Source organism: Tumidithrix helvetica PCC 7403 (genome assembly GCF_965232925.1).
Lineage (GTDB): Bacteria > Cyanobacteriota > Cyanobacteriia > Pseudanabaenales > Pseudanabaenaceae > Tumidithrix > Tumidithrix helvetica.
This window is the reverse complement of record NZ_CBDDRA010000007.1, coordinates 113,887-216,580: the sequence shown is the minus strand read 5'-3', so window position 1 is coordinate 216,580 and position 102,694 is coordinate 113,887. Positions and strand designations below refer to the sequence as shown.

Genomic DNA, 102,694 nt, shown 5'->3' with positions numbered 1-102,694 from the left:
TGGTTTTGATGCTTTGACGGAGGCAATTAGCCATTTAAGCCATAATATCAAGCAAATACTCTCATTTTGCCTTTAGGTTTACTTCTTTTCTCCTATTTACTCAAGAATGAAACAGCCCTGCCTTGAAAAAAGGGGGAAAAGTAAATTCTCCCCCCTTTTTTCAAGGGGGATGCCCGATAGGGCAGGGGGATCAAACCCCTCGGTTCCAGCAAGTCGGCTTGCTTGGTTCCGAAATCCTTAACCCGAACTCAGGTTAAAAGTGTCATTACGTTTTGTAACGTGGTCAATCAACTCAATCAACTCATTCAAAGAATCACTCAGTGCTTTGCAAGACTAACCATAGAAACGGAGTTGTTCATTCGACTCAGGTAAGAAGTTCTTAAATTTAGTCAGGAGCATATCATGAGTTTAGAAAATAAAGCCAAGACAACCGCCAAAAACGTTGAAGGCAAAGTTGAAGAAGCTGTGGGAAATCTAACTGGAAACCACGAAGCTCAAGCAAAGGGTAAAGCCAAACAAGCAGAAGCGGCAGTTGAAAGTGCCGTTGAGGATGTTAAAGATAAAGTCAAAGACATGACCAATTAATCCTGTCATTTCTTAGGAAGATTTAGATTCGGTTGGTTTCGATCTAAATCTTCCACTTCTGCATAGCTTTGCAGCTTAAGCAATTACAACAATTTTGGAGAATAAAATGATTTTATTTCAGCAAGCTCGTAAGTTTTTGCTCGTGGTTAGTCTGGTTGTATTCATCTCAACTGCTTCAGCTTTAAGCTGTGCTGCTGAAGGTAGTTGGGCAGGAACCTTACCGATCGCTGCGATCGACTACCCCTATGCTGAGATGGGCTGGGGCTTTGGAAAAGCCAAGGCAGTTACCAAAGATATTGAAGGCAAAACCCAAGAAGCGATCGGTAATATCACAGGCGATCCTAAAGACCAAGTAATGGGAAAAGTCAAACAAGCTGAAAGTAAAGTTCGCAATGCCGCTGAAAATGCGAAAGACAGAACAAAAGCCGTCACAAAAAACGTTGAGGGTAAGGTACAGGAAGCCGTTGGCAATATTACTGGCAACGCTAAAGACCAAGCAATGGGAAAAGCCAAGCAAGTAGAAAGTCAGGTGCTTAATGCCGTAGAAGACGCGAAGTCTAAGGGGCGAGATCTGCTCAAATAAGGCATTTATTCAGCTTAGCTGTGATGGATAAATTTTAAAACCTCAGATTTTGCAGGTAGAACTATCTTTTACTCTGCCTGCATTTCTATATGGCAATCCATTGCTTGCTGGCGTGGTACAGATTTCAACCCCCTCGTACTGAGCGAAGTCAAAGCACGGAACTTGAATTCCAATCCATTGCGAAATCAATGGATCTTGGTACTAGCGATTTTAGTTTTTAAGAGAGAAGAAAAATATGAATAACATCATTTGGACTGGCATTGTTGTACTCTTTATCCTCTGGCTGTTAGGGTACTCCATTAATATCGGGGGTGGCTTAATCCACTTGCTTTTAGTTTTGGCACTGATGGGAATCGTCTACAACCTATTGATTGGTCGCCGTATTATCTAAATTAACGAACCTGCTTCAACAGCAGTGATTTCCACTCCCTACGGGACACATACTACCCTACGAGACACCCCATATCTGAGATGGTTTTGATAGAGATCGTTAAGACTTGGAGTGCTCGACTTAAATCACCACTTATTCATTTGGAGAGCTATCTGTGAATCAAGATCCTCACGAACAAGATAATATCGATCGCAGACAAAGCCTGCGAACTGAAGAAGAAGCTTTTCGACTTCACCAAGAAGAGTCGCGACTTGAACTAGCCATTGGCAAACGCAGTGCCGCGTTTTTCTGGATTATCAATAGCATTTACCTTTTGGTGGGATTGGTTCAGACCCTTTTGGTGTTGCGCTTCTTGCTGCGGTTTTTTGGTGCAAATCCACAGAATGAATTTGCCCAATTTATTACTAATCTTTCTGCTCCCTTCATGGCTCCCTTCGCCACTTTGTTTACCAGCCCTACTTCTAGCAATGCAGCGAACATTTTTGATGTCAATATTATCATTGCCATTATCGCCTATTCGCTCTTAAGTTGGCTCTGTATCTGGCTAGTCAGATTTCTCTATGCTAGAACTTGGTGATGTGAGGGAACGTAGGCGATCGCTTAATGTAGCCTACAAACTTCAGACTCTTTTGTACAATTTTTTGAACAATTCACCCCCTAATTACAAGATAATGCTTCCCAATCTGCTGACTAAAATAACCCTCGACGATTTGATGCTGCTTAAAAAATTTCGCATTGAACGATTGCGAAGTATTTTTGCAGAAAGTTTATTGCCCTGTACGATGTACGTTAATTCTCAAAATGTATTAAATATTGATTGCCCTGAACCTTGGATTGTGAGTTCTTTGCTGATTAATATAGAAGAATTTTGCGATTATGTCTGGTTAATCTTAGGAGCTAAAGCCATCTCAATGTATTGCGATCGCCAATTAACCTACGTTAAAGTCTCAAACTAGGCACAACCATTTTTCTCCTTCGTTTAATTTTTAAGAAGCACCCGTTACCGAAGATTTTTTCTGCACCCCCATATAGATACTTGCCCTTTGACGCGCTTCCTATTCTCGATCTAGAAGCTGACTCAATATGCTTGAATAATATTCCAATTTCTCAATTAGCGATTTATTGCCAGCTAAGTTTTCCTGCGTTTTGTAACGTGGTTAATCAATTCATGCAATTCATTCAGGAAATAACCCTACAGTCTGTGATAGTAGTCGTAGAAACAGCATTGTTAATGTGACACAGGCAAGCAGTCTTCAAATTCAATAAAAATGCATCACGAGCTTAGTGGATAAAGCCAATGCAACCGCCCAAAATATTGAAGGAGAAGTTCAAGAGGCAGTCGCGAACAATGCGCGATCGCAGAGGTTAAAGCGTTCTAGTCACAACGTTTATGTCAAAGCGTTCTTTGGTAAATGAGAAGATCTCTAACCTAGTGTGGGAGAAACGATCCTATGTCAGCCCTATATGTCTGGGGCGATCGCCTAATTCTACGAATCAATCGTTTCAATCAAGTTATTACCAATATATTCGGAGAATCGCTCTATGAAATCTATCCAAATCTCTCTATCGAGAATATATGCAGTTCGCTTTTTAGCTGCTGTTCTATTTTGCGCGATCTTGGTATTTTCCAACGCAATCCCAGCGTTGGCAGATGCCCATCCAAACCCTAATGCCCAGTCAACGGGGATCCTTAGCAAGGCAAAAGAGGAACTTAAGTCTCCTCCTACATCTCTTGAAGAAGTTGAAGGAAAAGCCGATGGTGGTCTCAACGAGGTTCAAGGCACTATGGATAAGGACAAGATGTTCCGTTCTGACAGCTCTGGACCTGCGGTTGTCGAGCAAATTGAGAATGCTCTAGATAAAGCCATGAAAAAAACTAAGTAAGGTGACATTAGTTCTTGAGAGATCTCCCTTTTCGCTCTAAAAAGTGGGGTAGATCTCTCATCAACCTATATTCTTCTAATTCTTGTATGGGAGAACAGTAGGTTATCTAACGTAAATTCGGGTTAAGGACTTCGGAGTAAAGCAAGCCAACTTGTTGGAACCGAAGGGTTTGATCCCCCTGCCCTATCGGGCATTCCCCTTTTGTAAGGGGAAAAGTAAATTCTCACCCCTTTTGTAAGGGGGGTGGGAGATCCTTGGGATATATAGCATTTCATGTTCTCTTATCCCGAACTGACGTTATCTAAATAGATTAATTCAGGTAAGCATTTTTTTATTCAATTAGGAGCACATTATGAGCTTAGTAGATAAAGCGAAAGAGATCGTCCAAACCGTTGAAGATAAAGTTCACGAAGTCGTGAGCGATCTGACTGGAGATCGCAAAGATCGCGCCAAAGAAGAGTCAAACCCAGATGATTCTCTAGAATCTATTCCCCATTACGATCGACATATTGTCCCTGCTGAAACTGCCGCACGCCAGCATCGGGAAGGCGAGAACTTTGGGCATACTCCCCACGACCCTACGGATACCAAATCAATCCACACCACAGATGGTTACACGGTGGACAATGAAGGCTTGGTGAATAACTACGCGATCGAGCCAGAAATGTATGTCGATGTTCCTGGGGATTTACGTCAGCAAACAGAGCAAGAAGCGGAAGAAAGTGTCCATCAGTTTCATGAGCTATCTGAGGATGAGAAAGGTAAGCTGACATCAGAGCATGACCTACGTCACAAGGGGCCAGGCTTGGTTTAACACATATAAGAACCATAGACTCAGTCTAAACAGGAAAAGCATAAAGAGCGTTTAGGCTGAGTTTCGCTCTGTTCTTTAAAAAGAGGTTTGATAATTGCTATGCCATTCACTGAGATCACCCTTGACGATCTGATGATACTTGAGCAATTTCGCATCGAGCGGCTCCGAAGCTTTTTTGCCGAAAGTTTATTATCTTGCATTATTCAGATCGATCGCCACAGTATGCTGACCATTCACTGCCCAAAGCCCTGGATAGTGGATACTTTACTTATGGAAATAGAAGATTTATGCGATTACGTATGGCTGATTTTAGGCGTTGAATCGCTCTCGCTATATCTCGTCCATGAGGAAATCTTTCACATCGGAAATTACAGGGCTGATAGCGCAAATTGTAAGTTGTGCCAGCGAATCTGACGGGGCTTCTATCTTGCATCAAGAAGTTACTATCGGCTCTGCTATGACGAAGTTTGCAACAAAGAACCACCGATCGCTTCATAGACTAAAACCAAATATCAGGAATTAATTTATGTCTTCCAATCATGCCTCTCTTTACGCAACCCGTATCGATCTAGCTGAAACAATTAGGATTCAGACGATCGCAATTCTCAACCAAACCCTAGCATCCACGATAGATCTCAAATCTCAAGTCAAGCAAGCACATTGGAATGTCAAAGGTCACAATTTTTATCAGCTCCACCTGCTGTTCGATGCTATGGCGACCGAGCTAGAAGAATTTGTGGACATGGTAGCGGAACGGATTACGACGCTGGGTGGCTATGCTCTAGGAACCGCACGCATTGCTGCCAAGCAGTCAGAGCTAGAAGAGTATGAATTTGATGCGGTGGATGGCATGGATCATATCGCGGCTTTAGCCGATCGCTTTGCTATTTACGCTAAGTCCATTCGTCAGGGCATCCATCAAACTGCGGATTTGGGCGATGCGGACACGACCGATCTCTATACCGAAGTTTCGCGTGCGATCGATAAACGTCTTTGGTTTCTAGAAGCCCATTTGCAAACCTCAGCGATTCATACACAAGACCGCTCAATTGCCGCTTATACCTTCGGCGTTGCGTAAATCTTGCCTCCAAACTCCCAGTTTTTAAGGCAAGAATCTCTTGCCCCCTAGGATGGAGGGATTGAGTAGGCGAGAAAATTTGATTTCAGTCCGATAACCATTTACTAGCGAGTTGAATTCATGGTCGAAAATCTGGTTGAAGCTGAATATACGGTTCACGATCTGATTCGGGGGCGCTGGAGTCCGCGTGCATTCTCAAATCGCACGGTCGAACGAGACAAACTGCTGATTTTGTTAGAAGCCTCTCGCTGGGCAGCTTCATCCTACAACGAGCAGCCTTGGGGCTTTATGATTGCCACCCAAGACCAGCCAGCCGAGTATGCCCATTTACTCAGTTGTCTGGTTGAATTCAATCAATCTTGGGCGCAGAGTGCCCCTGTGCTGATGTTGTCAGTTGCCAAACGATGTTTCGATAACAATGGGAAAGAAAATCGTCACGCTTTCCATGATGTCGGAGCCGCCACAAGTAACTTGGCAACTCAGGCGATCGCCCTAGATCTATTCGTTCATCAAATGGCAGGGTTTGATGTTGACAAAGCGCGATCGCTGTTTGGCATTCCAGAAGCTTGGGAACCAGTGGCAGCGATCGCGATCGGGTATTTGGGCGATCCGCAAACCTTACCCGCAGCACTACGAGACAAGGAACTCGAAACCAGAACTCGCAAACCATTAACTGATATGGTTTTCACGGGGAAATGGAGTCAGACATCAGACTTGGTTACGGATTAGGATTTGCCGAAGCATTGAAATTACACCATGAATACTTTTAAAGGAACTAAAATTATGTCAGACAAGCATGAAGTTACGAATTTATTCCCAACCCATGTTGAGGCGGAGGCAGCGGTGTTAGAACTGCAAAAAGCGGGCTTTGACATGACCAAGATTTCGATCATTGGACAAGACTATCAAACCACAGAGCATGTACGCGGGTTTCTGACTTGGAAAGATACTGCTAAGACTGGCGCTGAAGGTGCTGGCTATTGGGGCAGCTTCTTTGGCGGACTCTTTGGCATTCTCTCGGGTGCTGGAGCCTTGTTTATCCCCGGCGTAGGGCCAGTGGTTATTGCTGGGCCAGTTGTTGGTGTGCTAGCGGGCTGGCTCGAAGGAATGATTATTGGCGGTGTGGGTGCTGCTGTAGGTGGTGGATTGGTGGGTGCTCTCGTCGGCTTGGGAATTCCTAAGGAGAAAGCCCTGAAGTATGAGATCGGCATCAAAGCAGGGAATTTTATGGTGATTGTTTCAGGTACGGATGATGAAGTTGCCCAAGCCAAAAAAATTCTACAACATGCAGAACGGACAGCTAGTGAAGCCGTTACGGTTTAAGCAATTCTAATTGCTACCCAAGGGTTTGCTTCTTGCGAGCGATCGCTTGATCTCTTCTCCCAAACCCTACACAGAGAAGGAGGGTAGAACAACTTCCTGTCCCCTCTCTGTGTCGGAGAGGGGCTAGGGGAGAGGTCTACAAAACATCAGTTGAATTACTACAGAATTTGACTTCGGCTTCGATTCCATGCTGCCTGAATGAAGTCGATCTCTGACAAATGACCTAGTTAGGTCAAGGAGAAATCAATGGGAATTCAGTTGTCTGGGACTCATAAGACCACTTACAATGCTGTCTTTCAGCACCCGATCGCTCGGAATCTTCAGTGGCACGATGTGCGCTCGATGTTAAATGCCCTCACCGATGTCACAGAGGAGCACAACGGCAGTATCAAATTTGCGCGGAATGGCGAAACCCTGACGGTTCACCCTCCGCGCCACAAAAATTTCTCTGACGTTCAAGACCTGATGCAGATTCGTCACTTCCTTGAGCGTTCCGCTGTACCCGAACAGGCAGCGATCGCGGATGGGATTCACCTACTAGTCATCATCGATCGTCGTGAGGCAAGAATTTACAGAACGGAGATGCATGGCACTGTGCCAGAGCGAATCGTACCTTACGACCCCGATGGTTCGCACCGACACCTACACAATGTCGATGACGATGCGAACGGTCAGCGCCAGCACGAACTCAAACCCTTCTACGATGCGATCGCGCGATCGCTGAGCGGTGCAGAAAAGATCCTCATCTTTGGCAGTGCGACGGGAGCAAGCAGCGCGATGGACTATCTGCTAGCTGAACTCAAACAACACCATCACGAACTTGCCGAGCGCGTTATTGGTACGGTCATCGTAAACGAACAACATATGACCGAAGACCAGCTACTGGCAAAAGCACGGGAATTTTACAACTCCACTCCAACCCATGTAAAGAACGCGGAGATATAGATATGTCAAATCAAACCAGCGAACCCAATGTCTCTAATCGTAAAGCCTACATGGTAGGTGGCGGAATCGGCTCCTTGGCAGCCGCTGCCTTTATGATTCGCGATGGCGGTATCCAAGGGGGTAATATTACAATCTATGAAGCCATGCCTGTTTTAGGCGGAAGCCTTGATGGTGCCGGTGGTCCCAAATATGGCTATACCCTTCGCGGTGGAAGGATGCTGACAACTGATAACTACGAATGCACTTGGGATCTGTTCAAATCCATCCCTTCGGTAAACTTCCCTGACAAGACGGTGTTTGATGAGACGATCGCCTTCAACGATCGCCACAAGCCTCATTCCAGTGCGCGACTCGTAGATCGAAATCGTGCCAAGATCGATGTCGAGTCGATGGGTTTTTCGATGCAAGACCGCATTGAGCTGGTCAAACTCACCGAGGCTGACGAAGAGAAACTCGGCACCAGTCGCATTACAGATTGGCTATCGCCACCCTTCTTTCAAACTAATTTTTGGTACATGTGGTCAACCACGTTTGCCTTTCAACCTTGGCACAGTGCGATCGAATTTAGACGTTATCTCCATCGATTTATGATGGAGTTTTCACGAATTGAAACCCTCGCTGGGGTTAAGCGCACGATCTATAATCAATTCGATTCCCTGGTACGACCGTTGGTAAGTTGGCTGAAGGCACAGGGTGTGAAATTTGTGGTTGATTGCACGGTAACAGACTTCGATCTAAAGACCGAAGAGGACAAGATTGTCGTTAAGGCAATCAAGTACCGAAGCGATCGCAGGAAAGAAACCATGGCGATCGGTGATGACGATCTGGTTTTCTTTCAAAATGGTTCGATGACTGATGCATCGAGTTTTGGGTCAATGACGAAAGCACCCAAGCACCTGACTAAAAAAGACAGTGGTGGCTGGGAGTTATGGGAAAAATTGGCATATGACCATCCCGAGTTCGGCAGTCCATCGGTGTTTAACTCCACGATTCCAGAGTCGTTTTGGGAATCCTTTACGGTGACGCTCAAGGATACGACTTTCTTTAACCAGATGCAGGTATTCTCTGGTAATGAGGCTGGGACTGGCGGTTTGGTAACCTTCAAAGATTCCAATTGGCTCCTGTCGATCGTACTGGCGCATCAGCCCCACTTTATCGATCAACCTACAGATGTCCAAGTGTTTTGGGGATATGCCCTGCACCCCGATCGCATGGGTAACTTTGTGCCTAAATCGATGTCTGATTGTAATGGCGAAGATATCTTGCAAGAGCTTTGCGGTCATCTAAATTTCGATCTGGAGACGGTCGCATCTGCCAACTGTATTCCCTGCCGAATGCCCTACATTACCAGCATGTTTATGCCCCGTGCCCACACGGATAGACCGTTACCCGTGCCAAAGAACTCTAAGAACCTTGCCTTTGTCAGCCAGTTTGTCGAGATTCCCGAAGATGTCGTGTTTACGGTGGAGTATTCCGTGCGAGTGGCACAGATAGCAGTCTACGAACTCCTCGGCATTGAAAAAGAAATCCCGCCGATTCTGCATCACGATCGGTCTGTCAAAGTAAAACTTGATGCGGTAATTAAAGCATTTCAATAATTCGCCAATTCAAATCTGAAGTGTAACACCTAGAGGCTTTTGATGATTTCAGAATAAAGATATGAGAAAAGTTTTTCTAACATTATTTCTTGGGATTTTATCCTGTATTTGTATTTTAGCGATCGCCCCAATGCCAGTCATAGCTAACAACCTAATCCCTCAAGCCCAATTATCGGAAGCGATCGATCGCTTTTTAACTTCGCTTCCTCTTGACTATTTCACAATCAAAAGCATAGAAGATCTCAAAAATATTATCAAAAGCGACAATGCTTTATTAATTGATGTTAGGCAGCCTTCTGAATATGCTTCTGGGCACATTCCAAATGCCATGAATATCCCCTTGCAAACCTTAACCGCAAATCTTGATAAAATCCCCCAAAATCAGCCGATCGTTCTCTATTGTACAACGGGCTATCGATCGGCAATGGGAGTAATGACTTTGCAAATGTTGGGACATACTAACGTGAGGGCTTTTCCTCCCAGCATTCAGGGTTGGAAAGCAGCAGGAGAACCTTTGGAAAAGTAAGAGATAATTACTTGTGCTGCTAGACCCAATCGAGGATCGTGAGGGAGAGAAGAGATAAGTCTTCCTCTAATCAAAGGAATGAATTCAAAGAGAGGATTTTTTATGATTGGATATTTTCTGAGAAAGATATTTTCCCATTTCTTTTTGCTGTTAACTATTGTTTCGATGGTATCTCTGGGGTTAGGAACCTTTACGGATCTCCATGCAGCCGCAGCCATTACGCAACTTCAAGAAGCCCCTGGACAAATGGTTTACCAATCTAGGCAAACCCTCAAAGATCAGCATGGAAATAGCTGGCAAGCGATCGCATTTAAACGGATTCCTCCCAATGGTAAAACGAGCTTCGATCTGCGTTTAGTTGGTTTTCCAGGTATGGTAGACATCGATCGCAGCAAACCTTTATTGTTGGCTAATTCGCTAGGCGGAACCTTGACCGCTGATGATACTTCGAGTTTTATTTTTACGGATTTGTCAGCACCAGAACCTAGCGTAGGACAGTATAATCTTCAGCCGATATTGCCGAAGTTACAGGTAGAAATCCCTCTCATGTTGATTCTGTCAGCGAGCAATGGTGAAGAGATTCATCTATCGGTTCCACCATCTTTTGTGCAAGAGTGGCAAACGCTCTTTTCTGCCAAAGAATAGATCTGAGGAGTTGCAATTGGTTTCTGGGGTATGCCATTAATTCGTTTGTGAGATTTTGCATATGCTGACTCGACGACAAACTATTTTTGCCCTTACCGCCCTAGCGGGTGGGTCGGCTGCCTATGTAGGGGCGTCTTTTCATAATGCTGCGAGTCGATACAACGAGGCGGTGCGAAACACATGGCGAAATTCTGCTAACAATCCGCCTATTGGGGCATTTGCGATCGATCGCGAACTGGTTCGCTATGCCACACTGGCGGCATCAAGCCATAATACGCAATGCTGGAAATTTCGGATAGAAGCTCGGTCGATCGACATCTTGCCAGATTTGACGAGAGAATGCCCTGCTGTCGATCCCGATCGCCATCACATGTTTGTCAGTTTGGGCTGTGCAACTGAGAATTTGGTGCAAGCGGCGCAGGCTTTTGGTAAGCATGGAGCAGTAAGTTTTGACCCTGCGATCGCAGATATTGTAAAAGTGACCTTAGAACCATCCAAAGCAGTTAGATCGCCACTCTTTGAGGCAATTCCGACAAGACAATGTACTAGAGCCGAGTATGACGGCAGAAAATTAAGCAATGACGACTTGAAATCCCTTGAATCTGCGGGTCGCGGTCAGGGTGTCGATATTTTATTGGTTACTGAAAAAGAAAAGGTCGAGAAAATCCTTGAGTATGTGGTTCAGGGCAATACGATGCAGATGAGCGATCGCGCCTTTATGGATGAACTGGAATTCTGGATTCGATTTGGTTATGACGAAGTAGTAAACAAGGGAGATGGGTTATTTTCAGCTTCCTCAGGAAATCCAGTGCTTCCCCGATGGCTGGGAATGAAACTGATGAATTTATTTTTCTCGTCAAACAGTGAGAATGATAAATATGCCAAGCATATCCGTAGCTCTGCGGGCATTGCTGTATTCGTGTCCGAACACAATGATAAGCAACATTGGGTGGAAGTTGGACGATGCTACGAACGTTTCGCCTTACAAGCTACTGCCCTAGGCATCAAAAATGCCTTCTTAAACCAGCCTGTCGAGGTTTCGACTTTGCGATCGCAGTTCGCTTCCTTTCTTGGTATTGGCGATCGTCGTCCAGATCTGGTTGTTCGTTTTGGATATGGACTGGAAACTCCTAGATCGCTGCGGAGATCGCTGGATGAAGTAATAGACTGTCACAGTGATGCCTGTTAACGGAATTTTAGCGCAAATCTCAAAAGCTCCACTCCATTAGTGTGGAAAAAAATGCGGAGAAAGTATTTATGTCGGCAAAAGTTGCGCTTATAACTGGACAAATCATACCAATTTAAAGACCAAGGGTAACAGATCTAGCATGTGGTTAAGAATTACAGTGTCTTGCATTTCCTATCTGTTGCTTTCACCAATTAAATTGGTATCACAATTAATGATGGCGGTTCGTTTTTGCTAACTGCTGCCGATGGATCTATTGACTAGACATAGACAAAATAGCAATTGCGTCCCTTTTGCTTGGCCTTATAGAGAGCCCGATCGGTTTGCTCAAGTAAAATGCTTGGTTGTTGGGTTTCCGTAGGAACAAGTGTGGCAATTCCTAAACTAGTTGTAACAACATCACTTACATAAGAATTTTCGTGGGCAGTAGACAGATCGAGAATTGCCTGTTGAATCAGTTCAGTAACAATGATTGCGCCTTGTGTAGTTGTATTAGGAAGAATGACAGCAAATTCCTCACCCCCATAACGAGCTATTAAATCTGTAGAGCGCTGTAAGGCTTGTTTTACAGTCTGTGCCAGTGTTGTTAGACAAAGATCCCCTGCGGGATGTCCATATAAATCGTTGTAGCCTTTAAAACAATCAATATCCAATATAATCAAAGATATTGGTTGCTGCTCCCGTAGCGATCTATGCCACTCACGATGGAGCGATTCATCAAAGCATCGACGATTGCCAATTTGGGTCAAAGCATCCACAAGAACAAGATGTTCTAGCTCCTGATTTACTTTGGTTAATTCTGCTGCTGATTGTCTGAGATCTTGCTCGATCTGTTTGTGCTCAGTAATCTTCTGTTCTAACTGGACAACTTCTTGTTTGTGTTGTTCTAATTTTTGATGACAGTCTGCCAGAAGTTCTGGTTTATCTTCAAAGACAACACACTCATCTTCGACCTTACCAAATAGTTGCTCAGTCTGAACTTTTGTCACAAGGCGAACTCCCTTTCCCTTTTCCCGCGATTTGATGTCTTCTATAGCAGTTTCCAAGGGTCTTTCAGTATAAATCACAATCTTCGCTCCTGATAATTAAATCTAGGACTTGTAACTAACCCCGATGGTGCAGCACAAGTCCTAAAAAATCTAGTGAGAAGCGGATTCTAGTCGCCGATCTTGAATCTGACTCTTGGCGATTTTAAAATCTGTCGCAAGTTGTTTCTGTTGCTCGTCGCCAAAACTACTGTGAATGCGAGGGAACATTTCCTCTTCTTCTTCTCTCACATGGGCATTTACAGCCAATGCTAAAAGCTCTACCGCAGCTTTAAATGCCACCGTATCTTCACAGTTCATCGCTTTGATCTGTTCGAGCGTTTGCTTCATTTCCGCCTGTTCGTCATACAGTTTCTGAACGTCATTGAAATAAGGACGCACAACTGCATAGACAACTTTCTCCTCGGCTTCGGCGTGAGCGCTCAAATCTTGATAGACTTGACCAAAATACTCCTCTAGCTTCTGAGAGTCGTCAGTGGCTTTAATCTGAGCAAAGAGAGTGTATACCTTAGCGTGATCGAGACGAATCAGATCGCAGATATTAATCTCACGATCGTTACGACTGATGAGACTGCCAGCAATCCCACTCAGCGCAGCGATGGTATCCTGTACCCTTGACCACAGACCGCTGTCTGAAGGCTTACCAGTTAGCTCCATCGTACTCAGAGATTCCATAATCCCTTTAAGTTGCTCTTCATGTCCGCGATTTTCAAAGTTAACTGTATTAAGCGGGGCGATCGCTACAGCAATGTCCGCACCGACCACTTGACCAGCCTTGTGAACGAGAACTCCTGCCATTGCTTGAGTATGCTTGAGAATTTCATGCTTTGCCACCTTTTCAAACAAAGTGAGATCTGTATCTTCCATCATCTTCTCGGCTTCTTCGATTTCCCTCTGCATTGTAGGGTTTGGTTCAGCTTTAATTCCATACTGAACGATCACAGTGTCAATGATACCCAAGTTTTTCTGATCGTCTTTGAGAAAGCCTTCTAACCGATTCGTGATTTCTCGATCGGGACAGGCTGCAATCAGACTCTTTTCATTAGCAATTAGCAGGTTTTGAGTTGCTTTCATGTCTGCCAATTTGACAGCGATTGCCGTGCGTTTGGTATCTTCGAGTGTTACTGACATTGACGATTACTCCTTAATGTTATAGTTAAGAAAACGGTACTTCTCTTAATAAAAATGATGACGTTGGCATGTCCAACTACTTGATTGACTTGATGAACTTGCTCTACTACGAAACAAAGTGTAATAGAACTCACGCTCTACTACACTTTGTTTGCAAAGTGCGAAGCAGTCAACAGAGTGTTTTATCGTTGACTTGCTTTAGAAGCTCGATTCCAAGCATCTTTTACTGCATGTTGAGCTTTTTCCCAAGGTAATCTTGCAGCATGATTTGTTTCATAATCACGCTGCAAATCTGTCTCGACTTCGCTGTAAGACCGATCGTTCTGACCATAGCGATCGTAGCCTTCATAGCCAATGCGATAGGCTGGTTCATAATCTTCGTAGGTTTTATCTTTGTCAACATAGGAACTAGAAGTATAAGCCTCTTGCCAATTGGTTGCTTCAAAAGTGGGATTCGCTTTCTCAGCCACACTTTTACCAGTCAAACCGCCAGCGACTGAGCCGATCGCCGCACCAACTACCGCACCAATGGGACCACCAACTACACCGCCGACGACTGTGGCTACAGTGCCAACACTTGCTGCTCCCACACCTGTTCCGACAGGATGCGATCCCACTTCTCCAGAAATCGGATCGAGGTTAGCATCGGGTTGCGTATCAGGGTTCATAGTTTTATTCGTCATGGTTATTTATCCTCTAAAAAATCTATTTGCAATTTATCCAAAATCTCAGAATTGAAAGCATCTCTCTTACTCAATCAGCGATGAGTAATTAAGAGGTTCTATTAACTAAGCGAATTCCATACAGTAAGACTACTGCGCCAATGGTTGCCACAATCAAACTGCCAATCAAGCCCCCACCTGTGGAAATACCAAAGGTATTGAATAGGAAACCTCCCAACAATGCACCAATGATACCGATAACAATATCGCCCAGCACACCGAAGCCACCACCTTGAACTAGTTGACCAGCTAAAGCTCCTGCCACTAGTCCGATAAAAATAAACCAAATAAAGTCCATAGATTTTTTCTCTGTTTATCCATTGAAAGTACATGTGAATAAGAGAATAGTTAGCGTAAAGCGTTGACTATTCTCTTACTAGATTTACTGTCCTAAGAAACTTTTGACAGAATCAATGGCTTCATCGACTTTGTTACCAGCTTTTTCAGGTAAGTCTTTGGTTCCATCCTTAACTTCATCGGCGCGATCGCCTGCCATTTTCTTAGCTTTGTCTACACCATCACCAATTTTTCCCTTGGCATCCTTAGCGACATCCTTCGCTTTGCCAATATTTTCCTTGGTGCCTTCTTTCACATTTTTAGCCAAGTCCTTCGCACGGTTTCCTGCTTCTTTAGCAAAGTCTTTGGAGGTCTCTGCAACCTTGTCAATCACCTTGTCGGTTCTACCATCTCGAAGATCGCGACCGATTTCCTTGGTGACACCCGCAACTTTATCAATCGCCATGTCCGTTTTCACTCCTTGTGTCACCTTACTGACTCGATCGCCAATAATGTTAGCCAAGGGAGATGCGATCGCCCTTGGACTAAAAAAGGTAACTTGCAACATCAAAACTAGTAGGAACCCAAAGGCTAAAAGAAGTACTTTCTGTACACCGTTTAAGCCAGTGGTAACTGAAGAATTAAAATGAGGGGCTCTGCCACCATCTAAGATATTAGCCATGTATTTCACCTAGTGTTTTGCCTGTAATGTGTTAGCTAAGATTCAACCTAACAGGCAATTGTTCGATCTCATGTTTTGGAAAGGTATGACTTGATTGAATTGCATCAAAATCAGATAAATCTTTACAATAAATCTCTCCATTTGTCGTTGGAGTAGTTATATGAGAACCACTACAATTGTGTCAGGATTGTTTAGATACTGAGATGAACTTCATTTTCACCTGCTTACCATCCAGTCATTCCAGTTTGTATGAGTGGTTGGATTATTGCGATCGACTCTTCTATCTCTTAATTTGTAGGCTTTTCTATTTCACACAGTTTTACATTTGCTAGATTCTAGGTATCAAGAGATTGGTTGTAAGCGTGGTACTCGTAGAGGGTTCTTTCAAGATATTCTCTCTCTTACCAAGTACTTTATCTTTGAGAGTTGGCAACATTTAATCGAATTTATGCTTAGCGATGCTCCTGTGTTTGCAGATTCGTGTTAATTTCATTACTGCGTTATGTATCATTTATTACGGTTTTGAATTTGGAATTGCTGTGTATAAAGACGTTACCTTTTTAGATGAACGCCGATAGCCTTGAGGAATTTACGATATTTCTAAGATAAATGCGCCAAAACGAATGTACTGAGAGATTCCTGAAGCGAAGCGATCGCAATTTGGTTAATTACTTCCGCAGCAAAGGCATAGGTGAGTAGACTCGCCGAACTTGCCGCATCAATACCTCGACTTTGCAGATAGAAAACCTCCTCAGCATCCAATTGGCTGACGGTAGCACCGTGAGCGCATTTGACGTTATCCGCAAAGATTTCCAATTGGGGTTTGGTATCGATTCGTGCCTTGGCAGATAGCAATAGGTTGCGGCTGAGTTGCCGCGAATCTGTCAGTTGCGCGGGTTTTGCCACTTGAATTTTGCCATTAAACACGGCATGACCGCGATCGCCTGCTATACACTTGTGCAATTGATTGCTCGACCCGTGGGGATAGTCGTGGGACATGCATGAATGCGTATCTGCTAAGCGTTGACCATCCATGAGAGCTAGCCCATTTAAATGAGTTTCGGTTTGTTCGCCCATTTGTCTGGCGTGTAAGTTATGCCGAGAGAACTTCGCACCAAGGCTAATCGTGTTGCCTTGATAGACACTGTGACGACTCTGTGCGATCGCGGTATTCGCCACCCAAAAGGCTTCATTGCCTTCCTGCTGCACTTTTGTGTGATTGACTTGGGCGGCTTCAGCCAACCAAATTTCGGTGACCGCATTGGTAAAATAGGACTGTGAATCCATACCCACATAGGTTTCCACCAGAGTAACCTTACTATGGGCTTCAGCAACCACCAAACAACGCGGCTGAGAAATAATTCCACCATCAGCCGAGACAAATAATAGCTGGATGGGAGCTTCTATACTTACGCCTTTGGGAATGAGTACGACCGCAACATCTTTCGCCAAACTGCTCAGACAAGCCGTATTCAGCGTAGCAAAGAAGTCTTGGGTGTCAGGATGCTTGGCTAGATGCGATCGCAAGATCGGGGCAATATCGTCGCCAATTGTTCCCAAGGTTCCAACAATTACGCGATCGAGATTCTGGGTATGCGAATACTGAGAACTAAATGAGCCATTGATGAATGTGAGTAGGTTCCCTGTGGCTTCTGGAATCGTCGCTTTTTCGATCGCCTGTGCGATCGCGTAATCTACCGTCCGATCCGCTTCGGATCGGGTTGGCGTTAACTTCGCAAGGTCAGAAATGTCGGTAAACTTCCATTCCTCGTCTTTGGTGGTGGGGAACTTGAGCGTTGTGAGGCGATCGCGGGCTTCTTGCTGAACTTCGGCTAAGTATTTGTTTGTGAGAGTCTCTGGGGCTAAAGCTTCGGGTTTGTATAGCGCTAAAATCTGATTGGCGAATTTAGAGCGATCGGCGATCGCGGCAAATTGAGAGGGGGACTGTCCGTTAGAAATTTGCTTGGAAACTTGAATTGTCATCTCGCCACCTCAAGTACTTCCTCTTCTTTTAACCAGTCGTAGCCTTTTTCTTCTAGTTCCAAAGCTAATGCCTTGTCACCTGTGAGGATGATGCGACCACCTTCCATGACATGAATAAAATCAGGGATAATGTAGTTAAGCAGGCGCTGATAGTGGGTAATCACGAGAGAGCAGTTTTCCGCATTGGAGAGGTGATTGACACCATTTGCCACAATTCGCAGCGCATCGATATCCAGCCCTGAGTCAGTTTCGTCTAAAATCGCTAGGGTTGGCTCTAAGATTGCCATTTGCAGGATTTCATTTCGCTTCTTTTCGCCACCCGAAAAGCCTTCATTCACACTACGGCTTAAAAACGAGGGATTCATTTCCACGACATGCAACTTCTCTTGAATGAAATCATCGAAGTCAATCAGATCCAACTCGGCTAGACCTTTTGACTTTCTAACGCTGTTATAAGAGAGGCGCAAAAAATCAGAATTGGTGACGCCAGGAATTTCTAAAGGATATTGAAAGGCTAAAAATATACCCGTTCTTGCTCGTTCCTCTGGTTCTAATTCCAATAAACTCTCGCCTTTATAGAGAATTTCGCCCCCTGTGACCGTATAGGCAGGATGACCTGCTAGTACTTTGGATAAGGTGCTTTTACCCGAACCGTTTGGCCCCATAATCGCATGGACTTCACCAGCTTTAATCTCTAGATTTAGCCCGTTCAGAATTTGGACTCCATCAACTTCCGCAGTCAAATCCTTGACTGATAAAATTACTTCACTATTTTCGACAATCATTTCTTTTTTCTTAACAGTTAGCTTAAATTGTAATGTTTTTGGAGTAATGGAAGTTCATAGCGATTAGAGAGAACTCTTTAACATTTGCGTAGCCTGTTCGAGGATTTCCTTGATAACGTCACTTCGAGCTTAGCATGAGCAAGTGTGCGATCGTAGGCATTATCCAACACTATTCTCTAATTTCAGTGCCAAGAGCTTATCGGCTTCCACTGCAAATTCCATAGGCAAAGCATTAAAGACTTCTTTACAGAAACCGCTAATAATCATGGAAACCGCATCTTCCATAGAAATACCGCGTTGCTGAAAATAGAACAGTTGCTCCTCGCCAATTTTGGAAGTAGATGCCTCATGTTCGACCTTCGCGGTATGGTTTTGCACCTGAATGTAAGGGAAAGTATTCGCTTGGGAATCGCTGCCGATTAGCATGGAGTCACATTGGGAATAGTTTCTTGCGCCTGTGGCATTGGGGTTGATTTTAACTAATCCACGATAGCTATTTTGAGAATTCCCAGCCGAGATTCCTTTAGAAATAATTTTGCTGCGTGTATTCTTGCCAACGTGAATCATTTTTGTGCCCGTGTCGGCTTGCTGCTTGTTATTTGTCAGCGCCACGGAATAGAACTCACCCACGGAGTTATCACCCGCTAACACGCAACTGGGATATTTCCATGTAATCGCCGAACCCGTTTCTACCTGAGTCCATGAGATTTTGGAATTTACACCCGCACAAAGACCGCGCTTGGTGACAAAGTTGTAAATGCCACCCTTGCCATTTTTGTCGCCCGCATACCAATTTTGCACGGTGGAATACTTGATTTCGGCATTATCCAAGGCTACCAATTCTACAACTGCGGCGTGGAGTTGATTTGTATCGAACATCGGTGCAGTGCAACCTTCGAGATAGCTGACATAGCTGCCTTCCTCGGCAACGATCAGGGTGCGCTCAAATTGACCTGCATCGACGTTGTTAATCCGAAAATAAGTAGACAAGTCCATGGGGCAACGCACGCCCTTGGGGATATAGCAGAAGGAACCATCGGTAAATACGGCGGCGTTAAGTGCGGCATAATAGTTGTCGGCGATCGGCACGACGCTACCCAGATACTTTTCGATCAGTTCGGGGTAATCATGCATCGCTTCTGAGATCGAGCAGAAAATCACGCCCACTTTCGCCAGGTCTTTTCTAAATGTTGTGGCGATCGAGACGCTATCAAATACGGCATCGACGGCAACGTTCGATAGGCGCTTTTGCTCCGAGATCGGAATCCCCAGCTTTTCAAAGGTTGCCAACAGTTCGGGATCGACCTCTTCGAGGTTATCTAACTTTTTCTTTGCTTGTTTTGGAGCCGAATAATAGACGATGTCTTGAAAGTCAATTTTGGGATAGCTCACATGCGCCCAGGCTGGTTCTTCCATTTTTAGCCACTGGCGATAGGCTTTGAGTCGAAATTCCAACATAAATTCGGGCTCATTTTTCTTAGCCGAAATCATGCGGACGACATCCTCACTGATGCCACGAGGAATTGTATCCGACTCAATCTGGGTGACGAACCCGTACTTATACGGTTGGTTGACTAACGCCTGAACCGTTGCAGTCATCTCTTTCTAAGGCTCCTAGTGTTTGTGTGTGAATCCCTGTGCTTAGACTCCTCATTTCTGGGAGGTGGGTTTAGGGGACTAAAACAACTTACTTGTTTCTTAACTACATTTTAGGTTACATTAGCAACATACAAGTTGTCAAAGTCATTTTTGCATCATATCTCGCCCATGAAACCGCCAAGTATTCCTATAGAGCAGGCTTCAACCAAGCAAGATATCTTACAGCACCTTTTAAGGCAGGGGCAGGCTTCCGCGATCGAACTAGCTGAAAACCTGGATATTAGTCCGCAGGCGATCCGCCGCCATCTTAAAGATTTAGAAACCGAGGGGTTAATTCAGCACTCTGTCGAACAAGCAGCAGGGATGGGTAGACCCCAACATATTTATCAACTCAGTTCTAAGGGGCGCGATCGCTTCCCAGATCGCTATAACCAATTTGCCGTGAGTTTCTTAGATACCCTGATTGAAACCGTGGGTGAAGATCAGGTTGACCAAGTTTTACATAAACAATGGCAGCGCAAGGGCATCGAGTATCGCAATCTTTTAGGGAATGGCTCGTTACAAGAACGTCTAGAAAAGCTCGTACTGCTGCGTCGCTCGGAAGGCTACGTGGCGGAATGGTATGCCGTGGAGACCAACGGTCAGCCTAGCTTTATTTTTACGGAATATAACTGCGCGATCGCTCACGTCGCCGAATCTTTTCCCAGCGTGTGCGGTCATGAGCTAGAGATGTTTGGTGTTGCGCTCAACTGCACGGTCGAGCGCACGCACTGGATGGTGGATGGCGAACATCGCTGTGGATATTTAGTTCGGGCGATCGCTTCATAAAGGATTCAAGGGGCAACACGGAATTCATTATTTCGTTCTTGATTTATTTACTCTGGTGCTTTGTCAGTCGATCCCGTCGAGGGGGGGAGTGGTTTACCGAGAGTTATTCAGCTGCCCCAGAGATACTATTAAGGCTGAAGAGTACACGAAACAAACAGGACGCAAACCAGGGGGACGAGTTCCTGCTCCCCCCCCTTTGAGCATTGGTGACAAAGACCAATACAATTTCACCGACCCTGAATCGCGGATCGTGAAAAATAGTGGAAACCAAGGATTTGACCAACATTACAATTGACAAATTGTAGTTGACCAACTTGCCTTATTGATTGTCTCTAACACTCTCTCCAATCATACTAACGACCAACTTGAGACAATGCTCACTCTTGATGCGATTAACCCTAGAGTTGGCAAGGCTAAACGGGCAGCGTTTGATGCAGGTTACTTCAGTGAGACCAATATTGAAAGATTTCAATCACGCCAAGTTGAGCCTTTCATTGCGACAGGACGACAACCTCATCACTCGTATTTGCACTCTCTTTTAGCTCAACTAACAGAACCTCTTGGAGAAGATGCGACCCTACAATTGAAGATGAAATATAAGTTGCAATCTGAGGAAGGAAAAGCATTTTATCGTTTACGCAAGAGAACTGTTGAACCAGTCTTTGGTATTATCAAAGAGTCTATGGGATTTCGTCAGTTCTCTTTGCGTGGCTTGACTAAATCCACTGGAGAATGGAACCTTGTTTGTTTAGCTTTCAATTTCAGACACCTATACCAACTCATGTTGAAAAAAGTTATTTCTCCGACAAGCTGCTTGGCAAGGAGACTTGCAAGGAGAGGCGCTTATACAATCAATCATTAATAGAAGGGGTGGAAAGTCAGGGTTGCTAGGACTCCAGTGACAACGGAAGCAACCAAGGTGTAACTCCAGAATTTTCCAGCTTCAGGATTTGTCCCTAGTGCCGTGTCTTCGCGACTGGCGGTAAAGAACAACGACCAAGCTTGAGTAGCACTGATCGGCGCAAATTTGTTGAAGTCATCTAAAAATACCGTAGGAGTAAATAGATTGCGACCTTCGTAGTTAAATGTAGTTTTCATAAGTCTTCCCTTTAAAGTTGTGAATGTTGTGGATAGAAGCGAGTTGGAAATGGAATGACGATCTAGTCTAGACGTTGGTTAGCCACCAGATTAGACCGTGACCGGTTACAATTTCCATGGCGAGTAATGAGACAAAACCAATCATGGCGAGGCGACCGTTGAGCAGTTCTGCGTAGGGAGTAAAACCTGCTTGTACTGCTTCTTCTAAATAAACTTGGGGTTCGATCGCGTAGTTGTTGAGAATGCCGTCGTTGTTGAGTGTGTATCCGCTTTTCATTGGTTTGATTCCCTAATTCCGTGTATGTAAAGTAATGTAACAGGCATTCCCATATGATGAATCTAGCTAAAGGCTTGTCTGTAAGCGATCGCTAGCATTCACAAAGACTTATGTAATTTGAGGGATGTCTTTAGATAGAGGTAAATCCACCTAATTCTGTTAACCTGCCGTTTCAGGAATTTCCATAGGGAAGTCGATATTTTTCGTACAGGAAAGATAGAGGGAACTCCAAGTTCGTACTCGTACTTTATGTCCTGCTGCGCATCCCAATCCAGATAGTCTTTGGGGGACATGAGGCGATCGCTATATTGGGGCTGAGCAACCATAAATGCTTTTCAATCATTATCGATGACGATCTTAGCAAAGTGCGATCGCTTCATTATCCCTATAGTGCTAGCAATCGGAACTTTACTAGGCACAGATCGGGTAATCAAGTAACTCAAGGGCAGATCTAGCTGCATCTAAGTCATAGGGAAAGGGTCTGGGTAAAGGACGGTAATCTCTTTCGTCAGTCCCGCCATGACGCAGCACGGCATTGACCATGAGGCAAGGCTCATCGCTAAAGTTGATCGCCGCATGGGGAATACCTCTAGGAATTTTCACCACAGCAGGTTTGCGATCGCTCAGCCCAATATAGTCATACTTGCGATTTTGCAAAATCACCAGCACAAAGCTCCCCCTTACTACCAAAAGCTGGTCGGTCTGAAAGTGATGTACAAATAAGTCGTCATTGGCTCCCCCTGCTACCTGTACGAGCATAGTTTCATGACTGGACTGAGGTGTAAAAAACTCAGCCATCCCACTTTTGATTGAGAATAAGTTTCTAACTTCGACACGACTAATTAATCCCATATCTAGATGTCTCCGTATCGTTACCAACAAGGTCAGCCTATATCAGAAATATTTTAACATTTGTCACTTGAGACACGAAAAGCGCCAATTCTGTGATATGGGTTTCGCATAATTAGCGATCGGTTGCGGGTTGAATTTGATACCGTAAGAATAGTTCGTCTTCATGACGGTAAAGCGATCGCAGCTTTAACTGGGGTAGATCGCCCGTACCCATGCCATAGCCAGCTCCAGCGATTACGGATGAATTTTCCACGCCACCCACAAGACGAGGAGAGAGCGTCAGAAATATCTCATCGCACCATCCCTGAGAAATAAAGGCATAGTTAAGCGAGGGCCCCCCTTCGACCAGCAATCGCTGCACGCCAAACTGAGTAAATAATCTGTGGAGCATTTCCCCTAAATCTACTTCACCTGAAACTGCCCCACCATTCGCACCATATTTCGAGGCATTACGCAATAACCGCACCACGATCGCTTTTTGAGACAACTCCCGTTCTACGGATTCCAGAGCCGATTCCCCCAAAAACACCACGCGCAAATCTCTGCCTGCTGCCCAGAACTGATGCTCTGTAGGTAAGTTGCCACGATTGCTAACCACAATTCCCAAGGGTTGAGGTCGATCGGGAAAATGCAGCGATCGCTCTTCTGCTAACTCTGGTGAAACCGTGGGAATAAATGGATCGACTCGTAAAGTGCCTCCGCCAACCAAGACCCCATCCATCTGAGCACGTAGTCGCTGCATTAATTTGCGATCGGGTCTAGACCCTAAACCTGTAAGCTCGCCAGCGTGGGTAGTTGCTTTGCCATCGACACTAGACACCATATTAAAGACAATGTAAGGACGCGTGCGCGGTTCGCCTGACTGAAAAAAAGGTATTCCTTCTGTAGGAAACCCCAATTCTTCAAAAGTGTAGATTAAATCGTGGGAGGTATAGAGACCGTTGAACATATTATCGTTACGTGATTACTGCTTTAACAGTTCGATCGGTTGACCTTCCGCTTGCCATGTTTTACCATCTTCGGAAACTTTAAAGATAGTTGGTTCTGCATTTTGAGGTGGCTTCTGACCGTTGGCGGTCTCTACCTGCGAAATCACCTTTCTGCTATCGGGTTTGCTATCTAATTTGATCGTGCCAGTGGTTTTGACTTCCTGTCGATCTAGTTTTAGAGTAGCTTCAAAGGAACCATCGGGCTTAATCAACCACTTACCAGAAATATCTTTAATCCCCTGCTTTTGGGCTGCCTGCATTGCCTCATCCCCAAAACTGGTTTTGTATTCTCCTGCCAAAGACTCCAGTGTTAATGGAGCTACCTTAGGATCAATTTTTGGAGCGCTTTTACTTGGAGCGCTACTAACAGAAGCTTGAGGCGTAGGGTTAGATGAGGCTTGGGGCTTTGATGAAGCTACAACGGAGGCGGGCGGTGGTGAAGCTACAGTTCCTGAAGTTTGTTGACAAGCTGCAAGGCTGGTGACAAACGAGACGGTGGCAGCGATGCCAAGCAGTCTATGCGTGATTTTGGTCGTTAACACTTAACTGATGTGCTTTAGGTTTAGATGGTTATAGCTTAGATCGTAGCGTAGGAATTTTATTCCTAAATCTAGCCTTGAGGTCAGAGAGTTTTGCCAGAGCTTATCTCAACAGATTGTTGGAATATCCATAAATTACAAATCTTGATGGGTTTAATATGATTTTTCTGATAAATTTCTTAAATCAAGGCTAAAAGGCTGAGGATAAACAACAGTTAGACGGGTAAAATTGTACAAACTGAGAGGAGCTATACCTGTGAATAAGACCATCTTGCCCTTACTTGCGATCGCTACCTTTTCCCAACTTGCAGGAATTTCAGGAATTGGTCACGCTTCGGCACAATCAATTATTCCAGCCAACGATCTTGGTACAAATGTTTCCCAACAAGGCAACAGATTTGATATCGGCGGGGGCACACAGGCAGGTGCGAATCTTTTCCACAGTTTTCAGCAGTTTGGTTTAAATCAAGGACAAATTGCTAATTTTCTCTCAAATCCCAGCATTCAGAATATCCTCAGTCGGGTTGTAGGTGGCGATCCGTCTGTAATCAACGGCTTAATTCAACTCACGGGTGGTAACTCCAATCTCTACATCATGAATCCTGCGGGGATTATCTTTGGCGCGAATGCCAGTTTAAACGTTCCCGCCGCTTTCACCGCCACAACTGCGAATGGTATTCAAGTTGGGAATAACTGGTTTGGAATTAATACCAGTGTCGATACGATCAAAACCCTTACGGGATCTCCGAATGGGTTTGGTTTTGCCAATCCCGTTCCTTTGGGAGGGACAGTTCCAAATACAACGGGAGGAGCGATCGTCAATGCTGGCAACCTCTCTGTAAAAGAGGGACAGAGCATCACCTTAGTGGGTGGAACAGTAATTAATACAGGTACGATCGCTGCACCCACAGGCAAAATCACAATCGCTGCCGTTGAGAATGGTAAGTACGTTCGTATCAGCCAAACAGGAAGCTTATTGAGTTTAGACCTACCTGTGGCTGATAAAGAGCAGCTAACCGCCAATAGTAAGCCAATTCAAGCTACCGATCTCCCAACTTTGCTTACGGGCAGACCCGATCTTGCTGCGGTTACTGGCTTATCCGTCAATCCTTTGGGACAAGTGGTATTGCCAAATAGTGTTGCAGTTCCAACGCAAACTGGCACAGCGATCGCTTCAGGCAATCTCGATGTTTCTTCCTCGGCAGCGATCGGCGGCACGATTCATATTCTAGGCACGAATGTGGGATTGGTCAGTGCCAAGATCGATGCTTCTGGTTTAACGGGTGGTGGCACTGTCTTAATCGGTGGTGACTACCAAGGCAAAGGCACTGTGCCCAATGCTCAATTTACCTATGTCAGCCCAGACTCAACAATTATTGCGGATGCACTACATAGTGGGAACGGTGGAAATGTAATTGCTTGGGCAGACAACAAAAATTCTTTTTACGGTCGTATCTCAGCTCAGGGTGGAACTCAAACAGGTAACGGCGGATTTGTGGAAGTATCTGGGAAAGATACCTTGGTATTTCGCGGCAGCGTTAGCACGCTTGCACCTAAAGGGAACAGAGGCACGCTACTTCTCGATCCAGTCAACATCACAATTCAAGATGGAAATAACGATGGAGATGACCCTGGTGCTCTGACAAATGCTTTTGGTAATAATGGTGCTGGTAATAACGGACAGGTTCTCGTTGGTGATGCTATTACAACGATCTTTGAGTCAGAGTTAGAGGGCTTAGCGGCGGGGACAAATGTATTGTTAGAAGCATCTAATGACATTACAATTCAACCGCTTGTAACAGATGGATTTTTGAATTTTTCATTCGATCCGGGCGGTTCGATTACATTTAAAGCGGATGCCGATAATAATGGTGTTGGCAATTTCTCCATGAGATCTACAGATACAATCAACACTGGAAGCCGTAATCTGACAATCTCTGGTGCAAATCTTAGTCTTGGAATTATAAGTGCTGGAAGTGGCAACGTTACCCTTACAGCAACCAATGACATCAATACACCCACACAACCAAATAGCTTTTTTAATACGGCGATCGCGGGTAATAATGTATCGATAACTAGCACTCTCGGAAATATTAATACTGGCAGTATTGCTGCTTATGACCCAAATACGAATGTAGGAAGCTTATCACTAACGGCAAACAATGGAACTATTACGGTAAATGGATTTTTACAAGCAGGTTATACAGATGGAACAACTCCAGCCACTGACAGTTCGATAACAATTAGTGCGGGTAGTTTTAGAGCAGTCAATCCTCTTACTGGTCCACAAAATTTGGGGTTTCAGTTCGTTCCCATGAGCCTTATCGCTTTTACGGGTGGACAGCCAAATAATGCTGCATCGACACCTCCCCCTCGGAGAATTCAGTTGACTTTACCGAACGATCCTCAACCAAGAATTTTAGCTGGCGCGGCTTCCGACCCATTAATTATCTCGATTACGATTACAAAAGATACATCGTTTAGGTTTTCTAAAATTACACCAGGTGGAGCGATCGATCCGCTTCCAGCTACAGGCAGTGGTATTGAAGGCGCGATCGGTTTAGGCGCAACCAATATTCCACCGAATTTGTTGGTGCTTATTTCCGATCAGTCGTTTACGGCTAATCCAAGCTTGACCAATGCCTCGACGGGAGTACTACCAACCGATGGAGCTGTAGCTGCTGCTAGAACTGCCGAAGTCCAAACGGCTTCTAATATCGATACCTGCGATCCAGATAAGGATAAGAAGCCTGCGCTCAACGTGACGGCTTCACTCCCCGCACCTGTCTCAGGAGGGATCGATCGCGGTGGAACTTCAGGTAACGACGGTCAAGGTGGGTCTCGTGATGCTAAAGCAAAGCTTCCCTCCTGTAAGTAAGGGTAAAAGATTCGCATGTTTAAGCGATCGCATAGCCAGTATAGGGACGGATATCTGGCTCACGAAACCCCAAGACAATTTGATTTTTAGAAATGCCAGCATTTTCTAAATCGAGGGCAATGCCTTGTTCTGTGCCATCTCGCTGAATCCATATTTTGCTATCAATGATGTCGATGTGGATAATGCAGCCATGCACGCGCCTCTTGTTATTCCAGCCAACATTAACGAGCAGATAGCGATCGCGGATGCGATCGAAAACTGTTTCAGTCTCAAAGTTCCCATGAGCATAGGGAACTGCTGCATAATCAGATAAAATGCGCTCGACTATATCGCGATAGTCATCTAGGTTATCCATTGTAAAACCTCCTCAGTGTCAGGTGAAAAAACCATCAGCTTGATCCGCCGCTTGTTTAAAACTAATTGACCTATGGGCTCTTGAAAAAGATCTTGATAGGTTGAATCTCTAATTGCCAAATATAAAATCCTGTCTGGCTCGACCTCTTCGAGAATATCAAAATAGAGAACGTATTGTCCTAGGGCATTTTCTAGATCTGCAATATCCGAGCGACTGATAAAACTCTTGACTTCGACTGCAATCTTGACATTATCTTTTTCAGCAGCAAGAAATGCCTCTGCTCCCAAATCGACGTATAAATCTTTCTTACCCCATTCCAATTTCAAGGGATCGTGGGTAATTGTCCAGCCCTCTTCGATCAATGCATTTTTTACGACATTATGATACAAATCTCTGGCTGGCATACTAGCAAACGAACTCCGTATTTGAGACTATTTCTATAATGATATCGCGTTTCTCTTTTGAAGATTTATGGAGAAAAACCAATTTCCAATTTTGAGAGTTGGCGAATTACTTGCCAATACAAAAGCGGCTAAAGATTTGGTCTAAGAGAGATTCTGTCACTTCTTCCCCTGTGATTTCGCCGATCGCATGGATAGCCGTTCTCAGGTCAATCGTCCAGAAATCGAGGGGTAAGCGATCGGCGATCGCTTCTTGCACTTTCTCCAAAGCTTGCACGGCTCTGAGCAGGCAGGCTTTTTGTCTTTGGTTAATCGCAATCTCAAGATTGGCAGCATTCAAATTCGTCTGATTGACGCAATTGAGAATTGCCGCTTCCAATTCCTCAATTCCCTGCTGATGGGCAGCAGCAGTTTTAACGATTTGCTGGAATTGAATTTGCTGAAATTCGGCAGTAAGCATTCCATTGCGATCTGAGAGCAGATCGATTTTATTCACAACGAGAATCACAGGGCGATCTTGAATTAAGTTGTAGATGTCACGATCGCGATCTAGCCAACCTGTCTGTGCATCGATCACCAGTAAAACCAAATCGGCTGTTTGCGCCGCTTGTTGCGATCGCGCCACGCCAATTTTTTCGACAATATCCTCTGTGGCGCGGATACCAGCCGTATCCAGCACTTGAATTGGAATTCCACCCACCACCAGTTGAGAATCGACCACATCGCGGGTGGTTCCGGGCAGGTCGGTGACGATGGCGCGATCGCTGCGGCTCCAAGCATTCAGCAAACTTGATTTGCCAACGTTGGGTCTTCCGACGATCGCTACTTTTAAGCCAGATCGCAATAATTCGCCGCGATCGGCCGTGGCGAGAATATGTTGGGCAGAAGTAGCAACCTGTTGAATTTCCGAAATCACCCAATCTCGATCTAAAGGTGGTAGGTCATCCTCAAAGTCAACTCGCGCTTCGATTTCTGCCAGAATCTCTACGCACTTGGTTCTCAGCAGTTTTAAGGACTGGGCTAACTTGCCTTGCAGCGAAGCGATCGCCGTTTGAGCCGCTTGGGGCGATTTTGCCCCGACCAAATCCTGAATGCTCTCGGCTTGGGTCAGATCGATGCGTCCATTTAGAAATGCCCGCAAACTAAATTCGCCTGGTTGGGCTAACCGCGCTCCCTGTTCTAAACAGAGATTTAGTACCTGTTGCACCGCCATGATGCCCCCATGACAATGAAATTCCACGACATCCTCGCGGGTGTAGGAACGGGGGGCTTTCATTAGTAATAACAAACTCTCATCAACGGTCGTGTGGTTGCTGGGATTCCGCACATGACCGTAGAGAATGCGATGGCTCTCCCAAGGTTGATTGCCGGGGGCATGGAAAATGATTTTGGCGATCGCTTCTGCTTGACTGCCTGAGAGCCGCACAATTCCCACACTGCCCTGCTGGGGCACTATCGCCGTAGCGATCGCTGCGATCGTATCCACTAGGCTCATTGCACTAAACTCATCGCATCACTTCTCGCTCGATGACCTGCCGCAGAACCAGTGCCGTCCAGTCTACATCCGCCTCTGTTGTGTCCCTACCCAAGGTGAGACGGATACTTCCCAGAGCTTGCGCTTGACTAAAGCCCATCGCCATTAACGTAGAACTTGGGACGAGGCTACCACTACTACAGGCAGAACCCGAACTGATGGCAATTCCAGCCAAATTTAAGGCAGTGACCAAGCGGCGACCGTTAAGATAGGGGTGACAAAAACTGAGATGGTTCGGCAGACGATTTGCCCCTCCTCCTTTTCCTGCGAAATCATAATCTCCCGTCGGTTCTAAATCGGGAATATCCTTCAGTTGATGGAATAGGCGATCGCGCAGACTCATCAAGCGCTCGAATTCAGCAGCTAGTTCTTGTTGTGCCAAGTCTGCGGCAAGACCAAAGCCTGCGATCGCAGCAACCGCCTGTGTCCCCGATCGTATTCCTGCTTCTTGACCGCCCCCCATCAGCAAAGGTAACAATTTCTTGACGGTGGCATTAACATATAACGCCCCTACTCCCTGCGGCCCGTAGAGCTTATGGCTGGAAATCGACAGCAGATCGATCGGCAGCGATCGCAGATCGATCGGTAAGCGTCCTGCAGCTTGTACGGCATCGGTATGAAATAAAACGCCAGCGTTGCGGCAAATTTGCCCCAATTTCTCAATGGGTTGGATCGTTCCCACCTCATTTTGGGCATAGATAACCGATACCAATACCGTATTAGGGCGCAGAGCGGCGGATAAATCTTTGGGGTGCACTCGTCCCATGCGATCGACAGGCAAGCGCGTAATTTCCCAGCCCATTTGCTCTAGAAATTTAGCGGGTTCGCTAATTGCCGAATGCTCCACGGCAGAAACGATCGCATGCTGAGGAACGCAATAATTACGAGCAACTCCAAACAGCGCCAAATTATCAGATTCAGTTCCCCCTGAAGTGAAGATAATTCCCTCTGGCTCTGCCCCAATTAAGCTGGCAACCTGCAAGCGCGATCGCTCGATCGCCATGGTTGCCCTTTCACCCCATGCATGCAGGCTAGAAGGATTGCCCCACTGCGATCGCATGACTTCTCCCATAAAGTCAATGACTTCTGGTCTAGTCGGCGTGGTGGCACCATGGTCGAGATAAATTTGCATAGGTTGCAGCAGCAGGGGGAGGTAAATTTAACTTATTTAGTTGTCTTTAATTGTCATTCCTAATCGTTAAGACAGGTTAAACAGCTTGAAAGCATTTGCTGTGGTCTGAGCGGCTAAATCGACTAAAGGCTCACCGCGCAGTTCTGCCAATTTCTCGGCAACATGCAGCACATAGGCGGGTTCGTTGCGCTTGCCACGCTCTGGGACGGGGGCAAGGAAAGGGCAATCGGTCTCGATTAATAAGCGATCGCTAGGTACGATCTTAGCTGCTGCTTGCAGGGTTTTGGCATTTTTGAATGTGACCACACCGCTAAAACTAATATACATGCCCAAATCCAGGAACCACTGAGTTTCCTCTGGAGTACCTGCCCAGCAATGCATCACACCCTTTACGGGCTTGGGACTTTGAGCGTTAAATGCTTCTAAAACCTCTCGCGTCGCGATCGCGGCATCGCGACAGTGAATAATTACTGGTAAATCAAGCGTATGCGCGACTTGGAGTTGGGCGGTAAAGCCAGCGATCTGTGCGGTTTTATTTTCTGCTTTAAAAAAATCTAGCCCTGTTTCGCCAATGGCAACCACCCTAGGATCGCTTTTTGCAAGGCTGTGAATTTGTTCGCCCACAGCAGGTTCCCAGCCCTTTTCGTTTAAATCATCATCAAGTGGATGTAACCCCACCGCAAAACTAACTTCGGGGAAGCGATCGGCGATCGCTCGAATCTGCTCAAACTCACTGGGTGTAACGCAAGAATGCACCAGCCGCGTAACTCCGACCTCTTGCCAACGCGATCGCACCGTTTCAAGATCGGGTTCAAAATTTTTAAAGTTAACGTGAACGTGCGTATCAACAAGCTGCATAAAGATTTAAAAATAAAAGGCAAAGAGCAAACATCAATACCTCTGCTATTTTACTTTCACTTTTTTAGAGTTGACAGTTGACAGTTCAAATGTTAATTCCAATAAATACAGCTAACCGATAACCGATAACCCTTTACCAATAACCGATAACCTTACTCCTCATCTTCGTCAACTTCTTTTTCCTCGGTCAGTTGAATCAAATGAATGTGCTTGTAACCCAACTTAATTTCAAACTCATCTCCTTCGTTGAGACCCATTGAGCGTGTATAGGTAGATCCAATCACGATCTGTCCGTTTTTATGCACGCTAACACGATAGGTAGGTTCGCGCCCACGCCCATCTTTAGGTTGTTCGGGGTTAATTGGATAGCCCCTTGCTGCCAAAACAGCTTCATAAAATTCGGTCAAATTGACACGTTCTTGGAGATCTTTGGTACGTGAAAAGTACCCACAGCGTTTTGCTTGTTCGCGTTTGGGGAGATGATTAAATTCTTTGACTTTTTGAAGTAGTGCTTTACCTGTTAAAGGAGCAGTTACAATATCACTCATGGCGTTATCAATAATGTCACTAATTCAGAACAGCGAATGTTTGTGAAACCAATCACGGCTTAGAAATTCTAACGAGAATTTCTAGCCTGAGAAATTCTAATTTCTCCGATCTTAATGTTGAACCCTATTTGGAGATCTTCATATAGATAAAATAGATTAGTCAAAAATTGGCAAATTGTTTTTGTATCATTTATATACTTAATCTATCATTATCTCTCTTTACTTATAGATCGATTTAAATCTTTTAATTTAGATCGGCTAATTTAAAGAAATACGAAAGAATATATCTAGGTTATAAACGCAATTGAATATGATTGTAAATCATCTGAGGAAATTCGATCGATTATGTCAAGATCTCTAATTAAAAAGAACTCATAAGATCTATCTATGAAAAGCACTTGCCGAAAAATCCTCTATATTTGTCTACAGTCACTTAGCTGAGTAAAAGCTAAACTATTGACTAGCTATCTAAGTTTATTTTTAGATCGATCTGGCGATTGAGATCGTTCGTTTACATCTATAAGGAGGATTCTGCAATATTAGTTAACAATCAATATAGTATTTGATCATTTTGATATTTAGTAATATATCAAAAGTTATTTGTTTATCGATAAGCCTTTATCCATAAAAAGAGAAGCTAGGCTTTCTCTAGAAGAAAAACCGATCCACTAGGTATCACTTCTACTCGAACATTTCAGGGAAATGTATCTAAATCTAAAATCCTCAATCTAAAATACTAATACCAAGTCCTCTTAAATTTACGACAGATCGATTTTTGGGTTCCGTGCCGAGTGCAGTCTTTTCGCAAAGATGCAACGCATCATTTTTGAACCTGGTATAACTTCCTAAATACTCACTTGACTCCCTAAAATTGTTTGAGCTATACATCCCGAATCTTAAAAAATGCAAACGGATATAGTCATTTCTAGGGCGCATAAATCAGTAAGCCCTCTTGATAGGAGGGCTTACTGATTTCGATGTTTAGCAGAAAAGCTCAGCGGTCAAGCTTTTAAGGCTGTACATCCCAAGTGGCTCATTGATATTTCATAGAAGCCTAAACCCAATTTGCTTAAGCAGGCTGTTTGAGGTTCTCTGCACCTTTGACAATTGTCATAGACTCAATGCGATCGCCCGCTTGAATGCCATCGATTAACTTCATCCCATCAGTTACATAGCCAAATACGGCATAGGAACCATCGAGGAAATAAATATCAGCCAAAGCAAAGTAAAACTGAGAGGAGGCTGAGTTGGGCATCTGCGATCGCGCCATGGCGATCGCGCCACGCGAATGTTGTAATTTAGGTTTATCAGTGGTTGGCAAAATCTCACCATAGACTGCTTCGTTCTTACCTACGGGGAGAATTTCTAAAGGGATATAACGTGGCTGAGCTGTCACTGGGTCAATAAAGCTACCCGTGCCATTGCCTAAAGGGTCGCCACCCTGAGCGACAAACGGAGAAGGATCTTTGACCACCCGATGGAACGTCAAGCCGTTATACACACCTCGACTGACCAAATCGACAAAGTTTCCCGCAGTGATTGGGGCATTATTTCCATCGACTTCAATCGTCACAGTTCCAGATTTGAGCTTCATTTGCACAGTGGCACTACCGTTTAGTTGTGGTAGCTTGGCAGTAAGCGGATTCGATGGAACCTTGATTGCTGTTGGCTCAGAAGTCTTGTTGGCAATAGGGGGTTTTACCGTTTCTTTGGTTGTTGTTGCTGTAGCTTGTGCCTCGGTAGATTGCGTAGTTTTGGCTGTAGATGACAATCCAGAGGAACTACAAGCCGTTAATAGCAATACGCTAACAACTAAAAAGCAACTAATGATTTGGCGCAACATATTTATTTAAAATCCAAACTGAACGTAGTTATGCGAGTGTCGTAGACAAATTGTCTTGAAAATCCGATCGAATCAATCGAAAAAACTTGATTTAGATCGTACCCAAACGAACTAGCAAGCAAACACCGAAAAGCGAAATTATTCTAAAGCCCTTCTAGCGGTACGGAGAGAAATCTGGCTAATTCTGCGGCTCTATCTTCGAGTGCTGTCAAAGAGATCGGTTGTCCTACCTCGCTGAGCGGAATATCGCCTTTGCCTTTGACTTTAAGATACAGGGCACGTTTGGGGCTAAGTCCATTCCGAATTTCGACCCGCACAGCTTGGATATCTGCGATCGCATACTCAAAGTCTACTTGGTTATTTTTACCAGGGTAGCCTTGCCGAAAAATGCGAACTTTGCCTGTATCGAGATTAAATTCATTAAAGCCGCCACCTAGGTCAATGGTAATGATGAACCATAGATAGAGATCGAGCAATGTCCCAGCAATGCCATACAGACTGAGTGCCAATCCTTGAGGAAGAAAATCGATTTGGAGAGGCTCAGCCGATGGTAAAAGATTGACATGAAAGAAGCTAGATAAGCCAGCTAAAAGAAAGCCCACAGCGCCTACAGCAACAATGATGGCAAAACAATAATTACTGAAGCGTTTGGCTCCGACGATCGAATATTTGAGCGTATTGGTGGAAGTGGTAGTTGTTACCATTGGTCGTTGTACTTACAGAGCTAACTTTTTTATTGTAGGGGATTAGAGGATAAGCTCTGGCAAAACCATCTAGATTCAGGGCTAGCTAACCATTGTTGGGTTTGAACAAAATCAATCTTAATGTTTCGTAAGATTAGATTGTTTTGGGTTCAAGCCGTATTCAAAAATGGTTTAAGCAGCAATATATAAGGTGTAGGCTCTGTAAACCTTTTCGACAGGGTACTAGAATTTCTTTCCTTGTTCGTTGATTTCTATAGTTGCAAATAAATTTCGCCACTTTGCGGCCATATAGCGATCCTTAATTGTTTGCTAATGTAGTAAGAGCTGAAGGCCCTTGCAGGCAAGATGTCTGCGCTATAAATGAATTATTACGACTCAGTTAGGACTGCTATAGGTTTGCAGTTGCTAGCGGTTTCGCCACGATCGCACTGGGAGCATCAAATTTCTCATGTTTCTCATGGTTGTCAACTTTCGTCCCTTGCATATACTCATCCAAGCTAAACGCATCGACCTGAATCGCATCATTGCGTGCTAGTTCGGCTTCCCGTAGAAGGTTTGCTTCAGCTTCAGAAATAATATTTGCACTTAAAGCTAGCGCGATCGCTTGGTCTAAATCGCTATCCAGTTTAATCTGAAGCAACTGTCCCGATCGCATGGCTAGTTTTAGTTTTTGGAAGACTATTTCGGCTCGATCGCTGAGGCTAAAGGCATTTTCTAGGCGACCTAGTGCCTCGTTAGGGTCGGTGGGAATATAGATGCCAAATGTGAGGCGATCGCGATCGCTGCCAAAGGTTTGGAGGCTTTTCGCAATCTGACTGCCAAGGGTATCGGTAGGCAAACTACCGATGGGATTCAAACGACACCAACCGAGGAGAGGGACGCGAATCATCGCAGGCAAGGGCAGGTTATCAAGAATTCCTTCTAATGCTAGTTGGATTTGTGCCAAGCTATATTGCATCGCCCAGTTTACAAAGGGAAGATCTTCTGATTTCTGACCCTCGGCAGCAAAGCGTCGTAGGGTAGCACTGCCTAAATACAGCCAAGAGAGCGTATCGGCAAAGCGTCCTGTGAGTTTTTCGTGACGTTTTAAACTGCCACCAAAGAGTAAGAAGGCACAATCGGTAAGGAAAGCGAAGGTTGCCGATGCCCAAGTTAGTTTCTGATAATAACGAGCGATTTCCTTCGGAAGACCTACTGCCGTTCCCATAGAATCCGAGCTATGAGCAAGATGACCGCGCGACAGGCTCAAGAGCAGGCTGCGGAATCCATTCTTGACCGTAAAACCAAGATGATTCCATAAAAGCAGATCTAAAGCGATCGCATCTTGTTTTTGCAGGGCATCAATTTCTTGATAGATATAGGGGTGGCAACGAATTGCGCCCTGTCCGAAAATCATCATCGTGCGCGTGAGAATATTGGAACCCTCAACCGTAATTGGGATGGGCATGGCAGTATAGAGATTCGCAAGCAAATTACGAGGCCCGCGACAAATCCCCGCACCACCGAGCGTATCCATGCCATCATTGACGATTTTTCTGGCGAGTTCGGTAAATTGATATTTGGCGATCGCCGCTGCTACCGCAGGTTTCTCGCCGCGATCGACTGCCGCACAGGTATAAACCCTTGCTGCTTCCATAAGATAGGTCAAGCCACCGATTCTGGCTAGAGGTTCTTCCACACCCTCAAAGCGTCCGATCGGCAAGCCGAATTGTCGGCGCACGGCAGCATATGCCCCTGTTACCCGCGTGACGAACTTGGCTACGCCCGTACAGGTGGCAGGGAAGCTAATTCCCCGACCTGCGGCAAGGGTTTGCACCAGCATTTGCCAACCGTGACCCGCCTGTTCCACACCACCGATAATTTGCGAAATTGGAACTATAACGTTTGCACCTTCGATGGGGGAGTTGTAGAAGGGCACACCCATGGGGTCGTGTCGCTTGCCTAAAATCACGCCTGCGGTATTACTGGGAATCAGAGCGCAGGTGATTCCTACATCTTCACCCTTGCCCAAGAGATTATCGGGATCGTAAAGTTTGAAAGCAAGTCCGAGCAGGGTAGCGATCGCCCCCAAAGTAATATAACGTTTGCGGAAGTTCAGCCGAATGTATAGATTGTCATCTTCTGCTTTGAATACCACACCCTTAGCCGTAATGCTGGCAGCATCGGAACCCGCACTAGGTTCCGTCAAGGCAAAACAAGGAATTTCTTCACCCTTTGCCAATCGCGGCAAATAGTATTCTTTCTGTGCGGCTGTGCCATAATTGAGTAGCAATTTAGCGGGGCCGAGGGAATTCGTGACGCCCACCGTGGCAGTGTGGATAAAAGAACGGGAGGCTAACTTCATCATCACGGCACTATAGGCAAGACTGGAGAAGCCCAAGCCACCATGGGATTTTGGAATCGTCATGCCAAAAAATCGCTCTTGTTTTAGATAGTCCCATAGGGCGGGAGGCATATCTTTGCGACGATGAATTTCCCAATCCGTTGCCATGGTACAGGCTTTTTCTACCTTGACATCCAGAAAAGACTGAATTTCAGGATCTAGGGTGGGATAGGGTTCGCTATGGATGCGTTGGAAGTTAGGATTCCCTGAAAAGAATTCGCCCTCAATCCAAACCGTGCCTGACTCGATCGCGGCTTGTTCCGTTGCCGAAATGCTAGGCAAAAGTTTGAGCGCCCGAATCGCTTTCATGATGGGAGTTGTGGCAACATGCCGCCGTAGGAATGGCAGGTTGAAGACAAGCGCAAGAATACCAAAGATTCCCAAAATCCAAACAGGTGCGTTGAGTAGTAAAAGCGCGATCGCACCGTAGACCGACCACTGCCATAGGGATGCACCCATATACCCCAATAGCACAAATGCCACCAACAAAATTGGAACAGTCACAGCCAAAGATAAAGTAATCATGATTCTGTTTCCCCTAAAGCATTAAATTCTCAAAGATAGCAGCGGCTCCCATGCCACCACCCACACACATCGTCACCAGTCCGTAACGAACGCTACGTCGTCTCATTTCATGCAGAAGCGTAGCTGTGAGTTTGGCTCCCGTGCAGCCTAAGGGATGTCCCAAGGCGATCGCACCCCCATTGACATTGACGATATCCTCATCCAAGCCCAATTTGCGAATTACAGCTAAGGCTTGAGCAGCAAAGGCTTCGTTTAGTTCGATCAAGCCGATATCCGCTAAGGCGAGACCGACTTGATGGAGTACCTTAGGAACGGCGAGAATCGGCCCAATGCCCATAATTTCAGGCGGCACGCCTGCAACCGCAAATCCCACCATGCGACCGAGGGGTTGCAGTCCCAGTTCCTGCAATTTCCTCTGATTTACAAGGATCGAAACCGCTGCACCGTCGGACATTTGCGAAGTATTGCCAGCAGTGATACTACCCCCCAAACGAAAAGCTGGAGGTAGATTCGCTAAGGCTTCTAAACTGGTATCGGAACGCGCTCCCTCATCTGTGGATAGTACGATTTCACTCGTCTCAGGTTTACCATCCACATACAGCGTTTCGCGCACAGTGACAGGAATGATTTCATCCTTGAGTTTTCCCGATCGCATTGCCGCGATCGCGCGTTCGTGGGAGCGCAGGGCAAAAGCATCCTGATCGGCGCGGGAAATGCGATACTGTTCCGCTACATTCTCGGCAGTATGCCCCATGGCGCTATACACGGTGGGTATGTTTTCCATCAGAACTGGGTTGGGTAGCATCACATGACCGCCCATGGGAATCAGACTCATGGACTCTGCCCCACCCGCAACCATAACCTCAGCCTGTCCTGTGGCGATCGCCTGCGATGCCATCGCGATCGCCTGCAAACCCGAAGCACAAAAGCGATTGACCGTAGCCCCTGCCACCGTATCGGGAAGTCCTGCTCGCCTCGCGATCACCCTTGCCATATTAAATCCTTGTTCTGCCTCAGGAAAAGCACAACCAAAGATGGCATCGTCGATGCTGTCCGTGGGAAGGTTGGGAATCTTTTGCAATGCCCCTTGCAAAGCGATCGCGCCCAGATCGTCGGGACGCATGTTTCTCAGCGTACCGCGCGGTGCTTTACCCACTGCGGTGCGCACGCTACTGACAATATATGTTTCATTCATAGCTTTCATTGTTTTCAATCTCCGTAATCAAGATCGGATTGACCTATCCCCCCTGCCCCCTTCCCTTTAAGGGAAGGGGGAGCCAAACTCCCCTCTCCTGCAAGGAGAGGGGCTGGGGGAGAGGTTCCTAATTCCTCAGTGGCTTTTTCGTTTTCAGAATGTGGGCAATGCGTTCCTGCGTCTTGGGTTGCTCCAATAGTGGCAAAAAGGTTTCGCGTTCCAATTGCAAAAGATACTGTTCTGAAACCAAGGCGGGAGAAGAGAGATCGCCACCTGTAATTACATAAGCAAGGCGATTGGCAAGATAGCGATCGTATTCGCTGGCATATCTACCCTGTTGGAAGAGATAGGCGGTATGTTCCAAGACTGCCCTACCAGGACGACCTAGCACCATGATGTGATTGTTCTCAATCGGTGGCAGGTAACCAAGGCGATCCAAATGGAGGATTTCCGCTTTTGCTACAGCCAAACGGCGATCGCCATTCATGAGAATCTTGGCATTGTCAGGCAAGTAGCCCATTTCCCTTGCTTCGTGGGCGCTAGAAGAAACCTTTGCCATGGCGATCGTTTCAAACACGCGCGAAATTAACGGCTGAATGTGACTTGGTGCTTCTGATGCCGAACGTTCGACCGCACGCTTGACCGTACGGAGAATGCCGCCTGCACCCGGAATCAGACCGACGCTGACTTCCACCAACCCCATATAGGTTTCTGCGGCGGCAATCACATGGGGGCAAGCCAGCACGAGTTCGCAAGCTCCCCCAAGCACCCGCCCTTGAATGGCGGCAACAATCGGTTTGGGGGCGTAGTAAATGCGATGCAGGAGATTTTGGAAATCCACAATCAGTTTTTCCAAGACGCCAAGATTGCCCGATTGAGCGGCTGTGACCATTTCCAGCAGATTTGCCCCACCAGAGAAATGATCGCTACCATTGCCGATCGCCATGCCTTTATAGTTACCCGACACCAAAATGTCTAGGGATTCCGATAGCCCCTCGATTACCTTGAAACTGAGCGTGTTGCCCTTAGAGCGAAATTCGTACAGTAACACCCCATCGCCCAGATCGAGCAGTGCGGCTTCGGAATTTTGCCATAAGGTCAGTTTGGGTTCCAATTTTAACGCGTCTAAATCGATCGCATCCTTTAGGAACGGAACCTTAGCGTAGCCCTGTCCGTGTCGATAGACTTCCAGATCCTGATGGATATCTTCTTGGTAAAAGCGCTTCCCGCCCTCGGAGTCTAGGATTTCTATCCATGTAGGTATAGGTATATTCGCCGATCGCATATCCGACAAGACCGTTTCAAAGCCCAGCGTTTCCCAAAGTTCAAAGGGTCCTAATTCCCAGCCAAAGCCCCAGCACATAGCGCGATCGATATCGAGGGGACTATCGGCAATTTCAGGAATCCTGCGGGCACTGTATGCCAAGATTTCCAGTGTGGTTTGACGGAAAAATTCACCAGCTCGACCAGGATCGCGATATAGTTCCAGCAGGCGATCGGCAAGCTTGGGCAATTTCGCAATCGCTGCAATCTCCAGAGAATCCATAGAATCTGTAGCCTCGTATGTCAAGGTTTCAGGATTGAGGGCAAGAATTTCGGACTTCTGCTTTTTATAGAAACCCTGTCCCGTTTTTGCGCCCAAGGTTCCCGTAGCAACCAGTTTTCGCATCACCTCGGGCACTTGAAAGATCTCGCGACTCTCATCGTTAGGGATAGCAGGATAAAGATGGTCGGCGACGTAGGTGAGGGTATCCAGCCCGATCAGATCGGCAGTGCGGAAGGTGGCGGATTTGGGTCTGCCCACCAATGTCCCAGTTAAGGCATCAATCTCGGCGATCGTGTAATTTTGCTCAGTCCATGCCTTTACAGAGAGAAGCGTGGCATACATGCCAATCCGATTGGCGATGAAATTAGGCGTGTCTTTGGCAATCACAATGCCCTTGCCTAAATGTAACTCCCCAAACCACTGCATTCTTGCCAACACCTGCGCGTCAGTATCCTCTGTGGGAATTAGTTCCAATAATTTGAGATAGCGTGGCGGATTGAAAAAATGCGTTCCTAAAAAGCGCCTGCGAAAAGATTTCGTGCGTCCCTTGGCGATCGCGTGAATGGGCAAACCACTGGTGTTTGTAGAAATAATCGCATCAGGATGTACGACGGATTCTAATCGTGACATCAAGGCTTGTTTTGTCGGTAGATGTTCTACAATTGCCTCCACCACCCAATCCACCGTTGCCAAGCGATCGAAATGTTCTTCAAAATTGCCGAGAATGACGCGCCGCGAGGTTTTCTCAGTAAAGCAAATGGGTGGCGATAGTTTCAGGGCTTTCTTATAAGCAGATTCCACTAGGTCGTTTTTCCGACCCGAACTTGCAGGCAGATCGAGTAGATGCACGGTGAGACCAGCATTGGCAAGGTGGGCGGCGATCTGACTGCCCATAACGCCTGCACCAAGAACGGCAACGGTTCGGAGTGGGGTAAACATAATTCTAATCCTCCTAGGGATGATAGATTTTTAAAGCGATAACTTGACCTCTTCCCCGTCTCTCGTTCTCCGACAGGGAGAAGGGGAGCAAGAATTCATTAGGTCGTAAAGCGGGGATTGAGCGACTGGGTAAAAATTGGGCAGGCGATCGCGGCATAATCGGCACAGTCGAGTTGTGCGTCTTCAGTTTCTAAATTCTTTGCCTTTTTCTTGTCTTTGCGATCGCTTGCATTGCCTTCGCCATACAGAGCATCAATCTCGCGAGAGAAGTGTTTGGTAACAGCAGCACGATCGATCTGTTGGGATTCCGTCAGCAAACCATTTTCTACAGTCAATTCGGCATCGCTCAGTAGAAAGCGCTTGACATTCGCCCAATAGGGTAAATGGCAGTTGATCGCATCGATCTCGGCACGATAGAGTGACAGAATACAGGGGTGACGGAAAAGTTCGTCATTGGTTAGCGTGACGCTCAGTTCGGGGAACCCCAACGTCCGCAAGCGATCGCGTAAAGCACTGAGATTCGCAAAGATCAATGCCGAGCAGAATTTGCGATCGGAACCAACGATCGCGGCTTGTTTGACCAAGGTGGATGCCCGCAAGTGTGCTTCCAAGGGCTGTGGCGCGATATATTTCCCCGTAGAGAGCTTAAATAGAGCTTTCTTCATACCTGTGATTTTGAGCAAACCATTGGCTGTAAAGGCTCCCAAATCGCCCGTATGCAACCATCCCTGCGCGTCGATCGCTGCCAGTGTGGCTTCGGCATTTTTGTAATAGCCGGGCGTAACATACAGTCCCCGTACGAGAATTTCGCCATCGGTGGCGATCGCAATTTCTACCCCAGGAATCGGACTCCCCACCGTACCTGCGCGATTGTTGTCCAAGCGATTGAAGCAGGCCACTCCACCCGTCTGCGTTAAGCCATAGCCTTGCAAGATCGGTATGCCTGCGGCACTGAACACATTGGCGATTTCGGCACTTAAGGCAGCACCACCACTGAGCAGATATTTAAGCCGATCGCCAAATAGCGATCGCCATTGAGAATACACCAATCCATCTGCAATTTTCATCGCAAGCTTTGTATGCAATACGGATAATCCACGGGGCTTTTGTCCCATTTCGTATTGCTGCGCTAGATGCAAGGCACAGGTGGAAATTCGTCGTTCCCACCAGGATAGTTTCTGATTGCGCTCGGCGATTTTGCTGTAGAACTTCTCCAGTAACAGAGGCACGGAAGCGAGGACGGTAGGTTGCACTTCCTTTAAATGTTTGAGGACTCGGTTGGGATGGGATAAGTAAACGCTGTGACTGTAGTACAGATGACCGTAGAACAGACAACGCGCAAACACATGGGTGAGGGGTAAAAAGGAAAGGGACACCTCGCGATCGCCCCACTCCAAGCCCTTTAAACTCGCAAAAGCAGCTAAAGCATTCCCAGAAAGGTTTTCATGGGTCAGCATCACACCCACCAGTTTCCCTGTCTCGGCGGGAATGTAAATGATCGTTGCCAGATCCTTGGATGTCAAACGCGATCGCAAAATTTGGAGGTTGTTCGCGGTCGTCTGACGCTGTCCTTGGGCTTGCAACTCATTGAGGGAAAACACCTGCAAACACTGGGGCAGAGGAATATCGCGGGTTTCTACACGAGTTTCCGTAGGCGTTCCATGCAGGAATGTATGCAAATCCAGACAGGCATCGGCAGGAATCGTTTCGGTGAATTCTAACCCATCACTCGGAGTTGAGCGATCGGAATTTAGCAGGGATTCCCATGAAGAGGCTTTTGCCGATCGCGTCGGTTGCCAATCTACCGGAACTTCGGCGATCGCGATCTGCTGTAAATTTGGCGCTTTGCCCAAATAGGGGGCAATTTGCTTTAATAAATCCAAATTTGCCACAATCAGAGCCTTGGCTTCGCTGTGGGACAGCGCAAAGAAAATATTCTCTAGAGTTTGCGTCAAGTCAATCGGTACATCCACCAAGCCTGCCAACAGACAACCCATATCCGCGATCGCAAAATTCAGATCGTTGTGCATCAGAAAAGCAACCCGATCGCCTTTCTCCAAACCCAAACCCAGCAACCCCATCGCCAAGGATTCCGTTGCCGATTTGAATGCTTGATTGGATAGCGATCGCCAACCATTTTCCGTCCATTGATTGAGCGCCTTAGCATTGGGATAGCGCTGACATGCCTCTTCTAAAAGGGAAGGTAACGTGTGCCCTAGGGGAACCAAAGCCGCATTCTGCAAAGTATTCTCCAAGAAAAATTGGCAGGTTTGCGCTCCTTCTAAATGGCGATCGAGCCAGATTTCTAAATCGGTAAATACCTTGCGAGAATTTTCAGCCACATACAGATCGTGATAACCGTCAGGATACTCTCGATGTTCTTTATCGGGAAAGATCGCTTTTTGAAAAAAGGCGCGACTGGCTTCGGGGAGGGTGACGCGATCGGCACTCCCATGCATAATCAGCAATGGGATTTTCAACTCAGAGGCATGGTTGTAAATCCAGTCCACGGTTGCAAAAAATTCCGTTGCTAGCCGAGCGGTTCCATATTCATGTCTTAGGGGATCTTGCTCGTAGGCGAGTTGCGCTTCAGGGGTTCTTGCGTTTTCTTCGTTGTGCAGTCCAGCTTTCAAACTGAAACGTGGCAATATTTTAGAAAATACTCTCCCCAAGGAAAGTTTAAAAGTAGAGATATTCACCTTGCCCAAAGCAGGCGCAGTGACGATCGCACCGCGAATATTATCGGGATAGTGCAAGATATAATCAAGCACAATCGTCCCACCTAAGCTATGTCCCCAGAGGATGTACGAACAGCAAGCCCGTTGCGATCGGATCTGCTGAAATAGAAGATGAAGATCTTCGCGAAATTCTTGCCAACGATTGATGTAGCCCCTCTGTCCCTCTGAACGTCCGTGTCCTCGCAAATCTAGGGCATAGACTTCATAGCCTTGGGGAACTAAATAGTCCACCACATTTTGAAATACGCCACTATGCGAACCCAACCCATGGACGAGAACGACGATCGCTTGGCTCAGTCCCTCTGGTTGCCAGCTTTGATAGTAGAGATGGCATCCCTCATACCCCAGTAGCGTTCCTTCTATATGTTTCATCGTAGCTCCCTCCCCTAAGGTGAGATCTGGCATTACTTCTGGTAGAAACTGCTTTTAGATCGAGGTGCTACTGAGTTTTACTGCGATTTCTCCACCTTGCGCGAACTTTCCATTGGTAACTTATGCGCACAAGTCGGACTTATCCCCCTTAATTTATCCTTACATGAGTCGCAAAGCGACTTTCCACAGGGTAAAGGGAAGATTGGAAATCCAGTCCCTCTCCTTTGCAAGGGGAGGGCTAGGGTGGGGTAATTTTCTATAGCAGTCACGATCTGGATTGACGCGATCGCCCATCCAAATATTCGTAAGATCCTAGAAGCTTTTTAGGTCTTGACTTCTATAGAATTCAACTCAGTATCTAAGGGTAGAGAAGTAGAAGCTTTAATTTGATTGAGAACGATATTGGTTCGCACCTTATCAACGCCGGGAATCAGTGTAATTTCTTCATTGAGAAATCGTTCTAATTCTTGGTGATCTGGCACGACGACCTTTAACAAATAGTCAAATTCACCAGTCAGGTGATGGCATTCCAATACTTCTGGTAGCCCTTGCATACGCTCGCAAAACTGACCTACACATTCTGGTTGATTGTGGCTGAGGGTAACTTGGGTAAAACAGAGGAGATCGAGTCCCAAGGCCTCACGATTTACTAGCGTTACGTATCCGTCGATGCAACCACTGTCTTCTAGCTTTTTGAGCCGTTTTTGCAATCCAGGTGGTGTGAGATTTAACTGACGAGCCAATTCTGCATTACTAGTCCGACTATTCTCTTGTAAGAGTTGTAACAGCAATCTATCTCGATCGTCTAACTGCTGAAACTGTTCTGGTTGCTTCTCTGTAGGTTTGCGTTTAGGAGGCTTTTTATTTTGCAATTGACCTCTCCAAATATAGGTTTGTAAATTGACAGTTTCTTACTTGTTATCCTAGCCGATTCTCGCGGTTCGATCAAGATCCTTAGTTATTATTTAATACTTTATGGGGTATTTTAGTTTATAAAGTAAACTCAATCCGTATTTTTTGCTTATATAAAGCACAAATTTGAGCTGACTGTACCGCTGATGGTAAAAGTCCAGAAACCTGATGCGCTATATCCTAGGCGGACAGAAACAAATTTTTTTAGCTCTCTGCGACGAGAAAGTCGCGTATTCGATGCTTTCGCATCAATTGCTTGAAGCCTCTTGGCTTCCGAGGATCTCTTCTCCTCGTCCGTAAAGGAATCAGGAGATCTAGCGATCGGATTGAACTTTCTACAGTTTTAACGAGCAATTAAATCGTCGCAAGCTTCAATCTAGTGATGATAAATATATTCGAGAATGGAAGGCTATTCGTGAAACAGTCGTTCGAGAAATGAGAACTTCTTTGTCTTGTGATATTAAGTGGAGATTGCTAGACTATGGCGTTCCAAGCAATTCGGGTTCCTATACATCTCGTTCGTTAGATCGAATTGCAGACACAATTGTTAACACTCGTCATCCTTATGAATCTGATGCAACCAAAAAAATTATTAGTCAGTCATTCGACAGTCACAGCGAATATCCGATCCTTGCAAGTAAATGTTTAAGCTTTGTTGCAGCAATAAAATTAGCTTTTATTCTTGGTTTCGGCTGGGTAAACTTTCCTAAATGATAGGCAAAATAAAATTATCTAGTGTTGACACCTTTACTTTGTCTGGATTGAGGTTTAAAAAGCATAAATAAAGTTAAAATTGGTTAGAGACCCGACCCTTATGCAACTTATTTTGTGAGATATGCTAGTCAAAATTGCAATTTCATTTTAGATCCGGGGATAAAATACATTGAGCCGATTTGTCATTGGAGATGTTCACGGTCAATATGACGGGCTAATGATGTTGATTAAGCAAATCAACCTACAGCCTACAGATCAGCTGTTTTTTTTGGGGGATTTGATCGATCGCGGTACCCAAAGCTCTGCTGTGGTGGCTTGGGTGATGCAACAGGGTCATTTTTGCCTAAAGGGAAATCACGAGCAAATGTGCATCGAAGCATTTGCCGCACCTGACACCTCAACTGTGTGGAACGGATGGTTGGTCAATGGCGGCATTAGAACCCTAGAAAGCTACGGTGAAAACGGTATGCTTGAGTCTCATGTAGAATGGATGACACAGCTCCCTTTATACCTCGATTTGGGTGATGTTTGGTTAGTTCACGCAGGGTTAAATCCTTACTTACCTTTAGAAGAGCAAGGCGAAGAAGAATTTTGTTGGATTCGAGAAAGATTTCACCGCAGTACAGAACCTTATTTCCCCAATAAGACAATTATTACAGGACATACAATTACCTTTATTTTCCCTGAGGTCGAGCCTGGGCAACTTGCCTTGGGTGCTGGTTGGCTAGATATCGATACGGGGGCTTACCACCCTAAAAGCGGTTGGCTGACGGCTCTAGACATTGATAATGCGATTGTCCATCAAACCAATGTCTTTAGCCGAGCGGTAAGATCGTTACCGCTCTCAGAGATTGCAGTACCCGTCAAGCCAATTGAGGAAAGACAGCCCGTGAAACGCAAATGGGCTTGGTCGTAACTAAAGTTCCCCATCCGCCGTTGTGAGAATGTTATAAAGTTCTGGGCGGCGATCGCGGAAAAAGCCAAACGAAGCACGATTGCGGCGAATCGTCTCAAGGTCAAATTGGGCAAGCAAGATTCCCTCCTCGGTGGCGTTAAGTTCGGCAACTTTATCACCGCGATGATTGGCAATAAATGAGTGACCGTAAAAGATTTGGCTCCCTTCTTTACCAACTCGATTTGCCGCTGCCACAGGAATCACATTGCTAACCGCATGACCGATCATGGCACGTTGCCAAGGATCTTTGGTATTCAGGTCGGGTTCTTCAGGCTCAGAACCGATCGCGGTTGGGTACAACAACACATCTGCCCCCATCAATGCCATGGCTCTGGCGCATTCGGGAAACCATTGATCCCAACAAATGCCCACCCCAATCTTGCCAAAGGCGGTCTGCCAGACTTTAAAACCCGTATTCCCTGGGCGAAAATAAAATTTCTCCTCATAGCCAGGACCATCGGGAATGTGGCTTTTCCGATAAATGCCCAGTACCTCACCATTGGTATCGATCGTGGCAAGGCTGTTGTAGTAGGTTTGTCCTGCACGCTCAAAAAAAGAGAGCGGGATAACGACCTTGAGCTTTTGGGCTAAAGATTGAAAGTGCTGAATCGTCGGGTGATCGGCGACGGGATGAGCCCAGTCAAAAAAGCGATCGCGTTCTTCACGGCAAAAATAAGCACCTTCAAAGAGTTCTGGAGGCAAAATCACCTGTGCGCCTCGCTCGGAGGCTTTTAAGACAAAATCGGTAATCTTGGCTATGTTGATGGCGGCATCGGTCGTGGCATCAACATCAAGAGCCGCTTGAATCACGGCAATCGTCAGGGATTGAGATTTTGACATCAAGATTTACCCAATTCAATCTATTCTAAAATATCAACTATGAAAACTATCTTACTTTGGCTCATTCGTTTTTACCGTTTTTGTATCTCTCCCTTGACGCTTCCTAGTTGCCGATTTCAACCCACCTGCTCTCAGTATGCGCTGACAGCGATCGAGCGCTTTGGGGCATGGAAAGGGAGTGGGATGGCGGTAAAACGAATTTGTCGCTGTCATCCTTGGCATCCTGGGGGCTATGACCCCGTACCAGAGATATCTTGTCAGCAACCTCATCAACATTAGATTAAACTTCTCTCTAATATTTAACTTCTGAGATCTCTAAATATCAATGTGGGTGGGGTGTATGGATTTTTTCTCTCGTTTATTTCAGTTTAAGCGATCGAAATTGTGGACTCGGTTTGAATTTGCGAACTGTCCGTTACCAGATCCCAAATTGCAATTGGCTTGGCAAGGTTTGCAGTGGGGAATATTTTTTATTTCTTGGAATATTGTGTTTGCGATCGCACCTTTACTATTAGTGATGTTCATCCCTTGGTATCGTCGATTTCAGGAAATTGTAAAGGCTCGGATTACACAGGGCTTTTTTCTCTTTATTGTTTGCCTATTGGTTGTCTCCATATTTGCGCTCAACCCGCTTGAATCATTTTTAGGGGTTTTTAATTTCCTTCCATTCATCATCATGTTTGCTGGAATTGTGGTATTAATCCAGACCCCCGAGCAACTACGTCGTTTAGCATGGCTGCTGGTAATTGGGGCAATTCCTGCGATCGCGATTGGGTTGGGACAGTTTTATCTGGGTTGGTCAACCTATACCAATTTTGATTTGGCTCGCTTCGTTGTCGAAGGTTCTGATACACCCGGTCGCATGACGGGAACCTTTAAACATGCCAACCTGTTTGCCCACGATTTAGCGCTTGTGTTTGCGATCGCAATGGGGCTGTGGGTAGATACCCATCACCGTTTCAGAGCATTATGGGGAATCAGGACTGCGCAATATGTCGATTGTAATTTAGATAAGCATAGCGATCGTAATTTAAAAATTCAATTAACTTTTTTGAGTGGCATTCTATTCTTGATTGCGACTTGTCTCTTTTTAACAAATTCTCGTAATGGCTGGATTGCTGCGATCGCAACGTTTTTGGCATTTGCGATCTATCATCGCCAACGCATCATTGTTGGCATGGTAGTGAGTTTAATTGGGGGTGTTTCTTGGGCAGCATTTGGCCCTAATCCCGTACAAACATGGCTGCGGTGGGTGGTTCCAAAAGCAATTTGGTCAAGACTAAATGGCGAGATGTATCAGACCCAAGCTGCTGATTTGCGAACGACGATCTGGCAAGTGGCAATTAATCTAACCCAGCAAAGACCTTGGACGGGGTGGGGGTTGCAAAGTTTTGGCAAGCTCTACGAAGCGCAGACCCATCTATGGTTGGGGCATCCGCATAATCTTGTATTGATGTTAACTGTGTCTGTTGGAATTCCGATCGCGCTATTTTTCTTGGGATTAGTAGGTTGGGTTTTGATGCAAGGAATTTTGTGTCTTTGCGATCGCTCTGGCGATCCATCCGCTAAATTCTATCGACTGAATGCACCCGATCGCCTAATCCTCTTTACCTACTTAACCGCTTTTGGTTGCTGTATGATTTTTCAAACAACTGATGTGACCATATTCGATCCGCGCATCAATTTTTTGGGATGGTTCCTCTTAGCTGCCATTTTAGGGGTTGCTAATGGAACTCGTAAGGAAGCCCTGCAAACTCCTGAAAGTAATCATAGGTTTGAACCCGAACTCACTGAAAATTAGATATGAATAGCCCAAACCAATCCTCTCTGACTCCAGAGCCAGAATTACCTAGTCTCTCCAATCATCCGAAACTCAACTTGCTAAGCATGTTTCGGATGGGATTATTTCAGATGGGTTTAGGCATCATGTCTTTGTTGATTGCAGGGTTACTAAATCGCCTGATGATTAACGAACTCGTCATCCCTGCCACGCTTGCCGCTGGGTTTATCGCTATGCCTTTGTTTGTCTCTCCCGCTAGAGTATGGTTCGGGCAAACATCCGATGCCAAAACAATTTTTGGGATGCATCGTACGGGCTATGTCTGGATTGGGGCAGTTATGTTTGCGATTGTTGGCTTTTTCACGACTCAAGTCATGTGGCAATTAGGACGTAGTGTTTATGAAGTTGGCTGGACTGGAAGCACCTACGGATGGGTAGTTCTTTTGAGTGGAATGTTTGCCCTTTATGGTATTTCTATCAGCTTAAGCTCTACTCCCTTTGCAGCACTGCTTGTTGATATTTCTGACGAAGAGGAGCGCTCAAAACTAGTTAGCATCGTCTGGTCGATGTTGATGGTCGGCATTGTGATTGGGGCAATTGTAGTTTCGCGGCTATTACCCTGTACGGGTACTCCACCCAGCAATATTTCCATTTATGCCCAAGGCGATCGCCTGACACAATTGCAATCAGCGATCAACTTGGTGTTTTTAGCTGTTCCAGGGGCGGTCGTTGGTTTAACAGTATTTGCCACCTATGGCATTGAAAAAAAATATTCGCGGTATAAATTTCGCGTAGCGCAAAACGAGATCCTCAACGGCAGTGAAGTCAGCGAAGACAAACTCACCTTGGGGCGTGCTTTGCGGGTACTGACAGCCAGTAAGCAAACAGGGCTATTTTTCTCGTTTTTATTAATGATGACCATCGGTATTTTTATGCAAGATGCCATTATGGAACCATTTGGTGGTGCTGTATTTGGCATGAGCATTTGTGCAACCACACAACTTAATGCTGCTTTTGGCATGGGAACGCTGATTGGTTTAAGTGCTTCTGGTTTTTTAGTAATTCCACGCATTGGCAAACAAGCCTCGGCGCGACTGGGCTGTTATTTGGTCGCAGCCAGTTGTCTGTTGCTTTTGATATCAGGCTTTTTACAGAAAACTTGGGTACTGCAAGCAGCTCTGGCACTTTTTGGGTTTGCCTCTGGGATTACAACTTCAGGTGCGCTCAGTCTCATGCTCGATCTCACTGCTGCTGAGACCGCAGGCACATTTGTGGGGGCTTGGGGGTTGTCCCAAGCGATCGCGAGAGGATTGGCGACGCTATCAGGCGGTATCGTGCTAGATATTGGTAAAAAAATATTTGATACCCCCATATTTGCCTACAGTTTTGTATTTGTTTGGGAAGCATGTGTCATGATCCTAGCTGTAAGTTTGCTCAGTCGGGTGAATGTTCAAGAATTTCGCACCGATGCGAAACGTGCGATCGCTAATGTATTAGCCAATGAGTTAGACTAGGCTTCGACTTTGCCATCACATATTTCAGAGCAAATCTGTTTGCCGCTGATCATAGGAATTTTCGTGCTAAGGGGTGATGTTTTTTTACCTAAGTTGTACTAAATTAGGCTGTGGTGTTGGGCGCAAACATAATTATATCGAATCCAAAAGATCTGCGATATTTTAATGCATTCGCGAGAAACTTTTGTCTGAATTATCCTCCTGTCTGTGTGAATGCTTAGCCTGTTTAGGTTAATGATTAGGATGTAGTGATAGATAGAGGATTACTCAAAAAATAGTCAAAAATTATAACGTGATGCAAATTCCTCTACTTGGCAAAAAAGAACCCGATCGAAATCCAATAGAATCAGCTCAGGCAGAACCCGATCGAAAGCAGCCTAAGCAAACAGAACCCAAGAAAGGGCTGCCACCTTGGCTGATAGTCCTAACGCTCGTAGGTGTATTAGGGATTGGCTTCACGGCTTTTCGCCTGTTGAATCGTGGGGATACAACAGCAGACACCACGAACGCAACAGAAGCCGTAATTTCCACAGAGCTAAGCATCAAAATCAAAGCGAGTGGCTCGGTTGTCCCAATTCAAAGCGTGAATGTCAGCCCCAAGCAAGCAGGGAAACTCACAGTACTTTTGGTAGAGCAAGGCGATCGCGTGCGAAAAGGACAAATCATCGCTCGCATGGATGATAGCAACATTGAACCCTTAGTCCAGCAAGCAAGAGCCAATGTTGCCTCTGCCGAAGCGACTTTAGCAAAATTAAGAAATGGCAGTCGTTCTGAAGAAGTCGCCTCGATTCGCGCCCGCATGGAATCCGCGAGAGCTAGTGCGAATCTGGCAAATGTCCGAGTGAATCGCTATCGAGATTTACTGGCACAGGGGGCAATTACCCAAGATCGTTTTGACGAAGTGATCACAAGCGAACGTACGGCTTTAGCTAATCTACAGGATCTACAACGTCAGTTAGAGCAAGCCCAAAACGGCAGCCGCGTGGAAGATATTGCTCAAGCAGAAGCAGCGTTAGAAAGTCAAATCGCGTCTCTCAGAAATGTAGAAGTACAACAACAAGATACGGTGATTGTGGCTCCATTTGATGGCATCATCACGCAGAAGTTTTCTAATGTTGGAGCTTTTGTCACACCAACCACCGCAGCTTCGGCGAGTAACTCGGCAACTTCTACCTCGATTGTGACACTCGCGAATGGTTTAGAAATTTTAGCGAAAGTGCCCGAGGTCGATATCGCGCAAATCAAGATTGGTCAGCAGGTGGAGATTACAGCAGATGCATTTCCAGATCGCGTTTATAAAGGTCGGGTACGCTTGATCTCTCCTGAAGCCGTAATCGAGCAAAATGTGACTTCGTTTCAAGTGCGCATCCTTTTAGAGACTGGAGAAAACCAGTTGCGATCGGGCATGAATATAGATCTCGAATTTATCGGACAAAAGATCGATAATGCTTTGGTTGTGCCGACTGTGGCGATCGTGTCTGAAGGTGGAGAGATTGGGGTTCTCATGCCCGATGAAACGAATAAGCCGAAGTTCCGGCCAGTTACGATTGGTACAACTGTGAAAAACCAGACGCAAATTCTTAAAGGAGTTAAGCCAGGCGATCGCGTGTTTGTCAAACTTCCTGACAATGCCAAACCTACAGGAAAATAGAAAGAGCGTTCGCTTGTTCAGCGATTGGGCTGCAAACTTTCCGCATGGATGACTTCAAAAGTAGTTGAGGCGATCGCCGATTATGGACTCGGAGAAAAGGGATCTGGAGTTTGGTTTGGCTTTGGGGGGCGATCGCTCGGATTTTCTGCTTGAGATGCTTTGAGTCGTTCGGCTTTCTCAGCTTGAAGTTGTTGAATCGTTTGTTGCAAATTCTCAATCACACCATACATTTCCATCGGATCGAAAACGCGTAACAAGCTGGTTTGGGTGACAATGCCCAAACCCAAGCCCCAATTCCAAGATACGACCAAACGCCCCACTCGTCTTTTTTGCATTTCTTGATGCGCTGTCCATAGTGAGTCCTCTGGGCTAAGTAGAAACAGAGGCGTACTCATAACGGTCTGAGCCTGAGTTCTCACCAGATCGATTTGCATGGCTTGAAACTGGACTATGTCGCGTTCGGTGATAATGCCAACGGGCTTGCTATGCTCTTCACCATTGGTTTGAGTAACTACAACACAACTCACACGGTGCTTTGCCATGAGTTGCGCCAGTTGCACGATCGGGGCAGTTAAGGGTGCTTGAATGACTTCAGCGGTCATCACATCTGAAACTCGTCGAAATCTCAGGAGGTTTGCTGGACGCATAACACGACGGATGCTTTCATGGGAAATGACGCCAACTAAGCGATCGCGCTCGTCCAAGATGGGCAAATGGCGAATTTGATAGCGTCGAAATAGAAACAGCGCCGCAAAAATGTCCTGTACCGAGCGCTCGGGAAGGGTGATAATTGGGTGTACCATCACCTCTGCTACTGTCATATTTGTCATGTCGATCGACTGAGCCGTCAAGCGGACAATATCTCTCTCAGTAAAGATTCCAAGCAATTCTTGTCCCTGCATGACGAGAATGCAACTAGCTAGCACCACTTTAGAAGGAAGATCTGACCAAGGATCTGACTCTATCAGCGAACAGGTGCGGTGATGCGCTTGGCTAATCAGGGCGATCGCATCAACCAATAAAGTTTCTGGAGACACGATCAAGGGATGGCGTTCGATCGCTTCACCCAAATCTGGTGCCCAATCTAAAGGATGATCAAATTGCATAGTTTGGGTTACCAAGCGATCGCAAGCTCCATGCAATAAAACACCATTTATTCGTTATACAGTTCGTTATACAGTCAGAGGGCTTTGGAAAGACATGTAACTTTCTCACAACAAAAAATTAGTAATTCAACGTTTTAGCTGACATCAGTGTACAATAGAGAAATGTTACAAAAAATCAAGCAAAGCTTAAACTTTGTAACTATTTGAGCTTAATATGGTTTTGGGCTAATAATTTTGGGGCTATGGGTCAAGCGATCTGATTATTTTCAGAAGTTCGATCGATGTCTTCTGGACTATCCTCTGTTTGGGAAGTAACCCCTGAGATTCTTCTGGTTCTACCATAGAGCCGATCTAGAACGCGCTTAACTGAAATGCGATGCCAAGACTGCCCTCGTTTTGTGGTGTATCCCTGCTGGTTGAGCCAATCTGCAATTTTTTGCAAGGACTTTCCAGATTTGTGATGCCGGCGAATCAGATCGATAACCTCAGTTTCTGCTGGATCGTCTACTAACTCACCATTTACCGATCGCTGTCCAAAAGCTGGTGAGCCATGCCCCACATAGCCACCAGAAGCCGCCTTAGCTTGCCTGCCTCGCTCTAGCCTTTCCCAGGCATTTAGGTCGTTTGCGTTGCTTGATGACATCACTGTGTTAATCTTGTGACCTTCTAGCCATCATAGCTCAACCAAGAGCGAAGATGTCGATCTTTTGGAAGTAGTTCTCAGATCTCTTTCGGAAACGGCTTTCAAGATATTTTGGCGATCGCAATCAAACAATTCGTTCATTTTATTCATATTTTACAGGAAAATTTTATGGCTACATATAAGGTCAAACTGATCGACGATTCAGGGCTTGATGTCACGTTGGATGTTCCCGACAACCAAACTGTTTTTGAGGCAGCTGAAGATGCAGGCATCGACTTACCTGTTTCCTGCCGTGCTGGATCCTGTTCTAGTTGTGCGGGTAAGGTGGTATCTGGCAAGGTAGATCAATCCGATCAAGCATTTTTGGATGACAGCCAAATCGCTGCAGGTTTTGTATTGACTTGTGTCGCTTATCCTCTTTCTGACTGCACAATTAAAACTAATCAAGAAGAATTTTTATTTTAAGTAACCCATTTACGGTGATTTCTGGAGAGAATATATGACTGCCGCTACCTTCATTAAAGACGAAGCAGAATTTGATGCGCTTTTGGCTGCCGAGCCATTATTTGTCGTAGACTGCACAGCCACTTGGTGTGGTCCCTGTAAAGTAATTAGCCCATTTATCGATCGATTAGCAGAAGCCTATAGCGATCGCGCCAAGGTATTTAAACTCGATCTAGATACCAATAAACCTGTTGCCAAACGCTTTGGTCTGCGTAGTATTCCTGCTGTGATGTTTTTTAAACAAAGTGAGTTAGTGGAAACGATGGTTGGAGTCAAGTCTTACGAAGAATATAGCGATACCCTGACTCGCCATCTTGAGGCAGCTACAGTATAGAATCATTTTTCGGAACTGCTTCCATCCGATCGCTCCAAGCCTCCTCAGAAGGAATACCAATTTCAAGTGAATTCATCATGGATTCGGATTTAAGTTCCACACTGCGTATGGTTTTCTGGGAAATGGCATCAATCGTCAATTAACGAAAAAAGTAGCCGAACTTCTGAGGGCTTCCCAGATGGAGCGATCGCAAATTCTAAACGAACTGAATTCCGATCGACGGAATATTCGCAATGGGTCTAGTGAAACCATGAGGTCTGAGAAGTTAATCAGCGAAGCTAGAGCTACAGTGATGCCAGCATTCTTGCGCGATCGCTAAATCTTCTTGGGTATGAATCACTAGGATTCTGACGGTTGAATCAGCCGTAGCAATATCTAGATTCACAGGACGATTTTGATTCTTCTCAAGATCGAGTTTTAATCCCAAAAATTCCAGAGATTGACAGGCAAGTTCGCGCACGATCGCCGAATTTTCACCCACACCCGCTGTAAATACCAAAGCATCCAATCCACCCAAGCTCACGAGCATGGAACCAAGGCACGATCGCAGCCGATGGATGTAGATATCTAGGGCAAGTTTTGCTCTAGGATTGCCCGTATCCATCGCGGCTAAAACCGATCGCAGATCGGCTGAAACCCCAGAGATTCCTAGCAAACCAGATTCTTTATTCAACTCTTTGTCTAAGCGATCGGCGGTGTAACCTTCCTGTCGGATCAGGTGAATTAAAATGCTGGGATCGATCGAACCAGAGCGAGAACCCATCATCAACCCCTCTAAAGGCGTGAATCCCATCGTCGTATCAATACTTTGACCGTTGCGAATCGCGGCAAGCGAACAACCATTGCCTAAATGACAGGTAATCAATCGCAGGTCTTTAAGATCGCGATCTAAGATTTGGGCAGCCCTCTGAGCGCAATATTGGTGGCTGATCCCATGAAATCCATAGCGACGAATCCCCAGATCTATCCATGCATAGGGGACTGGATAGATCGCCGCTGCATCGGGAATATGACTGTGAAAAGCGGTGTCAAATACGGCGATTTGCGGGATGTCTTTCCCAAAAATGCTTTCGATCGCTTCAATGCCCTCTAAGTTCGCAGGATTATGTACGGGCGCTAACACGAATAGGCCTGCGATCGCGGCTTTTACTTCGGCTGTCACGCGAACGCTCTCGCGATAATCTTGCCCTCCATGTACGACGCGATGCCCCACCACATCAACTTCCGCAGGCAGATCGATAACTTTGGTTTTTCCTTGCCAGAGGGTTTCTAAGAGGTGCGCGATCGCTTGAGTACGGGACTGCATGGGAATTTCTTCTTCCAAAACTGCCCCTGTGGCCGTTTTGACTTCAAATTCAGCAAAGCCCTGACGCCGCGTCCAGTCGATCGAGGCTTCCCATAGGGGTTCGGAAATGCGATCGCCCACTACTTCATAGAGGCAACTCTTTTGACTGCTAGAGCCAGCATTCATTACCAGTATTTTCATGATTTAACGTTATACCGCCTTTCGCCCAAAGGCATAAAAAATGGTGATATCATTCCAAATCCCTCGTTCAGTTTGTATTGACTCCAATATATAGCTCGGCTATCTGCTGCTTATATTTATCCAGTTCTATTGGGCAATTCACCAAACCTTCTCCACAAATTAGTGACTTAACTTAGTAACGAACGATTTGGGATTACTCTACCTATGGTAAAAACTCTGAGTCTAGGCTTTGATCGGGAGTAAACGGCGATTCTTTAGGGAAAACTTTTAGATCTAGTCCTGTTTCAATAGCAGCTTGCTTACAAGCATCTTCATAGCACCTATCAAATACCTCATCTAAATATCGTCTTAGACTAGGACTATCTAGAAAATAGTCGCGCAATCGCCGACGATGCTCAATCATGCTGGATCTCCAACTTTTCGATCGCCGTTCGGGTTGATATTGCCATTTGAGTAGATGCAATAACACGACAATTAAGTTATTCCTAATCGCACTTTTTTGACTTTTGCCCATGCTTTCAACTTCTTCAATTAGGTTCTCTAGATCGATTTGCTGAAACTGGTTTGCTTTTAAAAGCGCCACCGTTGTCTCAATCCATACGGCAAAGTCGCGATCGTAGAGCGTTTGTGAATTTAATGAATTGGGTGCATGTACTTGTGTCATAGGTCTCCTAATCAACTCAAAATCGACTGTGATTTCAACCTTTTTTCTAGCTTAACATTGCGAACTAGATTCATGACGGATAGCATGCAAATCGTCCTTAAACACGATCTTCTCTTGCAAGGCAAGCATAAATTCCAGATCCCCTTCTCCGACATGGAGAAGGGGTTAAGGGAAGAGATCCAGACTTCCACAAATCAGTTAGTAAGGCCACTTAAAGTCAATAGTGTCAGGTCGATCTTCGCCATATTCATAGGCGTAGTTACGACATTGAATCTGGGCATTTTTAAACTTCTCTTTGGCATGAGCCCCAGCCACTTTAAGTTTGGGAACGCGATCGATCGCATCCATGGCAATGCTAAAGCGATCGATTTGATTGTTGATCGCCAACTCCAAGGGGGTATTGATGCTGCCTTTTTCCTTATAGCCACGTACGTGCATATTGTCGTGATTGGTGCGACGGTAGGTAAGGCGGTGGATCAACCAAGGATAGGCATGGAAGTTGAAAATAATTGGCTTGTCCAGCGTGAATAAAGAGTCAAAGTCGCGATCGCTTAGACCATGGGGATGCTCGGTATCGGGTTGTAGTTTAAATAAATCCACCACATTGATAAACCGAATCTTGAGATCGGGAAACTCCTCTCTCAGCATCGCATTGGCGGCTAAAGCCTCTAGCGTTGGAATATCGCCTGCGGTGGCTAGGACTACATCAGGCTCTACACCTTGATCGTTGCTTGCCCAATCCCAAATACCAATGCCTTTGGTGCAATGCTCGACCGCTGCTTCCATGCTCAGGAACTGCAAGTGCAGTTGCTTATCTGCCACGATAATATTGATGTAGTTTTTGCTCTTGAGGCAGTGGTCAGCCACAGATAGCAGGGAATTAACATCAGGCGGTAAGTAGATGCGAACCACATCTGGACTCTTGTTGAGGGCAAGATCTAAAAAACCAGGATCTTGGTGGGTGAAACCATTATGATCTTGTCGCCATACGGTGGAGGTAATTAACCAGTTCAGCGAGGCAATATCGGCACGCCAAGGAATGTGATTGCAGATTTCTAACCACTTCGCATGTTGGTTAAACATGGAATCAATCACATGCACAAAAGATTCATAGGTGGAAAAGAAACCATGTCGTCCCGTGAGCAAATATCCTTCCAGCCAACCTTCAATCGTATGTTCGCTCAACATTTCTAGAACGCGACCATTGGGGGATAATTCTCCGCCATCGGCATCTTCGGACAAGTAGTCGGCAATCCAAAACTTCTTGCTAACTTCATAGATGGCATTAAGCTTGTTCGAGGTGTTTTCATCGGGACCAAACACTCGAAAATTCGTCATGTTCAACTGCATGACATCCCGCAAGAATACACCTAAGGGTTTTGTATTCTCCACATCAATTTGAGCGGGTTTAGAAATATCGACACCATACTGACGGAAGTCTGGCATCCGCAGATCTTTTCGCAGTAGACCCCCATTGGCTTTTGGATTAGCACTCATGCGCCGATCGCCTTTGGGGGCAAGGTCTCTCAGTTCTGGTACGAGCTTACCCGTAGCATCAAAAGCTGTTTCGGGGTTATAGCTGCGCAACCATTGTTCCAGCATTTGTAAATGTTGGGGATTGTTGTGGATTCCTGATAGGGGTACTTGATGCGATCGCCAAAAACCCTCAACCTTATGTCCATCGACTGACTCGGGCCCAGTCCAACCCTTGGGGGTACGCAGCACGATCATGGGGTAGCGCGGCAGTTTTGCCTCTCCTGTCCTGCGAGCTTCTTCGCGAATTTGTTTGATGTCGGCAACGCAGCGATCGAGGGTAGCTGCCATCGCTTGGTGCATGCTCTCTGGATCGGAACCTTCCACAAAGTAGGGTTGGTAGCCATAGCCGATGAATAGATGCTCTAAATCCGCATGGCTAATACGGGAGAGAATGGTGGGGTTATTAATCTTGTAGCCATTCAAGTGCAAGATCGGTAGGACTGCCCCATCTCGAATTGGGTTTAAAAACTTGTTGGAATGCCATGCTGTCGCGAGGGGGCCAGTCTCTGCTTCACCATCACCTACTACCACGGCACTAATTAAATCGGGGATATCAAAAACCGTGCCAAAGCCATGGGAAAGGCTGTACCCTAGTTCTCCACCCTCATGCACCGAACCAGGGGTTTCGGGAGTGCAGTGACTACCAATACCACCGGGGAAGGAGAATTGCTTAAAGAATTTCAGCATGCCCTCGGTGTCTTCACTCTTATCGGGATAGACTTCTGAATAAGTCCCTTCCAAATAAATTGGGGCAAGTACACCGGGGGCTCCATGACCTGGCCCAGACAGGTAGATCATATCCAGATCGTGTTTTTTAATAGCACGATTGAGATGTACCCAAATAAATGCCTGCCCTGGACTCGATCCCCAGTGTCCCAGCAAACGTTTCTTAACATGTTCTTCGGTTAATGGAAGATTAAGGAGAGGATTGTCACGTAGATAAATCATTCCTACGGCTAGGTAACAGGAAGCTTGCCAATAGGCGTGAATTTTGCGGAGTTCCTCTGCACTGAGTGGAGTTCCCTGAACCGTCGATCTCGCTTGCCCGTATGCACTAATTGAGGTTGCAGCAATTGGGATTGTAGGTGTGGCTACCATATGTATATATAAACCTCTTAGAGTTATCTCAGAGTAAATTTCAGAAGACTATCTTTACTTGGCTAGATTTTGCTTTTGAGATGAACGTTAAATCTACCTTCATAATTATAGAACTATAAAACCGATTTAAAATCTTTTGTTGATATACAAGATTAGTAGACATTTCGCATCTAGAATAAATGAGCAAAAGGCTTGGGATCATCGCTGCAAAACCATGTTCCACTTCCAAAATCGCCAATTTTTCCCAGCTTCCAAGAACCTACGATACTATTTTTGAAACCCTTGCAAAGTGATGAATTCCTATCCCAACCTGTTGAAAATTCAATTAAAATGGGTATGAGTTCGGATTAAACATGTATAGATCGAGGAAATCTAATTCTTGGGAGTTAAAGGTTTTGATCCCCTAACATTGAGGATGCGGTTTTGATTGGTAAACTCATAGAAGAATTGAATTAAGGAACCTAAATTGCCTAAGCTCGGTGTAAATATAGACCATATCGCTACAATCCGTCAGGCGCGACGAGGCGAAGAACCAGATCCAGTTGCTGCTGCCGTACTCGCTGAGTTGGCGGGTGCTGATGGAATTACAGTACATTTACGTGAAGACCGCCGCCACATGCAAGAACGGGACGTGCGCGTACTGCGCCAAACCGTGCGCACGCATTTAAATTTAGAAATGGCTGCTACACCCGAAATGGTAGCGATCGCCCTCGATATCAAGCCAGACTATGTCACCCTCGTGCCTGAAAAACGTGAAGAAATCACGACTGAGGGGGGCTTGGATGTGATTGGGCAGGGCGATCGCTTGGTGCAAATCGTGCAGCAATTGCAAACCGCAGGTATTCCCGTCAGCCTGTTTGTCGATGCCGAACCCGATCAGCTCAAAGCCTCTGCTCAAACTGGGGCAAAATTTGTGGAGTTGCATACGGGAACCTATGCCAATGCCACCAACGAGGAAGAGGTAAAGCGAGAATTAGAATTTTTGACAAAGGGCGGTGCGATCGCCATTTCTCTGGGCTTAAGACTCAATGCGGGGCATGGCTTAACCTACTCAAATACGCGCCCCATAGCGCAAATCCCAAATATGGAGGAATTAAATATCGGTCACAGCATTATCAGTCGGGCAGTTCTCGTTGGTTTAGATCGAGCGGTCAGCGAAATGAAAGCTTTGGTAATTTAGGAGAATTGGGGGCTCATAAAGCGATCGCTAATGGTTTTAAATAGACCTTGCGATCGCGAGTCACCTACGAGGTTCGTTTTGAACGCTCATATTGCGATTAAATTCTCACCTGCAAATTGGACAACTCTTTGGACTCGCAGCAATGGAACTTGGTGCTGGCGTGCCAGTTGAGCGCAGTCCTCATACTCGGGGTGAACTGTGTAAATGTCTCCACGTTGGGTAATTTTTACCCTTGCTCTCCCATATTCCGTATCCACCCAGCGAATTTCTCTCGGTAAAATCGTGCGTTCTTGCAGGCGATGGCGAATCCCCAGGGTTGTGGTTTCTCGAAAGAGAACTTGTTCGCAAACTTGGGCGCGATCGCATGGGCAGATCGCAGTTAATAACAACCCCGTGCGAGATTTTTTCATACCAATCGCTTGCGTGAAGACATCCAATGCCCCCTTTTGCAGCAATTGCTCCATCACATAGGCAACGACTTGGGAGCTGAGATCGTCTACTTGGGTTTCAAGGACAGTGACGACTTCAAGCTGCTGAGGAAATTGAGCTACATAGGATTGGGAACCGATTTCTAGGATTTTTTTTTATCCTGTTTATGCTTGTGTTTTTTGTCTTTATGCTTTTCCCCCCGTTCCTGTACATCTGAGAGCGAATCCTCTCCTTCGCCAATCCACAGACGCACAATATTGGGAATCTCTAAATCTCGCGTACCCGCGCCTAAGCCTACTTTCTTGATTCTGAGATTGGGACTCTTCCCAAAGGACTCGCAAAGCGAAACCGCGATCGCTGCGCCAGTCGGCGTCACCAGTTCCTTTTCAATGCCATTGCTAAATACAGGGACTTGATGTAGTTCCCAAAGCTTTAAAACCGCAGGCGCAGGCACGGGCATTCGACCATGTTCGCATTTCACAAACCCACCGCCCGTAGGCAATGCCGAACAGAATAACTGGTCTATGCCCAGCCAATCTAACCCCGCACAAGTGCAAACAATATCGACGATCGCATCCAAAGCCCCAACCTCATGAAAATGCACCTGCTCGGGGGCAATGCCATGCACTTTGCCCTCCGCGATCGCCAAACACCGAAAGATACGCAAACTCCAAAATTCCACCTTGAGCGGTAAATTTGCCTGTCGAATCAGGGTTTCGATTTCTGGTAAATGCCGATGATGGGTGTGGACATCATGGCTAGTATCGCGATCCTGCGAGCGATCGTGGGTATGCTCGTGGTCATGGTCTGAAGAATGCTTATGGGTGTGTTCGTGGGCACGATCGTGGGAATGGTCGGGTTCTGGTGGGGCTGATTCCTCTGGCAACGCCTCGCGATCGGGATTCATACTGTCGTCGGGTATTAACTCAACATGTACCTTCGTTGCCTCTTGACCGCAGCGAAGCACTAGCTCAGATCGGATCTTAACTTTTTGACTCAACCCTAAGCGATCGATGACTAGGTTGAGGTAATCGATGGGAACCCCCGCACTGACCAGTGCCCCCAAACACATATCCCCTGCAATTCCGGCATGACAATCCCAATATGCAATGTTTGACATAATTCCTGACTACTGACCACTGATATGATTATCGCTGTTGACTGCGATCGCATTAATCAAATATAAGGCCATGAAATATAAGGCAAAAGTTTTTGTTACCCTACGACCATCCGTACTCGATCCCGCTGGCACTGCGGTGCAATCTGCGCTGACCCAAATGAGCTACAACGTCGAGTCTGTCCGCATCGGTAAGTATGTGGAAATGGTTTTAGATGCTACCGATGAGTCTGAGGCAAGCGATCGGCTCCATCAAGCCTGCGACCAATTACTTGCCAATCCCGTCATTGAAAATTATCGTTTCGAGCTGGCGGAGGCATGATGAGGTTTGAACCATTGCCAAAATTTAAAGTACGACGCTAAATTGGAAATACGATCATGACCACATTATTACAAGCAAAGAACCTAACGTTGGGAGATGTACAACGTCTGTTTGGGTTCAAACGAGAGGCGATCGCGCCATCGTTTGCTTCATTACTATGCTTAGAGCCTTTGACGGAATTTGAGCGGCAAGAACTTGCCCAAATTCAGGAAGATTTTGACAATTATTTGGCTGAAGGCAAGGTTTCTGAAGGGCAGGTAAAGTTTTTAGTTATCGCGCCGTTGATGAAGCTGGCTGGTTTTTATAAATCACCATTGGCAATTTCTTTGGAAGAAGATATAGCCGAAATCGAAATTACCGATCTAGATACGACCATCAAGGGCAGGATGGATATTCTCGCTGTTAAGAAAGCGCTCTCTAAAGCCGAGGCTGCTTTTTGGGTTTTGGTGATCGAGGCTAAAAATAGCGAAATTGCGGCATTAACAGGGTTGCCACAACTGCTTACCTATGCCTACAAAAGCTTAGAAAATCAACCCACGGTATGGGGATTGACGACGAATGGAGTCACCTATCAGTTTGTCTATCTCAGTCAGGGCAATTCACCCATCTATCAATTACTGCCAGATTTAAGCTTGATTAATTCTGAGCGATCGCTGCAATTACTTCAAGTTCTCAAAGCGATTTGCGCGCTGATTGCAGCTTAGTCCAAACTGACATGAATTATAGGTTGTGCTGCGCTCTCTAATTGCGAAACATTCACCCAACAGGCAACTCAATGATAAATTCTGTACCTTTGTTTGACTCAGACTGAAAATATAACTTGCCCTGATGTTTTTCAACCACGATCTGATAGCTGATCGAAAGCCCCAAGCCCGTGCCTTGACCGACAGGTTTGGTGGTAAAAAAGGGGTCAAATAGTCGGCTTTGTGCTGCTTGAGGAATGGCGATGCCATTATTAGCAATCCGAATTACAACGTAGGGATGGGAGACGTTCGATCGCAGCTCCGTGTGGATCGTAATCGTGCTGGGCTCGGCTTCGGTTTGAATTTCTTGATTTTCAGACGCGATCGCTTGCTGTTTCTGCTTTTCCTCTAGCGCGTCGATCGCATTACTGAGAATATTCATAAACACTTGATTGATCTGCCCTGCGAGGCAAGTCACTTGGGGTAAATTGCCATATTCCTTAATCACCGTAATCTCTTTTTGATCGCCGTAGGGTTTAAAGCGATTTTGCAAAATCATTAAGGTGCTGTCGATACCTTCATGGATATCGAAGGGCTTTTTGCCATCATGATCCGATCGCGAGAAATTTCTTAAGGACGAAACAATCTGCCGAATCCGATCGGCTCCTCCACGCATGGAGGCAAGCATTTTGGGTAAGTCGCTCAACAAAAACTCCAGATCGATCTGCGCCATTGCCTGCTGAATTTCTGGCTCAGGTGTGGGGTAATGTTTCTGGTAAAGCGTAATTAGCTCAAAAAGGCTCTGGACATAGCGGCTGGCATGGTTAAGATTGCCATGAATGAAATTTACAGGGTTGTTGATCTCATGGGCAATGCCCGCTACAAGTTGCCCCAAGCTGGACATTTTTTCGTTTTGGATGAGCTGCGCCTGCGTATGTTTGAGATTGGCAAGGGCAGTTTCCAGTTGTTGCGCTTGGGCATGGGCAGAGATGGCATTGGTGCGCAGTTCTTTTTCAGTGCGGCGACGTTCCCATTGCTCGATGCTAAGCGACACAATATCCGCGATCGAGTGGGCAAAGTTTTGTTCCTCTAGAGCGTAGGCACGCGTCGGGTCGGGATGTTCGTAGATGATCGTGCCCACTTTTTGCCCATCTAACCTCAGGGGAATGTCTAATCTGGCGGATTCTCTAAAGGTTGGTGTTGGGGTAATCGAGGTATCTATGTAATCTGGGATGAAAGGCAAGCGATCGCTAGACAAATTCCCTTCTGGTCGGATGAGTAACTGAATGGCTTCAATAAAGTCGGCATTTTTGGGATCGGCTTCCCTTCCTAACTCTTTGCCTAATTCTCTCTCTAGCTCTACGCCCGAAGCATGGGAACGGTTACTGCTTTGATAAAGGTCGAGACACCAGATTTTGGTGCGGTTGTTTTTATAGAGCCAAATGCTGACGCGATCGCATTCGATCGTGCGGGTCGCGGTTTCTAGGATGACGCGCAGGGTGGCTTTAAGATCGTCATAGAGGAGGGCGCGATGTTTTGTCAGTTCTAAAAGGGCTTGCTGTTGCTTGCGCAGCCTCATCCCACTAAGTTGCAATGCTGCTTCCGCCCATTTGCGATCGGTAATATCATGCGCCACAATCATGAGATATTCCACCTGACCTTGGGGATCGCGAATCACGCTACCTGAAGATTCGAGAATGCGCCAAGAGCCATCTTTATGCTGCATGCGATATTCCAAGACCTTGCCAACGCCAGTGGCAAGCGTGGACTGAGCCACCTCTAAAACCTTGGCTTGATCGTCGGGGTGAATTTTGTCATAGGCCCATGTTTCCTGAAGTTCTGAAGCCGAGTAACCCAGTAAGGTACTGTAGGAAGGGCTGTTATAGATGCGATAGCCCTGGGGATCGATCACGGCAATTAGATCGGAGGCATTTTCTGCGATCAGCCGAAACAAGCGATCGCGTGGAAGCTTATCCAGTTCTGTAGAAATATCGTTTGGATCTGTCATAACTCAACAATACTTGCAAATTCCGCTCGCAGAACGGTCATCATATCAAGTTCTATTGAGTGGAAATAATTCGTTTGAAAGGGAATACATCAATCACTACTTGGATTTCGAGACTGCGATCGCCCTGCTCAATCGGGTATCCCTTTGTAGGGGTAATTCATGAATTACCCCTACTACAATTACAAAGGGGCTGGAGGGTCAGAGATTAGCTGAGCTTGTCGATCGCAGCTTTAACACCTGCACCGGGGGTAAACCCGGTATAGCCTAGTTGTTGCAAGGTTGCCTCGATCGCACTAATCGCGGTCAGAATATCGCGATCGCTGACAAAGCCCAGATGCCCAATGCGGAATATTTTGCCAGACAGGTGATCCTGTCCGCCTGCAAGGACGATATCAAAATTCTTTTTGATTACCGAGCGAATTTTCTCAGCATCCAAGCCTTCAGGGGGTACGACCGCCGTAATTGAATGGCTGGCACTGGCATCATCGGCAAGTAGTCCCAATCCCAGAGCCTTTGCCGCTGCACGGGCAGCATTGCGATGGCGCAGGTGACGCGCAAAGATGCTTTCCAGCCCTTCTTTTTGCATCATTCCGAGTGTGACTTGCAGGGCTATCACCATATTCACCGAAGTCGTGAATGGCGTAGAGTTTTTGGCAGCATCCTTTCGTGCCTTGCCCAAGTCCAGATAGTAGCGAGGCAGGTTGGCGGTTTTATAGGCTTCCCAAGCTTTAGGCCCAACGGCAACAAAGCCAAGTCCGGGGGGGATCATATAGCCCTTTTGCGAACCTGATGCCACGACATCCAAGCCCAAGGCATCAATCGGCACGTTCATTGCACCCAAACTGGTGACGGCATCCACAATGATTAAGGCTTTGCCATGGGCTTTAACATGGCTGTTAATTGCTTCTAGGTCGTTCATCACCCCTGTTGAGGTTTCGCTGTGGGTAATGATGACGGCTTTAATTTCCTTGTTGGTATCTGCCTCTAGCTTGGCACGAAATACCTCAGGGTCTAAAGCTTTGCCCCATTCGGCTTTGACGCGCTCGGCATTGATTCCATAGGCATCGCAGACATCGCCCCAGCGTTCGCCAAATTTACCATTGTCGCCTACGAGCACGCGATCGCCTTTGCTCAAAAAGTTCACGATCGCGGCTTCCATTGCACCAGTGCCGCTTGCCGTTAAAATCAGCACATCATTTTCGGTTTGATGAATCCATTTTAGTTTTGCGGTGACATCTGCCATCACTTTACTAAAATCACCACTGCGGTGTCCGATCGGTGATTTTGCCAGAGCCAAGAGCGCCTGTTCGGGAACAGGGGTTGGTCCGGGAATCATCAACATTAATTTGTCTTCCATGTCGCCACTTTTCTCAATCTAGTCCTAACATTTTAAGCGCTATTGTTCGACTGCTCGTATGCATCAGCGCGATCCCCAAGTCATTGCAGTTAAAAAGTCTGATTAAAAGCCTTATGGGGAGTTGGATTCCAAGATTATAAATTCACTATTTCAATCTACAAATTGCGGTTAAATCCAAAAATTCCTCAAGTTAATTGTTGAATTTTCAGGAAATGGTGTAGATTAGCTCGCAGATAGATTAGGGCTAGAAATCAAGATTTTGGGGTTTGGATCGTCTTGTGATGAATCGCAAAGCAAACAATAAAAAACCAAAATCTGGGAACTTTGCCCTCAAATTTTCGGACTATAGGGAACTATGAGGCAAAGTTATCTGTTTTTTTCAGTTTTAGCAGCTTTGGTGGTGATTTCTCCGCTTTCAGTTTCGCTTGCCCAAGCGGAAACTCAAAAGCCCCACGATCGCACGGCGAATCGTCAAATCATCAGCCAGAAACCATCGGAAACCCCCGATCAACTTTTAGAACGAGGAAATGCCTATGTACGATTGGGGAATTTAGAAGGAGCGATCGCTTCGTTTCAAGCGGCAATTAAGCTCAATCCCAATTTGACCGCTGCCCATTATAATTTAGGACTTGCTCAAGCCCAAGCAGGACAGACGCAGCAGGCAATTTACTCTTTTCAACGGGCAGCAAGACTCGATCCAAAATTTGCGATGGCCTATAGCAATTTAGGGGCGGCTCTGTTACAGGGTGGCAAGGTTCCCCAAGCGATCGCTTCGCTCAAACGGGCTATTCAACTCGAACCCAAACTGGCGATTGCCTACTACAACCTCGGACTAGCGCTCAAAGAACAAAAAGATTTTAACGGCGCGATCGCCAACCTCCAGCAGTCCATTCGTCTCAATCCGCAGTCCCCCGAATCCTATTACAACCTCGGATTGATCGTGCAAGGTAAAGGCGATTTGACCAAGGCGATCGCCCTCTACGAGCAGGCACTCAAACTCGATCCAAACTATCCAGAGGCATACTACAACCTAGGCGCAGCTTTCTTGCTGCAAGGAAATACCGATCGGGCGATCGTGGAGCTACAAAAAGCCACAGCACTTAGAAAAGGCTATGCCGATGCTTTTTATACCCTTGGCGTCGCCCAAGCGAAATTAAGTCAAAAGCAAGAGGCAATTCAGTCTTTTATCCAAGCAAAAATGTTCTTTAACCAGCAAAAAAACACGCAATGGGCAAACATCAGCGAACAACAAATTCAACGATTAAAGTAAAGGTGATATAGGAAAATTGCCTGTCATAGTGCGGTATAGATTTCCTTGAATATTGTCTTAGAATTATTAAAAGCAATCTGAACTAAAACTAAAGTTTAAGGCGATGATACCAACTGTTTTTGAAAAAACTTCGTTGTACGAATCTGATTTTCTAGCTTGGACTGATGAAACCTCAGCAAAGTTACGTGCTAGAGATTTTGACAGCTTAGATTTGGAAAACTTAATTGAGGAGATTGATAGTTTGGGGGCTTCGCAGCGAAAAGAATTACTCAGCCGATTAACAGTTTTACTAGAGCACTTAATCAAGCGGATGTATATCGATCTGCCTCAAGAGTTTGACGGTTGGGTGAATACCATTCGCAATCAACGCACAGAACTAGAAATCTTAATTTTGCAATCCCCTAGCTTAAAGTCTAGATGGCATAAGTCTTTTGATGAAGCATGGAGATTGGCAATGAAAAGAGTCAATAAAGATTATCCTAGCTACAAATTTCCCACAACTTGGCAATTTAGTCGTGAAATCGAAGCCTTTCTCGAGCTAGACTTTTGGAAAAATTGATTTATTGAAACTGAGCCCATAACCAAGTACCAACTTTGCCATGATTGGTTTGCCGCGATCGCGCGAAGGCTTCTGCGAACAATGTACACCCAATCTAAATTTCAGGGTAGAATATGGCAATACTTATAGCTTATGCCAGATCATACTCACATCCATATTAGGGGTGCTAGACAGCACAACCTAAAAAATATTGACCTTACCATCCCACGAGACAAGCTGATCGTATTTACGGGGGTCTCTGGCTCAGGCAAATCATCTCTGGCTTTTGACACAATTTTTGCAGAGGGTCAGAGACGTTATGTCGAGTCGCTCAGTGCCTATGCGCGTCAATTTCTCGGTCAGGTAGAAAAGCCTGATGTGGACTACATCGAGGGGCTGAGTCCTGCCATTTCAATCGATCAAAAGTCTACTTCTCATAATCCGCGATCGACCGTGGGGACTGTCACCGAAATTTATGACTATCTGCGCTTGCTGTTTGGTCGAGCGGGCGATCCGCACTGTCACATCTGCGATCGCAACATCGCACCTCAAACCATCGACCAGATGGTAGACAAAATCATGGAACTAGGCGATAAAAGTAAGTTCCATTTGCTAGCACCCGTAATTCGAGGTAAAAAAGGAACCCATAAAAAGCTTTTGTCTGGGCTGGCGGCGGAAGGATTCGCACGGGTGCGAATTAATGGAGAGGTGCGCGAACTGGGCGATAACATTGAGCTTGACAAAAATAAAATCCATAATATTGAAATTGTCGTCGATCGCTTAATTCGCAAGGATGGCATCCAAGAACGTTTGACGGATTCCCTCAGTACCTGTCTGAAACGGGCGGAGGGCATTGCTATGATTGAGATTCTAGAGAAAGGAACCCCATCCACAGAGGTGTCTGGAAACGGACAGGCAGAGACAGAACCTGACAGCCCAAACCTGATTACCTTCTCAGAAAACTTTGCCTGTCCCGAACATGGGGCGGTCATGGAAGAGTTGTCACCTCGTTTGTTTTCGTTTAACTCTCCCTATGGGGCCTGTCCCGCCTGTCATGGCTTGGGTAGTACCAAGACCTTCTCTCCCGAACTAATCGTTCCCGACCCAAAATTACCTGTCTATGCCGCGATCGCACCTTGGGCAGATAAAAGCCATACCTACTATCTCTCTTTGCTGGTCAGCGTTAGCGAATATGCAGGGTTTGATATTGGAACACCTTGGGAACAGTTGAGCGCGAATCAGCAAGATATTGTTTTGCACGGAACTACCGAGAAAATTTTTATTAAGGCAGACTCTCGCTTTGGTAGCCAAAATCAAGGATATTACAAGCGCTTTGAGGGAGCGATCGCCATGTTGCAGCAGCAATATGCGGAGGCAGGTGAATCGCTCCAACAAAAACTAGAACAGTTCCTGATTGATATGCCCTGCGGTGTCTGTGATGGCACGAGACTGAAGCCAGAGGCATTGTCTGTAAGAATTGGTGGCTATCGCATTACGGATTTTACTTCGGCTCCCATTGGAACCTGTTTAGAGCGGTTGAATCATTTGCAATTGGATGCGCGGACGCGACAGATTGCCGAGCAAGTTCTCAAAGAGATCAAAGCCAGATTGCAATTCTTGCTAGATGTTGGCTTAGATTATCTCACCCTAGATCGTCCGACCATGAGCCTCTCAGGCGGAGAAGCCCAACGGATTCGCCTTGCGACCCAGATCGGGTCGGGCTTAACGGGCGTGCTCTACGTACTCGACGAACCTAGTATTGGTTTACATCAAAGAGATAACTCTCGCTTGCTCGGAACCTTAGTTAAGCTAAGAGATTTGGGTAACACCCTGATCGTGGTGGAACATGACGAAGAAACGATCCGCGCCGCCGATCATCTGGTAGATATTGGACCTGGAGCAGGCATTCATGGTGGGGAGATCGTGGCTCAGGGGGATGTTACCGACATTGAGAATCATCCCGACTCGATTACTGGGGCTTACCTCGCAAGGCGATCGCAGATTCTCACACCCCAACTCAGGCGCGAAGGGAATGGTAAACAGCTAGAAATTAAAGGCGCCCATCGCAATAATCTCAAAAACATTGATGTCAAAATTCCATTAGGTAAGTTGGTCTGTGTCACGGGCGTATCTGGCTCGGGTAAATCCACTTTAATCAACGAACTCCTCCATACCTATTTGGAACATCATTTCAATCGTAGGGTTCCATTGCCTACGGGAGTGAAGGAAATCTCAGGCTTGCGATCGCTGGATAAATTTATCGTGATCGACCAGTCTCCGATTGGGCGCACGCCTCGCTCTAATTCTGCTACCTATACGGGTACCTTTGATGTGATCCGCGAGACCTTTGCGCTGACTACCGCTGCTAAAACACGCGGCTATAAAGCAGGGCAGTTCTCGTTTAATGTCAAGGGTGGTCGCTGCGAAGCCTGTAGCGGTCAGGGCGTGAACGTGATCTCGATGAACTTCCTGCCCGATGTTTACGTGCGTTGCGATGTTTGCAAGGGCGCTCGTTACAACCGCGAAACCCTACAGGTAAAGTACAAAGATAAAACGATCGCTGATGTCTTAGATATGACGATCGAAGAAGCGATGCACTTCTTTGAGAATATTCCCCTTGCCCATACGCGATTAGGAATGCTGGTAGATGTAGGTTTGGGCTATATTCGCCTCGGTCAACCTGCCCCGACGCTCTCAGGTGGTGAGGCACAAAGGGTGAAACTTGCCACGGAACTCGCTCGCAGGGCAACTGGGAAAACCCTCTATCTGATCGACGAACCTACGACTGGACTGAGTTTCTACGATGTGCATAAGTTGCTCGATGTCGTGCAACGCCTGGTAGACAAGGGAAATAGCGTTTTGATGATCGAACACAATCTGGATGTGATTCGCTGTGCTGACTGGGTGATTGACTTAGGGCCTGAAGGAGGCGATCGCGGTGGTGAAATCATTGCCGAAGGAACACCCGAACAGGTGGCTAAAGTACCCCATTCCTATACAGGTCAATACCTGAAATATGTGCTTGCCGAATATCCCACAGCTTAAGTCCTTCTTGTTAATATTGTTTTGGCTTACTGTCTACTTAAAACAAGCATTCACAGATAAAATCAGCCAGTTCGTTGAGTCGATTTCTCAACCACTATAGCAGTTTTCAGATGAGAAAAATATTGTAAGATAAAGAGAAAAATGCCAAAAGGAATAACCATCTCTCAAGACCTACGTCAACGAGTCGTTGAAACATATCTAGCAGGTCAAAGCACCATGCAAGAAGTAGCCGATCGCTTTGAAGTCAAGCGTGGTTGGGTAAACGAAATCGTACAAAGATATAAACTTACAGGCAGTGTTGCCCCCAGTCCAAGAGGAGGAGGAGCACCAGCCATACTGGTGGACGAAGACTACCAAGTTCTTGCAGAGATTATCAAGCAGCAAAACGATGCTACCTTAGCAGAAATCGCCACACAATTAGCAGAACATACGGGAGTATTAGTCAGTGTGCCCACAATGAGTCGAGCAGTCAACAAAATGGGGTTCAGTCGAAAAAAAAACTCTGCACGCAGATAAACGAGATACAGAAGCAGTAAGACAATTACGTCTGGAATATCACCTTCTGTTCTGGGCGATCGAAACCGATAACCTGATCTTTATCGACGAAGCAGGGTTAAATCAGAGCATGACACGTACCCATGCACGTTCAGAGAAAGGGCAACGGGCTCATGGCAGCAAGCCCTAGCGCCGAGGTGAAAATTTGACGATGATTGCAGCACTCGCAATGTCTGGCATCATTGCCACAATGACTTTTTTCGGTAGCAACGATATCTTGACGTTATACCAATTTAATTGGTGCAAGCAACAGATAAGAAATGTAAGACACTGTAGTTCTTAACGATATGCTAGATCTGTTACCCTCTGTCTTTAAATTGGTATTACTTGTTCTATGTGACTGAGGTATTGGTACCGCAATTGTGGGCAGGTGCAGTGGTGATTATGGATAATCTAAACCTCCATGTTACCGATGCGGTACGTGAAGCAATTGAGGAGGCGGGAGCCACCTTAATCTTCCTGCCAACTTATTCACCTGAGTTATCGCCAATTGAATTGTTTTGGTCTAAGGTCAAGGCTATCCTGCGTTCTATAGCTCCTAGGACTAAAGATGAACTTCATGATGCGATTACTGAGGCATTTAATGCTGCTTCTCGTTCTGATATCTCTGGTTGGTTTGCGGAGTGCGATGCCCGTACTGTTCTCATTTGAAAACCGCTATACCAACCCCGCACCCGATCCATCAAAGTCAACAATCTTGGCAATGCGACGGTCAAACATATCGTATGTGTAGGTCACAGACTTTGTTAACACCCCACCACTGGTTTTCGTATCAACATTCGTCAAGCGGTTCCGATAATCCCATACATAACTCGTCACCTCACCCGTGGCAATATTTGTCCTTTGGGTGCGATTTCCCTCATCATCATAGAGATAGGTAAACGTTCCATCTGACTGCAAACGATTATTTGCCGTCGTCACATAACCCTTGCGATTTCCCAACGCATCATAGCTAAACGCCTCAGATGTTTGATAACTATGGGTCGCAGCCGTAAGCTGACTCGTGGCATCATAGCCATACCCACTACTGCCATCCACCGTCGTCAACTGCGTCACCCTTGCCGCCGCATCATAGGTCAGACCATTACTATTAATCGTCGTCGCATTCCGCGAATGCGTCAGAGCCGTTAACTTACTCGCCAGATCGAATGTCAGACTGCTATTTACTACAGGCACAGACTGATCTGTGCTGGCGAACCTGTTGATTCCCGACATCCGCCCCACGGCATCATAGATCAGGTCAACCCGCTTATTACTCACTCCCGAACCCGATTGCGTCACTTGGGTTAAACGTTGGAGCGCATCGTAACCAAACCCCTGCGTTCCCTTCAAAACTCCTGCGATAGTATCGGTCAAACTGATGCGATTTCCTGCGACATCATAGGTCGAAGTCAGAATTACATTCGGCACACCCGATGTTCCCGTACCATCCACAATGGTTTGTCTGCCTGCCCCATCGTAACTAAAGGCATAACGCGAACTCGGAGCGATCGCGCTCACCACCTGACTCGCCGCATCAAATGTAAACTGAAAACTTAGTGAGTTTTAAGCCAAGCATTTAAGTCAGCAACGGTTTCAAGGTCAAAAATTGCTTCTGCGAGATTTTCTAGCTGCACTACAGATAGTTTAGAAATTCGAGTTTTTAGTCTGGGACTGACTTGTCCAAGTTTGCGGGTTAGTTGGCGCAGCAAGATTGCAGCCTGACCTTTTAACAAACCTCTTTGTTCGCCTAACTGCAAGCCTTCTTGTTTGCCTAACTGCAAGCCTTCTTCCAGAGCTTCTTGATAAACACGAGTTTGCTTTAAATCAGTCTGTGTAAACATTTTCTCAATCTCCTGACGGCTCAACTTGGGGAATTTATATACCAGTACAGTCTCTATAAATTTTACTACTTCGGCTTGTAGATCTGTGCTGATTTCTTGCTCGACTTTAGCTGCTAGGGCTTTTGCCATTTTAGGGGCTATTTTCTCGGAGGATAAAATTAACTGGATAATTGCAATGCCCAGCGAATTTGTCTCATGCTCTAACCAGTCTTCTAAATAGACTCGCACAATTCGCCCCAGAGCGATCGCTTCTTGACAATGTTTGGGAGGCTCTGGTTCGCAATTGGATCGCGCAAATATGGCTACGGCTTTCCAGTCTTGTTTGGGGCGATATTGTTTGAGGTAAAGTCGTATCTCTGCCTCAAAATCTAAGTAAAAATCATCGTTGAGTTGAAACTGAACTTCTGTGAAGTAAATCAGTTTATCGTCGGTTGATGGAATGAAAACGCCATCAGTCCGAAATGCTTTCTCTTTAATTTCGATAGAACTAAATTGATAGCCTTCTGCTTCGGAGGCAGGGCGATCTAGTAGCTCAAAGAGGAGCGAATGGAATGTCTGGAAGAGTTGATAAAATAGCGTGTCCGTTTTCATGAGGGCTAAGCATAGCATAATGCTTGAGCTACGCAAATATATTGATTGTGGGCGACCCACTTTACCAACTAGACAATCTCCTTTTCAGTCTGTGAGCCATCATTATGAGTTTCTATCTGAACATGAAATGCGAGCTTAGGAATATCAAATTCCTCTATATTTTCAAATCTCAAAATTTCATCAATTATTGGAGAGTCAGAAGCTCTCAAACTAATTACTGTAAGCAAAGATGTTTTGCTATCACAAATATCATACCTCTGAATCATAAAATTCTTTCCCGAATTCCAGTATATTATATTGCTTATTTCCTTCCTTCCTATTCTCGAATCTATGATAGTCAATCTTATATGCTTAACACTTTCCACTGGAACATCAAGATAGTCGATTAAATAACTATAACGTTCTACTGACTCTTCCATAGATGGCTCTTCGTCTGGATCTAAATCATAGTAATCTTCAGGCAACACCTTAATTAATTTACTGGAACTGTCTGAGTAGGTTTGATATTCTATTATTATTTGGATGTCACTCATTATTTATTTTTTCCTCTACCACCTAAATCCCGACCTTCAAAAGCCTTTTGAATTTGTTTGAGTGTCTTTTTATCAATTTCTCCTTTTTTCTGCATTTCAATTAGTTCTGTAGGTGTTTTTTGTAAAAGATCATTTATATTCACATCTTTTTGAATGTTTCCACTACTGCGAAGGTCTTTCAATTGACCTTTTCCTTGAAGTTGTTTGTCAATTGGAATATTTGGATCAGCATTACCAAAGTCTATCTCTAAAAATGGAGGAAAGAGAGGCTGAGGAATGGGAAAACCTTGAGGGATGCTACAGATTCTACCAATATCCTCAAAATCTCTGCCGCGATTAATTGCATTTGGGTCTGAATAGCGCCCGCTAGGAGATATGTATATTGTAGGTCTACTCTCTTGAGGAATCGGGAAAGTGAGCATACCACCAGGGAAACCAATTCCAGCACTATTGGTAAACCCACCCAAACTTTTACCTAGACCTCCCACATCATTAAAAAGTTCTGGCGCACCTCCGAAGTCTGAAGTACTTCCTGAGTTTCGTCGTGTGCTGTAATAAATTATTGCCCCACCAACCAAAAAAATCCCACCAATAACGACTACAGGAACAACAAAAGTTATTGCTGTATAACCAAATGGGTCAGTTCCATTCGTCGCACTATTCCCAACATACCGATAAAGATTCGTATCGCCACCCGCAAAACCAATTCTATCCTCGCTAATAAACCTACCCACCACAGAATCATAATAGCGAGAGCGATAATAATAAAGCCCAGTCTCAGAGTCAAACTCCCGACCCGTAAAGCCAAACCGAGACTTCACAAGTGGCGCACTCTGACCCGTGACATTGCCAAAACTATCGTACTTGATGTGCTTTTGCACCACACCCGCACTACTCACCAAATCCCTCACCGTACCCAAATAATCAGAAAGCGTCCAAGAAACTTGAGTCGTTTCCACCGCCAACACCTGATCTAAATTCGCACCATAGAGATATCGCTCCTTGAGAATGCCAAGCCCACTCAGCACCAACATAATATGGTCGCGGTCATAAACATACCGCTCAACCACTGCCAACCCCGCACCCGAACCATCAAAGTCAACACTCTTGGCAATGCGACGGTCAAACATATCGTATGTGTAGGTCACAGACTTTGTTAGCACCCCACCACTGGTTTTCGTATCCACACCCGTCAAGCGATTCCGATAATCCCAAACATAACTCGTCACCTCACCTGTGGCAATATTTGTCCTTTGCGTGCGATTTCCCTCATCATCATAGAGACAGGTAAATGTTCCATCGATTATTCGCCGCTGTCACATGAGCCGTGTGATTGCTATCGTAAGAAAATCTTTTAATCATCACAAACAAATCATTCAGTTGACGATTTATTTTCGGCTTGGCAGAATTGAAGTCGAGTATATAGAGAGATTCCATCTGCACGCCAGATTTTTGGCTTTGTTATTCCTTCTGTCATCCATTCATATGAAGGTAGATGTCCAAGTGGTGCATTTAAATTAAACTGAAATACTTTTTTGTGTATATCCCATCCCAATTCTTTAAAAAACTCTTCGTATGAATCATCCTGTATACCTGATTTTGTCTTTGCAAATACTTTTTGAAATACCCTCCCTTGAATGCTAAATCCAAAGTGCTCTCTACTATAATTTACCCACAAGCGATCAATCGACATTAAGTATCCACATGGAAAATTTTCGATTGGATCCTTCTCTATTTTTAGATATACCAACCACTCACCAAACCATTTTCTTTTGGTAATCTTTAAAATCAAGTTCCTCGTTTCACTATCAGCTTTTTCCCATTGCTGAGTCATCAAGTAACTTTCTAGATAATTTAAGCTTGGGGGGGAAAACTCACTGTAGGCGAAAAGCAATGCAATTAATATTGCAATTGCAAGAAATATCTTCATGGATTTTATTTTCATTGCTGTCGAGTGTAATCAGGTAATCTTATAGTTTTAACTGGAGGTATAAATTTAGGAACATAATTATTCCCACGCCACCCATAGCGTACTCCAAGAGACCAATCGATCAATTTTCTTTCCAACTCAAAAGGTTCAATTATATGTCTGATATATTTTTCCACTCTAGTTTCTCTCAATGCCTCAATTGTCACAGTTGTACAATTGTTGCTAGATAAATCATAATCCCTTAAAGGCAGAGGTCTAGCCCTTTGCTCTATGCCATTCTTTTTTGGGATTGGGGCGTTGAAATATAATCTATCTAAGTAAGCGGCAATCTTATCTTCCTCGTCTTTCGAGAAATCAAGCTGATAGCGACGAATAGGAACTCCTACAAGGCTGTAATTCATATAGAATTGATCACCATTAGATCTATCTAACCCCTCTTTATTAAAGTTATAGTAGGTTCCATTTATTGCTATTGCAGTGTGCCCAAATGGATTACTTTCACTTACCCCCCCTGATGTAGCAGAGAAGATGTATATGATTGTCCATAACCCAAACGGATCGATCGCATTCGTCGCACTATTCCCAACATATCTGTAAAGATTCGCATCACCACCCGCAAAACCAATTCTATCCTCACTGATAAACCTGCCAACGGCAGAGTCATAATAGCGAGAGCGATAATAATAAAGCCCAGTCTCAGAGTCAAACTCCCGACCCGTAAAGCCAAATCGCGACTTCACCAGTGGCGCACTTTGAGCCGTGACATTCCCAAAACTATCGTACTTGATGTGCTTTTGCACCACACCCGCACTACTCACCAGATCCCTCACCGTACCCAAATAATCAGAAAGCGTCCAGCTTACCTGACTACCCTCCACCGCCAGCACCTGATCTAGATTCGCACCATAGAGATATCGCTCCTTGAGAATGCCAAGCCCACTCAGCACCAACATAATATGGTCGCGGTCATAAACATACCGCTCAACCACTGCCAACCCCGCACCCGAACCATCAAAGTCAACACTCTTAGCAATGCGACGGTCAAACATGTCGTATGTGTAGGTCACAGACTTTGTTAACACCCCACCACTGGTTTTCGTGTCTACATTTGTCAAGCGATTCCTGTAATCCCAAATATAAAAACTCACTTTTTTCAACCAATAGCATGGACTTTAGCTCTCAGGGCGAAGGGGGTAAGAATTGAGTAAAACCCGATCGCGCTCTTAAGCTTTGCAGATTAGTTTGTAGTTTCGTATACTATACTTAATAGATTTTAATAAACTAAAAATAGTCAGGTTATATAAATTGTGATGAAAGAGGGATCTAGCAAAGTGAATCGACATCCTCTTGAAAGCTTAAGAAATTACGATCCGATCGCGATCGCAAACTACTACAAACCCCGTCCTTGGCAGGTGGCATGGAGACTGATCAGCGTCACCTACATGTTTGTGGGCTTTCTTTTAGGGTGCGCTTGGGATCGATGGCAAGACAAAAACAAGAGCCAACCCAAACGTGCCGAGCAGTTGCGTCGCATCATTACGACCCTAGGGCCAACCTATATCAAGGTGGGGCAGGCACTCTCTACACGCCCCGATCTCGTGCGTCAAGACTTTTTAGTTGAGCTAACCAAACTGCAAGACAAACTGCCCCCATTCTCAACGCCTCAAGCATTTGACATCGTGCAGCGAGAACTGGGTAAGCCCGTTACAGAGGTTTATGCATGGGTCTCTGAGGAACCTGTGGCGGCGGCGAGTTTGGGACAGGTTTATAAAGCGACATTACATTCTGGCGAAGAAGTTGCGATTAAAGTCCAAAGACCAAACCTTCTGCCAATCTTGACGCTGGACTTATTTATTTTGCGCTGGTTTGCTACTTGGTTTGGGCCGATGCTGCCTCTCAATCTGGGCAATAACCTAGATGCGATCGTAGATGAGTTTGGCATCAAGCTATTTGAAGAAATCGATTATGTCAATGAAGCCAGAAACGCTGAGCGGTTCGCAGGCTATTTTAAGGACGATCCGAATGTTAAGGTTCCCTCTATTTTTTGGGATTACAGTACCAATTGCGTTTTAACTCTTGAGTGGATCGACGGCATTAAGCTCACAGAAATTGACAAAATTCAAGCGGCGGGACTCAATACCGATGCTTTGGTAAGGATTGGCGTGATGTCTGGGTTGCGGCAATTGCTAGAGTTTGGCTTTTTCCATGCCGACCCTCACCCAGGCAACCTATTTGCCACCTACGATGGGCGGATGGCATACATCGACTTTGGCATGATGGATCAGCTCGATCTCAACACTAAAGAGCAGTTAGTAGATTCCGTCGTGCATTTAATCAACAAAGATTACGATCAGTTGGGGCAAGATTATGTCAACTTGGGATTTTTGCAACCCCATGTCGATATGAAGTCGATTGTGAAGGCTCTTGAGTCGGTTTTGGGTGACATCATGACTGAGAAAGTGAGTGACTTTAACTTTAAGGTCGTCACCGATCGCTTTTCTGGTCTGATGTACGAATATCCCTTTAGCTTGCCTGCAAAATTTGCCCTCATCATTCGCTCGGTAATTACCCAAGAAGGCGTTGCCCTCAGCCTAAACCCTGACTTTAAAATCGTACAAGTCGCCTACCCCTATGTGGCAAGACGTTTGCTCACAGACGAGTCCGAAAGCCTGCGCAAACGCTTGTTAGAGGTTCTGTTTAAAGACGATAAGTTCCAATGGGCGCGGTTAGAAAATCTGATTGCGATCGCTAAGTCAGATGACAACTTTGACCTTGTACCCACTGCCAAAATGGGCTTACAGTTTCTCATGTCCCAAGAAGGTGAGTTTTTGCGTCGGCGCATTATCTTAGCCTTGACGGAAGACGATCGCTTGCATACCGATGAGATCCAACGCCTGTGGCAGTTAATTCGCGTCGATCTCGAGCCAGGCAAATTATGGAATGCCGCAGTGGGGGCAATTCGCACCTCTATTCGCGATGCTATGCCTCAAGCGATCGCCGCCGTTTTACCGATTTCCCTACTCTCTGGGATAAATTCATGATTGGGATCAAACATTTTTTGGCGATCGTATTACTAGCAATTTGTTTGGGGATGGGTGGGCTGAATTTAGGTTGGTCATCACCCAGTTTGGCTGAGACTGCACCTACACCTCAATTTTTACAGATGTCCGCTGAGGTATCTGACAGTGGATTGGCTGGTGGGACGACTAGCGGATCGACAAGTCCCAGCCAAGTAAATCCCAGCCAACTGGTTGAGGGCATCGACAAGATCAAAGCTGCAATGAAAAACCTGCGCTTTTGCTACAACGAAAACTGTTTCTACCGCCAGATCGAAAGTAAGATCGATCCTCCTAGCAAGGTTTCAGGTACTTACACAGCAACGATCTCAGCACTTGTCGATCGCCCGTCAGCCAATCCTAACTCAGCGGATTATCATTTTATCTTCACGGATGAGCATTGGCAGTTGGTTAAAGGCGAAGAATATACAGATGTGGCGGACTATGTATTTGATGGCGATCGCTACGAAATCTTTAGCGTGCACACAAATCGGGTAATTCGGGGTAATCTAGCTCAAGCAAGAGAAGAGGGTAATCTTAAGTCTGGTTACATTCCTCTTTACTTTGAAATCTTGAATAATGGTGTAGAACGCTAGTTTTATTGCATAAGTTACTAAAATAAACTCCAAAGTCACTCCTATTTATGAGAGGTACATAGGCTTGGTTAATCTATTTAATTTGGCATTGCTGGCTTTTTTGGGTGTCGGTTTTTCTTATTCAGTGGGTCAGCCTAGAAATGCAGTTCCAGCCAATCATGCAGCAAGTGCCGCCACAGTTCAATCAACCTTACCTGCTAAACCCTCTCGGAGTGCAGTTAATTCTTCGCTTACGCCTGAAGTTCTTGCCAATCAATTTTCGCCCATCGCTCAAGCGGCTTCAGAGCAAGAACCCCTTGCTGCCGCCAAAATCCTTCCTTCCGATCTTCTCGGTATCGCGGTTTTGAATCTAAATCCTCAACTGTGGGACGAAGCCGATCGCTTCAACCCTTTTGAGATTAAAGCCTTAGATGCGATCGCGAAGTTGAACCGACTGCCTAAGGGTATGACCTTTAGGCAGGATATTCAGCCTTGGCTCGGCGATCGCATTGTTTTTGCATTTTCTCAAGCACCCAACAAAAAAGACTTTAAGCTGATGATTTTGATGCCCATTAACGATGGTGCTAAATATGAAGCTTTTATCGCGAAGGCGATCGCAAATCACAAACAGAAACCAACCGCTTCAGAATATAAGGGTGTGCGAATTTTAGAGTGGGAAACAGACGATCCTTCTCGTGCGACTGCCTTAAAAGCCTGTTCCAAAAAACCGCTTAAACAGTTCCTCAATAAGCTTGCGAACGATCGAAATCTAAAATGCGAACAGGATATCGATGACAAGGAAGAAAATGATGGATTTCCTGATTCTCTGAGATTAGATGTTTTTGGCTTTAGTGAGAATGGAGCGGTACTTGCCACGTTACCCAATGGATATCTTGTCATTAGCGACTCGCGACAGACAATCGAAGCGCTAATCGATGCTCAGGCAAATCTTATCCCTCTAGCAGAAAATCCTCTATTTCAACGCACCGTTAAGAATCCTCTATGGCAGCGATCGCTGTTTGCTGGCTATGGGGATAACAAGCGCATCATACAAATGCTCGAAGCCAGCCTCACTCAGCTGAATAAACCAAAAGTCGAACCCGACCCAAAAGCAGAAATTGAGCCTCCTAATCCATTTGGGTATAGTGAAGAGGATCTTTTGAGTGGCTTGCGTAGATCGGCGGATGAATACGCCAGTTTCGATCTATATACTTGGGTATCACCTCAAGGGTTGCACAGTCAAAGCAATACTTACTACACAAAGCCTCGTACGGTTCAACCTGTGAATGGCAGATTTGGCAAACCCGATCGAATTTTATCGCTTTTGCCAGCCAATAGCTATGCTTCTATTTCTAGTCAAAACTTTACGCAACAATGGCAGTGGCTCAAGGAAGAAATCAAATGGCAGCCTTCCTTTGGATTTCTTTACGCGAGCATGCGTCAAGCCTTAACTTCTACCCTCGGCGTAGATATAGATAAAGATATTGCCCCTTGGATCGATGGTGAGTATGCCATGGTTCTTTTCCCAAGCGATCGGGGGCTATTTAAAGCATTTGACTTCGATTTAGCCTTAGGGAGCATGATTCAAACCTCAAACCCTGCGGCGGCAAATGCTACCATTGCCAAAATCGAGAAGCAGATCGTTAGTTTAGCGGATGGCACACTCTCAGTTTCCAAGCGTCAAGTTGGTGGCGTGCAGGTGACCAGTTGGGAAATCAATGACCCAGAGCATAAGGCTGCCTCTCAAAGTGTGTTTGCCTATGGTTGGAGAGATAAACATACTCTCGTCCTTGCCACGGGAATTACACCCCTCTCGACCCTAATCGTTCCATCAAATTCTTCTCTTGCTCAGTCAGAGAAGTTTAAAGTTGCGATCGCAAATATGCCTAAGCCCAACTTTGGTTACTTCTTTATGAATGCCCAAGGGGTGGCTCGGCTGGCAGTTTTAGGTTTTTCTAGCTTAAGTGAAACCTTCACAGAGTCCCAGATACCACCTCAAGTCAAAAAGATCTTAGATACCCTTGGTGGTTTGGTAGTTGCCTACTCTCAGACTCCTGAGAAACTGCAATCAGACTCTTTCTTAGGGCTCAACCCTGTAAAAAGGTAGAATGCGGAACTCTAATCTAGTTCTGTTGTAAATTCCCTGGGAATTGATGTCGCAATCCTAAATGGATATATGAGAGGTTCTTTCCTCTGCATAGAATCATAGGGGTAATTCATGAATTGCCCCTACATACTTCCGACGTCCGAACGAAAGCGATAGAATGTTGCTAAGAGGAAATTGTCTGTTCTAATAGCTGTCCGTTATGATGCTGTTTCGGCGTACAGCATTAGCATGAAGTACCGCTGTGTTCTGTAATACTTATAAAAAAATTCTTCAAAATATCTTTAGGATTCAACCATTCTATCAGTTGTAAACTAGCCTAAGCTTCATAGCTGTGGATATATTCAAATCAAAGGGGTTCTATTATGAGTGAAGAGAAAAAAGAAGGGCTTAGCGGATTTGTGAGCGGATTACAGCAAAAAGCTGGAGAATTTGCCGAAGGGATCAAAGATAAAGTCGAAGATGTGGTGGGTGAGGAGAATCTGAAAAAGGTTACCGATGTTCTCAACACAGATGTCGGTGAAATTGCTAAGGATGCAGTTGATAAAACAGGAGATGCTTTAGGCGATTTAAAGGAAAAAGCCGAAGATGTTTTTGAAAAAGTGACTGGGAAAGAAGAAAGCCCAGAATAGTAAATTAGTTTCTACTCCTTTCCCAGTCTAAGAATAGGCAATTCTAATGCCGATTCCTCAAGCATTTTATCTATAAGGATTACCCAATCTTTTAGCGGGAAGGGAGTAACTACACTTTTAGCATTCTAGCAAGCCCAAAGAAACCTATAAGTTTTATAGCTGTTCAACCATGAAATAGCAGGCGATCTCTCAAAATCATTTCAAAAATTTGTAATTCACCCTTTTTCGTTGCCTCTTAAAATCGGGATTACTACTTTTTAAAAGTATTCTACGTGAAAATATTTTTCATTGCTGTAGCTTAAACTGTATTGGTCACTGCATGTACTTCAGCAAGCGATCGTCTAATTGACAAGTAGAAGACAAAGAGTGGAGCCACAATGGTCTTTGTTAAAAGTGAAAAACTAGACTCTTGAGAAGTAGCCTATTTGATTTTATAGCTTTTAATTTATGTCTAATCTATGGGTGGAATATGCAGGATGCACCAGATAACTCAATCCATCCCAAGACCCGATCTGAGTGGCGGTTGTGGCTTCAGTCAAATCACACCCGTGCTGAAGGGATTTGGTTGGTCAGCTACAAGAAAGCTACCCAAAAACCTCGCTTTGAGTATAACGATGCCGTTGAAGAAGCGCTCTGTTTCGGATGGATTGACAGCAAGCCTAATAAGCTGGACGACGAGCGATCGCTGCTTTGGTTTGCGCCACGCAAGGCAGGCACAGGGTGGTCAAAGCCCAATAAAGAGAGGGTTGATAAGTTAATTGCATCGGGACTGATGGCTGAGGCTGGACTTGCCAAGGTTGAGGCTGCAAAAAGAGATGGTTCTTGGAATGTGCTGGATGCAGTAGAAGCTTTAGAGATTCCCTCCGATCTGGGAGAAGCTTTGGGATCGTACCCAAATGCCCAGCTTAACTTTGATGCTTTCCCTCGTTCGGTAAAACGTGGCATTTTAGAGTGGATTGCGATCGCCAAGAAACCAGAGACGAGAGCAAAGCGAATTGAGGAAACTGCAAAGCTTGCGGCGGAAAATATTCGCGCAAACCAATGGCGTCAAGCGTAGGGGCAATTCATGAATTGCCCCTACATACAAATCAAATCGGATTCCTATAGCTCTGGATTTAACGTAAAGCTAAAGCTTTGGATGCTCGCCAACGGATAAATAGTTTTTCCATTTCTATCCATACAAACATTAAAGTACTAACGCCTAAGCAAACCGAAAGCTCTGTGAAACTGAGGAAATGTGTACCAAAAAACCTTTGTAAAGGGGGAATATAAATCAGCATCAGTTGCAAAACAGTAGTAAGCGAGATCGATGCAAGGACAAAGGGGTTAGAGAAAGGATTGAGTTCGATCGTCAACTGCGTGTTTGAACGAATTGCCAAGGCATGACCCATCTGTGCTAGACAAAGGGTGGTAAATACCATCGTTTTCCACCGCTCTGGATCGAGCCCGTTATGATTTAGATGCGTGTAGGTATATGCCCAGCCCATCAGTGCGATCGTGAAAACGGCTAAGACGATGCCCACGCGAATCATATAGGAACCTAAGCCACGGGCAAAGATATTCTCGCGCGGATCGTAGGGAGGACGGCGCATTACATTGGGCTCGGCGGGTTCCACTGCTAAAGCCAATGCTGGTAAGCCATCGGTAACAAGGTTCATCCATAAAATCTGTAATGGGCTGAGAGGAACCCCTCCTAAACCTAGTAGCGGAGCTGCCGCGATCGTCAGAACTTCCCCAATATTGCTACCTAAAATATATTTAATAAATCGCCGAATATTTGTATAAACGACACGACCTTCTTCGGTGGCTGCAACAATCGTGGCAAAATTATCATCCAGCAAAATCATATCGCTGGCTTCTTTACTGACATCTGTACCCGTGATTCCCATGGCGATACCAATATCAGCTTGCTTGAGGGCGGGAGCATCATTGACGCCATCACCCGTCATCGCCACAAAATGCCCTTTAGCTTGCAGAGCTTGGACAATTCGCAGTTTATGCTCGGGAGAGACACGAGCATAAACGCTGACATGTTCGACTTCTTGCTCAAGCTCAGGTTGCGTTAGTTCCTCTAATTCTCGACCGATTAACACCCGATCGCCTTCTTTAGAAATACCTAAATTCTCAGCGATCGCTTTGGCAGTCAGTTGGTGATCGCCCGTAATCATCACTGCACGGATACCTGCTTCTCGACAACGTTGTACGGCTTGACGAACTTCTGGGCGCGGTGCATCAAGCATTCCCACCAAACCAATCCAAACTAGATGCTGCTCTTCACTTTCGTTGAAATCACCTTCAGGTAAGCTAAGTGTAGGACGATAGGCAAAGCCCAGCACGCGCAAACCTTGACTAGCAAGGCGATTATTCTCCTGTAAAATGCGATCGCGCTGTTCGTCATCTAGAGATTGAATATCTTTGCCAATCTGGATACTCGTACAACATTCCAACGTCAACTCAGGCGAACCTTTGGTAAACATCAGATAGCTAGATTCTTGTAGGTGGTTTACCCCATCGAGATCGTCTTCTTTCGCATTTTGAGTGACTTCACAAACAACACTCATGCGTTTGCGTTCCGATGAAAAGGGAACTTCGGCAATACGAGGGAGCTTATGAGTCCACTCAGCCTGATCGTAATTCCCTTTGCCAGCCAAAGATAAAAGTGCGCCCTCCGTAGGATCGCCGATGATAATCCATTCCTCTTTCTTCTGCTGCAAAAGGGCATCATTACATAGGGCACAGGCAAGCAGCAGCTTCTGTAATTCCCCATATTCGCTCACTTGAATCATAGAATCCGAGCTAGCATTTAGTTTGAATCCTCCGAACGGAGCATAACCCTCTCCAGTCACCTGTAAGGTGTCGCTAGCCGTGCTGACTACCTGCACCACCATTTTGTTTTGGGTGAGCGTACCCGTTTTATCGGAGCAAATCGTGGTAACCGACCCAAGCGTTTCTACGGCAGGTAACTTGCGAATGAGGGCATTGCGCTTTACCATTCGCTGCGTACCGAGAGCAAGGGTCACAGTAATGACCGCTGGCAAACCTTCAGGCACGACCGCAACTGCCATACTCAGAGAGACTTCCAGGAGTTCCTCAAATTTGCTCCAGCCCGTGGTAATTACCCCAAACGCCACCACGATCGCTACCAAAATCAGAGAACCTGTAACTAGGACGTTCCCCAGTTGTCCCATACGCCTCTGGAGGGGAGTTTCTTCAGACTCAATCCCTTGAATTAGGGTCGCGATCTTGCCGAGCTCAGTTTGCATGCCCGTCGAAGTCACCAGCACCTTTGCTCTGCCTTGAATGACCTCAGTGCCATGAAACACAAGATTTAAGCGATCGCCTAAACTCGCATCCTTCTCTAGCTCTAGTTCTGCTTGTTTGATTACGCCTTCAGCTTCCCCTGTGAGCGCTGATTCTCTCACTTGCAGGTTTTGTGCCTCTAGCAATCGACCATCGGCAGCGACTTGTACCCCAGCTTCAAGCAGCATCACATCTCCTGGTACGATCTGCCGCCCAGCCACTTCCATGACCGTACCGTTACGAATTACCCTTACTTTGGGCGTAGCCATGCGTTTGAGCGCCGCCAGTGCCTGCTCGGCTCGACTTTCCTGCACGTATCCCAAAATACCGTTAAGCAAAACGATCACAAAGATCGCGATCGCATCTTTCGGAAAATCGCCCTTGCGAATATCTATCGCCCCTGAAACCAATGCCACGGCGATCAGCATCACCAACATGATGTTTTTGAACTGATCGATAAAAATCTCCAGAGAGGGACGACCCGCTTTTTCAATCAGTTCGTTAGTCCCATAGGTTTGTAGACGTTCATCTACCTGTTTGGTGGTAAGCCCTGAATCGCGATCGCTTTCCAGCAAAAGCACAGACTTATCAGCCTCTAGGGTATGCCAAGCAGTGGCTGGGGATGGCAAGGTTTCTAAAGCCATGAGTATTCAAGGAGGTAAGGATGTTAAAAATATATTACTAGAAAAATACTAAAAAATAGTGTCAATTTAATTTATATGACACTAATTCATAGAGCTAAGCTAAAATCTTAGTCAATCGTAATTCATTTCAGCCCTACTTCGATTTGTTGCAACAAATCATTGAAATTCATAATGGTCAATAATCCCTTCGTGCCTCAATATTTGGTTGGGCGGCAAACAGAGCTTGCTAAGGTCAGTCAAATTTTAAAAGACGATGGCGATTTGCTGATTGCTGGGGTAGCGGGGAGTGGACGACAAACCCTTGTACGCTGGGCTGCCCATCAAGTCGGCGCTAGAGTGCTTACGATCGATTGTCTCAGAACAACGGATGGCGAAAGGTTTTTGCAATTATTGGCAGAAAGCCTGATGACTGTGTTTACTGCCCCTAAAGAATTAGCCACGATCCAAACTTGGATTAAGGATTTGCCTCTGATTTTAGAAAAAGCCGCAAACAAAAAATTTCGTCTGGTGTGGCATCGATTCCCTGCTGCAGGCATACTACCGCAAACCGAGCTTTGGGAAATATTTCAAGCTTTACTGAGTTTGCCGCAAAAAATTGCAGAGGGACTAGATTGTCGCGTTGTGATCGTCCTGCAAAACTTTACGCATATTCGATCTTGGGATCGCAAAGGCACATGGGAAGCCTATTTGCGTCAAGAAATTCAGCAACAGAGTCGCGTGAGCTATGCCCTGATTGCGACGGTGACTGAACCTTGGATGCAGGATCTAAGCTTACATACCGTTGTCTTAGCTCCCCTAAGCGATCGCGAACTCAGTACTTGGTTAGAACCGACAATGGCAGCAGAGGGCTTGTTGTTTGATGCGAATACGCCGGCTTTGGAATTGTTTGCCAGCTACGTGCAGGGAAATTTTGGCGATGCGATCGCCCTAATTCGGCGGATTTGGCTCGATTGTCAGGCTCAGCTTCATACCAAAGCATCCAAAACCGAGTTTTTGATTCAACCCCATCACGTCCACCGTAGCATGCTGGCATTAATTGAGGATTTGTCCTCTACCTTTGAGTCGCTCATTATGCTGCTTCCCCCCAGTCAGGTGCGCGTGCTTGAAAGCCTTGCCCTTGATCCTACTGTTAGCCCCCATCGGCGCGAATACATTCAAAAACATCAGCTATCCAAGGGTGGCAGTTTGCAAGGTGCGCTAGAGAGTTTAGAACAAAAGGGATTAGTTTATGGGGCTGAGTATGGCTATCAGATTGCACTACCAATGTTGTTGTTTTGGCTCAAACAACGATTGGCTTAAATTTCTAGTTAGAGAATTCCAATAATCCTTTTCATTTCTAATGTAGCCTTCATTAGATTTGTCTTGCTGAGGTTAACATTACGCCAGTGCGGCACTTCTAATCTTCCCAAATTGTATATGTTTGTTCAAAGACCTCAAACCAACTCAGGGTAGTGATTTCTGGCTTTTTGCCCATTTCATCTCTAGCATCCTGTTTCGCATCTGTAAAACACTTATCCCAAATAGATTCTAAAAATTCCCTATTCAGACTCGGCATCTCCCCTTGACTATTCGCAATTTCTCGCCGCGCCGATCGAATTGAAATCACCCAACTTGCACTACGTTTCTCAGGCTGACAGTTCCACTTGATGATATGCAGCATTAACCGTGTTAGTTGACTGCTCACTGCTCTCTTTTCCGATCGCCCCATTGCCTCAACCAAACTTTCTAAAACTGCATTCACTTCTGTCAACTTGCCCTCCTTTAGGAGATCTTTCGCTTTGATCATTGCCAAATATGGCGATTGAAATACTAATTCATCCCATACTGCTTGTGTTGCCATCGTTGTTTAACCAACTTTTGATAGGTACTGTGATTGACTTAATTATTTTGTCAATATAATTATGCATGATTAACCTAATGATAGAGTTAGACACCACTTTCAATAGCAACGAGTAAGAAGTTAAATGCAACAAGGACAAACCATATCGCTTGAAATTACCGACCTAGCAGATAGTGGGGATGGAGTTGGTCGTCACGAAGCGTTAGTGGTGTTTGTGCCAGATACAGTGCCAGGCGATCGCATTGAGGCGAAACTCGTCAAAGTCAAGCACAGTTATGCTAATGCCAGCCTCACCAAAATTCTCGCTCCATCACCCCATCGGGTACGTCCTTCTTGTATTGTTGCCGATAAATGTGGCGGCTGCCAATGGCAAGTGGTGAGCTATGACCATCAGCTTCAGATCAAGCAAAATCAAGTAGCTCAGGCATTACAGCGTATTGGTAAATTCGAGCCCGAGGCGATCGCCACTTGGATGGATCCGATTATTGGTGCGCCTTCGGATTTGCACTATCGCAACAAAGTCACCTATCCGCTCGATAAAACCCAAGAGGGTAAAGTCAGAGCAGGCTATTACCAAAAGGGTAGTCATAAACTGGTCAATCTCAATCAATGTCCTGTTCAAGATCGGCGCCTCGATCTTTTCTTAGAGAATGTCAAACTAGACATTCAAAAGCAGGGTTGGCTCATTTATGACGAGCAGTACCATCGAGGTCTATTGCGGCATTTTAGCTTGCGAATTGGGCGGCATACAGGGCAAGTTCTCTTAACGCTGATTTCCAACTCATGGGATGTGCCAGGGCTTGAAGAGCAAGCCAACGCATGGCTAGAACAATATCCTCAACTGGTTGGTGTAATGCTCAACCACAATTCCATTCGCACCAACACCATCTTTGGTGCTGAAACTCGCTGTATTGCAGGTCGTGATTTTGTCGAGGAACGGTTTGCAGGGCTAACATTTCAATTGAGAGCAGATACCTTCTTTCAGATTTATACGGAACAAGCCGAAGCGATGGTGTCTGCGATCCAAGAGGAACTTGGCTTGCAAGGGCATGAGCTTCTCTTAGATGCCTATGCAGGAATTGGTACGATTTCTCTGCCTTTGGCGCAATGGGTCAAGCAGGTAATCGCGATCGAAATTCAACCCCAAGCGACACAACAGGCAATACTCAACGCCCAGATGAATGGTATTGACAATATTCAATTTCTCACAGGAAAAGTGGAAGACCTCCTACCCACCTTAGAAGTTCAGCCAGACATTACAATTCTGGATCCACCGCGCAAAGGCTGCGAACCTAGTGCGATCGCCCATTTACGCAGCCATCCCTCCCAGCAGATCGCCTATGTCAGTTGTAACCCTGCCACCCTCGCCCGTGACCTAAACCTACTTTGTGCAGATAATGCCTATCGGATTACGCGGATTCAACCCTTTGATTTCTTCCCTCAGACTTCCCATGTGGAAAGTGTAACATTTCTGACAAAGAACTAATTCCAGTAAAGATTCTAAAATCTTTACCTCTGGTTCTAGGGAGAGACGATAATAAATCAGATTTTCGATCATGAGGAGCGCTATATGGATGTTAAAGCCGCGATCGCCTTTGCTGCGGGTCAACCCCTAAAAATTGAAACGGTTCAACTTCAGCCACCCCAAGCAGGAGAAGTACTAATCGAGATCAAGGCAACAGGGGTTTGTCATACCGATGCCTACACGTTATCTGGAGCTGACCCTGAGGGACTGTTTCCCACAATTTTAGGGCATGAAGGCGCAGGGGTAGTTGTAGAAGTCGGAGCAGGAGTGACGAGCCTCGAAGTTGGCGACCATGTGATTCCGCTCTATACGCCCGAATGTCGTCAATGTAAATTTTGTCTCAGCCGTAAAACCAATCTCTGCCAAGCAATTCGCACAACCCAAGGGCGAGGACTCATGCCCGATGGTACGAGTCGATTTTCCATTAACGGTGAAATGCTCCATCACTATATGGGAACTTCCACCTTTGCGAACTATACGGTACTTCCAGAAATTGCTGTTGCCAAGATCAGAAAAGATGCTCCCTTTGATAAGGTTTGCTATATCGGTTGTGGTGTTACCACAGGTGTCGGTGCCGTAATCAATACAGCCAAGGTTGAACCAGGCGCGAATGTGGTTGTATTCGGTCTGGGTGGAATTGGTCTGAATGTAATTCAGGGTGCGCGTTTAGCGGGCGCAGATATGATTATAGGAGTAGACCTCAATCCCAATCGGCGATCGCTGGCTGAGAAGTTTGGCATGACTCACTTTGTCAATCCTTTAGAAGTGGAAGGCGATCTGGTTCCCTATCTGGTTGACTTGACCAAAGGGGGTGCAGATTATAGCTTTGAGTGCATCGGTAACGTGAACGTCATGCGTCAAGCTTTGGAATGCTGTCACAAAGGCTGGGGAATGAGCGTGATTATTGGCGTTGCTGGTGCAGGTCAAGAAATTAGTACCCGTCCCTTTCAACTCGTCACGGGTAGGGTTTGGAAAGGCTCGGCTTTTGGTGGCGCTAGAGGTCGCACAGATGTTCCGAAAATTGTAGATTGGTACATGGACGGCAAAATCAATATTGACGATTTGATTACCCACACCATGCCGATCGAGCAAGTGAATGAAGCTTTTGACCTCATGCACGAAGGGAAATCCATTCGCACAGTTCTAACGTTTTAGTTAGCATATCGGAGCGTTTACGAGCCTAATTCGCCTTGAACCTGCCTATTCTATGGCGTGGTATGGGCTTGCGAATGCCCTACTTGGATATTCTGGAAAAACGCAAAATCTCAGGTTACTTCGCGATGCTGTTGCGATCGCAAAACAATCACTCATACTTAACAGAGATAACTAGTTCGCTCAAGACTTCCTTCAAAATATCGTGTTACGAACACCCCTGACATCTCAGGATATTGATGAAATCCAGCCATTTACCGCTGTTTCTTCGACGCTTCGAGGTCAAACAGAATATACACACTCAACGTTCGCTGCTGCCCTAGACGCACTCCCCACAGGTAGGGAACGCATACAGATAATCATGTGGCTAGGAACTTTTGATGCCCCTAGTACGGCTGAGATACTGTTACGTGGTTTATCTGAAACTTCTTCCATACTTTCTTTTTGGGGCTGATATAATTGATTTGTTTGTGATTCTAGGCATGGGGTTTAAAGAATGCGAGGTTTGCAAGCGATTGGGGCAGTAAGTGCGATCGCATTTCTCACTGCATTAACTCAAACAGTTCCTGTTACTAGAGTTCATGCCGACATTACTACGGCAACTTCCTATTCCTCGCAGTTTGATTCTACAGTTTGGAAAGATCTCGAACGAATTAACAAGGAACCCTATCCCCGCTTGGCAATGGCTGACGAATTGGTTCGCACGCGTCGTTTAGATGGGTTGACGCGTCAACAGGTTCTAACCCTCTTAGGAGACCCAACGTCCACAAATTATTTCAAAGGTCAATATGACATTATTTATTGGCTAGGTCGAGAAAGAAGCTATATCAGTATCGATTCTGAATGGCTAGTGATTAAATTTGACACCAAAGGGATCGTGCAAAAGTATGCGATCGTGCGTGATTGATCGAATTACTTGACCAGTCAACTGAAATTTAAGTCGATCGCGTCCTTTATTTGATGGTTGCCGTCTGTCTAGGTGAACTTTAAAACAGAAGTAGACGATCGCGGGGTTATTTTCCTGATGAACGGACGGCTCACGCCAAAAACTCACGATTTCTCATTTAAAAATTTTCATTAAAGAGGGGCTACTGACTAAAGCTCTAAAGCATCAATGCTAGAACGCTTAGTCTGTAACCCCTACTTTAGAATCAATGCGCTTTACTTTTAAAGCCTGAAGTCTAGAGCTGATATTCAAGGTATTAATTGGCTTTATTGATGAGTTGTCGATCGAATGACCAAAAGCACAACAAATTAAGTATAAGTTGAGCTAAGCGATCGACTAGTTGGTATGGGTTTTCCAGTTATGGCTGGTTGCTTCAGAAACCGTTAAACCAACTTCATTAGCAGCACGTCCTAAAACTACTTCTTCACGGTGCTTATCTGATTGACGATTACGAGCAGCCATACTGCGAGCTTGATCTTTAAGTGACATATGTTTATCTCCTGTGTTTTATTACAAGTACAATAACACAAAGTTGTATCTTTTGCTACCGAATTGTATGCAAGAATACAAATAAATTATTACGTTTTATTAAGAGTTGCTAGAACTGTCCCTATCCCTTAAAAAAACATCCCTTTTCATGCGTAGGAGGTACGAATAGGAGGCAAAATAAATAAGATGAGATTTAGCGATGTAAGAGCGATATGGGTCGTTTTCTCTATGTCAAGTCAATTTCGTATCGGGGTTATCTCATACTTCCTTTTGTACGAAATCGAATTGATGGTCATGTCATTTATTCCTACACATTGCTTTCAGAACTTGGTCACAAGGGTAATTGGCATAAAGCCGAAAATCCTGCTGGGCTATATTCCGATCGATTAGAGCAACTGTTAGAGATTGCCAAAGAGCATTTAGATCAGCACTCTGACTGTATGGGAGTGGTCGATTATTTTAAAAGGCGTTATGTCTACCGAGAAAATTTGGTGGTAATTCATCAAGCGGCAGGCAAATGTTTTTACGATCACTATCCTCCAAATAGCTTGATTAACATTGCTGCGCCCAAGATATTTCGCTCGGAGTTTGATTGCATTAACTGGGTGAAACATGGACTCGATCGCAATCGTGTCAATACTAATTGATGCAATCTTGATCGAATTCAAATTACCTCCTAAGATAATTCACTTACCTAAGTAAGCATTGCTGGATCTTTTATTCCTATTTGCGGGGCTATGCTGAAGAATTCAAAAACATTAGCAGGGTTGTTGGGTTTGAGCGTTGGCGATGCCCTAGGTGTACCCGTGGAGTTTGCCAGCCGTTCTGAGCTTGTAGCATCACCCATCATCAAAATGACTGGGTACGGTACATGGCAACAACCATTAGGTACCTGGTCAGACGATAGTTCTCTCAGCTTTTGTCTGGCCGAATCGATGTGTCAGGGCTTTTCTTTGGAAGCGATCGCCGAATCTTTTTGTCGTTGGCGCAGTCAAGGATATTGGTCGGCTCATGGGAGCGTGTTTGACGTGGGGGCAACGACAGCTCTATCCATTTATCGCTTGCATCAGGGCGTCCCCCCCCTAGAGGCGGGCGAAACCAGTGATGGCACAAATGGCAATGGCTCGATCATGCGCATTTTGCCCTTGGCGTTTTATCACAAAACCCTAAGCTTGAGAGAGTTAATCGAACGGGTGCATCAAGTCTCTTGTATCACCCACGCTCATCCGCGATCGCAAATTGCCTGTGGCATCTATATCTGTATTGCGGTTCAAATCCTATTGGGACACGATCCTCAGGATGCCTATTTATTGGGGATCAAAGATGCCAAACAACTCTATGTCGAGCCAGCGCTGATGACGGAGCTACACCATTTTGAACGAGTATTGAGTGAGGGGATTCCTAGCTTAACCGTGGACGAAATTAATTCCAGTGGCTATGTGGTCGATACCTTAGAAGCGTCACTCTGGTGTTTGCTCACCAGTACGTCCTATTCCGAAACTGTATTGAAGGCTGTAAATTTGGGCAACGATACAGACACAACCGCCACGGTTGCTGGCGGTTTAGCGGGAATTTATTTTGGCGTAGAGTCAATTCCAGCCGAATGGATCGACCAACTTGCCCGAAAAGATGACATTATCGATCTTGCCAATCGTTTAGAGACAGCAGTATATAGCTAGCGTCGGCTACGCTCGAACAACGAACAGTAACAACAAACAAGTTCCCTGAGCGTTCGCTTAGGGAACTTTAGGTAAATGCTTGCAAACGGTGACTTCGGCTTTACTCAGTCATCGTTTGATTTACGCAAATTTCTTAAACACTAAGGTGACATTATGTCCGCCAAATCCAAAGGAATTTGACGTTGCCACATTAATCGTCATCGGACGTGCTTGATGAGGTACGTAGTCTAGATCGCAATCAGGATCGGGGTTTTCGAGGTTAATAGTTGGGGGCGCACAATCCTTAAAGATCGCCATTACTGTAGCTACGGCTTCGATGCCACCAGACCCACCGAGTAGATGCCCTGTCATCGATTTAGTAGAGCTAACGGCTAGCTTGTAGGCATGGTCGCCAAATACCTTCTTGATTGCTTTTGTTTCGGTAGAGTCATTCGCTGAAGTACTCGTACCGTGGGCATTGATGTAATCGACTTGATCGGGTGTGACATCGCCATCTTTGAGTGCTAAGGACATCGCCCGCATCGCACTCTCCCCATCTGGAGAAGGTGAAGTCATGTGGTAAGCATCACAGGTAGCACCATAGCCCACAATCTCAGCGTAGATGGTTGCCCCACGCGCGATCGCATGGTCTAAATTTTCTAAAATCAAAATTCCTGCACCCTCGCCCATGACAAAGCCGTCGCGATCGCGATCGAATGGACGCGAAGCGTGGGTAGGGTCGTCATTACGACGAGATAATGCACGACAGGCAGTAAATCCAGCAAAGCTGAGCGGCGTCACCGCAGCTTCTGTACCCCCACAAATCATGGCTTGGGCATAACCACGTTGGATAATGCGGAAGGCATCGCCAATGGCATTAGAGCCAGAGGCACAAGCTGTCACTGTGCAAGAGTTAGGTCCCTTTGCCCCAGTGTGAATTGCAGTCAGTCCCGCTGCCATGTTGCCAATCATCATAGGAATCATGAAGGGGCTACAGCGATCGGGACCTCTAGTAAGTAAAATTTCTTGCTGATCTTCTAAAACTTTAAGACCACCAATTCCCGAACCAATTAAAACGCCAACCTGAGCGGCGTTGAGAGGGGTAATTTCTAGCTTGGAATGGGCTAGGGCTTGAATACTCGCACATACACCGAACTGAGAAAACCGATCCATGCGCTTGGCTTCTTTGCGCTCTAGATAGGCATGCGGGTCAAAATTCTTTACCTCTCCCCCAAAGCGACATTCAAATTTTGCCGCGTCAAAAAGCGTAACGGGGGCTATGCCGTTTCTAGCTGTTGCTAGACCTTGCCAATATTCTTCAAGGTTATTGCCAATGGGGGTAATTGCACCCAAACCAGTTACGACTACACGAGAGAGAGGTTGAGAATTTTGCATCTTATTAGCATTTTATCTATGTATGAAGGAAATATCTTTCTAAGCCCAAACCTAAGCTATATAGCTACTTCAATCTATTTTAAACTTACAGCTTAAAAAGTACGATCTTAATTCTTGTAAAGACTTAAGAGAGCTAAAGTGTTAAGCAGCCATCTTTCTAACTATTCTTTTTTGCCATCAATGTAATCGACAGCGTTTTGTACTGTTGCGATCCCTTCAGCATCTTCATCAGGGATTTCAATCCCAAATTCTTCCTCTAATGCCATCACTAGCTCGACAGTATCGAGGGAATCAGCCCCGAGGTCGTTAGCAAAACTAGCTTCGGGCTTAACTTCGGAAACCTCAACACCTAGTTGTGCTGCTACGATATCCTGAACCTTGGAAAGAGTGTCGCTCATCTCTCTATATCTGCCTTATGATCTAAAAATTTTAGCGTTATTCATTCTATCGGATAAGGGTAGCTAGATTGACAATTTTCCTCGCAATTTCCATGAGGTGTAATTTAACTTAAGCGCTTGCAACAATTTTCTGATGGTTCTCGTGAGTTAGGGCGATCGCTTTTTATCAACCCTACAACCAGTTGTGAAAATTCTGAGAGATAGCCTTCGCTGTCCTCTGGGGTAAGGAATAATAACGTCCCCCCAGAATTTAAACTAAATCTATAAAATCTAAAAGAAAAGTGCGCGATATAAGGAGAAATGTTTGATGTCCGCGAATATAAGCCAAGCCCAAGGTTGGGGACAAGGGGCTGAGCAAGAAGATATTTCAGCGTCCGCACTTCAGCAACACCGATCGCATTATCCCGCCTTAAATCCCAAGGCAAAACGTGCTTATTTTAATTACGGTGGGCAAGGGGTTATGTGCGAGGCAGCGTTGAATGCGATCGCACGGGGCTTTGAGCAGATTGAATCTTTAGGTTGCTTTTCGATCGCTGCTTTTCAGTGGATCGAGGCTGAAAAAATGGCGACGCGGCAGGCAATCGCGACAGAGTTACAGGTAAGCCCCAACACGATTACGCTCACAGACAGCACCACCACAGGTTGCAATATTGTGCTTTGGAGTGTTGATTGGCAACAAGGCGATCGCCTCTTACTCTCTGACTGCGAGCATCCTGGAATTATTGCGATCGCGGCGCAACTTCAGACGCGGTTTGGCATCGAAATTGACTACTTTCCTTTACAACAAACTTTGAATGGCAGCGATGATTTTGTTCTTGAAGCGATCGAACAAGCCCTACAACCGCGTACTCGCATGATCGCAATCAGTCATATTTGCTGGAATACAGGTCAGGTGCTGCCCCTTAAAGAAATTGGTCAACTCTGCCGCGATCGCCAAGTTTTGGTGGTAGTGGATGCGGCGCAATCGGTAGGCGTGCTACCGCTCAATCTTGCTGAATTGGGCATAGATTTTTATGCGTTTACGGGACATAAGTGGTGGTGCGCTCCTTTGGGCTTAGGGGGGGTGTATGTCGCCCCTGAGGCGTTTGCGGCAGCGCAACCAACCTTTATCGGTTGGCGCAGCATTGTCAGCGGTAAGTCTTCGGAAAATCGCAGCTTACCCAAAAACTATGACTGGCGAGCGGATGGACAAAAATTTGAGGTCGCAAGTGCTACCTATCCTCTCTATGCGGGACTAAGAGCCGCGATCGCCCATGCCAACCTCTGGGGAACGCAGCAAGAACGTTACGATCGCATCGGTCAGCTCAGCGATCGGCTTTGGCACAAATTGGCTCAAATTCCACAAATTGACTGCATCAAGCAAGCCCCACCCAAAGTGGGACTGGTTTCCTTTAAAATGCTAAATAAAGCTTCTAATCTGGTAATGCAACAACTGGAGGTAGAGCATCAGATCTTGATTCGCTCAATCCCCGACCCAGACTGCCTGAGAGTTTCGCTGCATTATCTCACGACTGAGACAGAAATTGACCAGCTAGTCTCAGTTTTAGCTAGATTTTAGCACTGCCAAATTTTAGAAAATCCATCTTCCCACCCCGAACGTAATTATTTACTTACCTCAAACATGACCCAAACTCCAAAAACAGAACCCTTGACAAGATCGCAGCTTTTAGTGGCGATGGCAGCTACCGCCCTTGTTTTGATGGCGATCGCTAAGGGGTGGTCTTATCTGCTTTCGGTGCAGATTGTGCCATTGCGCTGGCAAGTCGATCACTTTGCGATCGGTATAGGTTTGGGTGTGGGCGTGGCGCTTTTAAGTACCTTGGTCTATGAATATTGGGAAGCCTACCGAGAAGCGGCAAAAGAGTATTTAGAAATGGTCTTGAAACCACTCAATCTCGTGGATTTAATCTGGCTGGGACTTTTACCTGGTATGAGCGAAGAATTGTTGTTCCGAGGCGTAGCCATTCCAGGCTTAGGCATGAATATGGTGGCGTTGCTTGTCTCTAGTGTCGTATTTGGTGCGCTGCATATGGCAAGTATCAAGCATATTCCCTACACGATTTGGGCGACAGTTATAGGGCTACTTTTGGGTTCTGTCACCTTGGCAACAGGGAATTTACTGCCCGCGATCGTGGCACATGTATTTACCAATTCACTATCGGGGTTGCTTTGGAAGCTCAAACATCCACAGCTATCAAGTTGAGACTAGGGTGGATGAACGAAGTTGTGCGTAAAGGATTGAGATTGTTGCAAAAACGCGACCAAACATGCGATTAGGATGGCTATATACCTAGCCTCTTATCCTTGGTTGATGCCTTCTTGCACGATCGCAGCTTCTTGTAAGACGGCTTGTCGAAAGCTTTCCAACTCAGCTAACGCGAAGGATTTTTCTAAGGATTTGCTTTGCGACTTTTCTAGTGCAGTGGAACTCGCGATCGCATCAACCGCCGTAATTTGCAGAAACACCTCTTGAATGCCATACGTTTGTTTTAGAGAAGCTTGGATTTGGGCGAGTAAGCGATCGCGTTCCCTACCATCCTGTGTGAATACCTTTAGTTCCGCTAAGAGCGCTTCTTGTTGTAGGGCGATCGACCATACGCGCAGATTTGCCACTGCCGCAACGCCATCGAAGCTCTCTAGGTGAGCTTGAATTGCTTCGATATCTAGATAGCCAGGAGCCCGTTCTAATAGAATCCCTAGGCTTTGTCGAATCAGAGGTATCGAACCCAATCCAATCAAGATCGCGACACCGAGGCCAATCGCCCCATCTGCCCAGTTCCATTGCAGTTTCCAAACTGCGGTCGCCGCTAAAATTACACCGACGGAACTGATTGCATCCGAGACGACATGCAGAAAGGCTCCCTTGAGATTGAGATCGTCATGGCTATCTTTGTGTAAGAGCCACGCATTCAGACTATTTATGCCCAAACCTGCGATCGCTGTAATTAACATCGGCAAACTGAGAATGTCATCGGGTGGCGTTTGCAGTCGCATCACAGCTTCCCATGCCAGCCAACCTGCGAGAATTTCCACGCCCAGAGCATTCACCAAAGCGGCTAAAACCTCTACGCGCCGATAGCCAAAGGGAGCTTTCTGATTGGCAGGACGTTGGGCAATCCAAGTTGCCATTAATGCCAAGCCGAGCGTCAAACCATCGGACAGCATATGTCCTGAGTCAGCCAGCAGCGAAAGACTATGGCTAGACAAGCCCACCCATAACTCCGCGATCGAAAAGCTGCTAACCAAAATCAGCACAGTCCACAGCAGGCGTACCTTATGAGATGCTGCTTTCGCATTGCCTCCAAGATCGACATCGCTACAGTGGCTACAGTTGAGGGAGTGATGATGGAACATAGGTAGATGTTAGCAAGCTTTTTCGACGATAGTTTACGGAACCTTCTAAGAATTTACGGGAGAATTTATATAGGCAGCCATCAAGACAACTGAGGATCTTGGCTGAGCCTTATATTCCCTTTCCTTAACTAAGGGAGCATTAGCCAAATCGCTAAAATCATTGGGTGATGGCAGCGCTGTATCTACAATGCGATACCAATGTTCTCCCGCAGATAGAGGTGGCAACTCAAACATTAGTGGTTCCCAATAGGCATTTAAGAGAATATGGAGGAGTTCTCCGCTGTCGGGATGTCGCAGCGTAAAGGCTAAACTGTGAGAATGATTGCCCCAGTCAGGTTGACCTAATTTGACCCCATGCCAAACAATGTGAGGATCTTGACTGCCGTAGGTGACAGCAAGAATGCGCTCCTGCCGAAAGATTTCTAAGGACTGCGTAAACCGAATCATTCCTTTGACAAACCTCAGAAGGTCGGTCTCTCTCGCTAAGCTGCTCCAATCGAACCAGCTCAGCTCGTTGTTTTGGCAATAGGCATTGTTATTGCCATTTTGCGATCGCCGCACTTCATCTCCCATCAGGATCATCGGCGTACCCTGCGAAACAAAAAGAATCGTATAGTAGTTTTTGATCTGACGGAGGCGTAAAGCCTTGATTTTGGGATCCTCGGTTACACCTTCCTCACCACAATTCCAACTAAAGTTTGCATTTGCTCCATCTTGGTTATCCTCCTGATTGGCTTCGTTATGCTTGAAGTTATAGGAAACCAGATCGTTCATCGTAAACCCATCATGGCAAGTAATGAAGTTAATGCTGCGGCTGGGTTCGCGATCGGGTTGTGGGTAAATATCTGGACTGCCCATCAGCCTAGCTGCCAAGCTGCCGATCGTACCGCGATCGCTTTTAATAAAGCGGCGGATATCATCGCGAAAAGGCCCATTCCATTCGGCAAAGCGATCGCCAATAAACGAACCGACTTGATATAAACCTGCGGCATCCCAAGCTTCGGCGATAATCTTGGTGCCAGCCAGCACGGGGTCTGACTCGATTGCCCATAAAATCGACGGATCTTCTAAAGGATGTCCGGTCTGACTGCGGGTAAGCACAGAGGCAAGGTCAAAGCGGAAACCATCAACATGCATCTCTGCTACCCAATAGCGCAGGCAGTCAATAATCATGAGACCGACAACTTGGTGATAGGCCTTTAAGGTATTCCCGCAACCGCTATAGTTGCTATAAAGGGAGGGATCCTGTTGATCGAGAATGTAGTAAGCCTTATTCCCGATTCCTCGAAAAGAAAGTGTAGGCCCATCTTGATTGCCCTCCGCCGTGTGATTAAACACCACGTCTAGAATCACCTCAATACCCGCTTTGTGCAAAGCCTTGACCATATCCCGAAATTCATTCACAGCCCCCAAGGGATCTTGATGGGAACTGTAACCCATGTGCGGCGCAAAAAAAGCGATCGTGCTGTAGCCCCAGTAGTTAGTCAACCCCGGTTTGACATCCTGCTCGTCAAATTGATGGATGGGCAGTAGTTCCACTGCTGTCACGCCCAGATCTTTTAAATAAGGAATCTTTTCGATCAGCCCTGCAAAAGTGCCTCTCTTACTGGGGGTGACACCAGAATTTGGGTTGCGCGTAAACCCACTGACATTCATCTCGTAGATTACGGTGGTAGAGTAGGGCTTTAGGAGGGGGGCATCTCCTTCCCAATCGTAGGTACTCGGATCGACAACCACGGCACGAAGGGCTTGGGCGCAGTTATCGTTGCCAAAGGGAATCGCTGCTTCCCGACTATAATTTTTCCAGCCAACCACAGCATAGGCATAGGGATCGAGCAGTACTTTGCTCCCATCAAAGCGGTGCCCGCGTTCGGGGGCAAAATCTCCGTAGGCGCGGTAAGCATAAATTTGTCCTGCCCCAATGCCCTCAACAAACACATGCCAGTAATGAAAAGTTTTAGAATACTTAGGATCTAGGGTAATTACACGGCTAGGCTGTGGCGCATCATCACGATCGAAAAGCAGAAGCTCCAATGCTGTACAGCTTTTTGAATAAATACAGAAATTGACACCATTGGGGTAAACCGTGGCACCTAGCGGAAAACTCTTACCTGGCAAAATATCTGAAGTCATGGTTAAAAAGAAGCAGCCCCTTATTGTCTCGTATGTTTGGCGATCGCTGCAATATGCAA

General features: G+C 45.8%; 97 protein-coding genes and 1 pseudogene. 49 read left to right on the top strand and 49 right to left on the bottom strand.

Annotated elements, in window-relative coordinates; all coding sequences use genetic code 11:
• Positions 1-402 precede the first annotated feature (402 nt).
• From ACP2WE_RS09285 to ACP2WE_RS09205, 17 genes are all read left to right on the top strand, one after another.
• Complete coding sequence (locus ACP2WE_RS09285; RefSeq protein ID WP_425215268.1) at positions 403-585, top strand: CsbD family protein; 183 nt, start codon at positions 403-405, stop codon at positions 583-585.
• A gap of 106 nt (positions 586-691) precedes the next feature.
• The gene (locus tag ACP2WE_RS09280) at positions 692-1,168 is read left to right on the top strand and encodes a CsbD family protein (RefSeq protein WP_425215267.1); all 477 of its coding nucleotides are present in this window, start codon (positions 692-694) and stop codon (positions 1,166-1,168) included.
• A gap of 235 nt (positions 1,169-1,403) precedes the next feature.
• Positions 1,404-1,559: a lmo0937 family membrane protein gene (locus ACP2WE_RS09275; protein WP_425215266.1), complete on the top strand. Its 156-nt coding sequence runs from the start codon at positions 1,404-1,406 to the stop codon at positions 1,557-1,559.
• Positions 1,560-1,713: 154 nt separating this feature from the next.
• Positions 1,714-2,136, top strand: a complete 423-nt coding sequence (locus tag ACP2WE_RS09270; protein ID WP_425215265.1) for a YggT family protein — start codon at positions 1,714-1,716, stop codon at positions 2,134-2,136.
• Positions 2,137-2,272: 136 nt separating this feature from the next.
• Positions 2,273-2,515, top strand: coding sequence for a hypothetical protein (locus ACP2WE_RS09265; protein WP_425215264.1), 243 nt, complete (start codon positions 2,273-2,275; stop codon positions 2,513-2,515).
• Between the two features lie 328 nt (positions 2,516-2,843).
• Positions 2,844-2,975 (top strand): hypothetical protein, encoded by a 132-nt coding sequence (locus ACP2WE_RS09260; protein ID WP_425215263.1) that lies wholly within the window; start codon positions 2,844-2,846, stop codon positions 2,973-2,975.
• A 126-nt stretch (positions 2,976-3,101) separates the two neighbouring features.
• Positions 3,102-3,443 (top strand): hypothetical protein, encoded by a 342-nt coding sequence (locus tag ACP2WE_RS09255; RefSeq protein WP_425215262.1) that lies wholly within the window; start codon positions 3,102-3,104, stop codon positions 3,441-3,443.
• 352 nt (positions 3,444-3,795) lie between these two features.
• Positions 3,796-4,257 carry a hypothetical protein gene (locus ACP2WE_RS09250; RefSeq protein ID WP_425215261.1) on the top strand — a complete coding sequence of 154 codons (462 nt, stop codon included), beginning with the start codon at positions 3,796-3,798 and terminating at the stop codon, positions 4,255-4,257.
• Positions 4,258-4,356: 99 nt separating this feature from the next.
• Entirely contained in the window at positions 4,357-4,671 is a 315-nt protein-coding gene (locus ACP2WE_RS09245) for a hypothetical protein (protein WP_425215260.1), read from the top strand.
• 112 nt (positions 4,672-4,783) lie between these two features.
• Entirely contained in the window at positions 4,784-5,335 is a 552-nt protein-coding gene (gene dps / locus ACP2WE_RS09240) for a DNA starvation/stationary phase protection protein Dps (RefSeq protein ID WP_425215259.1), read from the top strand.
• Between the two features lie 120 nt (positions 5,336-5,455).
• The gene (locus ACP2WE_RS09235; protein WP_425215258.1) at positions 5,456-6,064 is read left to right on the top strand and encodes a nitroreductase family protein; all 609 of its coding nucleotides are present in this window, start codon (positions 5,456-5,458) and stop codon (positions 6,062-6,064) included.
• A 54-nt stretch (positions 6,065-6,118) separates the two neighbouring features.
• Positions 6,119-6,658, top strand: coding sequence for a general stress protein (locus tag ACP2WE_RS09230; RefSeq protein ID WP_425215257.1), 540 nt, complete (start codon positions 6,119-6,121; stop codon positions 6,656-6,658).
• A 246-nt stretch (positions 6,659-6,904) separates the two neighbouring features.
• The gene (locus ACP2WE_RS09225; protein WP_425215256.1) at positions 6,905-7,603 is read left to right on the top strand and encodes a hypothetical protein; all 699 of its coding nucleotides are present in this window, start codon (positions 6,905-6,907) and stop codon (positions 7,601-7,603) included.
• A 2-nt stretch (positions 7,604-7,605) separates the two neighbouring features.
• Entirely contained in the window at positions 7,606-9,201 is a 1,596-nt protein-coding gene (locus ACP2WE_RS09220; protein WP_425215255.1) for an oleate hydratase, read from the top strand.
• Between the two features lie 61 nt (positions 9,202-9,262).
• Positions 9,263-9,727: a rhodanese-like domain-containing protein gene (locus tag ACP2WE_RS09215; protein WP_425215254.1), complete on the top strand. Its 465-nt coding sequence runs from the start codon at positions 9,263-9,265 to the stop codon at positions 9,725-9,727.
• Between the two features lie 102 nt (positions 9,728-9,829).
• A complete protein-coding gene (locus ACP2WE_RS09210; RefSeq protein WP_425215253.1) occupies positions 9,830-10,372 on the top strand; it encodes a DUF3122 domain-containing protein in 543 nt (180 codons plus the stop codon).
• A gap of 61 nt (positions 10,373-10,433) precedes the next feature.
• Complete coding sequence (locus ACP2WE_RS09205) at positions 10,434-11,561, top strand: Acg family FMN-binding oxidoreductase (protein WP_425215252.1); 1,128 nt, start codon at positions 10,434-10,436, stop codon at positions 11,559-11,561.
• Between the two features lie 257 nt (positions 11,562-11,818).
• On the opposite strand, the gene ACP2WE_RS09200 is transcribed toward ACP2WE_RS09205, so the two are convergent.
• The 8 genes from ACP2WE_RS09200 to sufB form a co-directional block, all read right to left on the bottom strand.
• Positions 11,819-12,625 carry a diguanylate cyclase gene (locus ACP2WE_RS09200; RefSeq protein WP_425215251.1) on the bottom strand — a complete coding sequence of 269 codons (807 nt, stop codon included), beginning with the start codon at positions 12,623-12,625 and terminating at the stop codon, positions 11,819-11,821.
• A 72-nt stretch (positions 12,626-12,697) separates the two neighbouring features.
• Positions 12,698-13,735, bottom strand: a complete 1,038-nt coding sequence (locus tag ACP2WE_RS09195) for a hemerythrin domain-containing protein (protein ID WP_425215250.1) — start codon at positions 13,733-13,735, stop codon at positions 12,698-12,700.
• Between the two features lie 182 nt (positions 13,736-13,917).
• Positions 13,918-14,418, bottom strand: coding sequence for a hypothetical protein (locus ACP2WE_RS09190; RefSeq protein WP_425215249.1), 501 nt, complete (start codon positions 14,416-14,418; stop codon positions 13,918-13,920).
• 88 nt (positions 14,419-14,506) lie between these two features.
• Entirely contained in the window at positions 14,507-14,755 is a 249-nt protein-coding gene (locus tag ACP2WE_RS09185) for a GlsB/YeaQ/YmgE family stress response membrane protein (protein ID WP_425215248.1), read from the bottom strand.
• Between the two features lie 84 nt (positions 14,756-14,839).
• Positions 14,840-15,415, bottom strand: a complete 576-nt coding sequence (locus tag ACP2WE_RS09180) for a YtxH domain-containing protein (RefSeq protein WP_425215247.1) — start codon at positions 15,413-15,415, stop codon at positions 14,840-14,842.
• 600 nt (positions 15,416-16,015) lie between these two features.
• Positions 16,016-17,398 (bottom strand): Fe-S cluster assembly protein SufD, encoded by a 1,383-nt coding sequence (gene sufD / locus ACP2WE_RS09175; protein ID WP_425215246.1) that lies wholly within the window; start codon positions 17,396-17,398, stop codon positions 16,016-16,018.
• Positions 17,395-18,183 carry a Fe-S cluster assembly ATPase SufC gene (gene sufC / locus ACP2WE_RS09170; protein WP_425215245.1) on the bottom strand — a complete coding sequence of 263 codons (789 nt, stop codon included), beginning with the start codon at positions 18,181-18,183 and terminating at the stop codon, positions 17,395-17,397. The genes sufD and sufC overlap by 4 nt, the downstream gene beginning before the upstream one ends.
• Positions 18,184-18,342: 159 nt before the next feature.
• Positions 18,343-19,782 (bottom strand): Fe-S cluster assembly protein SufB, encoded by a 1,440-nt coding sequence (gene sufB / locus ACP2WE_RS09165; protein ID WP_330485053.1) that lies wholly within the window; start codon positions 19,780-19,782, stop codon positions 18,343-18,345.
• Positions 19,783-19,950: 168 nt separating this feature from the next.
• On the opposite strand from sufB, the gene sufR reads away from it, so the two are divergent.
• Together sufR and ACP2WE_RS09155 are read left to right on the top strand one after the other, a co-directional pair.
• Complete coding sequence (sufR, locus tag ACP2WE_RS09160; protein WP_425215244.1) at positions 19,951-20,610, top strand: iron-sulfur cluster biosynthesis transcriptional regulator SufR; 660 nt, start codon at positions 19,951-19,953, stop codon at positions 20,608-20,610.
• A 298-nt stretch (positions 20,611-20,908) separates the two neighbouring features.
• On the top strand, positions 20,909-21,472 hold the full coding sequence (locus tag ACP2WE_RS09155; protein ID WP_425215275.1) for a transposase: 564 nt from the start codon (positions 20,909-20,911) through the stop codon (positions 21,470-21,472).
• On the opposite strand, the gene ACP2WE_RS09150 is transcribed toward ACP2WE_RS09155, so the two are convergent.
• The 5 genes from ACP2WE_RS09150 to ACP2WE_RS09130 all read right to left on the bottom strand — a co-directional run bounded on the left by ACP2WE_RS09150 (position 21,469) and on the right by ACP2WE_RS09130 (position 24,368).
• On the bottom strand, positions 21,469-21,708 hold the full coding sequence (locus tag ACP2WE_RS09150) for a hypothetical protein (protein WP_425215243.1): 240 nt from the start codon (positions 21,706-21,708) through the stop codon (positions 21,469-21,471). The two genes, ACP2WE_RS09155 and ACP2WE_RS09150, sit on opposite strands and share 4 nt — an antisense overlap.
• 67 nt (positions 21,709-21,775) lie before the next feature.
• A complete protein-coding gene (locus ACP2WE_RS09145; protein ID WP_425215242.1) occupies positions 21,776-21,985 on the bottom strand; it encodes a CAB/ELIP/HLIP family chlorophyll-binding protein in 210 nt (69 codons plus the stop codon).
• 411 nt (positions 21,986-22,396) lie between these two features.
• Complete coding sequence (locus tag ACP2WE_RS09140; RefSeq protein ID WP_425215241.1) at positions 22,397-22,837, bottom strand: cupin domain-containing protein; 441 nt, start codon at positions 22,835-22,837, stop codon at positions 22,397-22,399.
• A gap of 112 nt (positions 22,838-22,949) precedes the next feature.
• Positions 22,950-23,786, bottom strand: coding sequence for a RibD family protein (locus ACP2WE_RS09135; RefSeq protein WP_425215240.1), 837 nt, complete (start codon positions 23,784-23,786; stop codon positions 22,950-22,952).
• Between the two features lie 15 nt (positions 23,787-23,801).
• Positions 23,802-24,368 (bottom strand): hypothetical protein, encoded by a 567-nt coding sequence (locus ACP2WE_RS09130; RefSeq protein ID WP_425215239.1) that lies wholly within the window; start codon positions 24,366-24,368, stop codon positions 23,802-23,804.
• 253 nt (positions 24,369-24,621) lie between these two features.
• Here ACP2WE_RS09130 and ACP2WE_RS09125 point away from each other — a divergent pair, with 253 nt between their 5' ends.
• A complete protein-coding gene (locus ACP2WE_RS09125; RefSeq protein WP_425215238.1) occupies positions 24,622-27,243 on the top strand; it encodes a two-partner secretion domain-containing protein in 2,622 nt (873 codons plus the stop codon).
• Positions 27,244-27,262: 19 nt separating this feature from the next.
• Here the strand turns inward: ACP2WE_RS09125 and ACP2WE_RS09120 are convergent, their stop codons facing one another.
• The 13 genes from ACP2WE_RS09120 to ACP2WE_RS09060 form a co-directional block, all read right to left on the bottom strand.
• A complete protein-coding gene (locus ACP2WE_RS09120; RefSeq protein ID WP_425215237.1) occupies positions 27,263-27,598 on the bottom strand; it encodes a XisI protein in 336 nt (111 codons plus the stop codon).
• The gene (locus ACP2WE_RS09115) at positions 27,586-28,002 is read right to left on the bottom strand and encodes a XisH family protein (protein ID WP_425215236.1); all 417 of its coding nucleotides are present in this window, start codon (positions 28,000-28,002) and stop codon (positions 27,586-27,588) included. Before ACP2WE_RS09115 ends, ACP2WE_RS09120 begins: the two co-directional genes overlap by 13 nt.
• 106 nt (positions 28,003-28,108) lie before the next feature.
• Entirely contained in the window at positions 28,109-29,494 is a 1,386-nt protein-coding gene (gene mnmE / locus ACP2WE_RS09110) for a tRNA uridine-5-carboxymethylaminomethyl(34) synthesis GTPase MnmE (protein WP_425215235.1), read from the bottom strand.
• A 10-nt stretch (positions 29,495-29,504) separates the two neighbouring features.
• On the bottom strand, positions 29,505-30,665 hold the full coding sequence (locus ACP2WE_RS09105; protein ID WP_425215234.1) for a cysteine desulfurase family protein: 1,161 nt from the start codon (positions 30,663-30,665) through the stop codon (positions 29,505-29,507).
• 66 nt (positions 30,666-30,731) lie between these two features.
• The gene (locus tag ACP2WE_RS09100; RefSeq protein WP_425215233.1) at positions 30,732-31,523 is read right to left on the bottom strand and encodes a TatD family hydrolase; all 792 of its coding nucleotides are present in this window, start codon (positions 31,521-31,523) and stop codon (positions 30,732-30,734) included.
• Between the two features lie 152 nt (positions 31,524-31,675).
• Entirely contained in the window at positions 31,676-32,071 is a 396-nt protein-coding gene (locus tag ACP2WE_RS09095) for an AbrB family transcriptional regulator (protein ID WP_425215232.1), read from the bottom strand.
• Between the two features lie 1,069 nt (positions 32,072-33,140).
• Positions 33,141-33,914: a peptidylprolyl isomerase gene (locus ACP2WE_RS09090; protein WP_425215231.1), complete on the bottom strand. Its 774-nt coding sequence runs from the start codon at positions 33,912-33,914 to the stop codon at positions 33,141-33,143.
• Between the two features lie 143 nt (positions 33,915-34,057).
• Complete coding sequence (locus tag ACP2WE_RS09085) at positions 34,058-34,618, bottom strand: photosystem I assembly protein Ycf4 (protein ID WP_425215230.1); 561 nt, start codon at positions 34,616-34,618, stop codon at positions 34,058-34,060.
• 388 nt (positions 34,619-35,006) lie between these two features.
• Entirely contained in the window at positions 35,007-37,526 is a 2,520-nt protein-coding gene (locus ACP2WE_RS09080; RefSeq protein ID WP_425215229.1) for an acyl-CoA dehydrogenase, read from the bottom strand.
• A gap of 13 nt (positions 37,527-37,539) precedes the next feature.
• Positions 37,540-38,721, bottom strand: a complete 1,182-nt coding sequence (locus ACP2WE_RS09075) for an acetyl-CoA C-acyltransferase (RefSeq protein ID WP_425215228.1) — start codon at positions 38,719-38,721, stop codon at positions 37,540-37,542.
• 127 nt (positions 38,722-38,848) lie between these two features.
• Positions 38,849-41,206: a 3-hydroxyacyl-CoA dehydrogenase/enoyl-CoA hydratase family protein gene (locus ACP2WE_RS09070; protein WP_425215227.1), complete on the bottom strand. Its 2,358-nt coding sequence runs from the start codon at positions 41,204-41,206 to the stop codon at positions 38,849-38,851.
• 98 nt (positions 41,207-41,304) lie between these two features.
• Positions 41,305-44,316 carry an alpha/beta fold hydrolase gene (locus ACP2WE_RS09065; protein ID WP_425215226.1) on the bottom strand — a complete coding sequence of 1,004 codons (3,012 nt, stop codon included), beginning with the start codon at positions 44,314-44,316 and terminating at the stop codon, positions 41,305-41,307.
• A gap of 323 nt (positions 44,317-44,639) precedes the next feature.
• Positions 44,640-45,188, bottom strand: coding sequence for an Lrp/AsnC family transcriptional regulator (locus tag ACP2WE_RS09060; RefSeq protein ID WP_425215225.1), 549 nt, complete (start codon positions 45,186-45,188; stop codon positions 44,640-44,642).
• 923 nt (positions 45,189-46,111) lie between these two features.
• On the opposite strand from ACP2WE_RS09060, the gene ACP2WE_RS09055 reads away from it, so the two are divergent.
• On the top strand, positions 46,112-46,858 hold the full coding sequence (locus ACP2WE_RS09055; RefSeq protein ID WP_425215224.1) for a metallophosphoesterase family protein: 747 nt from the start codon (positions 46,112-46,114) through the stop codon (positions 46,856-46,858).
• Here the strand turns inward: ACP2WE_RS09055 and aguB are convergent, their stop codons facing one another.
• A complete protein-coding gene (aguB, locus tag ACP2WE_RS09050; protein WP_425215223.1) occupies positions 46,859-47,737 on the bottom strand; it encodes an N-carbamoylputrescine amidase in 879 nt (292 codons plus the stop codon).
• 39 nt (positions 47,738-47,776) lie between these two features.
• Here aguB and yidD point away from each other — a divergent pair, with 39 nt between their 5' ends.
• The 4 genes from yidD (at position 47,777) to ACP2WE_RS09030 (ending at position 52,682) form a co-directional block, all read left to right on the top strand.
• Entirely contained in the window at positions 47,777-48,016 is a 240-nt protein-coding gene (gene yidD / locus ACP2WE_RS09045) for a membrane protein insertion efficiency factor YidD (protein ID WP_425215222.1), read from the top strand.
• Between the two features lie 61 nt (positions 48,017-48,077).
• Positions 48,078-49,538: an O-antigen ligase family protein gene (locus ACP2WE_RS09040; protein ID WP_425215221.1), complete on the top strand. Its 1,461-nt coding sequence runs from the start codon at positions 48,078-48,080 to the stop codon at positions 49,536-49,538.
• A 2-nt stretch (positions 49,539-49,540) separates the two neighbouring features.
• Positions 49,541-51,031 (top strand): BCD family MFS transporter, encoded by a 1,491-nt coding sequence (locus ACP2WE_RS09035; protein WP_425215220.1) that lies wholly within the window; start codon positions 49,541-49,543, stop codon positions 51,029-51,031.
• A gap of 295 nt (positions 51,032-51,326) precedes the next feature.
• A complete protein-coding gene (locus ACP2WE_RS09030) occupies positions 51,327-52,682 on the top strand; it encodes an efflux RND transporter periplasmic adaptor subunit (protein ID WP_425215219.1) in 1,356 nt (451 codons plus the stop codon).
• Between the two features lie 80 nt (positions 52,683-52,762).
• Here the strand turns inward: ACP2WE_RS09030 and ACP2WE_RS09025 are convergent, their stop codons facing one another.
• Both ACP2WE_RS09025 and ACP2WE_RS09020 read right to left on the bottom strand, forming a co-directional pair.
• On the bottom strand, positions 52,763-53,788 hold the full coding sequence (locus tag ACP2WE_RS09025; protein ID WP_425215218.1) for a CBS domain-containing protein: 1,026 nt from the start codon (positions 53,786-53,788) through the stop codon (positions 52,763-52,765).
• Between the two features lie 247 nt (positions 53,789-54,035).
• A complete protein-coding gene (locus ACP2WE_RS09020; protein WP_425215217.1) occupies positions 54,036-54,431 on the bottom strand; it encodes a recombinase family protein in 396 nt (131 codons plus the stop codon).
• A 168-nt stretch (positions 54,432-54,599) separates the two neighbouring features.
• Here ACP2WE_RS09020 and ACP2WE_RS09015 point away from each other — a divergent pair, with 168 nt between their 5' ends.
• Both ACP2WE_RS09015 and ACP2WE_RS09010 read left to right on the top strand, forming a co-directional pair.
• Positions 54,600-54,896, top strand: a complete 297-nt coding sequence (locus tag ACP2WE_RS09015; RefSeq protein WP_425215274.1) for a 2Fe-2S iron-sulfur cluster-binding protein — start codon at positions 54,600-54,602, stop codon at positions 54,894-54,896.
• A 34-nt stretch (positions 54,897-54,930) separates the two neighbouring features.
• Entirely contained in the window at positions 54,931-55,269 is a 339-nt protein-coding gene (locus tag ACP2WE_RS09010; RefSeq protein WP_425215216.1) for a thioredoxin family protein, read from the top strand.
• A gap of 265 nt (positions 55,270-55,534) precedes the next feature.
• On the opposite strand, the gene ACP2WE_RS09005 is transcribed toward ACP2WE_RS09010, so the two are convergent.
• From ACP2WE_RS09005 to ACP2WE_RS08995, 3 genes are all read right to left on the bottom strand, one after another.
• On the bottom strand, positions 55,535-56,755 hold the full coding sequence (locus ACP2WE_RS09005; protein WP_425215215.1) for an acetate kinase: 1,221 nt from the start codon (positions 56,753-56,755) through the stop codon (positions 55,535-55,537).
• Positions 56,756-56,957: 202 nt separating this feature from the next.
• Positions 56,958-57,419 (bottom strand): DUF29 domain-containing protein, encoded by a 462-nt coding sequence (locus ACP2WE_RS09000; RefSeq protein WP_425215214.1) that lies wholly within the window; start codon positions 57,417-57,419, stop codon positions 56,958-56,960.
• 198 nt (positions 57,420-57,617) lie between these two features.
• Complete coding sequence (locus ACP2WE_RS08995; protein ID WP_425215213.1) at positions 57,618-60,053, bottom strand: phosphoketolase family protein; 2,436 nt, start codon at positions 60,051-60,053, stop codon at positions 57,618-57,620.
• A gap of 466 nt (positions 60,054-60,519) precedes the next feature.
• Between ACP2WE_RS08995 and ACP2WE_RS08990 the strand changes: the two genes are divergently transcribed.
• Positions 60,520-61,233 (top strand): pyridoxine 5'-phosphate synthase, encoded by a 714-nt coding sequence (locus tag ACP2WE_RS08990; protein WP_425215212.1) that lies wholly within the window; start codon positions 60,520-60,522, stop codon positions 61,231-61,233.
• A gap of 86 nt (positions 61,234-61,319) precedes the next feature.
• Here ACP2WE_RS08990 and larC2 read toward each other — a convergent pair whose 3' ends face one another.
• Together larC2 and larC are read right to left on the bottom strand one after the other, a co-directional pair.
• Positions 61,320-61,802: a nickel pincer cofactor biosynthesis protein LarC2 gene (larC2, locus tag ACP2WE_RS08985; protein WP_425215273.1), complete on the bottom strand. Its 483-nt coding sequence runs from the start codon at positions 61,800-61,802 to the stop codon at positions 61,320-61,322.
• Between the two features lie 2 nt (positions 61,803-61,804).
• Positions 61,805-62,782 (bottom strand): nickel pincer cofactor biosynthesis protein LarC, encoded by a 978-nt coding sequence (gene larC / locus ACP2WE_RS08980; protein WP_425215211.1) that lies wholly within the window; start codon positions 62,780-62,782, stop codon positions 61,805-61,807.
• A 70-nt stretch (positions 62,783-62,852) separates the two neighbouring features.
• Between larC and purS the strand changes: the two genes are divergently transcribed.
• Together purS and ACP2WE_RS08970 are read left to right on the top strand one after the other, a co-directional pair.
• Entirely contained in the window at positions 62,853-63,101 is a 249-nt protein-coding gene (gene purS, locus ACP2WE_RS08975) for a phosphoribosylformylglycinamidine synthase subunit PurS (RefSeq protein WP_425215210.1), read from the top strand.
• 56 nt (positions 63,102-63,157) lie between these two features.
• A complete protein-coding gene (locus ACP2WE_RS08970; protein ID WP_425215209.1) occupies positions 63,158-63,805 on the top strand; it encodes a restriction endonuclease subunit R in 648 nt (215 codons plus the stop codon).
• A 52-nt stretch (positions 63,806-63,857) separates the two neighbouring features.
• On the opposite strand, the gene ACP2WE_RS08965 is transcribed toward ACP2WE_RS08970, so the two are convergent.
• Positions 63,858-65,792 carry a PAS domain-containing sensor histidine kinase gene (locus tag ACP2WE_RS08965; RefSeq protein WP_425215208.1) on the bottom strand — a complete coding sequence of 645 codons (1,935 nt, stop codon included), beginning with the start codon at positions 65,790-65,792 and terminating at the stop codon, positions 63,858-63,860.
• Between the two features lie 205 nt (positions 65,793-65,997).
• Positions 65,998-67,149: a pyridoxal-phosphate-dependent aminotransferase family protein gene (locus ACP2WE_RS08960; protein WP_425215207.1), complete on the bottom strand. Its 1,152-nt coding sequence runs from the start codon at positions 67,147-67,149 to the stop codon at positions 65,998-66,000.
• A gap of 355 nt (positions 67,150-67,504) precedes the next feature.
• On the opposite strand from ACP2WE_RS08960, the gene ACP2WE_RS08955 reads away from it, so the two are divergent.
• From ACP2WE_RS08955 to ACP2WE_RS08935, 5 genes are all read left to right on the top strand, one after another.
• The gene (locus ACP2WE_RS08955; RefSeq protein WP_425215206.1) at positions 67,505-68,419 is read left to right on the top strand and encodes a tetratricopeptide repeat protein; all 915 of its coding nucleotides are present in this window, start codon (positions 67,505-67,507) and stop codon (positions 68,417-68,419) included.
• A gap of 103 nt (positions 68,420-68,522) precedes the next feature.
• A complete protein-coding gene (locus ACP2WE_RS08950; RefSeq protein ID WP_425215205.1) occupies positions 68,523-68,978 on the top strand; it encodes a DUF29 domain-containing protein in 456 nt (151 codons plus the stop codon).
• 132 nt (positions 68,979-69,110) lie between these two features.
• Positions 69,111-72,002 (top strand): excinuclease ABC subunit UvrA, encoded by a 2,892-nt coding sequence (uvrA, locus tag ACP2WE_RS08945; RefSeq protein WP_425215204.1) that lies wholly within the window; start codon positions 69,111-69,113, stop codon positions 72,000-72,002.
• A 141-nt stretch (positions 72,003-72,143) separates the two neighbouring features.
• Positions 72,144-72,518 carry a hypothetical protein gene (locus ACP2WE_RS08940; protein ID WP_425215203.1) on the top strand — a complete coding sequence of 125 codons (375 nt, stop codon included), beginning with the start codon at positions 72,144-72,146 and terminating at the stop codon, positions 72,516-72,518.
• Between the two features lie 375 nt (positions 72,519-72,893).
• Positions 72,894-73,208, top strand: coding sequence for a transposase (locus ACP2WE_RS08935; RefSeq protein WP_425215202.1), 315 nt, complete (start codon positions 72,894-72,896; stop codon positions 73,206-73,208).
• 6 nt (positions 73,209-73,214) lie between these two features.
• On the opposite strand, the pseudogene ACP2WE_RS08930 reads toward ACP2WE_RS08935, so the two are convergent.
• The 6 genes and pseudogenes from ACP2WE_RS08930 to ACP2WE_RS08905 all read right to left on the bottom strand — a co-directional run.
• Positions 73,215-74,081: pseudogene (locus ACP2WE_RS08930) on the bottom strand (RHS repeat domain-containing protein); the annotation flags it as partial.
• 11 nt (positions 74,082-74,092) lie between these two features.
• Positions 74,093-74,971, bottom strand: coding sequence for an Rpn family recombination-promoting nuclease/putative transposase (locus ACP2WE_RS08925; protein WP_425215200.1), 879 nt, complete (start codon positions 74,969-74,971; stop codon positions 74,093-74,095).
• A gap of 68 nt (positions 74,972-75,039) precedes the next feature.
• Complete coding sequence (locus ACP2WE_RS08920; RefSeq protein ID WP_425215199.1) at positions 75,040-75,504, bottom strand: hypothetical protein; 465 nt, start codon at positions 75,502-75,504, stop codon at positions 75,040-75,042.
• Complete coding sequence (locus ACP2WE_RS08915; RefSeq protein ID WP_503473942.1) at positions 75,504-76,808, bottom strand: RHS repeat domain-containing protein; 1,305 nt, start codon at positions 76,806-76,808, stop codon at positions 75,504-75,506. Before ACP2WE_RS08915 ends, ACP2WE_RS08920 begins: the two co-directional genes overlap by 1 nt.
• A 68-nt stretch (positions 76,809-76,876) precedes the next feature.
• Positions 76,877-77,434: a GUN4 domain-containing protein gene (locus tag ACP2WE_RS08910; RefSeq protein WP_425215197.1), complete on the bottom strand. Its 558-nt coding sequence runs from the start codon at positions 77,432-77,434 to the stop codon at positions 76,877-76,879.
• Positions 77,435-77,445: 11 nt separating this feature from the next.
• Positions 77,446-78,501 carry an RHS repeat domain-containing protein gene (locus ACP2WE_RS08905; RefSeq protein WP_425215196.1) on the bottom strand — a complete coding sequence of 352 codons (1,056 nt, stop codon included), beginning with the start codon at positions 78,499-78,501 and terminating at the stop codon, positions 77,446-77,448.
• Between the two features lie 264 nt (positions 78,502-78,765).
• Here ACP2WE_RS08905 and ACP2WE_RS08900 point away from each other — a divergent pair, with 264 nt between their 5' ends.
• The 5 genes from ACP2WE_RS08900 (at position 78,766) to ACP2WE_RS08880 (ending at position 84,858) form a co-directional block, all read left to right on the top strand.
• On the top strand, positions 78,766-80,475 hold the full coding sequence (locus ACP2WE_RS08900; protein ID WP_425215195.1) for an ABC1 kinase family protein: 1,710 nt from the start codon (positions 78,766-78,768) through the stop codon (positions 80,473-80,475).
• Positions 80,472-81,086 (top strand): hypothetical protein, encoded by a 615-nt coding sequence (locus tag ACP2WE_RS08895; RefSeq protein WP_425215194.1) that lies wholly within the window; start codon positions 80,472-80,474, stop codon positions 81,084-81,086. Before ACP2WE_RS08900 ends, ACP2WE_RS08895 begins: the two co-directional genes overlap by 4 nt.
• Before the next feature lie 64 nt (positions 81,087-81,150).
• Positions 81,151-83,172 carry a DUF3352 domain-containing protein gene (locus ACP2WE_RS08890; protein WP_425215193.1) on the top strand — a complete coding sequence of 674 codons (2,022 nt, stop codon included), beginning with the start codon at positions 81,151-81,153 and terminating at the stop codon, positions 83,170-83,172.
• 362 nt (positions 83,173-83,534) lie between these two features.
• Positions 83,535-83,801, top strand: coding sequence for a hypothetical protein (locus tag ACP2WE_RS08885; RefSeq protein WP_425215192.1), 267 nt, complete (start codon positions 83,535-83,537; stop codon positions 83,799-83,801).
• Between the two features lie 469 nt (positions 83,802-84,270).
• Positions 84,271-84,858 (top strand): YdeI/OmpD-associated family protein, encoded by a 588-nt coding sequence (locus tag ACP2WE_RS08880; protein WP_425215191.1) that lies wholly within the window; start codon positions 84,271-84,273, stop codon positions 84,856-84,858.
• 58 nt (positions 84,859-84,916) lie between these two features.
• Here ACP2WE_RS08880 and ACP2WE_RS08875 read toward each other — a convergent pair whose 3' ends face one another.
• Positions 84,917-87,745: a cation-translocating P-type ATPase gene (locus ACP2WE_RS08875; RefSeq protein WP_425215190.1), complete on the bottom strand. Its 2,829-nt coding sequence runs from the start codon at positions 87,743-87,745 to the stop codon at positions 84,917-84,919.
• A gap of 171 nt (positions 87,746-87,916) precedes the next feature.
• On the opposite strand from ACP2WE_RS08875, the gene ACP2WE_RS08870 reads away from it, so the two are divergent.
• A complete protein-coding gene (locus tag ACP2WE_RS08870) occupies positions 87,917-89,044 on the top strand; it encodes an ATP-binding protein (RefSeq protein ID WP_425215189.1) in 1,128 nt (375 codons plus the stop codon).
• Between the two features lie 97 nt (positions 89,045-89,141).
• Here the strand turns inward: ACP2WE_RS08870 and ACP2WE_RS08865 are convergent, their stop codons facing one another.
• Positions 89,142-89,585: a DUF29 domain-containing protein gene (locus ACP2WE_RS08865; protein ID WP_425215188.1), complete on the bottom strand. Its 444-nt coding sequence runs from the start codon at positions 89,583-89,585 to the stop codon at positions 89,142-89,144.
• A gap of 124 nt (positions 89,586-89,709) precedes the next feature.
• On the opposite strand from ACP2WE_RS08865, the gene rlmD reads away from it, so the two are divergent.
• The 4 genes from rlmD to bamE all read left to right on the top strand — a co-directional run bounded on the left by rlmD (position 89,710) and on the right by bamE (position 93,169).
• A complete protein-coding gene (rlmD, locus tag ACP2WE_RS08860; RefSeq protein ID WP_425215187.1) occupies positions 89,710-91,071 on the top strand; it encodes a 23S rRNA (uracil(1939)-C(5))-methyltransferase RlmD in 1,362 nt (453 codons plus the stop codon).
• An 84-nt stretch (positions 91,072-91,155) separates the two neighbouring features.
• Positions 91,156-92,265: an S-(hydroxymethyl)glutathione dehydrogenase/class III alcohol dehydrogenase gene (locus ACP2WE_RS08855; protein WP_425215186.1), complete on the top strand. Its 1,110-nt coding sequence runs from the start codon at positions 91,156-91,158 to the stop codon at positions 92,263-92,265.
• Positions 92,266-92,467: 202 nt separating this feature from the next.
• Positions 92,468-92,716 (top strand): hypothetical protein, encoded by a 249-nt coding sequence (locus ACP2WE_RS08850; protein WP_425215185.1) that lies wholly within the window; start codon positions 92,468-92,470, stop codon positions 92,714-92,716.
• 42 nt (positions 92,717-92,758) lie between these two features.
• Entirely contained in the window at positions 92,759-93,169 is a 411-nt protein-coding gene (bamE, locus tag ACP2WE_RS08845; protein ID WP_425215184.1) for an outer membrane protein assembly factor BamE domain-containing protein, read from the top strand.
• Between the two features lie 375 nt (positions 93,170-93,544).
• Here bamE and ACP2WE_RS08840 read toward each other — a convergent pair whose 3' ends face one another.
• A complete protein-coding gene (locus tag ACP2WE_RS08840) occupies positions 93,545-93,697 on the bottom strand; it encodes a hypothetical protein (RefSeq protein WP_330481996.1) in 153 nt (50 codons plus the stop codon).
• A gap of 212 nt (positions 93,698-93,909) precedes the next feature.
• Here ACP2WE_RS08840 and ACP2WE_RS08835 point away from each other — a divergent pair, with 212 nt between their 5' ends.
• Entirely contained in the window at positions 93,910-94,344 is a 435-nt protein-coding gene (locus tag ACP2WE_RS08835; RefSeq protein WP_425215183.1) for a hypothetical protein, read from the top strand.
• A 90-nt stretch (positions 94,345-94,434) separates the two neighbouring features.
• A complete protein-coding gene (locus tag ACP2WE_RS08830) occupies positions 94,435-95,376 on the top strand; it encodes an ADP-ribosylglycohydrolase family protein (RefSeq protein WP_425215182.1) in 942 nt (313 codons plus the stop codon).
• Positions 95,377-95,496: 120 nt separating this feature from the next.
• On the opposite strand, the gene fabF is transcribed toward ACP2WE_RS08830, so the two are convergent.
• Together fabF and acpP are read right to left on the bottom strand one after the other, a co-directional pair.
• Positions 95,497-96,750, bottom strand: a complete 1,254-nt coding sequence (fabF, locus tag ACP2WE_RS08825) for a beta-ketoacyl-ACP synthase II (protein ID WP_425215181.1) — start codon at positions 96,748-96,750, stop codon at positions 95,497-95,499.
• Positions 96,751-96,911: 161 nt separating this feature from the next.
• On the bottom strand, positions 96,912-97,148 hold the full coding sequence (gene acpP, locus ACP2WE_RS08820) for an acyl carrier protein (RefSeq protein ID WP_330482000.1): 237 nt from the start codon (positions 97,146-97,148) through the stop codon (positions 96,912-96,914).
• Positions 97,149-97,455: 307 nt separating this feature from the next.
• Here acpP and ACP2WE_RS08815 point away from each other — a divergent pair, with 307 nt between their 5' ends.
• Positions 97,456-98,706, top strand: a complete 1,251-nt coding sequence (locus ACP2WE_RS08815; protein ID WP_425215180.1) for an aminotransferase class V-fold PLP-dependent enzyme — start codon at positions 97,456-97,458, stop codon at positions 98,704-98,706.
• 63 nt (positions 98,707-98,769) lie between these two features.
• Complete coding sequence (locus ACP2WE_RS08810) at positions 98,770-99,351, top strand: CPBP family intramembrane glutamic endopeptidase (protein ID WP_425215179.1); 582 nt, start codon at positions 98,770-98,772, stop codon at positions 99,349-99,351.
• Between the two features lie 95 nt (positions 99,352-99,446).
• Here ACP2WE_RS08810 and ACP2WE_RS08805 read toward each other — a convergent pair whose 3' ends face one another.
• Positions 99,447-100,502, bottom strand: a complete 1,056-nt coding sequence (locus tag ACP2WE_RS08805; RefSeq protein WP_425215178.1) for a cation diffusion facilitator family transporter — start codon at positions 100,500-100,502, stop codon at positions 99,447-99,449.
• A gap of 45 nt (positions 100,503-100,547) precedes the next feature.
• Positions 100,548-102,635 (bottom strand): glycogen debranching protein GlgX, encoded by a 2,088-nt coding sequence (gene glgX / locus ACP2WE_RS08800; protein ID WP_425215177.1) that lies wholly within the window; start codon positions 102,633-102,635, stop codon positions 100,548-100,550.
• Positions 102,636-102,694 lie beyond the last annotated feature (59 nt).

Coding starts and splice junctions, on each gene's coding strand:
- ACP2WE_RS09285 (WP_425215268.1), top strand. CDS start 403: ATGAGTTTAGAAAATAAAGCCAAGACAACCGCCAAAAACGTTGAAGGC.
- ACP2WE_RS09280 (WP_425215267.1), top strand. CDS start 692: ATGATTTTATTTCAGCAAGCTCGTAAGTTTTTGCTCGTGGTTAGTCTG.
- ACP2WE_RS09275 (WP_425215266.1), top strand. CDS start 1,404: ATGAATAACATCATTTGGACTGGCATTGTTGTACTCTTTATCCTCTGG.
- ACP2WE_RS09265 (WP_425215264.1), top strand. CDS start 2,273: ATGCTGCTTAAAAAATTTCGCATTGAACGATTGCGAAGTATTTTTGCA.
- ACP2WE_RS09255 (WP_425215262.1), top strand. CDS start 3,102: ATGAAATCTATCCAAATCTCTCTATCGAGAATATATGCAGTTCGCTTT.
- ACP2WE_RS09250 (WP_425215261.1), top strand. CDS start 3,796: ATGAGCTTAGTAGATAAAGCGAAAGAGATCGTCCAAACCGTTGAAGAT.
- ACP2WE_RS09245 (WP_425215260.1), top strand. CDS start 4,357: ATGCCATTCACTGAGATCACCCTTGACGATCTGATGATACTTGAGCAA.
- dps (WP_425215259.1), top strand. CDS start 4,784: ATGTCTTCCAATCATGCCTCTCTTTACGCAACCCGTATCGATCTAGCT.
- ACP2WE_RS09235 (WP_425215258.1), top strand. CDS start 5,456: ATGGTCGAAAATCTGGTTGAAGCTGAATATACGGTTCACGATCTGATT.
- ACP2WE_RS09230 (WP_425215257.1), top strand. CDS start 6,119: ATGTCAGACAAGCATGAAGTTACGAATTTATTCCCAACCCATGTTGAG.
- ACP2WE_RS09225 (WP_425215256.1), top strand. CDS start 6,905: ATGGGAATTCAGTTGTCTGGGACTCATAAGACCACTTACAATGCTGTC.
- ACP2WE_RS09220 (WP_425215255.1), top strand. CDS start 7,606: ATGTCAAATCAAACCAGCGAACCCAATGTCTCTAATCGTAAAGCCTAC.
- ACP2WE_RS09215 (WP_425215254.1), top strand. CDS start 9,263: ATGAGAAAAGTTTTTCTAACATTATTTCTTGGGATTTTATCCTGTATT.
- ACP2WE_RS09210 (WP_425215253.1), top strand. CDS start 9,830: ATGATTGGATATTTTCTGAGAAAGATATTTTCCCATTTCTTTTTGCTG.
- ACP2WE_RS09205 (WP_425215252.1), top strand. CDS start 10,434: ATGCTGACTCGACGACAAACTATTTTTGCCCTTACCGCCCTAGCGGGT.
- ACP2WE_RS09195 (WP_425215250.1), bottom strand. CDS start 13,735: ATGTCAGTAACACTCGAAGATACCAAACGCACGGCAATCGCTGTCAAA.
- ACP2WE_RS09190 (WP_425215249.1), bottom strand. CDS start 14,418: ATGACGAATAAAACTATGAACCCTGATACGCAACCCGATGCTAACCTC.
- ACP2WE_RS09185 (WP_425215248.1), bottom strand. CDS start 14,755: ATGGACTTTATTTGGTTTATTTTTATCGGACTAGTGGCAGGAGCTTTA.
- ACP2WE_RS09180 (WP_425215247.1), bottom strand. CDS start 15,415: ATGGCTAATATCTTAGATGGTGGCAGAGCCCCTCATTTTAATTCTTCA.
- sufD (WP_425215246.1), bottom strand. CDS start 17,398: ATGACAATTCAAGTTTCCAAGCAAATTTCTAACGGACAGTCCCCCTCT.
- sufC (WP_425215245.1), bottom strand. CDS start 18,183: ATGATTGTCGAAAATAGTGAAGTAATTTTATCAGTCAAGGATTTGACT.
- sufB (WP_330485053.1), bottom strand. CDS start 19,782: ATGACTGCAACGGTTCAGGCGTTAGTCAACCAACCGTATAAGTACGGG.
- sufR (WP_425215244.1), top strand. CDS start 19,951: ATGAAACCGCCAAGTATTCCTATAGAGCAGGCTTCAACCAAGCAAGAT.
- ACP2WE_RS09150 (WP_425215243.1), bottom strand. CDS start 21,708: ATGAAAACTACATTTAACTACGAAGGTCGCAATCTATTTACTCCTACG.
- ACP2WE_RS09145 (WP_425215242.1), bottom strand. CDS start 21,985: ATGAAAAGCGGATACACACTCAACAACGACGGCATTCTCAACAACTAC.
- ACP2WE_RS09140 (WP_425215241.1), bottom strand. CDS start 22,837: ATGGGATTAATTAGTCGTGTCGAAGTTAGAAACTTATTCTCAATCAAA.
- ACP2WE_RS09135 (WP_425215240.1), bottom strand. CDS start 23,786: ATGTTCAACGGTCTCTATACCTCCCACGATTTAATCTACACTTTTGAA.
- ACP2WE_RS09120 (WP_425215237.1), bottom strand. CDS start 27,598: ATGGATAACCTAGATGACTATCGCGATATAGTCGAGCGCATTTTATCT.
- ACP2WE_RS09115 (WP_425215236.1), bottom strand. CDS start 28,002: ATGCCAGCCAGAGATTTGTATCATAATGTCGTAAAAAATGCATTGATC.
- mnmE (WP_425215235.1), bottom strand. CDS start 29,494: ATGAGCCTAGTGGATACGATCGCAGCGATCGCTACGGCGATAGTGCCC.
- ACP2WE_RS09105 (WP_425215234.1), bottom strand. CDS start 30,665: ATGCAAATTTATCTCGACCATGGTGCCACCACGCCGACTAGACCAGAA.
- ACP2WE_RS09100 (WP_425215233.1), bottom strand. CDS start 31,523: ATGCAGCTTGTTGATACGCACGTTCACGTTAACTTTAAAAATTTTGAA.
- ACP2WE_RS09095 (WP_425215232.1), bottom strand. CDS start 32,071: ATGAGTGATATTGTAACTGCTCCTTTAACAGGTAAAGCACTACTTCAA.
- ACP2WE_RS09090 (WP_425215231.1), bottom strand. CDS start 33,914: ATGTTGCGCCAAATCATTAGTTGCTTTTTAGTTGTTAGCGTATTGCTA.
- ACP2WE_RS09085 (WP_425215230.1), bottom strand. CDS start 34,618: ATGGTAACAACTACCACTTCCACCAATACGCTCAAATATTCGATCGTC.
- ACP2WE_RS09080 (WP_425215229.1), bottom strand. CDS start 37,526: ATGATTACTTTATCTTTGGCTGTGACTGTTCCAATTTTGTTGGTGGCA.
- ACP2WE_RS09075 (WP_425215228.1), bottom strand. CDS start 38,721: ATGAATGAAACATATATTGTCAGTAGCGTGCGCACCGCAGTGGGTAAA.
- ACP2WE_RS09070 (WP_425215227.1), bottom strand. CDS start 41,206: ATGTTTACCCCACTCCGAACCGTTGCCGTTCTTGGTGCAGGCGTTATG.
- ACP2WE_RS09065 (WP_425215226.1), bottom strand. CDS start 44,316: ATGAAACATATAGAAGGAACGCTACTGGGGTATGAGGGATGCCATCTC.
- aguB (WP_425215223.1), bottom strand. CDS start 47,737: ATGTCAAAATCTCAATCCCTGACGATTGCCGTGATTCAAGCGGCTCTT.
- yidD (WP_425215222.1), top strand. CDS start 47,777: ATGAAAACTATCTTACTTTGGCTCATTCGTTTTTACCGTTTTTGTATC.
- ACP2WE_RS09040 (WP_425215221.1), top strand. CDS start 48,078: ATGGATTTTTTCTCTCGTTTATTTCAGTTTAAGCGATCGAAATTGTGG.
- ACP2WE_RS09035 (WP_425215220.1), top strand. CDS start 49,541: ATGAATAGCCCAAACCAATCCTCTCTGACTCCAGAGCCAGAATTACCT.
- ACP2WE_RS09030 (WP_425215219.1), top strand. CDS start 51,327: ATGCAAATTCCTCTACTTGGCAAAAAAGAACCCGATCGAAATCCAATA.
- ACP2WE_RS09025 (WP_425215218.1), bottom strand. CDS start 53,788: ATGCAATTTGATCATCCTTTAGATTGGGCACCAGATTTGGGTGAAGCG.
- ACP2WE_RS09020 (WP_425215217.1), bottom strand. CDS start 54,431: ATGTCATCAAGCAACGCAAACGACCTAAATGCCTGGGAAAGGCTAGAG.
- ACP2WE_RS09015 (WP_425215274.1), top strand. CDS start 54,600: ATGGCTACATATAAGGTCAAACTGATCGACGATTCAGGGCTTGATGTC.
- ACP2WE_RS09010 (WP_425215216.1), top strand. CDS start 54,931: ATGACTGCCGCTACCTTCATTAAAGACGAAGCAGAATTTGATGCGCTT.
- ACP2WE_RS09005 (WP_425215215.1), bottom strand. CDS start 56,755: ATGAAAATACTGGTAATGAATGCTGGCTCTAGCAGTCAAAAGAGTTGC.
- ACP2WE_RS09000 (WP_425215214.1), bottom strand. CDS start 57,419: ATGACACAAGTACATGCACCCAATTCATTAAATTCACAAACGCTCTAC.
- ACP2WE_RS08995 (WP_425215213.1), bottom strand. CDS start 60,053: ATGGTAGCCACACCTACAATCCCAATTGCTGCAACCTCAATTAGTGCA.
- larC (WP_425215211.1), bottom strand. CDS start 62,782: ATGTCAAACATTGCATATTGGGATTGTCATGCCGGAATTGCAGGGGAT.
- purS (WP_425215210.1), top strand. CDS start 62,853: ATGAAATATAAGGCAAAAGTTTTTGTTACCCTACGACCATCCGTACTC.
- ACP2WE_RS08970 (WP_425215209.1), top strand. CDS start 63,158: ATGACCACATTATTACAAGCAAAGAACCTAACGTTGGGAGATGTACAA.
- ACP2WE_RS08965 (WP_425215208.1), bottom strand. CDS start 65,792: ATGACAGATCCAAACGATATTTCTACAGAACTGGATAAGCTTCCACGC.
- ACP2WE_RS08960 (WP_425215207.1), bottom strand. CDS start 67,149: ATGGAAGACAAATTAATGTTGATGATTCCCGGACCAACCCCTGTTCCC.
- ACP2WE_RS08955 (WP_425215206.1), top strand. CDS start 67,505: ATGAGGCAAAGTTATCTGTTTTTTTCAGTTTTAGCAGCTTTGGTGGTG.
- ACP2WE_RS08950 (WP_425215205.1), top strand. CDS start 68,523: ATGATACCAACTGTTTTTGAAAAAACTTCGTTGTACGAATCTGATTTT.
- uvrA (WP_425215204.1), top strand. CDS start 69,111: ATGCCAGATCATACTCACATCCATATTAGGGGTGCTAGACAGCACAAC.
- ACP2WE_RS08940 (WP_425215203.1), top strand. CDS start 72,144: ATGCCAAAAGGAATAACCATCTCTCAAGACCTACGTCAACGAGTCGTT.
- ACP2WE_RS08925 (WP_425215200.1), bottom strand. CDS start 74,971: ATGAAAACGGACACGCTATTTTATCAACTCTTCCAGACATTCCATTCG.
- ACP2WE_RS08920 (WP_425215199.1), bottom strand. CDS start 75,504: ATGAGTGACATCCAAATAATAATAGAATATCAAACCTACTCAGACAGT.
- ACP2WE_RS08910 (WP_425215197.1), bottom strand. CDS start 77,434: ATGAAGATATTTCTTGCAATTGCAATATTAATTGCATTGCTTTTCGCC.
- ACP2WE_RS08895 (WP_425215194.1), top strand. CDS start 80,472: ATGATTGGGATCAAACATTTTTTGGCGATCGTATTACTAGCAATTTGT.
- ACP2WE_RS08885 (WP_425215192.1), top strand. CDS start 83,535: ATGAGTGAAGAGAAAAAAGAAGGGCTTAGCGGATTTGTGAGCGGATTA.
- ACP2WE_RS08880 (WP_425215191.1), top strand. CDS start 84,271: ATGCAGGATGCACCAGATAACTCAATCCATCCCAAGACCCGATCTGAG.
- ACP2WE_RS08875 (WP_425215190.1), bottom strand. CDS start 87,745: ATGGCTTTAGAAACCTTGCCATCCCCAGCCACTGCTTGGCATACCCTA.
- ACP2WE_RS08870 (WP_425215189.1), top strand. CDS start 87,917: ATGGTCAATAATCCCTTCGTGCCTCAATATTTGGTTGGGCGGCAAACA.
- ACP2WE_RS08865 (WP_425215188.1), bottom strand. CDS start 89,585: ATGGCAACACAAGCAGTATGGGATGAATTAGTATTTCAATCGCCATAT.
- rlmD (WP_425215187.1), top strand. CDS start 89,710: ATGCAACAAGGACAAACCATATCGCTTGAAATTACCGACCTAGCAGAT.
- ACP2WE_RS08855 (WP_425215186.1), top strand. CDS start 91,156: ATGGATGTTAAAGCCGCGATCGCCTTTGCTGCGGGTCAACCCCTAAAA.
- bamE (WP_425215184.1), top strand. CDS start 92,759: ATGCGAGGTTTGCAAGCGATTGGGGCAGTAAGTGCGATCGCATTTCTC.
- ACP2WE_RS08840 (WP_330481996.1), bottom strand. CDS start 93,697: ATGTCACTTAAAGATCAAGCTCGCAGTATGGCTGCTCGTAATCGTCAA.
- ACP2WE_RS08835 (WP_425215183.1), top strand. CDS start 93,910: ATGGGTCGTTTTCTCTATGTCAAGTCAATTTCGTATCGGGGTTATCTC.
- ACP2WE_RS08830 (WP_425215182.1), top strand. CDS start 94,435: ATGCTGAAGAATTCAAAAACATTAGCAGGGTTGTTGGGTTTGAGCGTT.
- fabF (WP_425215181.1), bottom strand. CDS start 96,750: ATGCAAAATTCTCAACCTCTCTCTCGTGTAGTCGTAACTGGTTTGGGT.
- acpP (WP_330482000.1), bottom strand. CDS start 97,148: ATGAGCGACACTCTTTCCAAGGTTCAGGATATCGTAGCAGCACAACTA.
- ACP2WE_RS08815 (WP_425215180.1), top strand. CDS start 97,456: ATGTCCGCGAATATAAGCCAAGCCCAAGGTTGGGGACAAGGGGCTGAG.
- ACP2WE_RS08810 (WP_425215179.1), top strand. CDS start 98,770: ATGACCCAAACTCCAAAAACAGAACCCTTGACAAGATCGCAGCTTTTA.
- ACP2WE_RS08805 (WP_425215178.1), bottom strand. CDS start 100,502: ATGTTCCATCATCACTCCCTCAACTGTAGCCACTGTAGCGATGTCGAT.
- glgX (WP_425215177.1), bottom strand. CDS start 102,635: ATGACTTCAGATATTTTGCCAGGTAAGAGTTTTCCGCTAGGTGCCACG.